The following is a 109,935-nucleotide window of genomic DNA, read 5'->3' on the forward strand; positions in this document are numbered from 1 at the left end:
CCAGGAGCCGCGGCCGGGCCTGCTGCGGGCGTGACCCAGTGCGATCAGCCCGCCGACCCAGCGGGACCGGGCGGGCCGTTGTGGGCTCATGGCCGGATGCGCCCTGCCTGGGGCCACGGGGTGTCTGTCGGCCGCCTGGCCGGGTGTGATCCGGTCGCCAGGAGCCGCGGCCGGGCCTGCTGCGGGCGTGACCCAGTGCGATCAGCCCGCCGACCCAGCGGGACCGGGCGGGCCGTTGTGGGCTCATGGCCGGCTGCGCGCCTGCCCGGGGTCAGCCGGGCGTCTGTCGGCCGCCCCGCAGGATGTGATCCCGCTGCCGGCGCGCGCAGCGGCTCGGCACGCTGTGGGGCATGTCCCACCTGGGTCTGCCGGTGGTCTCGGCCGAGGGTGATCATCCCGTCGGCCCGGCCGGATACGCCCAGCCCGGGCCCGCCCGGGCCCGCTCGGGTGTCCGGGGCGTCGGTGGGAAGCGCCGGTCGGCATCCGCAGCCGTAGCCCTGGGCTGGTCCCGGTCCGGGGCGGGCTCAGTTACTGGACGACCGGCTTCCCGGACAGTTCCACGCCCGCCTCGCGCAGCTCCTCCAGGGCCCGTTCCGTGGTCTCCTGGGAGACGCCTGCCGTCAGGTCCAGGAGGACTTGGGTGCGGAAGCCCTCCCGGGCCGCGTCAAGGGCCGTGGCGCGGACGCAGTGGTCCGTGGCGATGCCGACCACGTCGACCTCGGTCACCTCGCGGGAGCGGAGCCAGTCGGCCAGGTTCGTGCCGTTCTCGTCCGCTCCCTCGAAGCCGCTGTACGCCGCCGAGTACGCCCCCTTGTCGAACACGGCATCGATCGAACCGGAAGCGACCGCGGGGGCGAAGTTGGGGTGGAAGCCGACGCCCTCCGTGCCCGCGACGCAGTGCGCGGGCCAGGAGTGGACGTAGTCCGGGTTCGTGGAGAAGTGGCCGCCGGGAGCGATGTGGTGGTCGCGGGTGGCCACCACGTGCTGGTAGCCGGACCCGGCCGCCTGCCCGATCAGCTCCGTGACGGCGGCAGCCACATCGGCACCGCCGGACACCGCGAGGCTGCCCCCCTCGCAGAAGTCGTTCTGCACGTCTACGACGATCAAGGCGCGGCGCATGGTCGGTGTCCTTCGGCTATGAGGTCGGCAAGCCCGGCCGGTGAACGTCCGAGCCTATTGACAGCGGAGAGCGGGCGGGAGGGGGTACGGGTCGGTCGGCCCACAGCGGCACACCCCCTTAGCTACCCGAGGCCCCGTGCGCGTACTCCGTGGGAAGGACAGGCTCCCCGCGCGAGAGCTGCGTCGCCGACATCGGAAGCCCCGCGCGAGCGGCCGCGTGCCGGTCGCGGACCGCGTCCAGCGGCTCGCGGGCCACCACCTCACCACCCTTGACCAGCTCCACCAGCAGCTGCCGGTCCGCGAGCCCGGCCGGCACCGGCCCCGTGCCGATCACCTCGGCCTCGGCCACCCCGTACGCGTCCAGCCGCCGCGCGGCCCACTTGCGTCCGCCCACCGACGTCTTGCCCCCGGTCGACTTCTTCGCCACCGGCACCAGCGGCGCCTTCGGGTCGGTGGACTCGGCCCGCGCGACCAGCTTGTAGACCATCGAGGACGTCGGATGCCCGGAGCCGGTCACCAGCTGCGTACCGACGCCGTACGCGTCCACCGGCGCCGCCGCCAGCGAGGCGATCGCGTACTCGTCGAGGTCCGAGGTCACCACGATCTTCGTACCGGTCGCGCCCAGCTCGTCCAGCTGCTGCCGCACCCGGTGCGCCACCAGCAGCAGATCGCCGGAGTCGATCCGTACGGCCCCCAGGTCGGTGCCGGCGACCTCCACGGCGGTGCGGACCGCCTCGGCGACGTCGTACGTGTCGACGAGCAGGGTCGTGCCCCGCCCGAGCGTGTTCACCTGGGCCTGGAAGGCGTCCCGCTCGCTGTCGTGCAGCAGGGTGAAGGCGTGCGCGGAGGTGCCGACGGTCGGGATGCCGTAGCGGAATCCCGCGGCGAGGTCGGAGGTGGTCGCGAAGCCGCCGACGTACGCGGCCCGGGACGCCGCCACCGCCGCCAGCTCGTGCGTGCGCCGGGCGCCCATCTCGATCAGCGGCCGGCCACCGGCGGCCGACGACATCCGCGAGGCCGCCGCGGCGATCGCCGAGTCGTGGTTGAGGATCGACAGGATCACGGTCTCCAGCAGCACGCACTCGGCGAAGGTGCCCTCGACCCGCATGATCGGCGAGCCCGGAAAGTACACCTCGCCCTCGGGGTAGCCCCAGATGTCCCCGCTGAAGCGATAGCCGGCGAGCCATTCGAGCGTCTGCTCGTCCACGATCCCCCGCTCGCGCAGGAAGCCGAGGACGCCCGGGTCGAAGCGGAAGTTCTCCACCGCGTCCAGCACCCGCCCGGTGCCCGCCACGACGCCGTAGCGGCGCCCGTTCGGCAGCCGCCGGGTGAAGACCTCGAACACGCTCCGCCGCTCGGCCGTGCCCGCCTCGAGCGCGGCCCGCAGCATCGTCAGCTCGTACTGGTCCGTGAAGAGCGCCGTCGAGGGAACGTCCACCGGCAGCCCAAGGTCCGCTGTGTTCATGGCAGGATCGTACCCCCATTTCGTCAGTCTGACGATTTGCATCAAGGCTCCGTGCCCGCAAGCCCGTTTGTGCGACTACCCCCCTCGGGTGGCAGCATGGGCGTGTGACGTCACCCGCACCCCTGGAGATCGAACGGACCGAGTCGGCGGAGGAGGTTTTCGCCGTCCCCGAGCCGGACGTCCCCTGGGTCACCATCGTCCACAACGACCCGGTCAACCTCATGAGCTATGTGACGTACGTCTTCCAGACGTATTTCGGCTACTCCAAGGACAAGGCCACCAAGCTCATGATGGACGTCCACCACAAGGGCCGGGCGGTCGTCTCCAGCGGCAGCCGCGAGGAGATGGAGCGCGACGTGCAGGCCATGCACGGCTACGGCCTGTGGGCCACTCTCCAGCAGGACCGCAAGTAGCCAGCAGCCCGCCCAGCAGCGAAAAGGCGTTCATGCCCGGAACCTTCGAACCGCTTCCCGGCGGCGGCGCGGCCGTCGCCCTCGACGACGTCGAGATCTCCATCATCCGGTCGCTGGCCGTCCAGCTCCTGGAGCTCATCGGCCCCGGCCCCGCCGAGGACGCCCCCGACGACCCGCTCGCCGAGCTGTTCGCGGAGGGCCCGAGCGAGCCGCCCACCGACCCGGTGCTCAAGCGGCTCTTCCCGGACGCCTACAGCGACCCCGAGCAGCCCGCCTCGCCCCGTGACGCCGAGGAGCAGCGGGCCCACTCCTCCGAGTTCCGCCGCTACACCGAGAACGACCTGCGGGCCGGCAAGCGCGACAGCGCCCTCGCGGTGATCCGCTCCCTGGACGCGCTCTCCTCGGCCTCGGCCGGTGAGGGCGGTGCCGTGCTGAAGCTGTCGCCGGAGGAGTCGCAGCAGTGGCTGGGCGCCCTGAACGATCTACGGCTCGCGATCGGCTCGCGGCTGGAAATCACCGATGAGGAGGACAGCGACCTCCTCTATCGCCTCCCGGACGAGGACCCGCGCAAGCCGATGGTGATGGCCTATCTGTGGCTGGGCGGACTCCAGGAGACGCTGGTCAGCACGCTCATGCCGTGATCAGTTGACGCTGATGCCCTGGTCAGTGCAGGTCTTGTGAGCAGTGGGTGACCGATCGGTGTTCGCTCAGAGGACACTCAAATCCGGATAACGATCGCGTCACCGCGCCCGCCTTCTATGCCGTCTTCGGCTGCGCTTTGTCCGGTTCTCCCTGTGCGGTGCGTCACAAATCAGCCATGTGATCAATGTTGCGGCCGTGATAAATCTTCACGACCGCCCGGCCGACACCACCCGAATGTTCGGCCGGGTGCGCCACCGAGCCGACAACCGTCGGCCAGGCACGAGCGGCCCTCCGGGGCCCGCTCAGCTCCATCATTCCGGGGGGATCGAGACCCGATCCGAGGCCGAGGAGAGGCCAGGATCGGCATGGAGAAAGGCGCACCACACATGACCTCTGCGCAGGTCGACACGGAAAACGTCCCCGAAGAGGGGTACGAGCGCGGACTCGGCAGCCGTCAGGTCCAGATGATCGCCATCGGCGGCGCCATCGGCGTCGGCCTGTTCATGGGCGCCGGGGCGAACATCGCCAAGGCCGGCCCCAGCATCATCCTCATGTACGCCCTCGCGGGCGTCGTCATCTTCTTCATCATGCGGGCCCTGGGCGAACTGCTCCTCTACCGGCCCGTCTCCGGCTCCTTCGCCGAGTACGCCCGCGAATTCCTCGGCCCGTTCTTCGGGTTCGTCACGGGCTGGACCTACTGGCTCATGTGGGTGGTCACCGGCATGGCCGAACTCACGGCCGCCGCGATCTACATCCACTTCTGGTTCCCCGAGATCCCGCAATGGGTCAGCGCCCTGGTGTTCCTGGTGGTGCTCTTCGGCGTGAACCTGATCTCCGTCAAGATCTTCGGCGAGGTCGAGTTCTGGTTCTCGATGATCAAGGTCACGGCCATCATCGGCATGATCGTCATCGGCCTCGGCGTGCTCACCCTCGGCTTCTCCGACGCCGGTGACACCGCCACCGTCTCCAACCTCTGGGCGCACGACGGCTTCTTCCCGAACGGCATCGGCTCCAGCCTGATGACGCTCCAGGGCGTCATGTTCGCCTACCTCGCCGTCGAGCTCGTCGGCGTCACCGCGGGCGAGTCCGAGAACCCCGAGAAGACCCTGCCCAAGGCCATCAACACCCTGCCCTGGCGCATCATCGTCTTCTACGTCGGCGCGCTGCTGGTGATCCTCTCCGTCGTCAAGTGGACCGAGTTCTCCGCGGGCGAGAGCCCCTTCGTCCACGCCTTCGGCAAGATCGGCATCCCGCTCGCCGCGGGCATCGTCAACTTCGTGGTGCTCACCGCCGCCCTGTCGTCCTGCAACTCGGGCATGTACTCGACCGGCCGGATGCTGCGCGACCTGGCCGCCAACAGCGAGGCCCCGCAGGCGTTCGGCAAGCTCAACGCCCGCAAGACGCCCGCCGTCGGCATCACGGTCTCCGTGGCGCTCATGGGCATCGGCGTCGTCCTGAACTACGTCGTCCCCGAGAAGGCGTTCCTCTACGTCACCTCCGTCGCCACCGCGGCCGGCATCTGGACCTGGATGATGATCCTCGTCAGCCACATCCGCTACCGCGCCGCGGTCGACGCGGGCCGGCTGCGCGCCTCGTCCTTCCCCGCCCCCGGCGGAGCGCTCTTCAGCTGGGTCGCGCTCGTCTTCCTCATCGGCGTGACCTGCATGATCGCGTACGACAAGGACGCACGGGTCTGCCTGTACGTCGCCGCCGGCTGGGCCGTCGCCCTCGGTATCGGCTGGGCGATCCTCAAGGGCCGCAACCCGCAGATCGCCGAGCGCCGCGACCCGGACTTCGAGAAGGTCGGCTGACCAACCCGCCGGCATCGAACCCGCCGGAACCGAACCAGTCAGGACGCCCAGCGGCAGGGAGTACTCGTGGCACTCCCTGCCGCTGCCGCTCAGGGCGTCCGGCATATGGGCCGTTCCGTACCAACCCTCGGTACGGAACGGCCCTTCTGCTTATCCTGACCAGCATGCTGACCCTCACCCAGGCCCTCGTCGACCAGATCGTCGCCCACGCGCGCAAGGACCACCCCGACGAGGCGTGCGGCGTGATCGCGGGCCCCGAGGGCTCGGACCGCCCCGAGCGCTTCATCCCGATGCTGAACGCGGCCATGTCGCCCACGTTCTACGAGTTCGACTCCGGCGACCTGCTCAAGCTCTACCGCGAGATGGACGACCGCGACGAGGAGCCGGTGATCATCTACCACTCCCACACGGCGACCGAGGCCTACCCCTCCCGCACCGACATCTCCTACGCGAACGAGCCGGGCGCCCACTACGTCCTCGTCTCCACCGCCGACACCGACGGGGCCGGCGAGTTCCAGTTCCGCTCGTTCCGTATCGTCGAGGGCGAGGTCACGGAGGAAGAGGTCCGGGTCGTCGAGGCGTACTGAGCAGGCCTGAAGCAAGCCCCGGACAAGCCCTGAGCAGCGCGGTCTCACTCCCCGGCCCGCAACCGTCCGCGATGTGGGATCACATTCCAGTACCCGGACCGGGAATCGATACGATGACCCCATGGTTTTCGATGACGTGAGCGACAAGACGCCGGGCGAGCTGCTCGTGGCGCGGCTGCACGTCGACCTGTGCAGGCTCGCCAGCGCCATCTGTTGAAGCAGGTCCCTGCCGCCGTACGGCCGTGAGCCGCGGCGCTGCACACACGCCCAACCCGCTGTTCCTGCGCTGCCGCGCGCCCCGACCGACTACTCCCGACAGGAGCCCTGAAGCCATGGCCATCGAGGTCCGCATCCCGACCATCCTCCGCACGTACACCGACGGCCAGAAGGCGGTGGAGGCCAGCGGTGACACCCTCGCCGAGCTGTTCACCGACCTCGAGACCCGGCACCCGGGCATCCAGGCCCGCATCGTCGACGGCGACCAGCTGCGCCGCTTCGTCAACGTCTACCTGAACGACGAGGACGTGCGCTTCCTCGACGGCATCGACACCAAGCTGTCGGACGGCGACAACGTCACGATCCTGCCGGCCGTGGCCGGCGGCATGGTCTGATCACCCATGCGCTACGACTCACCCCTGGCCGCGGTGGGCAACACCCCCCTGGTGCGCCTGCCGCGGCTGTCGCCGTCCTCCGACGTCCGCGTCTGGGCGAAGCTGGAGGACCGCAACCCGACCGGCTCGGTCAAGGACCGGCCGGCCCTGCACATGATCGAACAGGCGGAGAAGGACGGCCGCCTGACCCCGGGCTGCACCATCCTGGAGCCCACGTCGGGCAACACCGGCATCTCGCTGGCCATGGCGGCGAAGCTCAAGGGCTACCGCATCGTCTGCGTGATGCCGGAGAACACCTCCCAGGAACGCCGGGACCTGCTCGCCATGTGGGGCGCCGAGATCGTCTCCTCCCCGGCCGCGGGCGGCTCCAACACCGCCGTGCGCGTCGCCAAGGAAATCTCCGCCGAGCACCCGGACTGGGTGATGCTCTACCAGTACGGCAACCCGGACAACGCGGGCGCCCACTACGCGACGACGGGCCCGGAGATCCTCGCCGACCTGCCCTCCGTCACCCACTTCGTGGCGGGCCTCGGCACCACGGGCACGCTCATGGGCGTGGGCCGCTACCTGCGTGAGCACAAGCCCGACGTCCAGATCGTCGCCGCCGAACCGCGCTACGACGACCTGGTCTACGGCCTGCGCAACCTCGACGAGGGCTTCGTCCCCGAGCTGTACGACGCGTCCGTCCTCACCAGCCGCTTCTCGGTCGGTTCGGCCGACGCGGTCACCCGTACCCGGGAGTTGCTCCAGCAGGAGGGCATCTTCGCCGGCGTCTCGACGGGCGCCGCGCTGCACGCCGCGCTCGGCGTGGGCAAGAAGGCCGTGAAGGCCGGCGAGCAGGCCGACATCGTCTTCGTCGTCGCGGACGGCGGCTGGAAGTACCTGTCGACGGGCGTCTACACGGCGACCACGACGGAAGAGGCCATCGAGACGCTCCAGGGACAGCTCTGGGCGTAGGGCTCCTGGTCCACACCGACAGGAAAGGCTGGAGCCATCGCGCTCCAGCCTTCTTGCGTCTCACCCCGCCAGATACCGCACCCGGTCCCACAGCGCCGGATCCACCACCCCGACCCGGCGCCGGAAGCCCCACACCGGGACCTCCCGCAGCTCGTCCGTCTCCAGGAAGCTCGCACGGCCCCTGGCATCGCCGACCGAGCCCGGCGGCAGCGGGATGACCCCGCCCCGCTCGTCCCGGAACCGCGTGGTGATCTTCGCGACGGTCACCCGCTCCCCGCGCACCGCCAGCACCAGACACGGCCGGTCCTTGGTCCGCGCCAGGTCCTCGTAGGGCACGTCCGCCCACCAGATCTCCGCCGGCTGCGGCAGACCCGCCACCGCGGTGGCCGGTGCCACTCGCCTGCCCCGCCGCGCCGACGAGCGGCGCCCCCAGCCGTCGACGAGCGTGGCGACAAGCGCCAGCAGTACCACCGCGGCGAGCGCCAGCCACCAGGACGTGTCCATACTGAGACGTTACCGGCGCCATCCCTCCCATGCGCCCTTCCTCACAAGGATCACGCCCGGCCCTGCCGCCCGAACCGGTGACACCACAGGTGAGTTCGCCCACAACGGCCCTTGGCGGAGGAGCTACCGGAGGTTTTGCGCCTTACGCTCGACAAACCGCACGACCCCCGACGCCCCTTACACAGACTTTCCCGCCAGCGGAGGTTTCTGCTTCATGAAGCTCACCGTCGTCGGCTGCTCGGGGTCGTTCCCGTCCGCGGAATCGGCCTGCTCGAGCTACCTCGTCGAGGCCGACGGCTTCCGGCTGCTTCTCGACATGGGCAACGGTGCCCTGGGCGAGCTGCAGCGCCACTGCGGTCTCTACGACCTCGACGCGATCTTCCTCAGCCATCTGCACGCTGACCACTGCATCGACATGTGCGCGTACTTCGTCGCGCGCTACTACCGCCACGACGGCGGCCGCTGCGATCCGCTCCCGGTCTACGGACCCGAGGGCACGGAAGCCCGGCTGACCACCGCCTACGCGGACACCCCCTCCGCCTCCTCCATGAGTGAGGTCTTCGACTTCCACACGGTCAAGCCGTCCACGTTCGAGATCGGCCCGTTCACGGTGCACACCGAGCGGGTGGCCCACCCCGTGGAGGCGTACGGCATCCGCATCGAACACGACGGCAAGGTGCTGACGTACTCCGGCGACACGGGCATCAGCCCCGCCCTGGACGAACTCGCCCGGGACGCCGACCTGTTCCTGTGCGAGGCGGCGTTCACGCACGGCAAGGAGAACATCCCCGACCTGCACCTCAACGGCCGCGAAGCGGGCGAGACAGCAGCCCGGGCAGGCGCCCGGCATCTGGTCCTCACCCACATCCCGCCGTGGACGGACCCCCAGGTCAACGTCGACGACGCCCGCGCGGTGTACGACGGGCCGGTGGACCTCGCGGCACCGAGGCAGACGTACGAAATCTGATCGTCCACGCGCGCGAAGGCCCCGGAACCGAGCGGTTCCGGGGCCTTCACCGTGTACGGGGCGGCTACTTCGCCTCCGCCTTCTGGAGCTCGGCGAGTTCCTCGTCGGACTCGCGGCCCGGCGTCGGCAGGTTGAACTTGGTGATCGCGAAGCGGAAGACCACGTAGTAGACCGCCGCGAAGCACAGGCCCACCAGGGCCAGGCCCCACGGGTTGGTCGCGATGCCCAGGTTCAGACCGAAGTCGATCGCGCCGGCCGAGAAACCGAAGCCGTCCTTCATCCCCAGCGCCCAGGTCAGCGCCATCGACACACCGGTCAGCACGGCGTGGATCGCGTACAGCACCGGCGCGATGAACATGAACGTGAACTCGATCGGCTCGGTGACACCGGTGACGAACGAGGTCAGCGCGAGCGAGAACATCATGCCGCCGACGACCTTGCGGCGCTCCGGCCGGGCGCAGTGCACGATCGCCAGACAGGCGGCGGGCAGCGCGAACATCATGATCGGGAAGAAGCCGGTCATGAACTGCCCGGCGGTCGGGTCACCGGCCAGGAAGCGCGCGATGTCGCCGCTCTTGCCCTCGTACGTGCCCGCCTGGAACCAGGGGAAGGAGTTCAGCAGGTGGTGCATGCCGATCGGGATCAGCGCGCGGTTGGCGACACCGAAGATGCCCGCGCCGACGGCTCCGGAGCCGACCAGCCACTCACCGAAGTTGTGCAGCGCCGTGCCGAGGACCGGCCAGACGTAACCGAAGACGACGCCGATGACCAGGCCCGCGAAGGCGGACAGGATCGGAACCATGCGGCGACCGCCGAAGAAGCCCGCCCAGTCAGGCAGCTTGGTGCGGTAGAAGCGCTGGTAGAGCAGGGCGACGACGAGGCCCATCACCACACCGCCGAGCACCTTGGCGTCCACCGGCGCGTCCACCATGACGACCTTGCCGTCGACGGCCGTCGCCACCTGCGGCAGGTTCGGGTCGGTGAAGGTGGCGAGCACGTTCTTGAAGACGAGGTAGCCGACCACGGCCGCGAGCGCGGTCGAGCCGTCCGACTTCTTGGCGAAGCCGATCGCGATGCCCACGGCGAACAGCAGCGCCATGTTGTCCAGGATCGCGTTGCCGCCGGCGGCCATGAAGCCCGCGATCTTGGTGATGAACCCGGGGAACGACTCCCGCCCCAGCATGTCGGTGTTGCCGAGGCGGACCAGGAGGGCGGCGGCCGGCAGCACCGCGACGGGCAGCATGAGGCTGCGGCCGATACGCTGCAGGACCGCCATCACCGCAGTCCCCTTCTTCGGGCTCGCGGGCGCGGCTGTGTCTGTGGACATGAACTTCCTCCATGGGGCACGGCGCCGCCCAGGAAGAGTTCGACGGGGGACGGCGGCGTCTCAAAAGGGGAGCGCGGTCTCCACCGCGCGACCTCCACCAGTGAGTGGTGTAGACCAGTTGTAGCACGGTAGGCCGAACGAGTGGAACCCGCCAATTCCGCCCGTTCCGACGATCACGCCCCGGTGCTTTGTCGAGAGCCGGGCTTGTGGTGTAGACAACTGGACTACTGCGACCAAGCGGTTCGGATCAGGGAGAACAGAGATGGCCAGCAAGGCTGAGAAGATCGTTGCCGGGCTCGGCGGCATCGACAACATCGAAGAGGTCGAGGGCTGCATCACCCGCCTGCGGACCGAGGTCGTGGACCCCGCCAAGGTCGACGAGGCCGCCCTGAAGGCCGCCGGCGCCCACGGCGTCGTCAAGATGGGCACCGCCATCCAGGTCGTCATCGGCACCGACGCCGACCCCATCGCCGCGGAGATCGAAGACTTGATGTGAAGAGCGGGGATCATCCCCGGCTTCACCCCCTGAGGTCACCTGCGCGGGCCCTTCTCCACCGCGGGAAGGGCCCCTTCCGCAGGTGCGGCTAGGCTCAGCGGCATGTCTCGAATCGACGGCCGCACCCCCCAGCAGCTCCGCCCGATCACCATCGAACGTGGCTGGAGCAAGCACGCCGAAGGCTCCGTCCTCGTCTCCTTCGGCGACACCAAGGTCTTCTGCACCGCCTCCGTCACCGAAGGCGTCCCGCGCTGGCGCAAGGGCAGCGGCGAAGGCTGGGTCACCGCCGAATACTCCATGCTGCCCCGCTCCACCAACACCCGCGGCGACCGCGAGTCCGTCAAGGGCCGCATCGGCGGCCGCACCCACGAGATCTCCCGCCTCATCGGCCGCTCGCTGCGCGCCGTCATCGACTACAAGGCACTCGGCGAGAACACCATCGTCCTCGACTGCGACGTCCTCCAGGCCGACGGCGGCACCCGCACGGCCGCCATCACCGGCGCCTACGTGGCCCTCGCCGACGCCATCGCCTGGGCCCAGCGCAAGAAGCTCATCAAGGCCGGCCGCCAGCCCCTGACCGGCACGGTCTCCGCCGTCTCCGTCGGCATCGTCGGCGGCGTCCCGCTCCTCGACCTCCGCTACGAGGAGGACGTCAAGGCCGACACCGACATGAACGTCGTCTGCACCGGCGACGGCCGCTTCGTCGAGGTCCAGGGCACCGCCGAGGCCGAACCCTTCGCCCGCGACGAACTCAACGCCCTCCTCGACCTCGCCGTCGCCGGCTGCACGGAACTCGCCGCCCACCAGCGCACCGCGCTCGATACCGTCCTCGAAAAGTAAAGGGCGCACCAAGACAGATGCTCGGCGCGGGCAACCGCGCCGAGCATGCTCGCGTCTGAAGAGGTACGAGCGCACGGCTCATCCCTGTGCGCTCGGCCAGCCACGCGGGCCGACCGGCCCGACCGACGAGAGGGACCGTTCCATGGCCGCGAGCCGCCGACGCCGCACCGCAGCCGTCGCCGCCACCCTGGCGGCCGTCGCGCTGACCGCCGGACTCACCACCGGCTGCGCCGCCGTCGACAAGGCGCTGGACTGCGTCCAGACCGCCGACGCCATCGCCGACAGCGTCACGGAACTCCAGCAGGCCGTGGACAACGCGGCCAACGACCCGACGCAGCTCGACGAGTCCCTCGACTCCATCGACAAGAACCTCGGCGAGATCGGCGACAAAACCGACAACACGGACGTCAATAAGGCCGTGGACGATCTGAACAAGGCCGTGGACAACGTCCGTACGTCGGTCAAGAACGGCGACGAGACGCCCGACATCAGCCCGGTCACGGACGCGGCGGGCGAGCTGACGAAGGTCTGCACGCCGTGACGCTGCGCTAGCTTGGCCGGGGTTCTCGTGTGCGGGGTTCTGCCGGTGGTCGACCGCGGGTTCGCCGTGGTCGATCGCGCAGTTCCCCGCGCCCCTGAAGGGGCGCCCCGGCCCGGCGGCGATACTGGGGGCCATGACCCGCCTGATCCTCGCCACCCGTAACGCCGGAAAGATCACCGAACTCCGCGCGATCCTCGCCGAAGCAGGACTGCCCCACGAACTCGTCGGCGCCGACGCCTACCCGGACATCCCCGACGTCAAGGAAACGGGCGTGACGTTCGCCGAGAACGCCCTGCTCAAGGCCCACGCCCTGGCCCAGGCGACGGGCCTCCCCGCGGTCGCCGACGACTCGGGCCTCTGCGTCGACGTCCTGAACGGCGCCCCCGGCATCTTCTCCGCCCGCTGGTCCGGCCGGCACGGCGACGACAAGGCCAACCTGGACCTCCTCCTCGCCCAGCTCTCCGACATCGCCGACGAACACCGGGGCGCCCACTTCGCCTGCGCGGCGGCGCTGGCGTTGCCCGACGGCACGGAGCGCGTGGTCGAGGGCCAACTCCGCGGCACCCTCCGCCACGAGCCTTCCGGCTCCGGCGGCTTCGGCTACGACCCGATCCTCCAGCCGGAGGGCGAGACCCGAACCTGCGCGGAACTGACCCCGCAGGAGAAGAACGCGATCAGCCACCGGGGGAAGGCGTTTCGGGCGCTGGTGCCGGTGGTGCGGGAGCTGTTGGGCTGAGCCCAGAGAAACGGCCTGCGGATCGAGTCTTCGATTCGCAGGCCGTATCTCGTGCGGCGGAAGGGATTCGAACCCTCAAGCCCGGTCAGGGGCCACAGGACCTAAACCTGCTGCGTCGCCGTTGCGCCACCGCCGCTAGCCGCCTGTCATCGTACCGGGAGCAGCTTGCCGACTTTTGCCTCCCCGGCACCAGGTGCTGGTGATCGCGTGGCAGTTGGGGCACAGCAACCGCAGGTTCTCCCGCCGGTCGTCACTCCAGTCCCCGCTGATGTGATCCACCTCCAGTGTCATGGGCTTGCCCCGCCACTCGGGGCCGATCCCGCACCGTGCACACTGCTCGGGCACGCCGATACCGCTGAGGGCGCGGCGCAGCAGGGAGGTCGTGGTCCTGTGCTTGCCGGCGTGCCGGACCAGAATTTCCTCGGGGAGCTTGGCAGGGATCGTTCCGGGCTTGCCTCGGTTGTGTGCCTGTCCCAGGAAGTGTGCCGTGTCGAGGTGTTCCTCGGCGATCCGCTGGCGCAAGGTGGCCCTCTGCCCGCCGTTGTCCGGCCGTCCCAGGCGGCGCAGCACTTCTGCGAGGGAGACGGACTCGACGACCGCAACGCGCAGTTCCTCGAGTGTGGGCCGTGCGCGTCGACGGCTCATGAGGCGCCCTCCCGGCTGCGGCCCCGGTAACTGTCCGTCGTCGAGTGGCAGTTGGGGCAGAGAAGGCGCACGTTCTCGACCCGGTTGTCACGCCAGTTGCCGTCGATGTGGTCTACCTCCAGGGGCAGCGGTTCCCCTAGCCAGACCCCTTCAACGCCGCACAAGGCGCAGCGCTCGTCTACACCCAGCTCGCGCATGGCCCTCTTGAGCCGACTGCTCGGGACGCGCTGGGCCGACGTAACCTCGACCAGGATCTCGTCGGCGGTCCGGCGACGTTGGTTGTATCGCATCCGCTCGGTTCGTACCACCGGCGTGAAATGCGACGTGTCGATCCCGTACGCCTTGATCCGCCGGCTGATGTGCGTGTGATGCCCGCCCACCACCTCGAGCCCGAGATGCCGCAGCACCTCGCAGATGTTCGTCGATGCCGCGACTGCCCGCTCAAGGACGTCCCGAGTCCACTTCACCCCGTCCCGCTCGAAGTGCGACACGTCCACCCCGAGTTTCTTCATCCGCTCGAAGACGTACCGCCGCGTCGAACTCCGGGGGTCCACCCCCAGCCTCCCCAACGCCTCCGACAACGTCCGCGCCCCCCGAGCCGCCTCCTCCAGCCGCTCCCTGGTGTACGCACTGGCCCCCATCGCACGCCCCCCGTCCTCGACCACCCGTTCGTGATCTCGCACGGAGTAACGAACCGACTATCGGACGGTCACGCACGAAAAGCGGAGCGGCTCGTGCCGGGCTTTCCCGGTACGAGCCGCTCCAGCGGAATCAGTGGGGCCTCAGATCCCCAGATCCTTGATGATCTTGGCCACGTGGCCCGTCGCTCGGACGTTGTACAGGGCGCGCTCGACCTTGCCCTCCTCGTCCACGACGATCGTGGAGCGGATGACGCCCATGTAGGTCTTGCCGTAGTTCTTCTTCTCGCCGAAGGCGGCGTAGGACTCCAGGACCTGCTTGTCCGGGTCGGCCAGCAGGGTGACCTTCAGGGACTCCTTGTCGCGGAACTTGGCCAGCTTCTCGGGCTGGTCGGGGGAGATGCCGATGACGTCGTAGCCCGCGCCCGTCAGCAGCTCCAGGTTGTCCGTGAAGTCGCAGGCCTGCTTGGTGCAGCCGGGGGTGAGGGCAGCCGGGTAGAAGTACACGATGACCTTGCGGCCCTTGTGGTCCGCCAGGGACACCTCGGTGCCGTCGGCGTCGGACAGGGTGAAGGCGGGGGCCACGTCCCCCGGCTGGAGTCGCTCGCTCATCGGACCAGCCTAACCGGGGGTGCTGACGGTGCTATGAGCCGTGGAGCTGACAGACTGTCCGGCACAGGCTTTATACCGACTTCGGAGGCGACACGGTGGCGGACACGGCGGACACCAGGACCCCGGCGCAGATCGAGGCGGACATCAGGCGCCGCCGCGAGACCCTGGCCGAGACCCTCGACGAGATCGGGGTGCGCGTGCACCCGAAGACGATCGTCGGGGACGCCAAGGCCAAGGTGGCGTCCAATATCGATCACACCCTCGGCCGGGCGTACGTGGGGGTCAACCGGGCCGTCACCGATGTGCGGGCCCGTTTCGTCGGCGAGGACGGGGCGCCGCGCCTGGAGCGGGTCGTGCCGGTCGCCCTCGTGGTGGTCGGTGTGGTCGGGCTGCTCGCCCTCGGCACACGGCGGCGCAAGGGCTGACCCGACCGCGTACGCATCCGGCGAAGACAGGTAGGTTTCAGGGCGTGAGCGCCAAGAGGAACGAGCACAGCACCCATCCGGACAAGCTGCCCATCCGGATGCTGCACGACCGCGTACTCGTGCGGCAGGACACCAGCGAGGGCGAGCGGCGCTCCGGCGGCGGCATCCTGATTCCCGCCACGGCGGCGGTCGGCCGGCGGCTGGCCTGGGCCGAGGTCGTCGCGGTGGGGCAGAACGTGCGGACCGTGGAGCCGGGCGACCGGGTTCTGTTCGACCCGGAGGACCGCGCCGAGGTCGAGGTGCGGGGCATCGCGTACGTGCTCATGCGCGAGCGTGATCTGCACGCCGTGGCCGCGGACCGGTTCGAGGGCTCGGAGGACTCTACGGGCCTCTACCTGTAGTTCCCGCGTACGAGGAGAGGGCCGGTGACCGTTGTCACCGGCCCTCTCCTCGTGGTGTTTGCTACGTTGGAGGGACCCGACGAGACGCGCCGTACCGGGACCAAGGCAAAGACGACGCACCGACACCGTCAGCCTGTCTCTCGGAGGTGCCCGTCATGGCCTGGGTTCTGCTCGTCGTCGCCGGTCTGCTCGAAGTCGGGTGGTCGATCGGTATGAAGTACACCGACGGCTTCACCCGCCCGCTCCCCAGCGTTCTCACCGGCGCCGGAATCGTCGTCAGCATGCTGCTGCTGTCCCAAGCCGCCAAGACCCTGCCCATCGGTACCGCCTACGGCGTGTGGGTGGGGATCGGCGCGGCCGGGGCGGCGGTGGTCGGTATGGCCGTGCTGGGGGAGCCTGCCACCGCCGCCCGGATCTTCTTCGTGTGCCTGCTGCTGGTCGCCGTGGTGGGGCTGAAGGCGACCTCAGGTCACTGACCTGACCTATTCGCGGCGCGTGCCCTGTGGGGCGAAGCCCCAGCCGGGGCCGGTGGGAGCGCCGCCCGCGCCGCCGTCGGCCGTGCCGCCGCCTTCCGTGGTGCCGCCGTCGGCCGCGCCGCCGGTGCCCTCCGTGGTGCCGCCGTCGCCGGTTCCGCCGTCCGCGGTGCCGCCGCCGGTCGGGGATTCGCCTCCCGTGCTGCCGTCGGTGACACCGCCGTCGGTCTGGCTCTCGGGCGCGCTCGGGGTGGTCTGGCTGGGCTCCTGGGTGTCGGTGTCCCCGCCGGTGGTCGTGCCGTCCTCGTCGGCGGTGGCGCTCGTGGTCGGGTCGACGGGGGTCTCGGGGATGGGGGCCTCGGTGACGTCGGAGCCCGGCTGGAGCCTGAGGTCGAAGTCGGTGACCGGCTTGTTCTTGAGGGCGTCCTGGGTGAACTGCGTCCAGATCTCCGTGGGCGCCCCGCCGCCGTTGATGCGGGGCAGGCCCATCGCGCCGTACAGCGACTTGTGCGCGGCGGTGACCGGGTCCTGGCCCATGACGGAGACGACGGTGGCGAGCTCGGGGGTGTAGCCGGCGAACCAGGCCGCGGTGTCCTCCTCGGCGGTGCCGGTCTTGCCGGCGACGGGGCGGCCCGTCGCCTGCGCGGCGGAGGCCGTGCCGTTCTGGACGACGCTCTGCAGCATGGAGGTGGTGGTGTCGGCGGCCTCGCGGCTCACGGCCTGCCGGGTGCGGCGCTCGGGCAGCTCGATGGGCGTGCCCTCCTTCATGACCTTGTCGACCATCGTGTACGTGCCGTGGCGGCCGTGGTTGGCGAGCGTGGCGTAGGACTCCGCCATCTCCAGGACGCTGGCGGTGGCCGTGCCGAGTGCGATGGCGGGGCCGTCGGCGAGGTCCGGGGTGGTCTCGGGGATGCCCAGGTCGATCGCGGTCCGCTTGACCTTCTGGGGGCCGACGTCGGCGGCCATCTGCGCGTACACCGAGTTCACGGAGCTGTCGGTGGCCTCGGTGACGGTGATGGGGCCGTAGGAGTGCTGGTCCTCGTTCTCGGGGGCGTACGGGTCGCCGGTCCAGCCCTGGACCGGTCGCTTGTTGGTGCCGTCGTAGATCGTGTTCGGGGTGATCACGCGGCCGTCCTGGGTCCGTGAGGCGTTCTCGACGGCCGAGGTGAACACGAAGGGCTTGAAGGTGGAGCCGACCTGGAAGTCCCTGCGGGTGGCGTTGGGGGTGTACTGCTTGACGTAGTCGACGCCGTTGTACATCGCGACGATCTTGCCGGTCTTGGGGTCGACGGCGGCGCCGCCCGCGCGTACGTACCTGTCGACCTTGTTGTTCTTCTTGTCCAGCTTGGACATCAGCTTGTCGTTGACGGCCTTCACGAAGGCGTCCTGCCTGCCCTTCTGCAGGGTCGTCGTGATGCGGTAGCCGCCGGCGTCGAGCTTGTCCTCGTCGATGATGTTGTTCTGGGTCAGGTAGTCCTTGACGATCCGGACGATGTAGCCGCGCTGCCCGGACATGCCGGTGGAGAGGGTGGACTCCTTCGGCATGGGGAACTTCATGCCGGCCCGCTTCGACTCGCTGAGCCAGCCCTTCTTGACCATGCCGTCCAGCACGTAGTTCCAGCGGGACTCGGCGGCCTTGCGGTTCTCGGGGTGGGCGACGACGTCGTACTGGCTGGGCGCGTTGACGAGCGCGGCGAGGTAGGCGGCGCGGGCCGGGTCGAGCTCGGTGGCGTCCATGCCGTAGTAGGCCTGGGCGGCGGCCTGGATGCCGTAGGCGTTGCGGCCGAAGTAGCTGGTGTTGAGGTAGCCCTCGAGGATGTGGCCCTTGCTCTGCTCGCGGTCCAGCTTGATGGAGATGAAGAACTCCTTGGCCTTGCGCGTGACGGTCTGTTCCTGGCGCAGGTAGTAGTTCTTCACGTACTGCTGGGTGATCGTGGAGCCGGACTGCTTGCCCTTGCCGAGGGCGGTGTTCCAGGCGGCGCGGACCATGGCCTTGGGGTCGACGGCGGACTCGGTGTAGAAGTCGCGGTCCTCGGCGGCCAGGATCGCGTGCTGGGCGTCCTTGGAGATCTGCGCGAGGGTGACGTTCTCCCGGTTGATCTCGCCGTCGCGGGCGATCACGGAGCCGTCCGAGTAGAGGTAGACGTTGGCCTGCTTGGTGGCGAGCGCGTTGGCCGGCGGGATCTGGACGAGCGAGTAGCCCAGGAAGAAGCCGCCGATCAGCAGCATGACGGCGATGATGAAGCCGCTGAGCGTCATACGCCAGGTCGGGATCACCCGGCGCCAGCCGGTCCGCTTCCGCTTCCCGCCGGACTTGGCCTGCGGCCCGCCCCCCGGGTCACTGACCGCGGGCAGTTGTGCTGTGCCGGGCCCGTCGCCGGGCTGGGGGCGCGGCGCGCCCTGGGCGCTGCCCGTCCGGGCCTGAGCCGCGCCCGGGGCGCCGCCCGTCCGACCCCGTGCCGCGCCCGTGGCGCCAACGGCCCGGATCTGCACGGTGCCCGGGTCGTTGTCGGCCTGGGGCCGCGGCGTGCCCGGTTCGCCGTCCGTCCCGGCAGATGGCGTGCCAGCGGCGCCGCCCGTCCTGCCTCGTGCCGCGCCAGCGGCGCCGACGGCCCGGATCTGTACGGTGCCGGGGTCGTTGTCGGCCTGGGGCGATGGCTTGCTCGGGTTGCCGTCCGTGCCGGCTCGGGGTGTGTCCGAGGCGCCGTCGGCCTTGCCCCGCGGCGTGCCCGGGGCGCCGCCCGTCCGGCCTCGTGCCGCGTCCCCGGCGCCGACGGCCCGGATCTGCACGGTGCCCGGGTCGTTGTCGGCCTGAGGCGGTGGCGAGCCCGGGTTGCCGTCGGTCCTGGCTCCGGACGTGCGCGGGCCGCCGTCGGTCCTGGCTCGGGACGTGCCCGGGCCGCCGTCCGTGCTGGCTCGGGACGTGCCCGGGCCGCCGTCGGTCCTGGCTCCGGACGTGCCCGGGGCGTCGTCAGCCCGGTCCCGTGGCGTGCCCGCGTCACCGTCCGTCTTCGCTCGGGGCGTCACCGGTTCGCCGCCGGTCTTGGTCCGGGGCGTGCCCTGGGCGTCGTCGGCCTGGGGCCGTCGTGTGCCCGGGGTGCTGTCCGGCTCGGCTCGCGAAGCGCCCGCGGCGTCGTCGGTCTGGGGTCGTGCCGTGCGCGGGGCGTCGTCAGCCCGGTCCCGTGGCGTGCCCGGGGCGCCGTCCGGCTGCGGCTCTCTCGGTGCCTGCCCCGGGTTCGGCTGCTGCGGCTGAGGCTCGTCACTCATGTCGTGCACGGACTCCTGTTTCGCGTCGTACGTCGTTCCCGTACGTCTCTGCTCGCTCGTCGTTCCCGTACGTCTCTGCTCGCTCTTGCGCCCCTGTGATGAAGACTGTCCCATCCGGCGATCAGTTCCCTGATCGAGGGCCGTGTCGCGAGCCGTGTGGGGAGGCGGGCGGCGTGCGGGCGAACGTACAGCCGTCGCAGGGTGAACTGAGCCATCCTGCACGCCTGTTCGAATCGCGATCTTGCCTGCGCGAGATTCGCCTGAAGGGGGACACGACCGGAGATGCGACTGCTCGCACGCTCCGCCCTGGCCGGCACCGCCGCCACGCTGCTCGCCCTGGCCACGGGCGCCTCTGCCCACGCGGACGGAACGGATCGTACCGTCTGGGCCGGTGCCGACTGGAACGTCACGCCCCACGCGGACTCGGGCGGCAAGGCCCCTACTGGAACCGTGACGGCGTGAACACGACCCGCACGCTCAACCTCGACATCAAGGAGGGCACGCCGGAGAAGTGCAGCGGCTGGGCGCAGACCGACGCGTGATCGCACCCCCTCGGGCCTAAGCGGTCCTTAAAACCCGTGGCCCGCCCGCTCCCCGGCCCACTAGGCTCCTGCGCTTCGGTGTCCGGAGGCGAGGAGGGCTGTGGATGTGGGCTCGGGACGGTTGTACGCGGCCGTCGCGGCGGGGGGCTTCAGGCGGTACGCGACGTATCGGGCGGCCACGGTGGCCGGGGTCTTCACCAATACGGTCTTCGGCGTCATCCTCGTGTACACGTATCTGGCGCTGTGGGACGAGAAGCCGCAGCTCGGAGGGTACGACCAGGCCCAGGCCGTGACGTACGTGTGGCTGGGCCAGTGTCTCTACGCGACGCTGGCCATCCAGGGCGGCGGTGCCGAGAAGGACCTGATGGAGCGCATCCGCACCGGTGAGATCGCCGTCGATCTGTACCGGCCGGTGGATCTGCAGCTGTGGTGGCTGGCGGGCGACGTGGGGCGGGCGCTGTTCCAGATGCTGGGGCGGGGCGTGATCCCGTTCGTGTTCGGCGCGGTCTTCTTCCCCATGGCGCTGCCGACGTCGGTCACCCCCTGGCTGGCCTTCGTGGTCACGCTGCTGCTGGCGACGGTGGTCAGCTTCGCGCTCCGCTACCTGGCCGCCCTGAGCGTGTTCTGGCTGATGGACGGCATGGGCGTCAACCAGGTCCTGATGGTCACGGGGATCTTCTTCTCGGGCATGGTGCTGCCGCTGAACGCCTTCCCCGGGGCGCTCGGCGAGGTCGTGCGGGTGCTGCCGTGGGCGGCGCAGATCCAGATGCCGGCGGATGTGCTGATGGGGGAGACGGACCCGCTGCGGGCGTTCGCCTTCCAGGCGGCGTGGGCGGTGGCGCTGCTGGCGGCGGGACGGCTGCTGCAGTCGGCCGCGACGCGGCGGGTGGTGGTCCAGGGTGGGTGAGCGCAATGCCCTGGCCGAGGGGCTGCGGGCCTATTGGCTGATCGCCGGGATGTGGGTGCGCTCCAGCATGACCTACCGCACCTCCTTCGTCGTCACGGTGTTCGGCAACCTCACGGTGACCGGCCTGGACTTCGTGGGGATCCTGCTGATGTTCTCGCAGGTCGACTCGCTGGGCGGCTGGTCACTGCCCGAGGTCGCCTTCCTGTACGGGCTGTCGGTGACGTCCTTCGGGATCGCCGACCTGGTTCTCGGCTCCATGGACGTCCTGGGCGCCCGGATGCGCGACGGGTCGTTCGACACGCTGCTGGTGCGGCCCGCGCCGGTGCTCGCCCAGGTCGGAGCCGACCGCTTCGCGCTGCGCCGCCTGGGCCGGATCACCCAGGGCGCCGTGGTGCTGGGCTGGGCGCTGGTCTCGGTGGACGTCGACTGGAGTGCGCCGAAGGTGCTGCTGGTGCCGGTGATGGTGGTCAGCGGCGCGGCGATCTTCTCGGCGGTGTTCGTGGCGGGCGCGGCCTTCCAGATCTTCGCGCAGGACGCCGCCGAGGTGCAGAACGCCTTCACGTACGGCGGGACCACGCTGCTGCAGTATCCGCCGAGCGTGTTCGGGAAGGACCTGGTGCGCGGCGCGACCTTCATGGTGCCGCTCGCCTTCGTCAACTGGGTCCCGGCCGCCTATGTGCTGGGGCGGCCGTACCCCATCGGCCTGCCGCCCTGGGCGGCCTTCGCCTCGCCCCTGGTGGCGGTGGCCTGCTGCCTGCTGGCGGGGGCGGCGTGGCGGGCGGGGCTTCGTTCCTACCGGAGTACAGGGAGTTGAGGTGACCGAGGTGGACAGCGAACGTTCGGACAGCGCCTTCATCGAACTCGACGGTGTCGAGAAGGTCTTCGACGTACGCAAGAAGACCGGCTTCATGAAGCGGGAACTGCGGCAGGTACGGGCCGTCGACTCGATCTCCTTCCGGGTGGAACGCGGCGAGATGGTCGGCTACATCGGCCCGAACGGCGCCGGCAAGTCGACCACGATCAAGATGCTGACCGGCATCCTCACCCCGAGCGCCGGCCGGCTGCGGGTCGCGGGCATCGACCCGTCCCGCGAACGCACCCGGCTCGCGCACCGCATCGGTGTGGTGTTCGGGCAGCGCACGACGCTGTGGTGGGACCTGCCGTTGGTCGACTCGTACCGGCTGATGCACCGCATGTACCGGATCCCGGACGCCCGTTACCGCGAGAACCTCGACCGTCTGGTCGAACTCCTCGGCCTGGGCGACCTGCTGGACGTGCCGGTACGTCAGCTCTCCCTGGGGCAGCGGATGCGCGGCGACATCGCGGCGGCGCTGTTGCACGACCCGGAGGTGCTGTACCTCGACGAGCCGACCATCGGTCTCGACGTGGTCTCCAAGTCCAAGGTGCGGGAGTTCCTGCGGGAGATGAACGCCGAGCGCGGCACGACGGTGCTGCTGACCACGCACGACCTGCAGGACATCGAGCAGTTGTGCAAACGGGTGATGGTCATCGACCACGGGCGCATGATGTACGACGGTCCGCTCGCCGGGCTGCACGAGGCGGGGGAGAGCGAGCGGACGCTGGTGGTGGACTTCGAGCGGGAACTGCCCCCGATCGAGGCGCCGGCACCCGCGCGGGTCGTCCGGGTGGACGGGCCGCGGCAGTGGCTGGCGTTCCCGGCAGCGGAGTCGGCGGCGCCGCTGGTGGCGCGGATCGCGGCGGAGTACCCGCTGGTCGACCTGTCGGTGCGGGAACCGGACATCGAGGCGGTGATCGCGAAGATGTACGCGGAACAGGCCGAGCGGGCGATCTCGTAGCCCTCGGCAGGGCGAACTCGTAGGCTGCTGTACATGACCGACGACGCAGTCCCGGACCTCCGCGCCTCCGACGCCGACCGTGAACGGGTCGCCGAAGTCCTGCGGGACGCCGTCGCCGAGGGACGTCTCGACATGGCGGAGTTCGAGGAGCGGCTGGACGCGACGTACCAGGCGCGGACGTACGGGGAACTGGTGCCGATCACCCGGGACCTGCCGGGCGCGGGCGTCGCGGTGCCCGCCGTGTCGCTGAGCAAGGACCCCGCCACGGGGTCGGACACGGGTGCGAACTGGCCCGCGCGGGTCGTCGGCGGCGAGGGGTCCTCGACGTGGGCCGTCGCCGTGATGTCCGGCTTCCAGCGCAAGGGGCACTGGACGATGCCCCGGCGGTTCACCTGCCTGGCCTTCTGGGGCGGCGGGGAGATCGATCTGCGCGAGGCGAGCTTCGCGGAGCGCGAGGTCGAGATCAACGCGATCGCGATCATGGGCGGGGTGGACGTCATCGTGCCGCCCGGCGTCGAGGTCGTGGTGCGCGGCATCGGGATCATGGGCGGTTTCGACCACCGCGAGGAAGGTGTGCCGGGGGAGCCCGGGGCGCCGCGCGTGATCGTGACCGGGTTCGCCTTCTGGGGCGGCGTCGGGGTCCAGCGGAAGGTGACGCGGGCGGAGAAGCAGCGGCTCAAGGAGGAGCGGCGGCGGGAGAAGCTGGAGCGGCGGAGCAACGGCGAGTACTGAGCGTCGTCGGTCAGTACTCGGCGTCGTCCTTCTACAGCTCGGCCGGGGCGGACCCCTTCAGGGTCCCCAGGTCGAACTCCTCGGCCATCCGGGCGTACCCCTTGTCGCTGGGGTGCAGATGGTCGCCCGAGTCGTAGTCGGCGCGCAGCCGGCGCGGGTCGTAGGGGTCACGCAGCGCCTTGTCGAAGTCGGCCACCGCGTCGTAGACCCGGCCCGCCCGGATCTCGGCGTTGATCTGCTGGCGGACCGACTCCCGCGGGTCCGTGTAGCCGCGGTGCCCGTAGAACGGCATCAGGGTCGCGCCGACGACCTTCATACCGCGCGCGTGGGCCTGGCCCACCATCGTGCGCAGGCCGGCGAGGATCGCGTTCGGGTCGGCGAGCCGCGGGTTGCGCAGGATGTCGTTGACGCCGAGGTCGATGACGACGACCTTGGCGTTCGTGCGCTCCAGCACGTCCCGTCCGAAGCGGTTGAGCCCGCTGGGGTTGTCGGCCGGGCGGCCCAGCCCGTCCGTGAGGACCCGGTTGCCGCTGATGCCCTGGTTGACGACGCTGTAGCGGGGCAGGTCGTCCCGCCCGGCGGCGATCTCCGAACGCAGCCGCTCGGACAGCACGTCGGTCCACCGGCTGTTGGAGCCCGAGGTGGAGGTGATGCCGTCGGTGAGGGAGTCGCCGAGGACGACGATGGTGCCGTCGGACTCGTTGCTCAGCACGTCCAGCGCGGTCAGGTAGCGCCAGGAGGTGGTCTGCTCGGTGTACGGCGTGCCCGTCGTGTCCTGGGCCTGGTTGCCCTGGGCGGCGTAGGAGGTCTGACGGGCGTGGCGGTGGTACGTCACCGGGCCGGAGCTGGTCGGTGTGTACGTGGTGATCAGGACGTCGGCGTCGGCCGGGACGACGACGCGCACGACGTCGCTCATCACCTGCCGGCCGGGCGGGATGACCACCGCGGGGCCGCCGTTGAAGGTCAGCTGCCGCAGGGTGTCCGGGAGCGCGGCGGGCGTGCCGCTGCCGGCGGCGACCGCGATCGAGGCCTGCGTGATGCTCAACGGCGACTGGCCGTAGAGATTGGACAGCGTCACACGGGCACCCGTACCTCCGACGGTGGTGTGGACGACGTTGCGTACCGAACGGTCCGCCATACCGGTCGTCTCGGTGCCGGGTTCGGCTCCGGACGGTGAGGTGGACCAGGTTCCGACCCAGGTGCCGGTCGAGGCGGGGGCGGCTGGATTGTTCGGCAGACGGCCGTCTGCCCGGGTGTTCCGGGTCTGCGTGCCGTCGTCGGTCGCCACTCCGACATATATGGCGGCGGAAAGGGCCACAACCGCTGCGACGATCGCCGCGAGCAGGGCGTAACCACGACCCCGGGTCATGCTGTTCAGTTCTCCTCCAGCGATGGGAGCCCAAGGCTCCGATCTGATGTGCCCATGATGCGTCATGGGCCGGGGGAAGCTGACAGGGACCCCTGGCATTACCCCCTTCCGACAGACGCCGGGAACTCCTGTTCCGTTCCAGTAGTCGGTCAGGAAGGGACAATGTGTGCGGGATCACCGAGCGGGTGGAGCGGATGGAACGGATGAAAGTGGAAGAAAAGGGAGGCGTCGCGGGGCAGCATGCCCGCCCCGGCGCCGCCGTGAACCGTGCGATGACGAGCTTCAGCCCGGCGGACCAGGAGAAACAGCGCGGCGTACGCCAGATGAAACTCACCGCCACCGGCCTCCTGCTGTTCGTGGCCGTGGTCTACGTCCTCGCCAAATGGGCCCAGAACTCCGGCGCGGGCCCCTGGGCGGGCTATGTCGCCGCCGCCGCCGAGGCCGGCATGGTCGGCGCGCTCGCCGACTGGTTCGCCGTCACCGCCCTCTTCCGCCACCCCCTCGGCATCCCCATCCCGCACACCGCGATCATCCCCACCAAGAAGGACCAGCTCGGCGTCTCCCTCGGCGAGTTCGTCGGCGAGAACTTCCTCTCCGAGGCCGTCGTACGGCAGCGGCTGCGCGCCGTCGGCATCGGCAGCCGCCTCGGCGCCTGGCTCGCGGTCCCCGAACACGCCGACCGGGTCACGGCGGAGCTCTCCACCGCCCTGCGCGGCGCCCTGACGGTCCTGCGCGACTCCGACATCCAGGCCGTCGTAGGCGAGGCCATCACCCGGCGTGCCAACGCCCAGGAGATCGGCCCCGGCATCGGCAAGATGCTGGAGAAGGTCGTCGCCGACGGCGGCCACAAACGCGTCGTCGACCTCGTCGTCACCCGCGCGCACGACTGGCTGGTCCTGCACCGCGACGAGGTGATGGACGCCGTGGAGGGCGGCGCCCCCGGCTGGACGCCGAAGTTCGTCGACAAGAAGGTCGGCGAGCGCGTCTACAAGGAACTGCTGCGCTTCGCCACCGAGATGCGCGACATGCCCGCCCACCCCGCGCGCGGCGCCCTGGACCGCTTCCTCACCGACTTCGCCTCCGACCTCCAGTCCGACACCGAGACCCGCGCCCGCGTCGAGCGCCTCAAGGGCGAGGTGCTGGGCCGCGGCGAGGTCCAGGACCTCATCGCCAGCGCCTGGACGGCCGTACGGTCCATGATCGTCGCCGCGGCGGAGGACGAGCGCAGCGAGCTGCGGCTGCGCGTACGGGCCTCGCTGCTGTCGCTGGGCTCCCGGATGGCGGCCGAGCGCAAGGTGCAGGACAAGGTCGACAAGTGGGTGGAGGACGCGGCCGTCTACGTCGTCACCACCTACCGCAAGGAGATCACCTCCCTGATCACGGACACGGTGGCGAGCTGGGACGCCGAGCACACGACGCGGAAGATCGAGGCGAACATCGGCCGCGACCTCCAGTTCATCCGGATCAACGGCACGGTCGTGGGCTCACTCGCCGGCCTGCTGATCTACACGGTGTCGCACGCGCTGGGGGCGTGACGCTTCTGGCGTAAGAGAAGCCGGTCAGGGCACTCGGCCCGGGTTCCGCTCGACGAGGAGGGGGCCCATGACCACCGCGCAGGCCGGGAGCGGCCGAACCATCACCACCGACATCCCCGCCCGCCTCGACCGCCTCCCGTGGTCGCGCTGGCACTGGACGATCGTGTTCGGCCTCGGCACCGTGTGGATCCTCGACGGCCTCGAAGTCACCGTCGTCGGCAACATCGCCAGCCGCCTGTCGGAGCCCGACAGCGGACTGCCCATCACCTCCGGCCAGGTCACCGGCATGGCGGCGGCCCTGTATGTGGCCGGAGCGTGCATCGGCGCCCTGTTCTGGGGCCGCCTGACCGACAAGTGGGGCCGCAAGAAGCTCTTCATGATCACCCTGGCGGTGTATCTGGGGGCGACGGCACTGACCGCCATCTCCTTCGACACCTGGTGGTTCTTCCTCTTCCGCTTCCTCACCGGCTTCGGTATCGGCGGCGAGTACGCGGCCATCAACTCCGCGATCGACGAACTGATCCCCAAGGAGTACCGGGGCCGCACCGACCTGATGATCAACGGCAGCTTCTGGCTGGGCGCGGTCGGCGGTTCCCTGCTCTCGATCGTCGCGCTGGACACCGACATCTTCGCGGCGAACGTCGGCTGGCGCCTCACCTTCGCGCTCGGAGCGGTCCTCGCCCTGGTGATCCTGCTGGTCCGCCGGCACGTCCCGGAGAGCCCCCGCTGGCTGCTGATCCACGGCCGCGACGACGAGGCGGAACGCATCGTCTCCTCCATCGAACGCACCATCGAAGAAGAGCGGGGCGAGCCGCTGCCGCGCGCGGAAGGCGAACTCACCATCCACCAGCGCCGCAGCGTCTCCTTCCTGGAGATCGGCCGCACGGTCTTCTCCGACTACCGCAAGCGCGCGATCCTCGGCTTCTCCCTCTTCATCGGCCAGGCCTTCCTCTACAACGCCATCACCTTCGGCTTCGGCGCGATCCTCACGACCTTCTTCGACGTCCCGAGCGGCAACACCGGCTACTACTTCGCCGTCATCGCACTCGGCAACTTCTTCGGCCCGCTGCTCCTGGGCAAGCTCTTCGACACGGTCGGCCGCCGCGTGATGATCTCCGGCACCTACCTGCTCTCCGGCCTGCTCCTCTTCGGCACGGCCTGGCTCTTCGACCAGGGCTCGCTGAACGCGACCACCATGACGGCGTGCTGGTGCGCGGTCCTGTTCTTCGCCTCGGCGGGAGCCTCCAGCGCCTATCTGACGGTGTCCGAGGTCTTCCCGATGGAGACCCGCGCCATGTCCATCGCCTTCTTCTACGCCATCGGCACCGCCGCCGGCGGCATCAGCGGCCCCCTCCTCTTCGCCGACCTCACCGAAACGGGCGTCGTCGCCGACACGGCCCTCGCCTTCCAGATCGGCGCGGCGCTGATGTGCCTGGCGGGACTGGCGGCGGCGATCCTGGCAGTGAAGGCGGAACGCCGGTCCCTGGAGGACATCGCGAAGCCGCTGACGGCGGCGGACAAGACGTAGCCGAGCTGCGGGCATGCGTGCCGCTGGTGCTGTGACCGCATCGGTTCGCCGGGTTGCCCGGGTGTCGGTCACCGGTCGTCATGTACCGGACTGGATGGGAGGTTCGGCTGTCAGTCGGCGAGCCCGGCGTTGACGATCGCCTTGATGTACGGGAGGCCATTGCCGGTCCCCGTCGGGTTCAGGGAGTACACCACGCGGTGTCGGAGGTCGCGGGTGGCGAAGAACCCGTTGTCCCAGCCGGGGCGGGAACCGGTCTTGCCCCACGCGTACTCGCCACTTGGGAGCTGGTGGCGCAGGAGTCCGCCGATGCTGTAGCAGGCCAGCGGGCCCACGCAGTTCGCGTTGCCGGCGGCGCTCTTCACCTTCGGTACCTCGAATACCAGCTTCTCCTGGGCTGGTGGGAGCAGGCTGCCCCGGAACAGCGCGGTGACGAAGCGGTCCAGGTCGGCGGCGGTGGAGATCATGCCTCCCTCGGCCCACGGGTACGGGCTCTGCTCGGTCACGTCCTGCCCATCGAGGTACACCTCCGCATGGGGCGAGGGGATCGTCGGGTCATCGGCGGCCGGCAGGCTGGTGTGCCTCAGATGCAGCGGCCGGATGATCCTGCGCTGCAGTTCGGTGGTGAAGGAGTGGCCGGTGACCTTCTCGACGATCAGGCCGAGGACGAAGGAGTTGAGTCCGTTGTACTGCTGCTCGGAGCCGGGTGCGGGTGGTGCGGCGGTGGCTGCGGCGAACGAGTCGCGCAGGATTTCTTCGGGCGTCACAGACTTCAGCTGCCATCCGGGTCCGTCGGCCGGGCCGGGGGTCGGGGCGGGCTTGGGCAGGCCGCTCGTGTGGTCGAGGAGCTGGCGCACGGTGACGCGGTTGTACGCCTCGGGCAGCACTTGGGGGACGTATCTCCGTGCCGCTGTGTCCAGGCCGATCCGGTGCTCGGCGACGAGTTGGAGCACCACCGTGTTGGTGAACGCTTTGGTGACACTGCCGATCCGGACATGGGCGTCAGCGGTGACCGGGCCGGCGGTGGCGTCCATGCCGTCCCGTCTGATCAGCGCGCCCGCAACGACGTCGTCGGGCAGGTGGTCGAGGATGTCCTGGACGGTGGGGTTCGCAGAGGCCGGGGCGCTGGAAGCAGGCGTGGCGGCGGCCGTGGGCAGGGCCGAGCCGGTGGTGAGAGCGGTGGCGAGGGCGAGGGTGGTGACGGTAAGGCGGATACGCATCGAAGTTGTCTTCTCCACGGCACTGAGGGGACTGGTTGACAACGCCAACTCTGCTGCGCGCAGCAGCCATCGCCCATCAGTGATCACCCTGATCACAACCCTGGAATGCCCCTCATAGATGCGACCTGGTGCTGCGATTCCATCAGTCCGCCGGGGTGGTCAGGCTGCGGTTGCGAGGGGGCGCCCGGTCCTGATCGGTCAGTCTGCGCACCCGCCCGCACTCCCCCCGCAGCACCCCCGCAACGCACCAGCACCTACTCGGCCCCACCCCGCCGCCGAAGCAACAGCACCCCACCCCCGACGGCCGCAACACCAGCCGCCGCAATCCACCCGACGGCACCCTCGACCCCGGTTGCAGCGAGGTCTCGCCCCGCCTCCTGCGGCTGAGCGCCCCCACCCGCTCTGGAGGACCCGGCACCTGTCGCCGCCCCCTCCCCCCGCTCCCGGGTGAACGCCAACGTCCCGAACCCCAGCTGGTCGAACCCCCCACTGTTGGGCCCGTAATCCCCACCCCCACCCTCAGGCGCGGCCTTCACCGCGGCACGCGTCACATACGACGCCGACAACCCCCGCCGCTTGGTGTAGTGGTTGGCGATCATCGCCCAGATGGGCCGGGTCATACCCGGATCCACACCGGCCGCCTCCGTAGCGGTCTCACTCCCCGACCAACCCCCGATCGCACCCTTCTTCCGCGTGTTGGCCGTGTACGGCACCTCACCCCCCAGGCTCCACTTGGCCACGTACTGCGCGCCCTTGAGGAACCGGCTGTCGTCGTACCCGTACAGATCGATGCCCTGGTTCCACGCCATCTCGCACACCGTGCCCATCAGCCCGACTCCGAGCAGCGCGTGCCCCTGGTCGCGCCCGGCCTCGACCCACTCCGCGAGCCCGTCGTCGTGTACGACGGGAATGGCATGGCGGACCGACCCCATCCCCTCCCCGTGCTTGAAGTACTCCACGGCCCGCTCGACGATGCCCCGGTCGTCGCAGAAGATCCCGGTCGCGAGCACACAGGCGATGGCCGTCAGATCCCAGTTGGGCCAGTAGTTGGTGACGACGGCGCCGTTGTGACGGGTCAGGAAGTCGTCGCTGAGCGGATGGAAGACGTCCCGCATCAGCTCCTGCGCCCGCACGAGATCGAAGTCGCCATGGTCACGCACGAGCTCGGCGGCATTGGCGTACTGATACCCGTACAGCCCGGCGGCCAGGAACCGGTCGGCGGAGCCCTGGAGCGATGTCAGTCTGCCCGACCAGGCGTTCAGGATCGCCACGGCGGTGTCGGCGTGCGCGCTCTCGCCGCTGACGTGGTAGTGCAGGGCGTTCTGGTAGGCGGCGTGGATGTCGTTGTAGAGGGCCGCGTAGTTCTCCGGCGATCCCGACCCCCGGTACACCGTGGCCTGCGGATTGGCCCGCCAGCCGCTCCGCGCGTGCCGGTTGGCGGTGAGCTTGGCGAACCCGGCGGTGTAGGGCTTGGCACCCGCCTTCACCTTCGCCGCCATACGGGCCAGGTCGGTACGGGTGTGCAGCAGGCCGGGGTGGGCGAGAGGGGCACCGGCGGCGACGGCCGGGGTGGCGAGGGCGGCCGTACCGATACCGATACCGGCGCCCGCCGCACCCGCTGCTTTCAACATGCTCCGGCGGCTGATCTGTCGTGTCACGTCGTCGTACCTCAGCGTCGTAGGTCGCGTGCCTGTGGGGGACGGTGAGGAGACGGGTGGGCGGTGCGGCGATAACAAAAACTGCGGTACAGTTGATCTGCATCCGGTCGCCGGAACTCCGGCTCAAGGATCGTGCGTTGGTGGTCCAAGGAAAGACGCCCCGCTTCCTGCGGGGAAATGCAGGTGCAAGGCCTGCCCGGCGCTCCACACACAAGAACCCGGCCCTGGGATTCAGGGCCGGGTTCTTTGCTGTTCCCGCTACCGGCCGCGCCGGTCGGCCACGACCCACGACGCCACGGCCACAGCCCCCGCCACACCGAACACGGCAGGCCAGGCGCCCACCCTCTTGGCCAGCGGATGAGACCCGGCGAAGGCGGCGACATACGCGGCCGACAACGCCCCCGCGGCCACCCCGCCGGCCTGCTCCCGCCACTGCCGCGCGGCCGCCGCACCGGCGACCGCGAGCACGGCCCCGCCGAGCGGCCGCTGCCTGGTCCAACGGGCCACGCCGTACCCGCCGACCAGCCCGCTCGCGGCGACCACCGCGCTGGGAACCTTCGCCATACCTGCCTCCTGCTGTACTCGTGCGGGTTCCAAGGCTAGCTCCGCAGGTCGGCGGCCGTTCCCCGGTACCCGAACCCGAGCGGCGAGGCCCGTAAGGGGGCGTCAGAAGAGCGTGGGGGCCGGCGGCGCCCACCGGCTGGTGCGCGGCACCGCACTGGAGACGCCGTAGTCCTTCCTGAGCTGTTCGGGGATCGCGTAGTGCATGACGCGTCCGCGGGTGAGCGTGGACAGCTCCAGGACGCTGGTGAGATGGCCGAGACGGTCCAGGGCCCACGCGCCGAACGGGGAGTGGTCCTCGATGCTCTCCAGGACGCCCAGGAGATGGGGCGCGGCCTTGACGACGGTGTCCCACGAGGTGCGCGGCACCTGGAGCCAGTCGGCACAGGTGTCGCCGACGAGGTAGCGGATGAGGGCGGACACGACCGGATCGAAGAAGGTGCCCGGCACGACCTCCTCGTACAGGTCGATCAGCTGCCGGGTCAGATGGGTCCCCTCGTCGGAAGGCCCCATGTGCCGGACCATGTACAGGTCGAGGAACCGGCGGGCCTCGTCGAGGGTGTGGGGCACGGCGTCCTGGTCGACGCCGAGCATCGCACCGACCACGCGCCACGCGTAGTAGTAGGCGTCCGCGCCCTCCTGCGACATGTGGATGCCGAGGCGATGCAGGCTGTCCAGGACGAGCATGGAGAAGAACATCTGCCCGCCGATCATGTCCTCCTGGCAGATCGGCGTCCCGAGAGTCTCGGTGTCCCAGCGGTTCTCGCGGGCGAGATGGTGCCGGATGGACGCGTGCAGGAGGCGGACCTTCTGGGCGGCGGGGACGAAGCGCCCGCCGGCCTCGAAGGCGTCGGGCTGCATCAGATAGACCGTGAACTGCCCGGTCTCCGCCATCCGCTTGGAGGGGTACTTCAGCCCGTGCGTCGCCGACAGCAGCTTCGCCACATGCGGGACGAGGTAGCAGGCGGGCATGGAGGCGAAGGACAGCGCGGTGGAGATGTGCACGTTGTTGTCGATGAAGAAGAGCCGGGCCTTCTCCATCTCCCCCCAGTCCACCCAGGCCGGCGGGGTGCGGGTGCTCTCCAGGTACTCGCGGGCGACGTCGGGCAGCCCGTCCGGCAGGGGAGCGCCGGCCGTCGAGACGTAGCGCATCAGGGTGTTGAACTTGCCCACCTCCCCGCGTTCGAAGAGCGTGGCGACGGTGGCGTCGGCGAGTTCGTCACCGGCCTGCCGCAGGGCGTCCATCGATGCCTCGGTACAGGTCATGGCAGGGCTCCTTGTCATCCACGGGTTCGTGTCCACGGGCACGTCAGGACCGGCACAACAGCCGCCGGTGCTCCGGCCGGACGCCGGTCAGAACAGACGGACCGTCGCCGTATGGGCCAGCGCGGTCAGGGCGGCGGCGGAGGGCGTCGGCACATGCAGCCCATGGAGGGCGTCGAGCGCCTCCTCGACCCGCGCGCTGATCATGTCCTCGATACGGTCGGGCGCCTTCAGCCGGCACATCACCTCCCGTACGGCGTCCAGCTCCCGCGCGTCCAGGCCCTCCGCGTCCAGGTCGTCCCGGCCCAGCAGGGCACGCAGCAACTCCCGCTCCTCCTCACCGGCCAGCCGCCACGTCTCCGCGAGCAGGGCCGTGGGCCGCCGCCCGCGCACATCGTCGGCGTTGGCCTTGCCGGTGTGGTCCGGGTCCCCGAACAGGCCCAGCAGATCGTCCCGGAGCTGGAACGCCTCGCCCAGCGGCAGTCCGTACGCGGAGTAGCCCTCGCGCAGCCGCGAGCCCGCTCCGGCCAGCACGCCGCCGATGAGCAGGGGCTGCTCGACGGTGTACTTGGCGGTCTTGTACCGGATCACCTTCAGAGAGACGGCGGTGTCCGGACCGGCCCCGGTCCGCAGGATCTCCAGGCACTCGCCCGCGATCAGCTCGCGCGCCATCAACGACCACAACGGCCGGGCCCGCACGAGATACGCGGCGGGCAGCCCGCTGGTGGCGAACAACTGCCCGGCCAGCGCCATCAGCAGATCACCCACCAGCATCGCCAGCGACCGGGCGGCGGCATCGGCGTCCGGCCGGCTCCCGACAGCACCCCGCAGCGCGACATGCACCGTCGGCCGCCCGTGCCGCAGCGGACTGTCGTCGATCAGATCGTCGTGCACCACGGCCGCGGCATGCACCAGTTCCATGGAGGCCGCCGCCCGTACCAGCGCGTCACTGTCCGGCTGCCCCGCCGCACGCCACCCCCAGTAGCAGAAGGCCGCCCGAAGCCGCTTGCCGTCCGCGACCGCCGCCTCCAGATTCTCGGCCACGCACGCGAGGACCGGATCGATCGCCGCGAACGCGTCCGCCTCCTCGGCGACGAACCCCCGCAGCACCTCGTCGACACGGACCTTGAACGCGGCCGGCTCCCACCGGTCAGACCCCACCGGCGGCCTTCCGGGCCTGGGCCTGCCGGGCCAGGATCTCCAAGTGGGCCGGCGGCACGGCCGCGTACCGGTCCAACGCCAGCCGCCCCCGCGCCACCAGCTCGTGCTCGGCATCCGCCGCCAGCTCCACGGCATCGGAACGCCGCAGCAGCCCCCGCACCGTCCCCACAGCCGACCCCACCGTACTCACCGCCAGATCGGCCAGCCCCGCCACCAACAGCACCGCCTGCCCCTCCAGGCCACGGCATCGTTCCGCTTCCGCTTCCCGCGTCATGTCATCCCCCCACCCGACGATGAACATCCGGGCAGCGCTGGTCATACGCCGCCCCTTCGAGCATCGGCTCCCACGGGCCCCGAGAGGGGAGGAACTCACGATCGAGTGACGTAACCGTCCGGCCGTACGAATTCCGGCTGCGACCCGCCAGGAAGGGCCCTCACCCACCGCCCCGCCACCCACCTCGCCCACCTCGCCCACCTCACCCGCATCCCCGACGCGGCCCACGACGTCCACCTGGACCAGCCGGACCGCCTCCACGAGGCGATCAGCACCTTCCTCCTTGACCTCAACATTGATTGAGGTCTTACGTTGACCGCATGAACACCCAGACCGAGAACCTCAAGCAGTACTCCCAGGAAGAACTGGCCGCCCAGCCGATCGGCGCCTGGACCGGCGAGGCCTACCGCAGGGTCGTAGGGTCCATCCGAGCCCAACTCGCGGTCGAGAACCTCACCCAGCCCCACTGGTGGACCCTCAACCACGCGTCCGGCGCCCCCGGCACGTGGACCCGCCCCACCCTGACCGCCCGCCTCACCCCCTACGACGACCAGGCCACCGACTTCGACCAGGTCTACGACGACCTGACCACCCGAGGCTGGCTCACGGAGGACGCGACAGGCGCCATGACCCTCACGGAGGCCGGCGAGGCGGCCCGCCTCCGCGCCCGCGAACGCAACCTCCAAGTCCACTGCCGGACCCACGAGGGCATCCCCCAGGCCGACTTCATCACCACGATCAACGTCCTGCGCCGCATGGTCGCCAACCTGGGCGGCAACGGGAACCTGCCCGACGACGGAAAATAGTTCGACACGACGCGGTCACCCCTCCATCCTGCGACGCAGCGCCGTACGCGCACTCAACACACCTGAGGGAGAAGCCCGTTGACCCCGTCGAACCCCACCATCCGCCACATCACCTTCGACTGCACGGGCGAGCCTTACGAACTGGCCCGCTTCTGGAGCGAGTTCCTCGGCCACCCCATCTCCGACATCGACAAGCCCGGCGACGACGAGGTCCTGGTCGAGCTTCCGGACAACACCCCCGGCCTGCTCTTCGTAAGAGTCCCGGAAGGCAAGACGACCAAGAACCGCATCCACTTCGACCTCGGCCCCACAGGCCGCACCCGCTCCGAGGAGGTCGAACGCGCCGTATCCCTCGGCGCCCGCATCCTGACGGACCGCACCCTGCCGAACGGCAGAGGGTGGGTGGTGATGTCGGACCCGGAGGGGAACGAGTTCTGCGTCGAGCGGGGCGAGCTGGACAAGGTGGAGGACTGACGTCGGTTCCGCATCCGTTACAGAAGACGTGCTGACCTTCATCAGGGCCTGCGCGAACTGGCCTGCAGCCTCATATGCCTCCGCCGCCTGCGGACCTGGCTCTGAAACGATCAGTTAGTCGCCCAGGATCCGCTCCCACAGCAGCCCGTCCCGCCAGCGTCCGTCGAGAAAGATCGAGGAGTGAGCGACGCCGTACGGGCTGAACGCGTTGCGGCGCAGCACTCGCTGCGACGGCAGATTCTCCAGGCTGGTGGACGCCTCGGCGCGGTGCAACCCGAGTTCGTCCGCCATCACCCGGAGTACGAGCCCGACGGCGCGCCTGGCGTGCCCATGATTCTGGGCGCCGCTGGTGATCCAGTATCCGACGGAGCCGCGGCGAAGGTGCGGCTGCGGCAGGATGCCTCCGACTGTGACCTGCCCGATCACCTGGTCGTCGGCGAGGACCACGCCCGGCCAGACCACACCGGCCTGGTATCCCGCCAGCAGCCTCTCGATCCGCTCCGCCTGGCCCTCCGGAGTGAAGAAGTCGGCTGGCTGGGCCGGTTCCCACGGTCGAAAAGCCTCGATGTCCCGCATCCGGTGTGCGGCGATCAGGGCGGCATCGGTGGGCTCTATCAGACGGATCCTGGTGCTGTCGTGCATGGGCTGATCCTCGTCGCGGTGCGTCGAATTGGCCACCCACGCCACCCAGCTGACAGCGCCGACACCCACCCTCGACCTCCGCCACCCGGCCACGGCCCCGCACCCCCACCCCCGTTCCCCGCCGCCCTCTCTCCGGGCCGCCCGGCCATCAAAATCCCCGCGGTGGAGGGGCGAGTGTCAAGAGTGAAGCGAAGCGCAATCGGCGTCAGCCGACGCCCGAAGGGCGCTCTTGACACTCGCCCCGGAGCCGCCAACCTCGGGGGAACCGGGCGGCCGTGAGTACTTTGCAGCCAACGTGACGATTACAGGCCCGCCACCCAATCGCCGAGCAGCTCCCTTGCCGCATCGTCCACACAAGCATGCTCGGCAAAGTAGTCGAACAACTGGCCGTAGTGCTGAACGCCCGCCGCATCGCGCAATACCACCCGACCAGTGAAGACTTCCAACGTCGTCATGGTCGCGTCGTAGACGGTGAAGGTGCTGAACGGAACTTCGGAATCCCGAACCGACAGTGGAAGAACCCGGAGAGCCACATTCGGACGGTGCGAGAGGGCTACGAGATGCTCGATCTGCCGTGCCATGGCGGCGGTATCGCACAACTGCCACCGAATCGCCGACTCCGTGAGCAGGAAATCGAATCGCTTGTCGAGGTCGTCGAGTACGGCCTGCCGCTCCAACTTCTGTGCGATTAGGTACTCGTTGACCCCCACGGCGGACACCGACGTCCGGGTCATGACCTGTCGCATGTACTCGGGCGTTTGGATCAGGCCGGTGGGAATCGCTGGGAGAAAGTACCGCAGCCGCCTCGCGCTGCTTTCGTGAGCTGCTAGGTCATGCTGGACATCGACCGCGCTGTCCACGGGGTCAAACGTCATATCGAATCGACCAACAACTCGCCAGCCCGTTGCCGAAGTGGGCCCGCGAGCTCCAAGTTGTCGCCCCGGCTATTGGTCTGAAGCAACTGCGTGATGACCACCAACTCGGCGAAGCGTCCGGTCGGCGTGTCGAGCACATGGTCCAGATGTCCTCGTACCTGCGCACTGACGCTGGGGACGAGGAGACTGTACGTGTGCAGCATGGCTGCATCGAAACCCGCCGGTGCGATGCCCCACCCCTCCCAGTCCAGCATGGTGAGTGTGGGACAGGTCAGGTTTGCCCAGTGCAGGTCGCCATGGGCAGTCGACCAGGCGGGGACGGTCGTGTCGATCTCCTGCCCCAGGAACTGGGGCATGGCCCGGTCGAGGTACGCCTGCCGAACTGCCACCCGGTCTGTCGGCACGGCGGACACGGTGTCCAGGGCGGTCCGCAGACTCGGCCACCAAGTGCCGGACAGGTCCGGGCGGTGGCGCAGAATCGGACTGTCCGTGGTGACAGTCGGCTCGGACACGAAGTCGTAGAGCTCCGCCAGGTAGCTGTCATCGTTTTCGGTCCACGTCAGACATTGCCGGAGGCGCGGCCGGGGCACGACTGGGGGCACGGTGTCCTCCGCAACCCGCGGTCCCTCCCAGAGTTTGCCGTTGGCCCTTTCGGCGTGTGTGTGAACGAGGCGCAGCCACGCGGGACCGTCCGGGGTGTCGACGCGGCCGCTCAATGTACGTCCCTGCCAACCCCAGGACTTCGGGACTGCGCCCATGGTTACGTTCAGCCGAACGTTGGCTTCGGTAAAGGCCAGGAACATTCGCTGGGATACTCCGAGCTCAGGTTCCGAGAACATCCACGACCTTTCTTAGTCGGTCCGGTGACATGGCGGGGTGTTGTTCGACAGCGGTCACGGCTTGGGCCCAGTGTTGCGGGTTGTCCGTCGACAGCAGAACCCGGCCAACCCCGGGAGCGGAGGCTACGACCGCCAGACCAGCGGTCGCGGGACTGCTCCCGGGACGGATCAGCTCGGCCAGTTCCGGCGTGACCATCTCCAAGACCGTGCCGCCGTGTAGTGGTGCTGAGGCCAGCACGTCGAGTCCGGCTGCTGCCGCGTCGACGAGTACGCCGACCCCGTCCAAGGCCTGGGCGATGGGCGCGAGATTGACGATTGACAGTGGGAGTTGGACAGCCCGAAAGCGGTGCCCGCGGCCACCGGCCTTGACGGCCAGCTCCAGCAGCAGCGGCACCGTGAACAGACCGTCGGAGAAGCCGCTCCAGGTGGCGATGCCGTAGGCGCCGATCCGACCTTCCTGCGCGGCCTGCTCCAGCGCTCCGAAGGCCTCGTACAGACGCTGGATCTTCAGATCGGCGGACATGCTGCCGTGTTCAGGGTTGTGCAAGAAAACCGTCTGGGGCTCCCGGCCGAGGATGCGTTGGCTGCGGCCGATCTGCCAAGCGATGAAGCGAGGTGCCAGGCAGTAGCTGTCTTCGGCCTCGGAGGCGGTGACCACGCCTGCCCTGAGCGCGCGGTCGCATGTGACAGCGGTCAGGAAGCCGACCTTGGTCGACACCTTTACGCGAGGCGCGCCAGGAACCACCAGGGCCAGCTGCTGTTCCGCCTGGCCCTCGGCGTAGTTCGGGGCTGTGTCGATCCAGTCGGCGCCCGCACGGACGGCCATCGCCGCTGCCCCTGCGACATCGCGGCACCGATAGGTGCCCAGCCCCAGCCGGGCGGTCACTCCGCACCCCTCTTGACTCCTGCGACCTGGCCGTTGACCAGCTCGGATACGACGAGGGCCGTCTCGGCCACTGTGAGGCCGCCTGACTCAGCCAGCGTGCCGAGCCTCTGGGGGAAGCCCGATTCCAGGAGCTCCAGCAGCGGACGCACACGCCGCGCGAAGGTCCACTCCTCACCGCCCGCTGTCAGCCGGACATCGCCCTCGGGCGTTGTATCGAGTGCCGGTCGCGTGACCAACAGCTGAACCCACAGCTGCGGGTCCGAGGGTACGGCTCTGACGTACGGCAGCGACGGGGCCAGCCGTGCTTGTTCGGTGGCATCACGAGCGGCCAGAAACCGGGGGAGGAGGTCAGGGGACGTCAGCTCGGACATGACGAGCTTGGCCAGGTGCTCAGTGAAGGCGGCTTGGTCGGTGGTGCTGCCGAACCGGGGCACGTCGGAGCGCACCAGTTCATGGGTCCGAAGGCTGTCCGACAGCCAGGCGATGACGTCGGCACCTGTCGTGGTCTGGAGCCCGCAGGTGAGGTGGAGCGACGCTTGTCCCGACGAAGCGGCCACGGCGTGCCACCAGCCCCGAGGCAGGTAGAGCACGTCGCCGGCATCCAGAACCAACTCGGCTACGGGATCGGCCGGGGGGCCATCCGGCGCCTGGACGTCCCGGTGCATCGGGGCAACCCGGGTCGGACCATAGAGCCGCCAGCACTTGGACCCGTCCAACTGGATGACCACGACATCGTGGTCATCCCAGTGGATGCCGAATCCCTCGGTGCTTGTCCAGGACGCGTACAAGTTGATCTGTACCGCTGTGCGTAGCCAGCGCTCCAGATCCATCGCGAGCTGGGCAGCGCCTGGGTGGAGTTCGTCTACGGCGTCCAATACGAGGGTCGCGCCCTCCGCGAGCTGCTGATGCAGGTCGGCAGGCTGCAGACGCTGCCAGGCCGTCCGTCGGCGGGTGACGGTCGGACGGCTGTAGGTGTGTGCGGCGAGTGGTTGACCGTCCTTCGCAAGGCGCAGGCGAGGTGCATCCAGTCGGTGGTGCGTAAGGATGGCGTTGACGTCGTCCCAGGTGAGCAGGGACGCCGTGCGGCGGGAAGATCCCCGGCTGACGTGATACCGCTGGCCGAACGTCTGGGCGAGGAAGTCGTCCCCGCCCAGACATTGGGCCACCGAGAAGGTCATCTCAGTGGTCATGGGCGTGGTCTGTCAGTCGTTGGTGTCGCTGACACCGGTCGATCCGCCGTCCGACGGCTGCTCGGACCGGGCCCTGGCCGCCATCACCTTGCTGCGGGCGACGAGCAGGCCGTCGCTGGGCTGAGTTGACTGCTCGTGATCCATTGCGGGCTCCTTGTGAGAAGTACGAGGACAACTGGAAGCCACGCTAGGAACGGAACAGAACCTGTCTCAACGAATGTGCGCGGACTTGCGCGCGGTCACTCGAGAGAGTTGATGGCGGCTGTGATCAGCGACCGTGCGGCAGCCCCGTAGACGGCCCGCTCCGCCAACTCGGCGAAAGTCTGCGCGTACATCGCGATCTCAGTGGGTTGCGTGATGGTCAGATGCGCGGAGACGAGCTCCACGTTGACCTGTGCATCGTCGTACATCGTGAATGACTCGACGGGCCATCCCGCCCCACGCGGCACACCCGTCGGAATGATGCCCAGCGACACCGAGGGCAGCGAAGCCGTGGCGATCAGATGGCCCAATTGGCCGGCCATGACCTCGGCATCGCCGATGACGGTCCGCAGCACCCACTCCTCGACCAGGACCGCGAAGCGGTGATCACCGGTGTGAAGCACCCGCTGCCGCTCCATGCGCACGGCCACAGCCGCGTCGATGTCGTCGGGTACGTCACGCAAGGCGGTGATCGTTCTCAGCACGGCCTCGGTGTAAGCGGGGGTCTGGAGGAGGCCGGGCACGACCCAGGACTGGTACATACGAAACCGTCGGGTGCGCTGGAACAGTGGTGCGACCGACTCCTGAACCTGCTTCAGTCCGGCACGCTCCATGCGGCGCCACTCGACGTACATCCCCTCGACGGCACGCGCGGTGGCTATCAGATCCGCTGTCTCCTCCAGCGCTCCGCAGTGCAGTGTCCATGCCCGGATATCCGCGTCCGAAGGTGGTGTTCGTCCGTGCTCGATGCGAGAGCACTTGGACTCATGCCAGCCCGCGAGGCCCGCCAGCGCCCGCGCGGTGAGACCCGAGTCCTTCCGGATCTCACGCAGGCGCCGGCCGAGCGCTCGCCTGGCCTCGGCAACACTGGACGATGAGGGCAACGGATGAAATCTCCGTCAGGTCTGGCAGCGGGGCGGCTGGTATCGCTCGTGCGGCGTGCCCCGCTCCCACACTGCCTCGAACGCGGAGCCGCACAACTTCACGGTTGCCGGGTCATCCGTGCACGTCTCGTCCTCAGGCGCGAGCTCACCGTCTCCACCGAAGTGGTGAAACACGACGACGCTGCCGTCCAGCAGCCAGAAGTCATTGCCGGGCAGAGCGAGGTCCGATGCCCGGCGCCGCGGCAGCCAACGGACCTGCTCGCCCGCTGCGACATTGGCGGCGGTCACATGGTGCTCGAACTCGATGTAGTCGCTCACGGGCTCGGAGACGATGCGGGCACGGCGAACTTCGATGCCCCTATCTACCAGCTCGGACGTCAGGGCGAGCCAGGGCCGCAGGTCCGGGTTGTTGTCCTCGGGTGCGTTGCGAACGCCCTGCTGCCATGCGACGAACCGGGGATCGGACCGCATGTAGCCGTCGCGCATCTCCAAATGCACGGCCGAGCTACGGCAGCTCCGCAACCGTTGCTCAAGCGTCGGTGCCGCCCCCACCGTTCACCTCCGGGAAGAACTGCATCATGCGCCTAGGGAACTCGATCACCGTCTCATGCCCAGGGATGTCCATCTGCGCCAGCCGTTCAGGGTCGGTGATCTTCCAACCCTGGAGGACGTAGTTGCCGGTCTGGTCATCCAGGTACACAGTGGGCGACTTCCCGTCCGGGCTCTCCGGGTCCTGACCCAGCTTGATGAGTGCCATGTCTGCTCCTCTCGGACTGCCGTGTGTCCGATCTTTCGCCCAAGGACGAGCTACGGCCAGGAACTTGCGTGAACTTGCGCGCAGAACCGCTTACCGGGGGCTACCGGAGTCCCCAGGCAGGCTCAGGCCGCCGTGGCGGATCCCATCCACGAAGCGACGCCATGCATAGGCCCCAGTGCGCGCGACGGGCCCATCCGGTCGCTTGGAGTCGCGTATGAGCGTGCCATGGGGGCTGTATGCGCACTCCAAGCACTCGGTGGTGTTGCCGCCGCTGTAAGACGACTTGAACCAGCTGAGCTCGGGGGCGATCTGCGGGCCAAGGGACATTTCAGAGCTCCTTGCGGGCGCGATGGATCAGGGTGGAGGAAGCCTCCATGTCCAACGCTTGTGCGCGCAGGTACTCGAACGCAAGTCTGTATCGCTCCAGTTCCTGCTCCTTCTCCAGGAACAGTGAGCCTGTGTGGAAGTCGACGTAGACGACGTCGAGGGCCGGTTCGGGGCCGCCGATCATGACGAAGCTCCCCAGGGCAGCGGCGTGGGCTCCCTTGGAGAACGGCAGCACCTGAAGGGTGACGTGAGGAGACTCGTTGGCTCCGAGGAGCCGGTCGAGCTGCGCCTTCATAACCGACGGCGACCCCACGATGCGGCGGATCACCGACTCGTCGAGGATCGCCCACAGGTGCAACGGCTTCGGACGGGTCAGGATCTCCTGCCGCTTCATGCGGATGTCGACGAGGCGCTCGACCTCCGCCGGCTCCAAGGGCACCTCGTTGGCCTTCTGGAGCGCCGTGCTGTAGTCGCGCGTCTGCAGAAGCCCAGGGACATAGGCGCAGCAGAAGTGGTTCTCACGAACTGCTTCGTCCTCAAGGGTGAGCAGCAGGTTCATGCTCTCTGGGATGGAATCGGCGAAGGAGTTCCACCAGCCCTGCTCTTTGGCGTTCTTGGCGAGGTTGACAACTGCGCGCCGCTCGGCGTCAGTTGCTCCGTACTCACGACACAGCGCGTCGATGACGATCCACTTGACCGGTCCGGCCGTGGTCTCGTACCTGCTGACGGTCGCTTTTGAAACGCCGACCAAGTGCCCGGCTTCCTCAAGTGTCATTCCCGTGCGGGAGCGCAACTTGCGCATGGTGGCGCCCAGCTGGCGGCGTCGTGTCGTGCTCCGATCGGGCATGCGGCTCCTTCGCCATGTACCGGGCCGCAGCCCGGAGGACGCCATCAGGCTAGGTAGCGGTGAACTGGGCTCACCACCAGATTCACCCGATAGGTTCTCATGAGAAGTTACACAGTGAGATTTCTCTGTGCCATGCTCTTCTCAGTCGCTACGCAGCGCAGTCGTACAGATACGGCATGAACTAGGCGCCGCGTGGCCAAGGGAGGGAGAAGTGGTCATGTCCGGTTGCGAAGCCACGGAGCCTCACCCCCGCTGCGTTCTGCCCTTTGCGGCAGCGCCGGCGGAGGTGCGCCTTCTGAGGAGAGCAGTCGTTCGGCAGCTCACTCGCTGGGACGTGCTCATCGCCGCTGATGAAACCGAACTCCTCGTGACGGAGCTGGCCACCAATGTTGTGAAGCACGTTGGTGCAGGAGGGTCGGCAGCCCTAATCCTTGAGAGGAGGGGCGAGCGACTCCGCCTCGAAGTCCACGACCAGAGTCCCGTCCTGCCCGTCGTCAGGACCGCCACATGCGGTGATGAGTCCGGTCGTGGCCTGCGTCTGCTCGCGGCCACGGCTGTGGACTGGGGCACAGTGCTGACTGCGGCGGGCAAGGCGGTCTGGTGCGAGATTCCGCTTGCGGACGGGCATAAGTGCCGAAGAGTCGAGCGGGCTGTGCTGGCGCTCGAGAACTATGAGAGGGATGCGTGCGTGCTTGGCCTACACGGACGAGGGCGAGAGGTGAGCCTCGTCGAGTCGGCGGTCGAGTTGATCGCTGATCTGCTCCACTGGACTACTGGCCGCGGCCATGATCCCGACGACATCCTTGACCGCGCTCAAATGCATTATGAGGCTGTATCGGCAGCTGCCTGACAGAGCCATAGGGGGCGCTAGCAATAGCCCACGGCAAGGGGCTGTGGAGCCTGACTTCAGTTAGTTCGTGAACCCCGATTGTCGAGGGCTGCGGCGTCGAGAGCAGCGATGATCCGTGCTGCCGCCACGTCTGGGTCCTCGTGCTCCCATACACGGACGACAGACCAGCCTGCCGCTGCGAGAGCTACGTCGGCGGCCCTGTCCCTGGCCACATTGCGCTCCAGCTTCGGCCCCCAGTAGCCACCATTTACACCGGGCTGCCGGCCATGCTCGGGGCAGCAGTGCCAGAAACAGCCGTCGACAAATACGGCTACTCGCGCACGTGTAAAGGCAATATCCGGCCGCGGGCGCGCGCCCGCCAGCTGCAGACGGTAATCAACGCGGTACCGCTTCCCTGCAGCGTGGAGCAGCGACCGGATGGTCCGCTCGGGCTTGGTGTCCCGCCGCTTGATCGCCGCCATGTTGCGTGAGCGACCAGGCGTCGGCGGTGTCGGCGATGCTGGATCAGGGCTAGAGGTCATCGTGTCCACCGTAGCCCTAGTGTCAGACCCACAGTGTTTGATGGGTCAGGATGGTAGACCTGTGCAACACAGACATGGAGGTATGAGCGTGGCTGATCTGTCCGCCGTGGAGATCTGCGCGGGCGCTGGGGGCCAGTCGCTCGGCCTTGAGCTGGCAGGTTTCGATCACGCCGTCGCCGTCGAGCTCGACGAGAACGCCGTCAACACCCTTCGCGCGAACCGCGACTGGAAGGTGGTGCACGGTGACGTCGCCGACGAGGACCTCTGGAAACCAGGCAAATACGTCGATATTGACCTTCTTGCGGGAGGGGTGCCATGTCCTCCGTTCTCGATTGCCGGTAAGCAGCTCGGTGCAACCGATGAGCGTGATCTTTTCGCATGGGCCGTTGAACTGGCTGGCAAGATGAAGCCTCGGGCGCTCCTTCTTGAGAACGTGCGCGGCCTCTCAATGCCTCGCTTCTCTGCCTACCGTCAGCATGTGAAAGATCGCCTGAGAGACCTGGGCTACTGGTCCGACTGGAAACTCCTGCATGCAAATAACTACGGTGTCCCTCAGTTGCGGCCGCGTTTCGTCCTCGTCGCCATGCGTCACGAATATGCCCAATGGTTCGAATGGCCTGAAGAAAAGCCCACCGCGGTAACCGTTGGAACAGCGCTGCAGGGCATGATGGCCGCTAAGGGCTGGCTGGGGGCCGAAGCTTGGGCGAAGAATGCGAACGACATCGCCCCCACCATTGTGGGCGGTTCAAAGAAGCACGGTGGCGCGGACCTTGGGCCAACTCGCGCGAAAGCGGCCTGGCGCAACCTCGGCGTAGACGCAATGGGAGTTGCCGACTCGCCGCCGGATGGATCGACTCCAGTGGATTTTCTGCCGAAGCTCACCACGGAGATGGTGGCTCGCATCCAAGGGTGGGGCGAGGAGCGGGACTACGAGTGGGAGTTCACCGGACGCAAGACGACCAGGTATCGCCAAATCGGCAACGCGTTCCCGCCGCCCGTGGCGCGTGCGATTGGCACCGCCATCGCCAACGCGCTAAACCGGAAGGGTGAACCAAAGCAGCTGGCCGAAGTAGAGCACGAAGTCATGCACGACGGGCTCTACTTGGCCTTGAAGAACGCCTCAACTGCGCTGACAGAGAAAGAACTTGTGCGGCTCGCTGGCGAGAAGATGGATTCCTTGGCCTTCGAGCGTCGGATGGCCCTGCTAGCGCGGGACTTCGTGATCGACGAGGATGATCAGCTCGGAGGTCGTGCGTACCGGCTCACGGGCTTCAAGGGGTTCACAGGCCAGGAAGACCACGACAGGCACGCACGCTTCGCTGAGTTGCGTTCCCGTATCAGCTAGCCGCGTCATGTCGGCCAGTGTGGCCTGCCGCTAAATCGCCAGATCGAGTGGCAGGTCACTGATGTCGCGCAGACGTTTACCGGCAACGAGGGTGTTGAGCATGCTGACTGCCTCGTCGTTATCCGTTTCGTGCACCGCTTTGATTAGCTCCGGCAGGGCGAAGTGATACACGGTATCGATATCACCTGTGCCAAGCGCTAGCGATGCCAGCCGAGAGGGCGAGGGTTCTCCGGTGACAACGGCGATGTGTGGAGTGCGTCCCTTCCGGTTCCGGATTACGTTAAGGGCCTCCGAGCGCGCATTTTGGGCGCGATCGCTGCGAAGTGTCCACTTGCATGAAACTATGGCGTGGACAATAGGGCGTTCCTGATTGACCATCCTGATGACGGCGTATCGTCCAGACTCCGAGTCCACCAGATCGGAATCGCGATTGATGTTCTCGTCTGGTTCAGGCTTTCGGAGAATTAGAATGTCCGGGCTGATCTCGTAAGAATTCCCGAGTACCGAGGCGAGATTCCTGTCGTTTTCAATTGCATTCGCCAGGTCGGCTAGGTGTGTGTAGGGCTCGTACCTAGAAATCTGGTACTCGGCTCGGGACCCGCCGACGTTCTCGATGCTCCAATCGCCTGGCCGGAGTGTCTGAAACAGGGGAAAGGTATCTGACAGGAACCCCTCGACAGCCTCTTCGAACTGCTTTCCAACTCGTTGCCCGGTGAGTTTCTTGGGAATAGTACCTGCGGAGAGATCCTTTGCGATGCTTAGCCCGATGCTTACGCTAGTCTTCTGGCTGCTGTCAGCATTTGAGGCCACGCCGTCAAGGGACAGGGAAAGGGTGTACTTCTCGATAAGGTCACCGTGGAAGTTCTTCCTGGCTGCCGTAAGTGCTGCTGTCACGTGAGGAGGACTCCTAACTCGAGCTGCCGGAGCTGGTCTGCAAGTAGGCGATGAGATCCTCCCGCTCCTTGTGCGAGAGGACCCGAGCTAGATCGTAGATACGGTCAAGCTCTGAACGAGTACGTTCTGCTCGATGCAGCCAACTGAGTAGCGTTTGCTTGTTTCCTCGGCTTAGGCGCCGGGCCTGTGCTAGTACCTCGTCGTATTGCCATGGATCGGGAATCTCGTCTCGAACTGGCTCGTTGCACCTCGCACACTCAGTACGCCAGTTGTCGATGTCGTCGGCCGCTCTCCGCGTCCTCAGGCGTTCCTGCGGCACTCGATGCCCGATGGTGAGCCGGGCCTTGCTGTCGGGCTCACCTGGGTACGATTCCCCGGCCGCAGCTCCGCAGACAACGCAGCGCCCGCCATCGCGATCCATGACGTCGCGCCGTACACGCGCTGACGGCGCAAATCGCTTGTGAGCTTGACGGTCCGCGTCGAGCCAGTACCGAGCCCCCTTTGCCTGAAGCCGATACTCGTCCGTTCCCAGCGAGCCGTCATCCTTGTACGACGGGATGAGCCATCCCACTGAGCGCAGGGTGCGGAGACGGCGATTGAGGTGCTCGGACTTGCCGACGATGTCAGAGCCCAGCGCATCGCGGAGCTCGTTCATCGTGAATATGTCACCCATTTCCTTGTTGAACCAGAGCCAGGCCGCCAGGCGCCGTTCTTGACCAAACGGCCTGTTCCGGGTGCCTGGCTGGACTGTGAGCTCCCACCAAGGTGTTCCGTCTGGGGCTATCGGCCCGTCGCTTGCGTCGGCGTCCATGCTTCGGAGTATGGCCGGCCTGTTGGATCATCACCAAGGGGTTCAGGCTGGCGGCATTGGCGCGAATGCGGCGGACACTTCAGCGAGAAGGACACAGCTAGCGCGAGCTCGCGACCATGTCCCGTGCGGGGGCGCCTCGTAGGAGGTAGCCGCCGCCGTTTCCCTCGGGGCAGCGCCCGGGGAAACGGGCTTCATCCAGAAGGCAGCGCGACGCCCGCCCACTGCCCGTTCCGAGTCAGGGTGCTCTGGGCGTCTGCACTGCCCGGAGGGCAAGGACCAAGACTTGCCCTCCTATGCCTCTGCGGACCGTCCTGAAAGGCTTTGCCTGCGGTTGGCCCCCGCGGCAGCGGCCATGACGTTGAAGGGGAGCGGAATTCAGGACGAACTCGCTGGAATCGTTGCCTCAGAGGCGAATCGGGAGTTCTTGGCACGGAAGCGCACCAGGCGACGGTCGGCGCTCACGGCCGAGGCGGGCGGGATCAAGGTGAAGGCCATTACGATCTTCGCGGGGTCGGCAGAGCCGTTCCGCACGACCGCCTGCACGTCGCTGTGGCTGTCCCCCTCCACGACGGGGTACAGGAGTGCCACCCCTGTCCTAGTCCCGATGCTCTCACCAGGACGATACTCAGCCGGCGAGCGCGCCGCATCGATCAGTCGCTGGGCCGCTGTGCGGTGCTCGACGCTGGCGATACGGCTGAAGGAGGTCTTCCCGGCTTGTCGGCTTCGGCGGACGAGGGACAACGGAAGCGAACCAATCACGCGGGCCTCCACTCGCGTGCTCGCGGCCAGGCGAGGGGAAATGAGCAGCCAGTCGTCCACCGTGGCGAGCGCGCCGTCGAGCTGGCTGAGGTAGGTCAGATGAGGATCGAAGTGCCCTGGCCGCTCCCATTCGAGCTTAGACAGCACGCTGACGAGGTCGCTGTGGGTGACGGTCCCGGTCAGGGCCTCGAATGATCGAGTGAGCGAGCTGGAAGCATCTGGCGGATTGCTGAACGTAGTCGGTACTGCGCTAAGCGAGTCCAGCAAGGGGCGCCAGCGCTCGGTGTTCCGTTTAAGCGCCCCGCTACTCCCTGGGTATGACGCAGGCTCAATGGGGCGACCAGGCGACCGGATCTCCACGAGTTCCGCGTTGAACATCTTGTTTCGGGCCGAAGGCCTGATCCAGGGCAGGTGCTGCGCCACGAGGGGAGGAACTTGCATGGGTGTTATCTGAGGCTGCCCATCGACCACTACGGCGTATTGCGCCAGCTGTTCCCGGAATGCTTCCTCGTCGCGGCAGATCGCTTCGTAGGCCTCATACAGATCGGCATACCTGTTACGGCCGAAGGGCTCCTCCCTTCCGATGTAGAGCCGGACCAGGTCCCGGTAGCCGGGACGGAAGCCGAACCAGCGTCCCATCTGCATCAGCGTGTCCGCCTGCTGTGTGGTGCGCCGGTAATACGTGATGGTTAGGCCTTCTACGGTGAATCCGCGAGAGAGCTTCGTTCCGCCGACCAAGATCTTCCAGACGTGCGGGGTCCGGTCGAAGTCAAGGTTCAACTGATCGAAGTAGCGGTCGGAGTCCCCATTGACGACGATGACTGGCTTGCCTCCTGAGCCGATGCGCTGGCGCGCGGCATTGACGTAGGGGCGCAGTTCTCCGTAGGAGGCAGGGACTGGGAGGTCTGATGCGCGCACCTCGCTGACTGGAGCGAAGTCCGAAGCCCACAGGGCAGCAAGACGTTCATGGCCGGCGGCCGAACTGTAACCCGCCTGATGCCACATGGAATTGATACACAACGCGAGTTCCGCGTGATCGTCCTTCCGGACAGACTGATGAGCGAGCATCGTGTGGTGGCGGAACGGGCCGTCGTCCACACCGTGGTCTGCCCGGTACAGCTTCAGGGCGCCAGACAGGACGAAGGCGTCCATGGCCTCTTGGAGACGGTCACCCGTTGACTCCTGGATGTCCCGGATGTGTGCCTGCTCCTGAGAGTTGGCGTACGTGCGCTCTTCCCGGGGGATCGCAGAATCCAAATCATGGAAGTCCTGGGCACCCATGTACCCGGAGGGGCGAGGAAGCGAGATCAGGAAATCGCTGGGGAAGATGTCCTCGTCGTCACCGGGGTCAATGAAGACGTTGGCGAAGGGGGTAGCCGTGTACCCAACGTACTGCGCGCGCGGAAGCAGCTTAAGCAGCTGGGAAAGCAACCCGTTGATGGCCGTTCGTTCAGTGTTGCCTTGCTCCCACTTCTTGGGGTCCAGCGTGTTCACGGAAGCCTGGTCGGACTCGTCGTCGATGATCAGAGCAGGCAGCTCACCCAGCAGTCCGTGAATCTGCTTCAGGTCCTTGACGAGCTTGGTCAGAACGGACTTGTTCTTCTTCACCACCAGGACGCGGGCCGCTGCGTGGTGGAGGTTCGCCGGATCATGCAGAGGGCGGGCCGGTTCGCGCTTCTCAAACTCAAGCGCCCTGATGCCTTGCGCCAGGCTTTTGTAGTCATTGTCGCGAGTAGTCAGACGCTCGATGTCGAACGCACCGAGCACAGATGGGCGCGCGCCGTGCTGGACGAACTCGTCCCAGTCCGCGTCATCGTCGCCTACGTAGTCCACGCCTACGAGGGAGTCAAGGTCCGTGATATCCGCACCGCGCAGGATGTTCTCCTGCCCGATTAGCTCCATGTCGAGGCGGCGCTGGGTCTGAGCGCGCAGCAGGTTGAGTGTCCCGCCCAGCACGATGACGAGGCGGTACCCGGCGTCGATCGCCTTAGCGGTGACGCCAGTGAAGTTGGCTGTCTTGCCCGACTGCACGTATCCGACGACTAGGCCCTTCGCCTGCCGAGCCCTCGGCTGCTCTGGATCGGTGAGGCGTTCAACAACGGCCCGGCTTGCTTCATCGAGGCTTGCGATCGCGGCGTCAGACCATCCCTTGGCACGGAGCTTCTGCTCGTACGACGCCCAATAGAAGGAACGGGCGGAACCACGGTCAGGGGTGTACCAGGGGATGAACTCACGTGTGATCACGGTGGGACCTGCGATCTTCGCCACGGGTACGGCGTCATCTAGCGCCTTCCGCAAGTCATTGCCAAACCGCAGCCGGTCGTACACCGCTGTACGCCGAGCATCGGTGCGGGCAGGTATCGCCAGCGCCCACTGAGGACCTTCGGCGAAGTCCCAGGCGGTGAGGTGACGGCTCCATAGAGCTCTGAGTGCCTCGTCACCGTTGACGAGGTAGGCGCGAAACACTTCCTCGCTCAGGTCGGCGTCCGGATAGTCCTCGTCGGCGGCGACGGCGGCCCAACGCGCGAAGTGCCGTGGGATGTTCCGCATGCCGGCCAGCGCGTGGGTGTGAATGTCGAGGAGCACGTTGGCTGGGATGTCGCTCATGTGAAGGAGTCCTCAGTCCGCATGGGGTGAAACGTGAATTACTGCGCCTTGGTGTCAGGAGAGTTGTTGCAAACGCCGAGTGCGCTGGGCATCCACGGAAGCCAGGAGAATGGTGTTCCAGTAGTCCAGACGGTCTTGGCGACTACGTTCCCAGCGCCCGAGGCCGAAACAGTCCTCAAGAAGCAGATATAGCAAGGTCTTCGTGACTGGGGCGTCGTTCGCGCCGCCGCGCCTTCCGTCGTTGAAGTCCTCCCGGTAGGCCTTGTTGAGGATGACAGAATTATGTTCACGGTCAAGGTCGAAGAACTGGTTGGGGGGAAGCGTGCCCCAGGTGAAGGCGATCGGTTCCTCGTCCGGTTTCTCAGGAAGTTCTTCCTTGATGACTCGCTTGACTTTGGGATCCAGTCCCTTGCCCGGGGGAGTTACAGGCTTGCGGACGATCTCATTACGCCTCGAACCGTCCCGGTAGGCAGTTTCGGCGTCCAGCGGGTAACTCTGGAATAGATGCCCCTTGGAGTCCGCGGCCTTGTCGAGGCCGTCCGTGAAGGCTGAGGTGACGGTGATGCTCTCCTTCTTCACATCAAGGCTTAGGACGTTGTTCTCGTGGGACGGAAGGTCGATAGCGATCCGGGCGAGAACATGGTGCCCCTCAGGGCTCCGCCACCCGTTCCATCCTCCTGCCTGCACGAGGCGGTCGTTCCTGTAGAAGTAGAAGCCTTGCCTATCCATGAGGGAACCGATCTGGCGAAACCCCGCTTGTTTGGACTTGGCAGGCCAGATGTGGGCGGTGAGGCGTAGGTCTCCCAGACTTTCCACCGGGGCAACGAATTCCCGGGGATATCCGGACTTGCCCGGCACCTTGTAGCCGAACGGATCCAGGGCTTCTACGGCGATGTGATCCACTTCCTCGCCGAGGCCGGGCTCCCCGCTGCTCACGTCCCACACTGCTATGTCGAGTTTCAGACCTCGCTGTAGGTACCGGTGTAGGTAAAGGCCAAGGTGGGTCTCAAGGCGGGAGATGGCCTTGGATAGGAATTGGTCGCTCTGGCCGCGTGCGACTGTCTCAAAGGCCCGCACGCCATCCCAGCGCACGATGGTTCCCTGCCACTCGATTACGCCGTCGTAGCGGTCTACGAGATTCTGCGCGTATAGCGGGTCGACGGTGTCGCAGCGGAAGCTGTCCTCGATGCCAGCTGCGGTAAGACGCCGCCCTGCAGCTCGGCTGCGCCTAGTGCGGCTGACCACAGTGAGTGATGAGGCATGGGAGAGGGAAGCGGCCTTGAGGCCTGTGCCGTACATGCCGAGGGCATCCTCGCCGTAGTCACGGCGGCGTCCCACCGTCATCGCGGCATTCAGTCCCTCATCGTCCATGCCGGCGCCGTTGTCGATGATCAACAGCGTGAGGATCCGGTCGGCATCACGCAGAAAGTGCACGACGATCTGGTCGGCACCGGCGTCGATGGAGTTGTCGATGAGGTCAGCGACGGCGACCTCGAAACCGTAGCCCTGGTTGGTCAGGGCCTTGCCGTACCCCGCGTCGGGCGGCAAGTGCGCGCTGCCGGTCGTGGGGACGTCGTACTGCCATTCGGTACCGGGTTGGTAGGGCATGCTTCCTCAAATGCACAGGTCAGGACCTGCTCGCGAAGTAGCAGCCCCTTACACACAACGGAGAGTGTGACGGTACTGCAAAGGTTGGACATAGGGGGAGGTGGGAGCGGAACAGGGGCGATAAGTCCCTTATTTTTCAGGAGCTTTGGCCACGGATATTCCTTAGATGCCCAGCTTTATAGGTATTTGCAACCTGGGGCGAACTGACTCCGAGCTGGTTGCGGGACGTTGGCGGTAGCGTCGGATCCAGGTGCGGGTCGGGCCGCCCGCTTCCTGGCCAGTGTCGTGCCTCCGCGCCCCGCATCAAGGGCGCTCCTCTCCGCTGCGCTGCGTTCCGCGTCGGCTGCGCCGATGGCCCTGCGGGCCACCCTTGACCCGGGCCGCTCCAGCACGGGAGAGAAGCGAGCGGGCGGCCTGGGAAGGGCGGGGGCCACGGGGCGGTCGCGGCATGGGTTGGCTGTTCAGGTGCTCCGCGGGGACGGGCGTGCGTCAGTATCTCGGAGTACGTCACGCCGGTCGGCGGTGGTGTGGGGACGAGGGCGATGCAGGGCGGTGGGGCAGGAGAGGTCTGGTCGGGGACTGCCGCAGCGGACGCGTGAAATGTGGTGGCGGGTGCCTGCCAGGGCGTGTGAGCGTTCGGGCATGGGGAATTCCAAGGCCTATCCCGTTCTGCGGACCACCGACGCGGCCCTGGCGTATGCGCAGGCCAAGCGGCTGTGCGGGCTGTTGGCGAAGTGCGATGACGAGGTCGACTTCTTTGCCCAGCTGCGGACGGTCGCGGATGTGCGGCGGATGGCCGCGGTCCTGCCTGAGGCGAAGTTCGAGTACGCGGAGGCGCGGGTCGGTCCGGCGGGTGAGGACCTCCGGTTCGACCTCGATGTCGCGGCGGTGGACGACGCCGCGCTGGAGCCGCACCTGCCGCTGGACGTGATGGTGGAAGCCCCCGGGGGGAGTGTGGAGGAACGCTTCGTGGCGGCTCTTGGCCAGGGCGTGGCCCGTATCGACTGGCAGGGCGTTTGGCCGGATGAGCCGGAGGCGGGGCACTACGGGTCGGTGGCGTACGACGGGGTTCAGGTCGTGTTCCACGGCGAGCGCGCCCAGTGGGGGCCGTGGGCCGAGCATCACACCGTCTTCGTGCACGTGACCAAGTTCGGTGACCTGGCCCGGGCCCAGAAGCTCGCCGCGCACATCGGCAGCGAGGTCCTGGGCGACTCACAGCTCGGGTGGTGAGGGCCTGCCGGGACTTCAGGCGGGCGTGGTGCCGTGGCACTCTCCGTACGAGCGGCCGGAGCCGCACCAGCAACCCGCCCCCTGCTGCGGAGGCCAAGCCACCGCCCGCCCCCGCGCCGCCAGTGTCGTGGCGTACTGGGGGAGCAGGGTCGCGTCGTCCGGGGACGAGAGTTCCGAGGCTGCGAAGGCCTCGTAGGAGGGGACCGTGCCGGTGACGATTCCGAGGTTGGGGGTGCCGGAGGAGGCCAGTTCTCGGAGGGCGGACTCTATGGTCGCGAGGTGGGATTCGTGGGTCGGGTACTCCGTCTCCAGCGTCGGGTACGCCTCCAGGAGTTCCGTGAGTTCTGTCGCCGGCCAGTGGAGGATCGCCACCGGGAAGGGGCGGGAGAGGGCTTCGCGGTAGGCGCCGAGTTCTGCTCGGAGGCGGAGGATCTCCGCTTCCAGTTCCGCGGGGTTTTCCGAGCCCAGGGACCAGACGCGCTTGGGGTCGTGGAGTTCGTCCAGGGTGATCGGGAGGGAGTGGACCGTGTCCGCCAGGGCGTCCCATTCGTCGTGGGGCCGGCCCAGCATGCGCCGTACGCGGTGGCGGCCGAAGAGGAGGGGGTGGGTCGGCTGCGGGGGCTGCGACACGTCCGTCAGGAGGCGGTGCACGGCCTCCGTGAACGTCTCGTGGGCCGCTTCCAGTTCGTCGTGGGATTCCAGGGACTCCGCGACGATGACCCAGGGGGCCGGGTCCTGGGGGGAGGCTGCCCGGACGCCCTCGATGATCGCCCTGGCCTCGGCCTCGTGGCCGTACTCCCAGAGGTTCGAGGCCTTGAGCGCCCGCACCAGATGGGGGTTGTCCAGGTCGGCCGCGGAGGACAGCAGACGGTCGTAGAGCGTGGACGCGGTGGGGCGGTCGCCGGAGAGTTCCAGGTGGGCCGCAGCCCGTAGGAGCAGGGCCTCGGCGTCCTCGGGATACAGGCCGGCGGTCCGCTCCAGGCGTGCCGCTTCGGCGGTGTGGTCGACGTTTTCGGCAGGCGTGTCGGGGCGCATGGGGGACACCGTACTGCCGGGAGGTGACGAGCGTGAGAGATGTGCAGGCCAGACACCTGTACCCGCGGATTTCCCCGCGTTCGCCACCCGGGCTTTACGGATCGCCCCGAACCGCCGCCGTGCCGTCCGCCGCCGACCTACAGCGTGACGCCGTCCACTTGGAGTGTTTGGACTGATTTGGCTGCGAAGGGGACGCTTACGGATTTGCCGGTCAAGCGGATGTCCGAGCGGGGGGTGTAGAGGTCGCCGCCGCCCGTCGTCACCGTGTTCCAGCGGGGGACCAGCCCGCCTGAGCCGCCCGTCACCGTCGTGAAGCGGGAGAGGTCGAAGGTGAGGGTCTGGGCGGAGGTGGCCGTGTTCACCGCGACGATCACCAGGCGGCGAGTCGAGGGCTCGTACGCCGCCACCGCGTAGCTGACGCCCGTGTCCAGGATCGTCATGCCTGGGCGGATGTGGCGGCTGAACTGGGCCAGTACGTAGTGCTTGGTCTGGACGGTGGTCGGCTGGAGTGTGTTCGCGTCGTAGGCGATCATCGCCCAGCCCGTCGACGGGTCCATGACCTGCCAGTAGCACCACGCCGTGGGGTGCAGCCAGCGGAAGTCGTAGCAGAGGTTCGAGGCGAGGGTCAGGCCCGTGCCGTCGCTGTCGCCCGTCTCGGAGTTCCACAGCTTCTTGCGGGACGTCGTCACCACGTCCGTGTAGAGGAGGTCGCGGCGGCCGCCCGAGCCCTGGTAGCCGTGCACGTTGACCTGGGAGACCAGGGCCTTGGTGGCGGAGTTGAAGGAGGACCAGGTCGAGCGGGCCGTGTCGATGTTCGTTTCGTCCGAGGCCGCGATGCGGATGCCGCCGAGTCCTCGCTTGTCCAACTCGCTGCGCATGTACGGGAGTACGGCCGCCTGGACCGCCGGGTCCATGTGGCAGCCCTCCTGGGTGCCGGTCGCGGTCCACCAGGTGGAGGCCGGTTCGTTGAAGGGGTCGACCGTCGCGAAGTTCACGCCCCAGTTGTCGCGCGCGTACCGGGCCGTCGCCGCCAAGTGGCTCGCGTGCTGACGGTAGTTCCAGGTCTGGAGGTTGTTGCCGCCGCCGGCCGCACCCGAGGGGTTGTGGTTGGCGCACATCCACCACATCGGGGAGTTGGCGAAGAGTTCCGTGATCGCGCCTCGCTGCGTCGCCTTCACCAGCATCGCGCGCTGGTTGGCGTCCGCCGACCACTTCCAGGCCGAGGAGGTGGGGTCCTCGTTGTTCCAGTCCTGCCAGAAGCCCTCGATCTGCTTGAAGGCGGGGATGTTGGGCGACTTCACCATCGTCTCGCCGCCGACGCTGTTGGAGCTGCACGCGCCCAGGTTGTAGCGGGCGATGTTGAGGCCCAGGCCGGGGAGGGAGCGGCCGTTGTACGTCACCGACTTGGTGGTGAAGAAGAGGTCCGCGAAGTCGTCCCGGGCGCCGAAGACGTTGGCCCACCAGGCGAGGGAGGTGCCCCAGCCCTCCCAGGTGCCGTAGGTGGTCGAGGGGGTGACGGCGATGGTGGCGTCCGCGTGCGCGGTGCCGGTCGCCAGGGCGCTGCCGAGGAACGTACCGCCTGCTGCGGACAGCAGGGTTCTGCGTCGTATCACGGCTCCTCCGTAGGGGAGTTCAGGGGAGTTCAGGGGAATTGGGGGCAGGCGCCGGTCCCCCCGGCCCGGCGTCGCGGGGTGGCCCTCGACGGTGTCGAGTCGAGGGCATCGAGAAGCATCGGGTGTGGCGGGTGGGTTGTCGAGAGTTACGACGAACCTTTCTCAAACCCGTGTACGAAGTCTCGGACGCGGTCGGTGGGAATGATCGTGTATAACGAACGGAGTGCAGTGAACGGGTAGTCGAGCGCACGCGCGTACGGGAGGAGGGGCCGCCGATGATCCGCGGTCGGGCCAATTCGCGTCCCGCTCTCGTGCTGCTCTGCCTGGTCCTGGGCGTGGCGCTGCTGGACACCGGCAGCCTCACCGCCACCGTCGCGATCGCGGCGACCGCCGCGGCCTCGGCCGCGCTCGTGGTCTGCGCCGTCATCGCCGCGCGCTGCGCACCCGCCGTGCCCCGCACCCGTGTGCGTACGGCCATCCGCGACCGTGACCTCCGTACGGCCTTCCTGTCGCAACGCGACCCGGACGCCAAGGGGCGCCCCCGGCCCCGGGCACCCGGACACGCCCTCCGGGCGACCTTCGCGTAGGGGCACATCACCTCCCTGACCCCGCGTGGGTCGTCCTGCCGCCATATCCGGTTTCCGGCAACTTCCGGCAACTCCCGGCACGACGAGACCCCCGGAGGGCTCACGCATGTCCGTCTTCGCCAACCTGGTCGAGCACCTCGCCGACCTGCTCCAGCCGTTGTTCGGCGCCTCCGCGGCCGCCGCCGCGATCGTCCTGTTCACCGCGCTCGTACGACTCCTCGTCCACCCCCTGTCCCGGGCCGCCGCGCGCGGTCAGAAGGCCCGGACCGCGCTCCAGCCGAAGATCGCCGAGCTGCGGAAGAAGCACGGGAAGAACCCCGAGAAGCTCCAGAAGGCCGTACTGGAACTGCACGCCGAGGAGAAGGTGTCGCCGCTGGCCGGCTGCCTGCCCGGGCTGCTCCAGGTGCCCGCGTTCTTCCTGCTCTACCACCTGTTCTCCAGCGACACGATCGGCGGGCGGGCCAATGAACTGCTCGGCCATGAGCTGCTCGCCGCGCCGCTGGGCGAGCGGTGGACGGACGCGCTCGGGGCAGGGAGTGTGCTGAGCGGGGCCGGGCTCGTGTACGCCGGGCTGTTCGTCGTCGTCGGGTGCGTCGCCGGGTTCAGCTACCGACTGAGCAAGCGCATGATGGCCGCGAGTCCTGCCCTGCCGACCGGTGAGGGCGCGCCGGTGCCGGGGCTGGGGGCGGTGACCAAGGCCATGCCGTTCATGTCCTTCTTCACGCTGGTCACCGTGGCCGTGGTGCCGCTGGCCGCCGCGCTGTACGTGGTGACCAGTACGACGTGGAGTGTGGTCGAGAGGGCCGTGCTGTACCGGTGACCCGTGGGGGGCCGGGTCCAGTACGTGAACCGGGTATTGCGGAGTGGACTTCCAGCTTGGAGGATCGACCAGTCCTCCGATCGCTGTCCCCGCCGCATCCGGGTCGCGCGCGTCGGCGGGCGCCCGCGATCTAGGGAGACATGATCATGAAGCTGCTGCGAGTCGGTACGGCGGGGGCGGAGCGGCCCGCGCTGCTCGACGCCGAGGGGACGCTGCGGGACCTGTCGGGCGTCGTCGCGGACGTCGACGGCGCGCTGCTCGCCGACGAGGCCGCGCTCGGCCGGGTCCGGGCCGCCGCGGACGCCGGTGAGCTGCCCGCCCTGGACGCCACCGGGCTGCGGATCGGACCGCCGCTGGGCCGGATCGGCAAGATCGTCTGCATCGGGCTGAACTACCACGACCACGCCCGTGAGACGGGAGCCGAGCCGCCCGCCGAGCCGGTCGTCTTCATGAAGGCGCCGGACACGGTCGTCGGACCGCACGACACGGTGCTCGTACCGCGCGGGTCCGTGAAGACCGACTGGGAGGTCGAGCTGGCCGTCGTCATCGGGCGTACGGCCCGCTATCTGGGGTCCGCGGAGGAAGGGCTCGCGCATGTCGCCGGGTACGCGGTGGCGCACGACGTGTCCGAGCGGGAGTTCCAGATCGAGCGGGGCGGGACCTGGGACAAGGGGAAGAACTGCGAGACGTTCAACCCGCTGGGTCCGTGGCTGGTGACGGCGGACGAGGTGCCGGATCCGCAGCGGCTGTCGTTGCGGCTGTGGGTCAACGGGGAGTTGAAGCAGGACGGGACGACGGCTGAGCAGATCTTCCCTGTGGGTGAGGTCGTGCGGTATCTCAGTCAGGTCATGACCCTGTATCCCGGGGATGTGATCAACACGGGGACGCCGGCGGGGGTCGCGATGGGGGAGCCTGAGCCGAAGCCGTATCTCAGGGCCGGGGATGTCGTGGAGCTGGAGATCGAGGGGCTTGGGCGGCAGCGGCAGGAGTTCAAAGACGCCTGAGGGGTGGGGAGCTGCGGAACGACGGCGGCTGCGGTCGCATCGTGGTTGTTCGCGCAGTTCCCCGCGCCCCCAAGACAAAAGAGGGTCAGTTCAGCACTGAGGCCAAGTCGCGCCACGCCTTCCTCGGGAGGGTGTCCTTCGGGGAGTCGTCGATCAGTTGGAGGGCGAGGTGGTCCGCGCCCGCCTCGAAGAATGAGTCGATCTTGGCGCGGATCGCCGTCTCGTCGCCCCAGGCGAACAGGGCGTCGATGAGGCGGTCGCTGCCGCCGTCGCGCAGGTCGTCCTCGGTGAAGCCGTGGCGGAGGAAGTTGTTGGTGTAGTTCGGCAGCGAGAGGTAGAAGCCGATGAACTCGCGGGCCAGGGTGCGGGCGCGGGTCGGGTCCGTCTCCGGGATCACGCCCAGTTCGGGGGCGAGCAGGGGGCCCTCGCCGAGGAGTTCGCGTGCGTGGGCGGTGTGCTCGGGGGTGACCAGATAGGGGATCGCGCCTGCGGAACGGTCGCGGGTCAGCTTCAGGCTCTTCGGGCCGAGGGCGGCCAGGACCCGGCGGTCCGCGGGCACCCCGGCGGCGTCCAGGCCGTCCAGGTAGGCGACGAGGGCCGAGTACGGGCGGCGGTACTGCTCAGCCAGCTTGGCGTGGCTGACGCCGAGGCCCAGCAGGAAACGGCCGGGGTGGGCGGCCTCCAGCCCGGCGAAGCCCGCGGCGGCAGCGTCCGCCTCGTGCTGCCAGATGCTCTGGATGCTGGTGCCGACGGTGAGCTTCGAGGTCGCCTCGATCAGCGGGGCGGCGTTGGCGGCGGAGGAGTTGCCCCCCAGCCATACGGCGCCGTAGCCGAGTTCCTCCAGTTCGGAGGCGGCCTCGGCGAGCTCGCCGCGCCGGTCCGGGTCCTCCGAGCGCAGGCCCACGCTCCAGATGCCGTACCGGCCGACGGTCTCCTTCAGGGCAGTGGTCATCGGTTGCGATCCCTCCGGTTGTGCGCCGTGCTCGATCACGCGTACGCAGGTGCCAACCGGAGGGGGCCGGTGATGATTCCGGCGGGGTCAGAGGTTGAGGAACTGCTCCAGTACCTCCACCACGAAACGGTGGTCCTGGAGCTGCGGCAGCCCGGACACCGTCACCGCGCCGATCACGCCCACGCCCTCGACGGTGATCGGGAACGAGCCGCCGTGTGCCGCGTAGGTGTCGGGGTCGAGGCGCGAGGACTCCTCGAATGTCGTGCCCTTGGCGCGGAAACGGGCGCCCACCAGGTAGGAGGCGGAGCCGTAGCGCTCGACGACCCGGCGCTTGCGGGCGATCCAGGCGTCGTTGTCCGGCGTGGAGCCGGGCAGTGCCGCGTGGAAGAGCTGCTGGCCGGCGCGGTGGATGTCGATGGCGAGCGGGGCCTGCCGCTCCCGGGCGAGTTCGACGAGGAGCGAGCCGAGCGCCCAGGCGTCGTCGTGGCCGAACTGGCGGAAGACCAGGCGGCGTTCCTGCGTCTCCAGTTCCTCCAGGCTCGGGGTGAGCTCGGGCTGGAACTTGGGGCCGAGTTCCTGGTGGTGGGAAGGGTTGCTCTTGTGCGTCACAGGGGCACCGTCACCTTCTCGAGGGCCGAACGGCGGGCGGCCTCCAGTACGTCCAGGGCGGCGGCCGCCTCCAGGGCGGTCACCGGGTTGGGGCCGCCCTCCAGCAGGGCCTTCGCCACGGCCGCATAGTAAGCGGGGTAGTCGCCGGGGAGGGTCGGTTCGGGGCGGCCGCCGCCCGTCACCGGGGATTCCCCGGAGCCCACGCGGCCCCACTCCGACTCGGGCTCGACGCCCCAGCCGGGGCCGGGGCGCAGGCCGTCCCGGAGGGCCGCTTCCTGGGGGTCGAGGCCGTACTTGACGTAGCCGGCGGTGGAGCCCAGGACGCGGAAGCGGGGGCCGAGTTGAGGGGTCGTCGCGGAGACGTGGAGGTGGGAGCGGACGCCGTTCGTGTGCGTGATCGCGATGAACGTGTCGTCGTCCGTCTCGGCGCCCGGGCGGCGGATGTCCGACTCCGCGTAGACGGCGGCCGCCGGGCCGAAGAGGGCCAGGGCCTGGTCGACGACGTGGCTGCCGAGGTCGTAGAGCAGACCTCCGATCTCTGCGGGGTCGCCGGACTCGCGCCAGCCGCCCTTCAGCTGCGGGCGCCAGCGCTCGAAGCGGGACTCGAAGCGGCGGACCTCGCCCAGCTCGCCCTCGCCGATCAGCTTGCGCAGGGTGAGGAAGTCGTTGTCCCAGCGGCGGTTCTGGAAGACGGAGAGGAGCAGGCCGCGCTCCTCGGCGAGGGCGGCCAGCTCACGGGCCTCGGCCGCCGTGCCCGCGACGGGCTTGTCAACCACGACCGGCAGGCCGGCCTTGAGTGCGGTGCCGGCGAGCGGCACGTGCGTCTTGTTCGGGGACGCGATGACGATCAGGTCCAGCTCGGCGGCCCGGTCGAACAGCTCGTCCGGGGTGGCGGCGAGGCGGACGTCCGGGAACTCGGCACGGGCCTGCTGCTGCCGGTCGGGGTTCGAGGTGACCACCGTGTCGAGGGTGAGGCCCTCGGTGGCGGCGATCAGCGGGGCGTGGAAGACGGAGCCGGCGAGGCCGTAGCCGACGAGGCCGACGCGGAGGGGTGTGCCAGTCATGGCCCCACTTTCGCAACGCTGTTGCCAAAGTGCAAGCGCCGGGGACAATGGGGGCGTGAACAGGGCGGACGACCGTACGGGCGGGGTGGGCGGATTGCAGGGCACCGGAGGCGCCGGAGGCACCGGCGGTGGGGTGAACCTGCTCGCGTTGCGCAGCCACAACGCGGCGCTGGTCCTCGACCTGCTGCGGACGGCCGGAGCCGACGGCATCAGCCGGCTCGAACTCGCCGAACGGACCGGGCTCACCCCGCAGGCGGTCAGCAAGATCACGGCCCGGCTGCGGGAGGACGGCCTCGCGGCGGAGGCCGGACGACGGGCCTCTACGGGCGGCAAGCCGCGGACCGTGCTGCGGCTGGTGCCCGAGGCCGGGCACGCGGTGGGCGTCCATCTGGACCGGGACGAGGTGCGGGCCGTGCTGGTGGATCTGCGGGGGACCGTGGTGGGGGAGCGACGGGCCCCGCTGGACCTCGGGGCCGGGGCGCGGGCCGTGCTGGCGGCGGTGACGGAGGCGGTGCGGGACGTGGTGGCCGGGGTGCTGCCGGCCGGCCTCGACGAAGCGCTGCTGGGGGTCGGTGTCGCGCTGCCCGGGCCGCTCGACCATGCGCGTGGGGTGTTGCACCGGGTGACCGGATTCCCCGAGTGGGACGGCTTTCCGCTGCGGGAGGCGTTGGCGGAGCGGCTCGGGGTGCCGGTGGTGGTGGACAAGGACACCAACGCGGCGGCGCTGGGCCTGGCCGCCGGGGGCGAGGGCGGCTCCTTCGCCTATCTGCATCTCGGCACGGGGCTGGGGGCCGGTCTGGTGATCGGCGGGACTCTGCACCGGGGGGCCAGGACCGGGGCAGGGGAGTTCGGCCACCAGGTGATCCAGTTGGACGGCCCGCCCTGCACCTGCGGCGACCGCGGCTGCGTCGAGGCGCTGTGCCTCGGTGCGGTGGCGCGCGGCGACACGGCGGAGGCGGCCCGGGTCCTGGGCGCCGGGGCGGCGAACCTGGTGGGCCTGCTCGACATCGACGTCGTCCTGCTGGGCGGCCGCACGGTGGCCGCGGCTCCGGAGGCCTTCGTGCGGGGGGTCGGGACGGTGCTGGAGGCCCGGGCTCGGCGGACGGGCCAGGAGACCGTGCCGGTGCGGGTCGCCGCCGGGGGCGGGCGGGTCGTGGCGATGGGCGCGGCTCAGCTGGTGCTGGGGCCGGTGTTCGGGCGTGGGGGTGGGTGAGGGGGGCGGGGAGCAGCGGGGCGGCTCCGGTGACGTCCGGGTGAGGCGGTGTCGGCCGGGGGCGGGGTGGCGTGCTGGGGTTGGGGAGGCCTGCGCGGGGGCGGCTCGGCTCGGACGGTGCTGGGGCGAAGCGGCTCGACTGGTGGTGGGCCGGGGCGGCTCGGCCGGTGGTGCTGCTGGACGGACTCCCCGGTGTTCCTCAGAACCGGCTGGGCCCACCGTGCGCGAAGGCCCTGGGGCCTCGCCAGGGCGGCGGCCCTCTCGGGCCCCGGGCCTTGCCCTCAGGTGTGCGCGTACGGACATGTTCTTCTCGCGGCGGCTTCGATAGACGTGGTCGGTCGATCGAGTGTCAGGTTCCGGGGAGAGGAAGATGACATGCGGGACTTCCACCAAGGGCGTGCCGGTGCGGCCGACCGGGAGGCGGGCGGATCCTCCGTCAGGCCACCCGCGTCACCCCTGAGCGCGGCCTGGATCCGGCATGTGCAGCGCGTGGCCGCGGCGGGCAACGACACACACGACACGGCACCCGAGGCCGAGCACGCCCAGGTGCAGCGGGCCGCCCTCGACCGGGCCCTCGGTTCCCCGGCCAGGCCGATGGAGCCGGGCCTGCGCTCCGAGATGGAGCAGCGCTTCGGCGGGACGGACTTCAGCGGCGTCCTCGTGCACGACGGGCCCGCGGCACGCGAGTCGGCGGCGGTCCTGGAGGCCAAGGCGTTCACCAGCGGCCGCCATGTCGTGAACGGCGGCGCGATGACCAAGAAGGACTGGGCGCACGAACTGGCCCACTTCGAGGACCAGCAGACGGGACCCGTACCGGGCAAGGACAACGGGGCGGGCGTCAGCATGTCCACCCCGGGCGACGCGGGCGAACGCCACGCCGACACGAAGGCGGACCGGGTCATGAGCGGGCCGGCGCCCGTGCAGCGCACCGCCAGTACCCAGAAGGCCGCGGCCGCCGGCTGCCCGGGCGGGGACGGCTGCGGCGGCGACGGTACGGCGGTCCAGCGCCTCCACGTCATCAAGGCCGGCTCCACGGAGTACCCCAAGAAGCAGCCCGACTCCGAAGACTTCTTCGTGGGCCAGGACATCAACGACCAGGGCAGCTGGTACGACGAGCGCTCCCGTTACGCGCCGCCCAAGCCCCACCTGGTCTACGCGGGCGAGGTGGACCTCGCTGTGTCGGACGGGTTCGACCTGGCCGTGGAACACGCCGGCGACGGCAAGGAACCGAAGAACTTCTTCGCCAGCGACAAACAGCTCAGCGCGTCCATCAAGAACCTTCCCGGCGCCAAACAGAACCGCGGGCTCTCGCTGTCGAAGACCGGCAGGACCCTGACCATCGAGGAATCGGGCCGCAAGGTCGTCCTCTACGAGGTCGAGCCCAAGTACCGCAAGGAGAAGGGCGGCGAGAAGACCAAGGGCCTCGACGTCCTCACCCCGCAGCGCTGCAACGAGATGATCGGCTTCGTGACCGGGCGGCCGTCCATGTACCGCGAGGCCGACAACCGCTACTGGGAGACGATCGAGCAGTTCCTCGTGCGCATGGAGCCCGGCGGCGGCTGGCAGGGGAAGTTCCAGGAGGCCATCGACGGCGGCGACCCGGCCGGATACGACCAGATCACCTTCGGCATGAGCGGCCGCTTCCAGCAGCTGGTCCGGGAGTCCCCCGAGAACGCCGAACGGGTGCTGCAGGACCTGCAGGCCAACCAGCACGCCGCCATTCCCAGGGTCGGCGACGGCATGGTGACCATGGCACGGCCCGACGCCCAGCAGCACGAGACGCGTGTGGAGGCCCGGCGCGAAGGCACCGACAACCACATGGACTACCACTACGGCGGTGTGGTCGCCGTGAGTGGCAACGACTTCATCACCATGGAGAACTACGCGCGCGAACAGCACGACGACAGCATGAACACCCTCGACCGCAACGATCCCCTCTGGTACTTCCGGATGTACGGCAAGGAGACCGGCCGGACCTGGCACGAGGGCTGGACCGGCTCCGCCGGCAACGGGTTCCTGGGCGCCACGCTCACGCTGACCCTGCGCCGCTGAACGGGAACGCGGATGCCGCCGGCGCGGAAACCACCCGACCCGAAGGTCGTCGAGCATCTCCGGCACGCGCAGCGGTGCGCCGGCAACGCGGCCGTCGTCCGCATGCTCCGTGCCGGAGGGAGGAGCGGGACGGCCTGAGGGCGACCGTGTCCGCCGACCGGGCGGATTCGCACCGCCGTCCGGGGGCCTTTCCGGGCCGCGTCGCTCGCGATCGCCCGCATCCGGCAATGTCACATCTCCATGCGACTCTGTACGGCCGCTCACCTCTGCCTGGCGGCAGCCGCCGCCGTCCTGCTGCCTGGTGCCCACCCGGCGTACGCGGACGATCCGGCGCCCGCCTGCGCCGCGCCCGACGACCACACCTTCCCGCTCACCACCCGCGTCCACGGCGGGCCGGACTCCTACACGGCCGGCGGTGGGTACGGGACCTGGTACCTCGACCTGACCAACACGACCGACCGGACCTGCACCGGGATCCATCCCGTCGTCGTGCTCGTGGACGACAGGCGGGCCCTGGAGGCGTCCCAGCCCCGGCTGGAGTTCTTCGAGGGGACGCGGTCGCACACCGTGCGCTTCGAGAAGAGCGGTGAGGACGAGCTCGTCGGGGCGCTGGCCGATGACGAGGACCGGTTCGCCGGGTTCACCGTCGGGCCGGGGAAGACCGTCACCGTGAAGGTGCGGCTCGCGGTCACCTCGGACGCCGTGCCCAACGACGTCACCGCCAACGCCGCCGTCGTACAGCGGCACGACGACGACGGCGACTGGGTCGGGCAGTCCAACGACTACCGGTTCGGCATCGACAGCGACGCCCCGGTCGACGGTGGTGACGGGGAGACCGACGGCGGCACCGACTCCCAGCCGGATCCTGACCTTGATCCTGATCCTGATCCTGAGCCGGAGTCGACGGCCTCCGTCCCGCCCCGCGAGGACCGCTTCCCCTTCGCCGAGGAACTCGCCCGCACCGGCATCGGCGTCCGGGTCGCCGCGGCCGCCGCGGCGCTGCTGCTGGCCGGGGGCGGGGCACTGCTCCTGGCGCGCCGCCGCCGCTGAGCCGTCCCGCCTGTCGGGATGCCGTGACCGGCCCGTTCCACATGATCCGGCCACTGTTTAGGCTGGGCCAGGCAGCCCCAGGGCGCACGCTGGACCGGACGCGTACGGCAGGAGATCCCGCACATGGCAGACCGCAAGCCCATCGAGTCGTGGCTCACCGACATGGACGGTGTGCTCATCCACGAGGGCGTACCGATCCCCGGCGCCGACGCCTTCCTGAAGAAGCTGCGTGAGTCCGGGAAGCCCTTCCTGGTCCTCACCAACAACTCGATGTACACCCCGCGCGACCTGCACGCCCGGCTGCGTCGCATGGGCCTGGACGTGCCGATCGAGAGCATCTGGACCTCGGCCCTGGCCACCGCCCAGTTCCTGGACGACCAGCGGCCGGGCGGGTCGGCGTACGTCATCGGCGAGGCGGGCCTGACCACCGCGCTGCACGACATCGGCTACATCCTGACCGACCACGAGCCGGACTACGTCGTCCTCGGCGAGACCCGCACGTACTCCTTCGAGGCCATGACGAAGGCGGTGCGGCTCATCCTGGGCGGCGCCCGCTTCATCTGCACCAACCCCGACGAGACCGGCCCCTCCACCGAGGGCCCGCTGCCCGCGACCGGCGCGGTGGCGGCGCTGATCACCCAGGCGACCGGCAAGAAGCCGTACTTCGCGGGCAAGCCGAACCCCCTGATGATGCGGACCGGCCTGAACGCCATCGGGGCGCACTCCGAGTCCAGCGCGATGATCGGCGACCGCATGGACACCGACGTGCTGGCCGGCATGGAGGCCGGGATGCAGACGTTCCTGGTGCTCACCGGCCTGACCCGGCCCGACCAGGTCGAGGACTTCCCGTACCGGCCCTCGCAGGTCCTGGACTCGATCGCGGACCTCGTCGACCGGGTCTGAGGAGGCGGCGCACCCGCGCCCAAACCCGTCGCCACCCGTTCGGAGCAGTCGCCGCGTCCCTGAGGATGCGGTGACCCACCGTGCGGGGGAGGCTCCAGGCATCTGGAGGTTCACGATGGGTTCCCTGAGAGTCACGCTCTGCACGAGCGCCCTGGTCGCGGCTGCCCTCACCCCGGCGGCGTTCGCGGTGGACGCGGGGGGTTTCTCGGTGACCCCGGCGACCCCCGCACCCGGTGGTGACGTCGTGCTCCGCGTGACCGGCTGCGCGGCGAGGACGGCCGTCGCCGCCTCGGGGGCGTTCGTCGCGGACGTCCCGCTCACCGTCACCGACGGCGAACTCATCGGCGAGAGCCGCGTCCCCTCCACGCTCAGGGCGGGGACGTACACGGTGAAGATCACCTGCGGGGGCGTCGAACGGACCAGCACGTTCACCGTCCGCGAGAGTCGCCAGAGCAAGGAGAGAGAGGGCCCGTCCGCCGCCAGGGGCGCGACCGGGGCCGCCGGGCAGCCACCCGCGCCGGGAACGGGCGGCCGGCAGCCCCTGCCCGAGGGCGGTGGTCCCTCGCCCAAGCCCCGACTCGTGGATGAAGGCCAGGGGTCCCCCTCCGAGCGGCCCAGAGCACACGCCTCCCCCATCGCCCCCGTCGAAGCGGGCGGTGGCGGCGCCGCCCACCTCGTCGCCGCCGAGGACCGCGGTGCCGGGCCCGGCACCGCGCAGACAGTGACCGGCCTGGTCCTCGCGGGAGTGGCCGCCGTGGCCGTCGCGCTCGGCAGCGTCCGCCGGAAGCGCGGAACGGACTGACCGGCCATGTCCGAACTCGACCTGGACCGGGTGCGCACCCGCCCCTCGGGCACCGGCCGACTGCTGGCCGGCGTGGCCTGGGTGGTGCTGCTCCTCGGACTGTGGCTCTGGGGCCGCGAGGTGACCGACGTACGGCACGGCATCTCCGCGCCCACCACCGGCGACATGGCCGCGGCCGGACGCCCCCCGGACGTGAAACTGCCCCCCGCGCACCGCCCGCTGGGCGACGCGCTGCCGCAGCGCGTCGACATCCCGGGCATCGGTGTCCAGGCCCCGGTGGTGGCGCGCGGCCTGGACCGGCGCGGGGCGCTCGATCCACCGCCGTACGACCAGCCGGGCGTGGTCGGCTGGTACGCGGGCGGGGTGGCACCCGGGGCGCCGGGGACCGCGCTGCTGGTCGGTCATGTCGACAGCGAGACCCGGCCGGCCGTCTTCTTCAAGGTCAGTGCCCTGCGGCCGGGCCAGACGATCCGGGTGATCCGGGCCGACGCCAAGGTCGCCGAGTTCACCGTCGAGTCCGTCCAGGTCCTCACCCGCGACCGCTTCGACGCCCATCAGGCCTACGGTCCCCGCCGGTCGGGCCGGGCCGAACTGCGGCTGGTCACCTGCGGCGGCAGCTTCGACCGTACGACCGGAAGCTATACGGCGAACGTGGTGGTGTCGGCGTACCTCACCGGTACGGGACTGTGAGTGGGGAAGCTCCACCTGACCCGGCCGGCGACCCGCTCCCCCTGAAGTCGACGACCGGGCCGGTCCTCGACCACGCGCGCACAGGCTGCGGGAGTAACCCGGCGAACCGCGCGGGAGGCCACGGGAGACACGGTGGGTGAAACTCTGGCCGGAGGCCGGGTACGTGCTGAGAAGACTGTAGAACCAAAGGGCCACCCGGGCCTAGAGGTTGAATACGTCAAGTCCCGATACGGTGGCGCTGCGTCATCCACCCAGGTGGGGTTCGGCCTCGTGGGTGTCGCGGGACGTATGTCAGGATTGAGACTTGGAACGGTGCACCCAAGGGGGAGTTGGATGTACGGCAGCAGGGGGGCCGGGACGACCGCCGGGAGGCGGATGTCCGCAGTGGTGCTGGGGGCGGCACTGCTGATCACGGGGTGCTCCTCCTCCGACGGAGGAGACGGATCGGACGGCGGCGCGGACGCCGGCGCCGGGATCACCCAACAGCCCAAGGAAAAGGCCCCCTTCTGGGTCAACCCGGACGGCACCGCGGCACAGCAGCTCGCCGCCCTGGTGAAGTCCGGCAAGAAGCAGGACGCCGAGCAGATCCGCAAGATCGCCGAGCAGCCCGTCGCCGAGTGGGTCGGCCCGGACACCCCCGAGGAACAGACCCGGGGCTTCACCGAGGCCGCCGACAAGGCCGGCCGTACGGCGCTGCTCGTGCTCTACAACGTCCCGCACCGCGACTGCGGCCAGTACTCGCAGGGCGGCGCCGCCGACGGCAACGCCTACCGCGAGTGGCTCGACGGCGTGGCGGCGGGTATCGGAGACCGGTCGGCCACGGTCATCCTGGAACCGGACGCCCTGCTGCACCTCGTCGACGGCTGCACACCGGAGCAGTTCCACGAGGAGCGCTACGACCTCCTCAAGGGCGCTGTCGCCAAGCTGAAGTCGCTGAAGAACACGAAGGTCTACCTGGACGCGGGCAACGCCGGCTGGGGGCACCCCGACCAGATCTTCGAGCCCCTGAACCGGGCCGGCATCGAACAGGCCGACGGCTTCTCCGTCAACGTCTCCAACTTCTACGCCACCGACAAGTCCATCGCCTACGGCAAGCAGCTCTCCGCCAAGGTCGGGGGCAAGCACTTCGTCATCGACACCAGCCGCAACGGCAAGGGCCCCTACACCCAGGGCAACCCGGACGAGCGCTGGTGCAACCCGCCGGGCCGCGCGCTGGGCGAGACGCCCACGACCAAGACGGCCGACCCGCTGGTCGACGCCTACCTGTGGGTCAAGCGCCCCGGCGAGTCGGACGGCGAGTGCAAGGGCGGCCCGAAGGCGGGCCAGTGGTGGTCGGACTACGCACTGAAGCTGACCAAGGCCAGCTCCTAGCAGCCGGGACACAGGAACCAGGCACCGGGACAGACGAAAGGGGCGCCCTCCGCACAGGAGGGCGCCCCTTTCTGCGGGGACGAACTACGGCACCTTGACCCACTGGGCCTTGCTCGGTGTCCCCTTGTCGTCCGTCACGAACAGCATGTACCAGCCCGCCTGGACCAGGTTCCGGTTCTCCGGCACGGTCACGCTCAGCTTGTCGCCGGACGCCTTGAAGTCCAGGGCGATCGACCGCTGGTCGACGTCCGTGACGTGGGTGGCGGCGCTCGGCCTGATCAGCCGGACCTTCTTGACCTTGGACGCGCTCGACGAGGTGAACGTCCCCGTCCCGCCGCGCTCGATGGTCTGCGGCCCGCCGGACAGCGAGGGCCGCTCCCCGTCGCCGTAGAGGTACGGCGGCGTGTAGATCTCGATGCGCTGCTCGAACTCGCCCGGCTTGGTGTTGGCCGCGTCGCCGTACAGCGAGTCCGAGCCGAAGAACATCAGGCGGCCGTCGGGCAGCAGGATCGACCCGGAGTGGTAGTTGCGGCCCACCAGCGGGTCGGCGACCCGCTTGAGGTCGTTCTTCTCCGTGTCGTAGAGGTGCGCCTGGAAGATGTTGGAGTCGCCTCGACCCCGGTAGTCCTCCGAGCCGCCCGAGATCAGCACGTTGTCGTCGGGCAGGATCGAGGCGTTCGGGTAGCGGGTGCCCTTCTCCAGGGACGGGCCGTCCTCGAAGCTCGGGTCCGCGTCCTTCAGGTCGACGATCCGGGTCTTCTCGCTGGACTCCTCGGACTCCCCGACGCCACCGCCGCCGACCACCATGTACTTCTCGTCCTGCGCGGGCGGCAGCAGCACGGTCCCGGACGTCTCCATGAGCTTGGGGTCGCTCAGCCCCGGGATCTTCTTGAACTTGTTGGTCTCCACGTCCCAGACGCCCGGCTCACGGCCCACGTCGTCCGGCCCGTAGCCCGCGTTCGAACCCGAGTAGAAGACCTTGCCGTTCTGCATGAGGAACAGCGCCGGGTAGGTCGGGAACTGCCGGACCTTGCCCGTGTAGGACCATTTCTTGGTCTTCGGGTCGAAGACCTCGTTCTTGCCCGGGACGAGCTGCCCGATGTCGTCGAGGCCGGAGACGCTGAGGATCTTCCCGTCGCTCAGAGTGGTGAGCGTCGGGTACCAGCGGGCCTCCTTCATCGGGTCGACCTTGATGTACTTCTCGGCCACGGGATCGAACTCGAAGGCGTCCCGGATGCCCTGGAAGTCCTTCTTGTCGAGGGCGAGCTTCTGCGCGATGCCGTAGGTGTTCTTGGCGTCGGCGCCGCTCAGGCCGTGCACCTTGTAGTTGTCCTGCGTGCCCGTCTCGTACTTCTTCCCGCGCTTCTGCGCCTCGACGTAGATACGGCCGAGGCCCGGGTCGTTGCGCAGGAACCTGCCGGTCGCCTTGTCGAAGACCTTCTTGGCGCGCGGCACGAGCACCGGGTCCTTCGAGACGAAGGTCTTGCCGTTCTCCTTGCCCGTGAACCTGGTGCCCGCGGGCAGGGTGATCGGCTCGTCCGGGTTCTCGTTGTGGACGATCATCAGGCCGCCGGCCTTGGTGACGTCACCCTGGAGCTTCTCGTACCGCTTCGTGCCGCCCGCGATCAGCAGATTGCCGTTGGCGAGCTGGGTGTGGCCGGTGCAGAACAGGTCGGCGGGTGTGGGCACTTTCTTGATGGTGCCCTTGACCGGATCCCAGATGCGGGTGTCGAACTTCTTCGCGTCGAAGTTGTCCTGGTTGTTTCCCGACCCCGCGACGAGCAGCACCTTGCCGGTGCGCAGCAGCGCCGCGTGGATGGTGTTCTGCCGGTATTCCTCGGGGAAATCGACGATCTCCCACTTGCCGTTCGCGGCCTTGTACTCCGGCTTGTTGATGGTGTACTGGTGGTATTTCTCGGTGCCGAAGCGGTAGAGCCACGGCCCGTTCATCCCGGCCAGCGCGAGTACCACCGCCGTGCCGATCGCGAGTCGACGGGCCCGGCGGCGGCCTGCACGGTCGTTCATTCCTTACGTCCCCCAAGTCCACCAAGGGCGATCTGCATGGTCTGGTCGGATCCCCCGACCTCCCCGTCGCCGCCGGGACCGGCGGCCCAACTGGGCTTGTGCTGCGGGGCGTGCGACGACGTCGGCTGCTGCGGAATCGGCAGCGGCTGCGTCCGGTGCGGCCCCGCGGAGTCCTGCGGCTGCTCCACGGCGGGTTCGGCGGGCTTCTTCGCGTCCTGCTTCAGCTGCCAGCGCCAGGCGAAGACCGGCGAGGCGGTGATCAGCAGCGCGAACGTCGCCCAGATGATCATCGCGGGGTGGGCGTGGCCGAAGACGAAGCCGGCGGCGATCGACCCACCGAAGATGGCGACGAAGTACCAGTGGTAGCGGAACGTCCCGAACCACCGGTCGGGGCTCGCGGAGTCGCCCTTGGGCGTGACCACGAACTTGCTCTTGCGCCGCAGCATGGAGTCGATCAGCGCCTTCGCGTACAGCGGCGCCGACAGCGCGGACATCACCATGCCGGCCACACCGCCGGAGCCCTCCGGCTCGTGCGGCGAGACGTTGTGCCGGCGGTTCCAGACGTACAGGCCGATCTGCAGGGCGGAGGCGTTGCCGTAGAGCATCAGCCAGACCGCCGGGTCGATGTTCACGCCCGAGGCGCCCAGGCCCAGGAACAGGCAGCAGCTCAGCGCCGCGAGGATCCAGTTCAGGGCCGACATCGGGTAGAAGATGATCATCATCGTGTAGTTGAAGAGCTTGCTCGGCGGAAGCGAGTACCAGCCCTTCCAGTACTGCCCGATGATCGTCTCGTACGTCCCTCGCGACCAGCGCATCTGCTGGGTGAAGAAGTCCGTCCAGGCGCTGGGGCCCTCGCCGACCGCCAGCACGTCCGGGGTGTAGACCGAGCGCCACTTGCGGCCCGTCGCCGGGTTCTTGTGGCGGTGCATCTCGAAGCCGGTCGCCATGTCCTCGGTGATCGAGTCGTACAGACCGCCGATCTGCTTGAGCGCCTTGATGCGCACGGCGTTGGACGTGCCGACGAACATGGGGGAGCCGTAGCGGTTGCCCGCGCGCTGGATCAGCGCGTGGAAGAGGAACTGCTGCGACTCGGCGGCCTTGGTGATGGCGTTGTCGTAGTTGCCGTAGACCTGCGGGCCGATGACGAAGCCGACGTCCGGGTCGCGGAAGAAGCCGAGCATCCGCTCCAGGTAGTTGGGCAGCGGCACGTGGTCGGTGTCGACCGAGGCGAAGAAGTCGTAGTCGTCGCCGTGCGCCTCGAGCCAGGCGTTGTAGTTTCCGTGCTTGGTCTTGGCGCGGTGCGGGCCCTTGGCCTGGTTCCACTTCGCGACGCCCTTGCGGGAGAAGTGGTGCACACCGAGGCGCTGGCAGACGGCCTTCACATCGGGGTCGTCGCCCTCGTCGAGCAGCCAGACGTGCATCAGGCCCCGGTGCCGGATCTTCACGGCGGCTTCGAGGGTCTTCGTCACCATGTCCAGCGGTTCCTTGCCGGGCACGAAGGAGGTGAGGAAGGCCACGCGGGTGCCGCTCTCGGGCACCACCGGGATCGGGTCGCGGGCCACGAGCGTGGCGTGCGCGTTCGACAGCACGTTCATGCAGCGGAAGAACTCGATCAGGCCGATCGAGACGAGCATGACCATGTCGAGCGTGGGCAGCCAGTCGAAGGCCGGGTAGTCGCGCTCGGTCCAGTGCTCGGGCTGGAGCAGCCAGAACAGCAGGACCAGGGACAGCACCGGGGCCGCGGCCAGCATCAGGGCGACCCTGACGCGGTGCGGCTCCTGCGAGATGAGCGAGCGGTACTGCACCTTGTACGGTTTGTTCGGATCGGGCTGGGTGAGGGGACCCGCGAGCCGGCTGTAGTGCTCGTAGTCGTATCTCGGCAGATTCTTCTTGATCCGCCGGAAGGTCCCCGTCGTGCTCATCCGATGCGCCGGCACCCTGAGCTGAGTGGTCTGGGACGGGTCGTGGTCCTGCCGGGCACCCGTGGGCCTCGACGTCATGAGTCATCCCCCCACACGCGGACTCCGCGTGTTTCGTCGCTTTCTTTCCGTCCGTGAAGGTCCCCCTCGACCTTCACAGACGTACCAGTGGTGGATCGCTGTCACCACGTCATCCACACCTTATAGACACGGCAACGCGACCTTCCGGTTGCATGATGCCCCCCTCGGCATCGCTCCATGGCGGGGCCCCTACTCCCGCCCTGTCGGCAACCGGTCCTGCTGCCCCCCAACTGCCGCTAATCCGCAGCATCTTCAAAAACCAGATAACCAGGGTTCTACGGCGTTCATCATGATCGCAAGACGCGAAACGCGGTGTTTACCGGTCATACGCGTTCATTGTGACGCGTGGGGGGACTCTGTGGAGCCGTTGTGGACAGACGGGCGCGGATGTTGCCGAAGTGCTCTCTTATGGCCTCCTCCGCCCGCATCGAGTCACCGGACCGGACCGCGTCGAGGATCTCCCGGTGCTGCCGGCAGGTGACCTTCGGGTCCTGCGGCTCGCCCCCGAGGTCCGTACGGACGCGGTGGAAGGCGTCCCAGAACGCCTCCAGGACCTCGCACAGCAGTGCGTTGTCCAGCCCTCGGTAGAGGGTGGCGTGGAAGGCCCGGTCGGTCTCGGCGAGGCCGGCTCCGCGCGCGGCCTCCTCATCCATACGGTCCACGAGCGCGTCCAGTTCAACGAGGTCCGCGTCCGGTATCCGCCCCGCGAGCCGCGAGACGAGCCCTGTCTCCACCGCCTCCCGCAGTTCGAGCAGCTGGAGCAGGGAGTCCTCGCCCCGGTAGTGCCCGGCGACCGTGCGGAAGGCGAGGCCCTCGATCATCGGCGCGAGTGACATCGGGCCGACGTAGGTCCCGAACCCGTGCCGGATCTCGACGATCCCCATCGCCTGGAGCGCCTTCAGCGCCTCCCGCACCGAGTTCCGGCTCGCGCCGAGGTACTCCATCAGCTCGGGCTCGGTCGGCAGCGGGGCCCCGGAGGCCAGCCGGCGGTCGAGGATGAGCTTCTTGATCCGCTCTTGTAGGTCACGCGCTGCCATGGCGAGAGGGTATCCGGCCAATCACACGGTGCACCGGGTTCCGGCCAGACGGGGAGGGCTCCGGAGAGAGGGGCCCGGCGGGACACAAAAAGCCCCCCGCTTCCGCGAGGGGCTTTCCGGTCGGTGCGCCGCCAGGGACTCGAACCCCGGACCCGCTGATTAAGAGTCAGCTGCTCTAACCAACTGAGCTAGCGGCGCGCGCTGACGGCGTAACTCTACAGGACGTCCGGCGGTGCTCCCGACCACCGGACCGGGGCCCGGGCGGCCCCGGCAAGGGGTGGCCGGTTACATCATTCGGACTGTCAGCATGCGAGTGCGGAAGACAGTTGAGAAACTGACGGCGCGCGCCCGGGCCTGCACGGGCGCCGCCATTTTTCCGACGGAACTGTGAGGGGAATCGCATGAAGTCGCCGGTATTCGAGGAATTCGACCCCGGGGGCGACTGCGACTGCCCCGGCTGCGTCCACTGGCGCCGTGTCCTGCCGCGCTCCCCGGCCGGCCGCACCACCGCCCATCCGGCCGCGCACCGGGCGCTCGCCCTGGCCGCCGTGGCCGCCGCCGCCCTCGGAGCGGGCCACGCCGTACCGGCCGCCGCTGCCCCGCAGGCACCCCACCGATCGGGTGTTCTCGCAGACGAAGACCCCGAAACCCCCCAGGGCGACACGGCCCCCCTGCACGGCGCCGACGGCCGTGAGGGCAAGCCCTCCGACGCCCTGGAGCCGGCCGCCATCACCCGTACGGACATCATCGACCGGGCCAAGACCTGGGTCGCCGCGAAAGTGCCGTACAACATGAACGCGTACTGGTCCGACGGTTACCGGCAGGACTGTTCGGGCTATGTCTCGATGGCCTGGCAGCTGCCCGGAAACGAATGGACGGGCAGCCTCGCCCAATTCGGTGAACGGATTTCCAAGGAGGAACTCCAGCCGGGCGACATTCTGCTGTTCCACAATCCGGCCAACCCGGAGAGCGGCTCGCACGTCGTCATTTTCGGCGGCTGGACGAACACCAAGCACACCTCTTACACGGCCTACGAGCAGGCCCGCCCGCACACCCGCCGGCAGACCACTCCGTACGCCTACTCGACCGACTCCGACCGGTACGTCCCCTACCGCTACAAGGGCCTTACCGCGCAGGAGGATCCGGCCCCGGCGAAGGACAGGGGGCTGCCGGGCGCACCGGCCGCCACGCCGTACCCGGGAGCGACGTATTTCGGCCCCGGCGCGGACAACAAGTACGTCACACAGCTCGGCCGCATGCTCGTCGCGCGCGGGGCCGGCGACTCGTTCCCCTCGGAGCCGGGGCCGCGCTGGACGGACGCGCACCGGCGGGCGACCCGGGCCTTCCAGCTGGCCCAGGGCTGGAAGGGCGCGGACGCCGACGGGCTGCCCGGCCCGCGCACCTGGGAATGGCTGGTCTCGGGCAAGGGCAAGGACGTCACGGCGGCGGAGGCCGGTCCGCCGCCCTCCTCCCACGGTGTCCCCGGCTACCCGGGCCGGGCGATGTTCCGGCCCGGTGCGAGCAACCGGTACGTCACCGAGCTGGGGAAGCAGCTGGTGCGGAAGGGGTTCGGCAGGTTCTACCCGCAGCGGCCGGGGCCGCGCTGGGGCGAGTCCGACCGGCGGGCCGTCGAGGCCTTCCAGCGTTCCCAGGGCTGGCGCGGCGGAGCGGCGGACGGCTTCCCGGGGCCGGAGACCTGGCGGCGGCTCTTCTCCTAGGCCCACCCGTTGTGACGCAGCTGGCGCGGAGGCTGGAGGCAGGCATGACCACGACCACTTCCCACACGTCCGAGCCCGACGGACCGGCCGAGGGGCCGGTCAGGGCCGCCCGGCTCATCCAGAACGAGTCGACCACCGAGATCCCCGTCCATCTGCTGTTCCGCGACGACCCCGACCCGGTGTCGGTACCGCTGAAGGCGGCGGTCGTCGGCCGTCGGCAGGGCACGGGGGAGCAGCCGCGCATCAGGCGCCCGGCGGCCCTGACGCCGCGTCCGGTGCCGCAGGTCGACCCGGACCTGGCGGAGCGGCCCGCACGGGTGCTGCCCGGCGCGGCGGGTGTGCTGGCCGGAGCGTGCGGGGCGGCCGGGTGCGTGGCCACCTCCTGGTGGGCCGGGGTGCTGCCGCCGCTCGTACTGGAGGCGCTGCGGCTGCCCGCCCATGCCGGGGCCGGGCCCGGCCCCGCGCAGTGGGCGGCGTACGCGGGAGCCGGGGCGCTCGCGCTGTTCGGGTTCGGCGGGCTGGCCCGGGGCCGGACCGGGCGGGCCTGGGTGCTGGACCTGTTCGGCCGCTACCGGGGGACCGTCCGGCGCTCCGGCCTGCTGTGGGTCAACCCGCTGCTGCTGCGCCGCCGGGTGGACGTACGGCTGCGGCACTGGCGCAGCGAGCCGGTGCCCGCGACCGACGCGCACGGGGTCGCGCTGCGGGTGGTCGTCCTGGTGGTGTGGCGGGTGCTGGACACCGCCCAGGCCACCCTGGGTGTCGAGGACCACGAGTCGTACCTGCGCGAGTGCGTCGAGGCGGCCCTCGCCCGGGTGCCGGTGGTGATGCCGGGCGGCCCGAGGGGTGCCGGGGAGGCGGCGGCCGAGGTGCTGACCCGGCTGGTGTCGGCGGAGGCGGCCCCGGTCGGCCTTGAGGTGTTCTCGGTGCAGCCGCTCCGGGCGGAGTACGACCCCGAGGTCGCCGCCGCGCTGCACCGCCGCCGGATCGCGGCGCTGGACGCCCAGCACCGGGCGAGCGTGCTCACCTCGGTCGTGGACTCGGTGGAGGACACGGTGACCCGGCTGACCATGCGGGGGCTGGTCGAACTCGACGACCACGAGCGGAAGGCGCTGGTGAAGGACCTGACGGTGGCGTTCTGCGCGGGGCGCGGAGAAACGACTCCGTGATTGGTATGGACATGTTCAACTAACCCTCCTACATTCACACTTGGTCTAGACCTACCTGCACGGCTCACTGAACATCCCCCACGTTCTCCAGGAGCGGCAGCATGCGTACAAGGACCAAGTTGTCCGCAGCCGCGGTGGGACTGGCCACGACCGGAGCCCTCGTGCTCTCCTCCGGCGGCGCCAGCGGCCACGGCTACACCGACCTCCCCATCAGCCGGCAGAAGCTCTGCCAGAACGGCACCGTGACCAACTGCGGATCCATCCAGTGGGAGCCGCAGAGCGTCGAGGGCCCGAAGGGCTTCCCGGCGTCAGGCCCGGCCGACGGACAGATCTGCAACGCAGGACTCGGCCACTTCGGCCAGCTCAGCGCGCCACGTACCCCGTCCGGCGGCGCCTGGCCGGCCACGAGGGTGACGGGCGGCCAGAACTACTCGTTCCGCTGGCAGTTCACGGCCATGCACGCCACGACCGACTTCCGGTACTACGTCACCAAGCCGGGCTGGAACCAGAACCACAACCTGGCCCGGTCCGACCTCAACCTGACGCCGTTCTTCACGGTCCCGTACAACGGCCAGCGGCCACCGTCGACGCTCTCCCACAGCGGCAGGCTGCCGTCCGGGCTGAGCGGCCGTCACGTCATCGTCGCCGTATGGACGATCGCGGACACGGCCAACGCGTTCTACGCGTGCTCGGACGTGACGTTCTGAGGTTCCCTTGAGTCACCGGTGCGGCCGGCGTGGGTAGGTTCCTCCCACGCCGGCCGATCGAAGGCCGCGGGGGGTCTTCGGGGGAGCTCATGGAAGTCTTGTTCTGCATCGTGCCCACGCTCATGATCGCGGTGGCTTCCTGCGTCGTGGTCGCGGTGATCCGCCGCTCCGTGCGGGTCAGCCGCGCCTGGAACAGCGGCCTGACCGCCGAGGCGCGCTGTCTGCGGACGTACACCACGACGAGTGGCGGCGGCGACAGCTCGGTGCGCACGACTCTGCACCACGTCTACGAGTTCACCACGCGCGAGGGGCGCGGCGTCCGGTTCGAGGAGCAGGGCGGACCGGGGACGACCCTGGAGGGCGACCTCGTCACCGTGCACTACCCGGCCGACCGCCCGGAGCATGCCACGGCCAGACCCCCGGCACGGGGGAAGCTGGCGGTGGGCACCGGATGCCTGCTCGCCTTCCTCGGCACGTTCATCCTCTTCGTCCTCGGCTTCATGGCCGTGACGTACGCGATGTTCTCCGCCACGGGCGAGTTCCTGCAGCCGTAGCCCTCCACACCTGACGATGCGTCAGCTACGGTGCGCCTTCATGGGAGCCACTACGGGGCGCACGGTCGCGGAGCTCGTGGCGGCGCGGTGGGGTGACCACCGGCCGGGACTGTGGTTCGAGGGCGGGGCGCTCACGCAGCACGAGGTGGCGGCCGGGGCCGCCGCCCGGGCGGCGCTCCTCGCCGACCTGCTGCCGGCCGGCGCCGAACCCCACATCGGGGTGCTGCTCGACAACACCCCCGAGTACCCGATGTGGCTGAGCGCGGCCGCTCTCGCGGGAGCCGCCGTCGCCGGGATCAACCCCACTCGCCGGGGGCCCGAACTCGCCCGGGACATCCTGCACACCGAGTGCCGGGTGCTGATCACCGAACGTGCCCGGCTGCACCTGCTCGACGGTCTCGAACTGCCCGGCGTACGCCTGCTGCTGACCGGCTCGGAGGAGTACGACGCCCTGCTCGCCCCCTACGCCGGTGCCCGGCCCGACCCCTCCCGTGCCGCGCCGCACGACCGGCTCCTGCTCTACTTCACCTCCGGCTCGACCGGCGCGCCCAAGGCCGCCCTCTGCTCCCAGGGCCGCCTCGCGGCCGCAGGCCGCTCCCTGGCCGGACAGTTCTCCCTGGGCCCGGACGACGTCCACTACCTCTGCATGCCGCTGTTCCACGGCAACGCGGTGATCGCCGACTGGGCACCTGCGCTGGTCACCGGCGCGGCCGTGGCACTGCGCCGCCGCTTCTCGGCGTCCCGCTTCCTGCCGGACATACGCCGCTACGGGGCGACCTACTTCACCTACGTCGGCCGGGCGATCCAGTACGTCCTGGCCACCGAGCCGCACCCGGAGGACCGCGACAACCCGCTCCGCCTCGGGTTCGGCACGGAGGCGGGCGCGGTGGACGCGGCGGCGTTCGAGCGGCGGTTCGGGGTGCGGCTGGTCGAGGGGTACGGCTCGTCGGAGGGCGGGGCGGCCGTGCAGTGGTCGCCGGGCACGCCGGCCGGAGCCGTCGGGCGGGCGACGCCCGGGCTGGTCGTCCTGAACCCGGAGACGGGCCGGGAGTGCCCGCCGGCCCGCTTCGACGCGGCGGGCCGGCTGCTCAACGGGGACCAGGCGATCGGCGAACTGGTCAACCAGGGCCCCAGCCCCTTCGAGGGCTACTGGCGCAACCCGGCGGCCGAGGCGGAGCGCCGCAGGGAGGGCTGGTACTGGACGGGCGACCTCTTCTGCCGGGACGCCGACGGCTACCTCCACTTCGCCGGCCGCACCGACGACCGCCTCCGCGTCGACGGCGAGAACCTGGCCGCCGCGATGATCGAGAACATCCTCGCGCGCTACGAGGGGGCGGCGGCGGTCTGCGTCTATGCGGTACCGGACCCGGTGACCGGCGACCAGGTGATGGCGACGATCGCCGGCACCTTCGACCCGCTGTCCTTCGCGGAGTTCCTGCTCGCCCAGCCCGACCTGGGGACGAAGATGGCCCCCCGGTTCGTCCGGGTGACGGACCGCATGCCGGTCACGGCCACGAACAAGATCCACCGGGCGGCGTTACGCGGGGAGGGCTTCCGGTGCGCCGATCCGGTGTGGTGGCGACCGCCGGGGAAGGCCACGTACCGCAGGCTGACCGGGGCGGACCTCGAACACGCCGAAGGGCCTCTCGCTCCCACGAGAGGCCCTTCACCGGTGCGCCGCCAGGGACTCGAACCCCGGACCCGCTGATTAAGAGTCAGCTGCTCTAACCAACTGAGCTAGCGGCGCATGACTCGCGCCTACCGGTGGAACCGTGTTCCGCGGTGGGCGACGGGAAAATACTACCCGGTCTCCAGGGGTGGTTCTGACCACCTGGCGGTGGCTAGATCGCCATGGACAGCAGGACCGGGGCCGCGTTGCGGTTGAGGGCGTCCGCGGCCTGGCGGAGGCGGTGGGCGTGCTCGACCGGGAGGGACAGGGCCAGGCAGCCGACGGAGGAGCCGGCCGTGATGGGGACGGCCGCGCAGACCGTGCCGACCGCGTACTCCTGGAGGTCCAGGACGGGCACGGTGGCCGGCTGGGCATCGAGGCGGGAGAGCAGCAGGCGGTCGCTGGTGATGGTGCGCGAGGTGAGGCGGGCCATCTTGTGCCGGGCGAGGTGGTCGCGGCGGCCGGCGTGGTCGAGCTGGGTGAGCAGGCTCTTGCCTATCGCGGTGGCGTGGGCCGAGGAGCGGAAGTCGACCCACTCGTTGACCTTGGGCGTGGCCGGGCTGTCGGCGTACTGGGTGATGCTGATCTCGCCGTCGACGTAGCGGCTCATGTAGACGGCGGCGCCGACCGAGTCACGCAGCCGGTCGAGGGTGTGCTGGAGCTTGTCGCGCAGGGCCTGCTCGCGATGGCGGGCGGAACCGAGGCGGGCCAGGGCCTCGCCCGTGACGTACGCGCCGTCGGCGATCTGCTCGACGTAGCCCTCGCGGCGCAGCATGCGCAGCAGGGCGGTGAGCCGCTCCGGTCCGATGCCGGTACGCCGGGCGAGCTCGGTGTCGGTGACGCCGGAGCTGTTTCGCGCCACCGTCTCCAGGACGCGCAGGGCTTCCTGGGCCGAGTGGTACGGGGTGGTCGGCTCGTTCCTCAGCGCCACGGTGGTCTCCCCCTGCGCTTGCTGTTGGGCCGTAATCCGGACAGCGAATCATCTCCACGATAACCGGCAAAGGGGTTGTGGAGAGCGGGGGTTGACAAGATTTCGGGCCCCCGGGCCGGGGCATCGACCCGCTGGCATATGCCAGGAGCATGCCCCGATCCGAGGGCCCGACGTCGGCCTCGCGTCGGCCCTGTTCGCGGGCCGTGGTCAAAGCACCGCGCTGAGGAACTCCCTCGTCCGGTCCAGCTCCGGGTCGCTGAAGATCTTCTCCGGCGGGCCCGACTCGATGACCCGGCCCGAGTCGAACATCAGTACCTGATCGGAGATGTCCCGGGCGAAATTCATCTCGTGGGTCACACAGAGCATCGTGATGTCCGTGCTGCGGGCGATGTCCCGCAGCAGGTCCAGCACGCCCGCGACCAGCTCCGGGTCGAGCGCGGAGGTCACCTCGTCCAGCAGCAGCACCTTGGGCTGCATCGCCAGGGCCCGGGCGATCGCCACGCGCTGCTGCTGACCGCCGGAGAGCTGCGAGGGGTGGGCGTCGCACCGGTCGGCCAGGCCCACCATGTCCAGCAGGCCCTTGGCGCGCTCCACCGCCTCGTCCTTCGACATGCCGAGAACGGTGACCGGCGCCTCGGTGAGGTTGCGCAGCACGGTCATGTTCGGGAACAGGTTGAACTGCTGGAACACCATCCCGATCTGCTTGCGGACCTCGCGCACCTCCTTGTCGGAGGCGGGGAACAGCTTCTGTCCGTCGACCGTGATCGTGCCCTCGTCGGGCTTGAGCAGGGTCATCAGCAGCCGCAGGATCGTCGTCTTGCCGGAGCCGGACGGCCCGATCAGGGTGACGTGCTTGCCGGCGTCGACCGAGAAGTCCAGGTGGTCCAGGACGGTGTTCTGGCCGAACCGCTTGGTGACCTGTTCCAGCCGGATCAGTTCGCCGCTGCTCTTGGCGGGGTCCTTCTCGGGGTTGGTCCCAGGGGTGGGGAGAGTGTCAGTGGGCAAGGCGTCGCTCCAGGGCTCGCAGGGCAAGGGAGGCCAGGTAGGAAATGACGATGAAGGCCGCGCCGATCACCGTGAGGGGCTCGGTGAACTGGAAGTTCTCCTGGGAGAACAGGCGCGCGTGGCCGAGCATCTCCAGGACGGTGATCGCCATCAGCATCGGCGTGTCCTTGAGCATCGCGATGACGTAGTTGCCGAGCGCGGGCACCACCCGGCGCACCGCCTGCGGCAGGATCACCGCGGTCCACGTCCGCCGCAGCGGCAGGTTCAGCGCCGTCGCCGCCTCCCACTGGCCGACCGGCACGGCCTCGATACCGGCCCGGTAGACCTGCATCGTGTACGTCGAGTAGTGCAGCCCGATCGCGAAGATTCCGGTGGCCAGCGCCGAGAAGGTCAGGCCCCACTCGGGCAGCACGTAGAAGAGGAAGAACAGCTGCACCAGCAGCGGGGTGTTGCGGACGAACTCCGTGACAGCCCCGACCGGCCAGGTCACCCAGCGCGAGGGCACCCGCATCAGCAGCGCCCACACCAGGCCCAGCGCGAAGGAGATCAGCGAGCCGAACACCAGGATCTGGAGGGTGACCAGCAGGCCCTTCCAGAAGTCCGGCATGAAGTCGGAGACCGCGCTCCAGTCCCAGTTCATCGGACCCCCTCCACCACGACCGGCTCAGGCGCCCGGGTCTTGCTGTCGGGCTGCTTGCCGACCCCGGCCTTGAGCTTCTTCTCAAGACCGCGCATGACCCGGGTGAGCAGGAAGGCGATCACGAAGTAGATGAGCAGGATGTACGTGTAGATCTCCGCGCTCTCCTGCAGCGCCAGGCGCACCAGGTTCGCGCTGAACGTCAGGTCGCCCATGCCCGTGATCGACACCAGCGCCGTGCCCTTGAGCAGCTCGATCAGCAGGTTCGAGAACGGCGGGATCATCTCCGGCACCGCCTGCGGCAGCAGGATCAGCCGCAGTCGCTGCCAGGGCGTGAAGCTGAGCGCGATGCCGCCCTCCTGCTGCGCCGGGTCGACCGAGCTCAGCGCGCCGCGCACGATCTCGGCGCCGTACGCGCCGTAGGTCAGCCCGAGCGCGAGCGTGCCCGCCCACAGGGGGACGAGCTGCCAGCCGAAGGCGACCGGCAGCACGAAGAACACCCAGAAGATCATGACCAGGGCGGAGGTGCCGCGGAACACCTCGGTGTAGAAGCCCGCCAGGAAGCGGACGATCTTCAGCCGGTGGCTGCGCGCCACGCCGACCACGAAGGAGACGGCCGCGCCCAGCAGGGCGCTGCAGACGAGCAGCTGGACGGTGGTCCACACGCCCTTGAGTACGAGTTCCCAGAGTCCCGAGGTCATCCGCCGCACAGCTCCTTCGCGGTCAGATCCGTCATCTCGGCCTTCGTGAAACCGAAGGGCTGGAGGATGCGGAACAGTTCGCCGCTCTTCTTGAGCTTCTGCAGCTCCACGTTGAAGGCGTCCCGCAGGTTCGTCTCGGTCGGCCGGAACGCGAAGGCGCCTCCGTCGACGTGCGGCTTGCCGCCCACGATCGGCGTGAAGGGCTTGGTCGCCTCCGCCTTGGCGGACTTCTTCACCACCTCACGGGCGGTGAGCGCCGTACCGGCGAACACGTCCACGCGCCCCGCCTCGACGGCGTTCAGACCCGCGACCTGGTCCGGGACGATCAGGATGTCGCTCTCCTTGTACCCCGCCTCGACGGCGTACTGGATCTCGGCGTAGCCGGTCCCGGTGGCGAACTTCGCCTTCTTCCCGACGACGTCCTTGTAGTTGTGCAGCCCCTTCGGGTTGCCCTTGCGCACGATGAACGCGTCGAGCATCTGGTAGTCCGGGTCGGAGAAGATGACCTGCTCGCAGCGCTCGGGGTTGACGTACATCCCGGCGGCGACGACGTCGAACTGCTGCGAGTTCAGGCCCGGGATGAGCGAGCCGAACTCGGTCGGCACGGGCTGCACCCGGTCGACACCGAGGCGCTTGAAGATCACCTTGGCCAGTTCCGGTGCCTCACCGGTCAGCTTGCCGTTCTTGTCGATGAAGCCGAACGGGATCTCGCCGGCGATGCCGAGGCGGACGACGCCCGCGGCCCGGAGACGTTCGAGCAGGTCACCGCCCTTGACGTCGGAGGCGGTGGCGACCCGGCTGCATCCGGCGGAGCCCAGCGCGCCGAGCGCCGCGACCCCCGCGAGCAGCGATCGGCGGGTGGGACCGGACACAGCCCCGGACATGGTCCGGGATATGGGTTCCGGAATTCTGAGGGGGCTTCTCTGTCGTGGAGCCATGGGCGCGCGGCTACCCGACCGCAACGGAGTTATGCCGATCTTTTCGAGCCCCGCACTCCGCCGACGCGCTCTTGACCGCAGGGCCGAGGGGCACTCCCATGGAGGGCATGGCTGATCGCTACATCGAACTCTCGCTGGTCAAGCGTGACGTGACCTGCACGGCCAAGCTGCTGGACGACCGCGCGCCGATCACCTGCGCCGCCGTCTGGGATTCCCTTCCGCTGGCCGGCGACGTCTACCACGCGAAGTACGCACGCAATGAGATCTACGCTCTTTTCCCGCCATTCGCGGAAAACGAGCCACCCCTGGAAAACCCGACAATCACCCCAATCCCCGGCGATCTGTGCTATTTCACCTTCGCCGGGGCGGAGCTGGGCACCAAGTCCTACGGCTACGACCGCGAGGTACGCGCCGGGACCACGCTCGTCGACCTGGCCCTGTTCTACGAGCGCAACAACCTGCTGCTGAACGGCGATGTCGGCTGGGTCCCCGGCATCGTCTGGGGCCAGGTCGTCGACGGCCTGGAGAACATGGCCGAGGCGTGCAACGACCTGTGGAGGTCGGGAGCGGCGGGGGAGACGCTCAGCTTCCGGAGGGCCTGACCCGGCCGGCGGAAGCCACCCCGGCCTCGTACAGCGCGTGGGCCGCCCGCAGCACCAGATCGTCCCGGTGCCGGGCGGCCACGAGCTGCAGACCGATCGGCAGACCGTCCCCGTCCGCGCCGACCGGCACGCTCGCCGCGGGCTGCTGCGTCATGTTGAACGGGTAGGTGAACGGGGTCCAGCCCGTCCAGCGCCGGTGGCCTGATCCTTTCGGTACCTCGGCGCCCGCCTCGAACGCCGTGATCGGGAGGGTCGGGGTGACGAGCAGGTCGTAGGTGTCGTGGAAGCGGCCCATCCGGCGGCCCAGGTCCATCCGGACGTCCACCGCGGCCAGATAGTCCAGGGCCGAGTAGCGGGCCCCCCGGTCGCAGATCTCCCGCAGGCCCGGGTCCAGCGACTCCCGCTGGTGCGGGCCCAGATGCTCGGTCACCCGGGCCGCTCCGCTGAACCACAGGGTGTGGAAGGCCTCCACCGGGTCGGTGAGGTCCGGGTCGGTCTCCGTGACGTACGCGCCGAGCTCCGCCAGCCGCTCCACCGCCCGGCGCACGGCCGTGGCGACCTCCGGACGCACCGCCACCTGCCCGCCCAGCGACGGCGAGTACGCCACGCGCAGCCCGCGCACCCCGCCCGCCAGGCCGTCCGTGTACGGACCGGGCGGGGCCGTGAGCGCCGACCAGTCGCGCGAGTCCGGATGGCCGATCACATCCATCAGCAGCGCCGAGTCCGCCGCGTCCCGGGTCATCGGCCCGACGTGCGCAAGCGTGCCGAACGCGCTCGCCGGGTAGAGCGGCACCCGCCCGTACGTCGGCTTCAGCGCGAAGATCCCGCAGAACGACGCCGGGATCCGCACACTGCCGCCGCCGTCCGTGCCCAGCGACAGCGGCCCCGCGCCGAGCGCCACGGCCGCGGCGCTGCCGCCGCTCGACCCGCCGGCGGTACGCGAGGGGTCGTACGGATTGCGCGTCACCCCGCTCAGCGGCGAGTCCGTCACGCCCTTCCAGCCGTACTCGGGCGTCGTCGTCTTGCCGATGAAGACCGCCCCGTGTTCCCGTAGCCGGGCCACGGACGGGGCGTCCTCGTCCCAGCGGCCCGCCGGATCCACGGCCTTCGAGCCGCGCAGGGTCGGCGCGCCGCGCTGCAGCAGGATGTCCTTCACCGTGACGGGCACCCCGTCCAGCAGCCCCTGCGGCTCACCGCGCCGCCATCGCTCCTCCGACTCCCGGGCCCGCTCCAGCGCGTCCTCGGCGGTCAGCCGGACGAAGGCGTTCACCTCCGGCTGGATCGCCTCGGCCCGCTCCAGCGCCGCCCGGGTCGCCTCCACGGGGCTCCACTCGCCCTTGCGGTACCCGTCGAGGAGCCGTACGGCGGTCAGGTCGGTGAGCTCGGTCATCCACCCTCCAAGGAACGTCAGTGACCAGGTACGTACCCACGCTGCTTGTCGACCACGTTCTTCAGTGGCTCTCCGCTCGCCCAGAGTTCGTACAGGTCCACGAACTGGGCGCCGAGTTCGTCCCGCCAGCCGACGATGTCGCCGCTCATGTGCGGGGACACGATCAGGCCCGGGAGCTGCCACAAGGGGCTGTCGGGGGTCAGGGGTTCGGCCTCGAAGACGTCCAGCGCGGCGCCCGCGATCCAGTGCTTGGCCAGGGCGGCGGCGAGGTCGTCCTCGACGACGAGCTGGCCCCGGCCGATGTTGACGAACCGGGCGGAGGGCTGCATCACGCCGAAGCGGCGGGCGTCGAACATGCCGTGCGTCTGCTCGGTGAGCGGTGCCGCCGCGATCACCCAGTCGGCGCGCGCCAGCAGCCGGTCCAGGTCCTCCGGGCCGTGCACGCCGGAGCGCGGGGCGCGGCCGACCAGTGCGGTCGTGATGTCCAGCGCCTTCAGCGTGCGGGCGATCGCCCGGCCGATCGGTCCGGAGCCGACCACGACGGCCTTGCCCCCGGCGACCTTGTGCGACTCGCGGTGCCGCCAGGTCCGCTCCCGCTGCAACTCCAGCGTGCGCGGCAGATCCTTGGCCATCGCCAGTACGAGCGCGGCGACGTACTCGGCGATCGGCTGGTCGAAGATGCCGCGCGCGTTCGTCACCACCGTGTCGGAGGCGGCGAGTTCCGGGCACATCAGATGGTCCACCCCGGCGCTGGCCGTATGCACCCAGCGTGGCCGCGGACCCTCGCCCGGCCACGCGTCCCGCACGGCGCGTGAGGTGAAGTCCCACACCAGCAGGGCATCCGCGCGCGGGAGGCGCTCGGCGAGACCGGCCTCGTCGGTGTGTTCGATCCGGGCGCGGCCGGTGAGGCGGCCGAGCCGGGGGAGGGGTTCGGCGTCCAGGACGAGGAGGGTGGGAGTGGGCATGAGCAGCCGTTTCTCCAGCCGTGCGGCGGGGCGGGCCGGCCTGCGGGCGCCGACCGGTGACGACGAGTTAACCGGGTGTTGACCAAGGAGTGATCCGGACGGATTGACCACGCTCGCACCCGAACCTACCGTCGTCAACACGGGCGTTCCCACGATCCGTTGCACACTAGTTGCCCAGCGTGAGGCCGGTGCCTGCCATGGACGTCTCATTTCTCGGCGGGCCCAGCCCGCAGCGCGGGGTCGGCGTCGTCGCCCCCTTCGACTTCGCACTCGACCGCGAGCTGTGGCGCTGGGTGCCGGACGAGGTCTCCCTCCATATGACACGAACACCGTTCGTGCCGGTCGAGGTGAGCCTCGATCTGGCCCGCCTGGTCAGCGAGCACGAGACGCTGAGCGAGGCGGTCCGCACCATCAACGCGATCGCCCCCGAGGTCATCGCCTACGCGTGTACGTCGGGCAGCTTCGTCGGCGGCGTCATGGGCGAGCGCGCGATGTGCGAGGCGATGAGCCGGGCTGGTGCCGTACCGGCGATCACCACTTCGGGCGGGCTGCTGGAGGCCCTGGTGGAGCTGGACGTACGGCGGGTCGCGCTGGTGACGCCGTACACGGTGTCGGTGACGCAGTCGCTGGAGGCCTACGTCGCCCAGGCCGGCGTCACGATCTCCGGGTGTGCCTTCATGGGCCTGACCCGGCACATCTGGAAGGTCCCCTACCGGGAGGTGGTGGACATGGCGCGGGAGGCCGTACGCGGCGACGCCGACGCCCTGTTCATCAGCTGTACCAACCTGCCCACCTACGACGTCATCCCGCAGCTGGAGGCCGAGCTGCGGATCCCGGTGATCTCGGCCAACCAAGTGACGATGTGGGCTGCGCTGCGCCGGCTGGGTACCCGTGCGGTGGGACCGTATCAAGCGCTGATCAACCCGGAGGCGCGCGCCGGTCTCGGATCGCCGGGGGCGGACCCCGGGCCTGTAGTGCCGGAAGAAGAGCAGCAGGAAGGCTGGACATGACAGCACTGGGATTTCTCTACCCGGGCCACTCGGCCGAGGACGACTATCCGCGCATCGAGCAGTTGCTGGGCAGCGACATCCGGGTGGACCTGGTGCACACCGATATCGGTGAGGACGCGCACCGGGTCGACGCGCTGCTGGAGATGGGCTCCGCGGGCCGGCTGGCGGCGGGCGTCCAGGAGCTGCGGCACGCGGGCGCCGAGGCCGTGGTGTGGGCCTGCACGAGCGGCAGCTTCGTCTACGGCTGGGACGGCGCCCAGGAGCAGGTCCGCTCCCTGGCGCAGACGGCCGGCATGCCCGCCTCCTCGACGTCCTTCGCCTTCGCGCACGCGGTCAAGGAACTGGGGGCGCGGCGGGTCGCGATCGGGGCGACGTACCCGGACGACGTGGCGCGGCTCTTCGCCGAGTTCCTGCGCTCGGACGGTGTGGAGGTCGTGTCGGTCAACAGCTCCGGCATCATCACGGCCGCCGAGGTCGGCACCTGGGGCGAGGCGGAACTCCTCGCCCTGGCCCGGAACTCCGACCACCCCGAGGCCGAGGCCCTCCTCCTTCCGGACACGGCCCTGCACACGGCCGCGCACATCCCGGCCCTGGAGAAGGAACTCGGCAAGCCGATCCTCACCGCCAACCAGGTCACGGTCTGGGAGTGCCTGCGCCTGGCCGACCGCAGGGTGAACGCGCCGCAGCTGGGCGCGCTGTTCACCAGGGAGCCGATCGTCCAGGCGTGATCGATGAGTGCCGTCCTCGCCGCCCGGGCCGTTGTTGTTCGGGCGGCGAGGACGAGTCCGGCCTATGACCGCTTGCGCCGGACCAGGACGACGGTGACGTCGTCGTGAGCCATCGGAACCGACATGGGTTCATGTCCTTTGTTCGGGGGGCGGGGGCGGAGGATACGGCGGTGGCGGTGGAACGGGGCGTGGTGTCCGGCGACGGCGCAGCAGGGAAGGGAACGTGAAGCCCACGGCTCCCCCTGCGACAGCCCCGACCAGCATGGCCAGCGGGAAGTCCCAGCCGATACCGGAGTCGAACAGCTCCTGGGGCCCTGCGATCACGGTTCCGAAGAGGCTCGCCCGGATCGCGCCGCGCCCTCGGTCTCGCAAACCGGGCCTGTTCCTCGTCATCAGAGAGCGGTGCCCTCGGGCGCACCTTCCATGAGGGCCGGAATCGGCCACACCGCTTTGTCGGGCCCGCCCCGGGGAATAACCGGAGACAGTCCCCTGTTAGGCCCGGAACGACAGCACACGGCCCACAGCAGGAGGCACCCCACCGTGTCGGCAGACGAGACACCCGGCGACGAGATACGCGGCGCGGCACAGGGCAGCGCCCCCGTCCCCCTCTCCGTACTGGACCTGGTCACCGTAGGGGCCGGCCGTACCGCCTCCGACGCGCTGCGTACCAGCGTCGAGCTGGCCCGCCTCGCGGAGGCCCGCGGGTTCCACCGCTACTGGATCGCCGAGCACCACTCCATGCCGGGCGTGGCCTCGTCGTCGCCCGCCGTGATCCTGGCTCACCTCGCCGCCCACACCGACCGCATCCGGCTCGGCTCGGGCGGCGTGATGCTGCCCAACCACGCCCCGCTGGTGATCGCCGAGCAGTTCGGCACGCTGGAGGCGATGGCCCCGGGCCGGATCGACCTGGGCCTCGGCCGTGCCCCCGGCACGGACGGTGCCACGGCCGCCGCCCTGCGCCGCACCGACCGGCTGAACGAGGGCGCCGACGACTTCCCCGAGCAACTCGCCGAGCTGACCCGCTTCCTCGACGACGACTTCCCCGACGGGCACCGCTACCGCCGTATCCACGCCGTACCGGGCCCGATCCAGGCCACGTCCCCCGGCGGCGTCCAGTCCCCGCACCGGCCGCCGATCTGGCTGCTCGGCTCCTCCGGCTTCAGCGCCCGCCTCGCGGGTGTCCTCGGGCTGCCCTTCGCCTTCGCGCACCACTTCTCGGCGCAGAACACCGTCCCGGCCCTGGACCTGTACCGGGAGTCCTTCCGGCCCTCCGCCGTGCTCGACCGGCCGTACGCCCTCATCGGTGTCTCCGCCCTCGCCGCCGACGAGGAGAAGGAGGCCCGCCGGCAGGTGCTGGCCGCGGCACTCAGCATGGTCCGGCTGCGCACCGGCCGCCCAGGCCTCGTGCCCAGCCCCGAGGAGGCGGCGGCCTACGAGTTCAGCCCCATGGAGCGCGACTTCGTCGACTCCTGGAACGCCAACGTCATCCACGGCACCCCGGACGAGGTCCGCTCCGGCCTCGACGACCTCGCCAAGCGCACCGGCGCCGACGAGCTGATGATCACGGCCAACGCGCACGGCGGTGACGTCCGCGTCCGCAGTTACGAACTCATCGCCGACGCCTACGGGTTGCCGACGCCCGCCTGAACATCCGGCGTGCCCAGCAGCTCGGAGATACGGTCCGGCGACACCGGACGGGAGTACAGCCAGCCCTGTCCGGTGTCGCAGCCGATGCGCCGCAGCCGGACCGCCTGGGCCGAGGTCTCCACGCACTCGGCCGTCACGGTCAGCCCGAGCCGGTGCGCGAGCTGGATCATCGCCTCGACCACGACCTCGTCGGCGGGGTTCGGGCGGGCGCCCGCCTCCCGGTCGTCGTACTGGAAGCCCCGCACGAAGGAACCGTCCAGCTTCAGCACCGACACCGGCAGCCGGCTCAGATACGCGAGGTTCGAGTAGCCCGTGCCGAAGTCGTCGATGGCGATGCGCACGCCCATGTCGCTGAGCGCCTTCAGGGCCTGCAGCGGCCGGCCGCCCGAGCCCATCACCGCCGACTCGGTCAGCTCCAGCTGGAGCAGATGCGGCGCGAGGCCCGTCTCGGCCAGGGTCTCGGCCACGTCCGCGACCAGGTCCGAGTCCCAGACCTGCCGGACCGCCACGTTGACGCTGACGAAGATCGGCGGCTCGTCCGGATGCTCCCGCTGCCAGCGGCGGGCCTGCCGGCAGGCCGTACGCAGCACCCAGCGGCCCAGCGGGACGATCGAACCGTCCTCCTCGGCCAGTCCGATGAACCGATTCGGCGTCAGTACGCCGAACTGGGGATGATTCCAGCGGATGAGCGCCTCGACCCCGTGCAGCCGGTCGTCCTCCATGCCGACCAGCGGCTGGTACTCCAGCCGGAACTCGCCCCGGTCGATGGCAGGCCGGAGCGTGGAGGCGAGGGCCTGGCGGGTCATGCGGTGGGCGTTGCGCTCCGGGTCGAACAGCGTCCAGCGGGCCTTGCCGTCGGCCTTCGCCCAGTAGAGCGTCGTGTCCGCCGCCTGCACCAGGGCGGTGGGGGTGGTGCCGGCCGCGTGCCGTTCCACGACCCCGATCGACGCCGACACCGACAGCCGCTGGCCGGAGATGTCGAAGGGGTCCTGGATCGCCCGCAGCACGGCTTCGGCCAGCTCGGCCAGTTGTTCGGTGCCCGTGGAGTCCTCGACGAGCAGCGCGAACTCGTCGCCGCCGAGCCGGGCCACCAGCGGGGTGCTGGTGCGGGCGAAACCCGTCTCGTCCGCGCAGCGCATCAGACGCTCGGCGACGGCGGCCAGCAGCCGGTCGCCGACGCGGTGGCCGAGGGTGTCGTTGATGGCCTTGAAGCCGTCCAGGTCCAGATAGCACAGCCCGATCCGGCCCGTGCCGCTCTGCTCGTACGACTCGGCCTCCAGTGCGGCCGACAGGCGTTCGAAGAACAGCGTGCGGTTGGGCAGCCGGGTCACCGCGTCGTGCATCTGCAAGTGCCGCAGCCGGGCCTGGAGTTCCCGGCGGGAGCTGATGTCGGCCACGGACATGAGCACGCCCCGGTCGTCGGCGGGCAGCGGGGCGACCGTCACCTGCACCCACAGCGAGTGCCCGTCGGGGTGCTTGAGGCGGCGGGTGCAGCGCAGCCGGGACTGCCGGCCGCGCAGCACCTCGCGGTAGGCGTGCCAGGTGCGGGCGTCGGAGGTGAGGTCGGCCAGATCTGCGGCGGCGGCCCCGGCGAGCTCGTCCGGGGCGGTGCCGAGCAGCGCGGCGAGTGAGTCGTTGGCGCTGACGACCGTGCCCTCGCGGTCCACGACGGCCATGGCGAGCGGGGCGGCCGTGAAGACGGAGCGGTAGGGCGACTGAGACAGGTGCTCGGTAAGGGGGGTCTCGGTACGAGGGTTCTCAGTACGAGGGGGCGTGTCGATCTCACTCTCTGTGACGACCGGTCGGTCGAGGTCTGCCGCGGGCGTGGGCCCTTCGGAGGTTCCGCTCACCGCTCGCTCCCGCATGTATTCGATCTCTGTCCGTGCAGGAAAGGTCAGGAAAGTGTGCCGATCATAGAGGCTGGCCCCAGGGCCTTCCAGCCGGTGTCCAGTGTTCCCGGCCAACGGGCCCTTCTGCCAGATCGTTTCTGCTCGCACCTGGACGGCTTCTTCAGGCCCCCGACCAGTTGTGACATTCCGTGAGTGCTTCTGGGATGTCGCCTTCCGCGATGTTTCGGCTCCTTCACTCGACTGGTGCAGACAAACAGGGCGCAGTCATATAAATCGACACAGGCTGGGTGCGGTGTCCCGCGAACCGTACCCGGAGGTATCCGTGCCGCGTCAGTTCTCGCGCGCCCGACTGCGCGCCACCGCGGCCGTGTTCACCACCATGTCGGCCCTCGCCGCCACCTCCCTCGGCACCGGCCACTCGGCCGCGGGGCCCGACTCGGCCGAGCCCTGCGCCCTGACCCGCACCGACGCCCACCACTCGGAGGGCCTGGACACCTGGAACGCCGCCTATCCGCGCCCGGCCCGCTCCCTGGACGCGGTCATGGTCTTCCTGTCCTTCCCGGACGCCCGTCCGCTGACCACGCCGCAGGAACTGACCGCCGACCACTTCCCGGACACCACCCGATTCTTCGAACGGGCGTCCTACGGCCGCTTCACCCTGCGCCCGCACCCGCTCGGCCACTGGGTCCAGATGCCGCGCCCCTCCACGGCGTACGCCATACAGCGCGACTGGAGCGCCGAGCACCGGGCCGCGTATCTGCGGGACGCGCTCGCCGCGGCCGACCCGGAGGTCGACTTCTCGCGCTACGACGTCGTGTACTTCGTCGCCGACCCGGACGCGCCCGGCGTGGACTCCGACGCGACCAAGGTCGTCAATCTCACCAGCCCGATGCGGGCCGACGGCACCGACCTGCGCCGGGTCGTCACGGTGTTCGAGCAGCATCCGCCGGACCGGCTCGTCCTCGCCCACGAGACCGGGCATGTCTTCGATCTGCCCGACCTCTACCACCGGCCCGCCGACGGCAAGGGCGACTGGGACACACATGTCGGCGACTGGGACCTGATGGGCAGCCAGTTCGGACTCGCCCCCGATCTGTTCGGCTGGCACAAGTGGAAGCTGGGCTGGCTGAATCCGCGGCAGGTGCGGTGTGTGCAGGACGCCGGGCCGGCCCGGCTGACCCTGGAGCCGCTGGCCGCGGCGCCGGGGGTGCCGGTCCCGGGCGTCGCCGGGGCGCCGGCCTTCGGACTCGGGCGGGGCACCAAGCTCGCGGTGGTGCGGACGGGCCCCGACAGTGTGCTCGCCTTCGAGGCGCGGGGGCCGGTGGGCAATGACACGGCCGCGTGCCGGCAGGGGGTGCTCGTGTACCGGGTGCGGGGCGAGGCGCAGTCCGGGGGCGGCCCCATCGAGGTGATCGACGCCCATCCGCGGACCGAGGCGTGCTGGGAGGACTCGGTGTACCCGCCCCTCGCGGACGCGCCGATCGCCCTCGGCGAGAGCTTCACGGTGCCGGGGGAGGGGGTGCGGGTGGAGGTGGAGGGGCGTACGGCTTCGGGGGCGTGGACGGTGAAGATCACGGTGGGCCGCTGAGGGTGTCGTGGACACGCGAAAGGCCCCCTCGCTCTCGCGAGGGGGCCTTTCACCGTCTGTGCGCCGCCAGGGACTCGAACCCCGGACCCGCTGATTAAGAGTCAGCTGCTCTAACCAACTGAGCTAGCGGCGCCTGCTGACGTCGTAGACCTTAGCACCCTGGTCGGCGGGAGGAAAAATCGAAATCCGCACCGCCGAACGGGCTGCCCGCACGGCCGCCCACAGCAGTACTTCCGGGCCCGGGAGCCAGGGCTGACGGGTGTCGGGGGCGACGAGCCAGCGGCAGCCGGAGCGGGCGGGGGAGGCGGGCTCCGCCGGTGCGGGGATGGTCACGGCGTCGCCCGTGCCGTGGCACAGCAGGGGCGGTACGGCGCCCGTGCGGCCGGTCTCCCCGCCGTCGCGGCCGAGCGTGCCCCACTCCTCCCACGCCAGCAGCGCCGGCAGCCGCTGGGCCGTGCCCGGTGCGGCGAACAGCAGCATGCGGCCGCGGAACTCCGCGACCGGGCCCGAGCCGGGGCCGTCGTCCCACAGCCGGTCGAGCATCCGCCGCCCGAACACCGAGGGCGCGCTGACCACGTCGAAGACCGCCCCGCAGGGCAGCACGACCGGCGCGTCCGGCCGCTCCGCCCAGAGGGCGAGCGTGCTTCGCGGATACGTTCCTGCCGAAGCGAGCCAGGCGGCTCCGTCCGGGGTGACATGGGAGGCGTTCCATCCGCTGCTCATGACATCTACATCTACCGGCCGTGAGCATGCGGTTCCCGAGGGTTGCGGGAATCCGGGACAGGAGGGGGTGGGAGGGAGTATCTTGCCCGCCTGGCATATGCCACGTAGATCACACCGGGTCGACGGGACCCCGGCCCTCGACGCCGCCCCGCAGCAGGTCCCGGCCGAACTCGACCATCTTCTTGGCGTAGTCCTCGGTCCACTCGGCCCGCTCGGCGATGTCCGCGGTCGTCAGCCGGTCGAACCGCCGTGGATCGGCCAGCTGCGCCGCCGCGATCGCCTGGAACTCCACGGCCCGGTCGGCCGCGGCCCGGAACGCCAGCGTCAGCTCCGTCGACCGGGCCAGCAGGGCCCGGGGATCGTCGATCGACTCGAGGTCGAAGAAGTGCTCAGGGTCGGAGGCCGCCTCCGCGGGCTCGAAAAGCAGGGGCGCGGGGCGTAGCCGCGGTTCGTTCCGACGCGGCGTGGGCTCCGCCATGTCTTCTCCTCCTCGTCCGTCGCGCACGGCCCTCCCGGTGGAGCGGGCCACCGTCCATTGTCTCGCGGGCGCGCAAGTGGGCATCGCGGGAGTGGGTACGGCTGCCACACCACCCGGCGTTCGCCGGGGCCGCCGGAACCCGCGATGTTCGGCCACATGTGCTGGCGGGTGTCTCCGCCTGCACCGGCTACGGGCGCCACACCACCCGGTGCTCCGCCAAGTGCGCCAGCACCGCGTGGTTCGCCTCCCACCCGTCGGGAAACTTCACCACTGTCCCCAGCTGCACCGGCTCCGTCGACGGATAGTCGTCCAGCAGGTCGCTCACCCCCGCCCGGCACACCACGACGCAGGCGTGCCGATGGCGGGAGGCCAGGACGCAGAGGCGGCCTGTCTCCAGGTGGAAGGCCGTGGCGTCGGGGCGGCCGGAGAGGGGGTGCAGGACCACCGTGACGTCGTACTCACGTCCCTGCAGCCGGTTCGCCGTGTCCACGACCACGTCGGTGACGCCGAGGTCGGCCAGGGCGGCACGTACGGCCGCCGCCTGGTCCCGGTGCGCTGTGCCGACGGCGACCCGGTCGGCGGTCAGGGGCGAGGGGTCCGTCGAGCGTTCCGACGTCGCCGCGCCACCCCGGTCCAGCAGGCGCCGTACGACCGTCGCCACCGCCCGTACCGCCTCCGGGTCCGTGCGCGGGGTGCGCCGCGGGGGCAGTTCCAGCAGGCCCCAGCCCGATGCGGCCGCCTCGTCGATCACCCGGTCGGGGCCCGATCCGTCGGAGGGGACGGCGAAGGACAGGGCACGGTCGCCCGGGCCGGTGCCGCTGCGGAACGGCGTGAACGGGTAGAACGCGTCCGAGACCAGGGGAGCCGCCGAGGCCGGGAGCCGCCAGGAGACCGGCAGCCGGTGCTGGGGCAGCTCCGGGTTGTGCGCGAGCAGGGTCGTCACCGCCGAGGCCGACGGGTCGTAGGCGAGGCCCGCCCACTGCTCGCTGCCCACGATCGCGAACGGGTCCAGCTGCCCCGGGTCGCCCACGAACAGCGCCCGCTCGAACAGCCCGGCCACCGCGAGCAGCGCGTCCGAGCGCATCTGGTACGCCTCGTCGACGATCGCGTGCCGCCACGGTTCGTCGACCTTCACATGCGCCCACTTCGCCGCCGTCGAGAGCACCACGGCCAGCCCGGCGAGGTCGCCCGCCTTCGCCGACTTGCGCACGTTCGGCAGATCGTCGAGCGCCTTGTCGTACGGGTCGGAGTCGCTGCTGTGCAGCCGGCCCACCGCCAGCTCGGGATTCTTCTCGGCGAGCCTCAGGACGAGGTCGTCGACCTGGGCGTTGGTCTGCGCGACGACCATCAACGAGTGGCCCGCCTCGGCGAGTTCCAGCGCCGCGCGCACGACCAGCGTGGACTTGCCGGCACCGGGCGGGGAATCGACGACCACACCGCGCGCGGTGCCGTGCAGCGTGTCGTGGAGAATCGCGTCGGTGGCCTGGGTCGCGGCGGCGGAGGGGTCGAAGACCGTGGTCACAACACATCCTCCTCGGTCACGGGGTCGGCCGGCTCCAGCGCCGCCTCACCCGGCGGCCCGCCGTGCGTCCACGGTGTCTCCTCCGGGTCGGGCAGCTTCGCGCCGCCCCGCTGCTCGTGCTCGAAGAGCGTGAAGCAGACCCGGTCGCCCTTCTCCGGCACCGACCCCGGCTCGGGCTCCTTGCCGCGGCCCATCTTGTCGAGGACCCGCAGCACGACGTACGCGCCGTCCTCCTCGTCCCCGACGAACTCCGCCGACTGCGGCTTCCCGCCCAGCGACCGGTACACCTTCGTCCGCTCCCCGAGGTGCGGCCGGTCGTCCGTGCGGACCGTGACCAGGGGGCGGGGGCTCGGCCGCTTGCCGTCGCTGTACGTCATCACGACATCGGTGACCTCGCCCGCGAACGCCTCCCCGGACAGCCGCCGTCCGGCCATCACCAGCGGATCGTCGAGGGCCTCCTGCGCCTCGAGCCGGGCCTGTTCGCGCTCGCGCGTGGCCAGCTTGTTCGCCGCGGTGACCGCGTCGTCGCGGCGCGGCTGCGGGGGTTCGCCGGCCAGGACCCGGTCGCGGTGGCCGGTGAAGGACCAGCGGTCGCGCGTCCACCGCTCCTCGGCATACGCCCCCTCGGGCAGCTCCCGCAGCAGGTCCAGGCCCCGCCAGATCGCGTCCCAGGTGGGGCGGGTGCGGCTGAGCACCAGGTCGCGGATCTCCCGCTCGGCGCCGGTCAGCGAGCCGAGCCGGTCGTCGGCCTCCAGCCCGTCCTCGGCGACGGCGTGGGCGGTGCGGGCACGGTCGTAGCGCTCGATGGCCGGGGCGAGCAGCTTGTTGTCGAACGCCGGGTCGGTGGCCGGACCGGCCGGGGGACACGTCAGCTGGCCCCGCTCGTCCCGCTCCAGCTCGGCCCGCAGCGCGGCCTCGGCGCCGGACAGGCCCTCCGGCGGGTCGATCCAGGCGAGCAGCGCCCCCAGATGCTGGTCCTCCAGGGTGGACTGCCCGGTCGCCCAGTGCCGGCCCAGGACGTCGGTCATCGCCAGCAGCAGCGAGGATCCGGGCACCCGGGCCCGCTCCCCGAAGTGCGTCAGCCACCGCCCCAGCAACGGCACCCGGGGCGGCGCCGGATACGGGGCTTCCGGGTCCTGCTCCGCCGTACGCCGGAAACGCGTGGAGCGTCCGAGCAGCCGCACCAGGTCGATGCCCGCGCGGCTCGGCACGATCACTTGCGGGGCGTCCGCGCACAGGTCGACCTCGACCTTGACCCGCTTGCCGGTCTCGGGGTCGGTCTCGGTGCGCTCGGCGGCCTCCACGACCTCGGCGTACGCGTCGACGTACGGCAGCACCACGTCGGCCAGTTCGGCCAGGAACGCGAACCTGAGGTCGCGGTCGCGGGGCTGCGGGACGACCAGGAGACGCGGCGCGTCCCGGTCGGTGCCGACCAGCGCGCCGAGCGGGGCACCGGCCTCACCGGCGGTGATGAGCGGCACGAACACCAGCGGGCGGTCGCCGAGATGCCGGTGCCGGACGGTGGCGGCGGGCTGGGCGCGTCCGGTGCTGACGGCCTCAAGCCGGGCCAGGGTGGAGATCAGCGACACGCCGCCTCCAGGGCCTCCGCACGCAGGGCCGCCGCCCGCCGCAGCGCCGCCACCGCCGGGTCACCGGGATCCCCGGCCTCCCCGCGGGCCGCCGCGAGGACGTCCTCGACGGTTTCGAGGCCGCCCAGTTCCGCCCGCGCCGGGCGGCCGAGCGTCGTCACCGCGCCCGCCTCCCGCGATCGGCCCCGGCAGTGGAAGGCCAGCTCGCACGCGGACAGGCACTCGGGCGCGTAGGTCGCCGGGACCGACTCCACGGCGGACGACAGCGCGTCGGCGGGCAGCTCGGGGGAGAAGCACGTGCCCTCGGGGAGCTCGTCGGCGATGTCCTCGACACGGGTCAGCCGGGCCAGCTGGCGGGCCGTCACCGCGCGCTGCTTGCGGATGTCGACGGCGGACGCGGCCGGCAGGTTGGAGAAGTCCCGGGGGCAGACGAGCAGGACCCGGTGCCGCACGCGTGGGGCCGGATCCAGGTGCTCCGCGACCTTCTCCAGCGCCAGCACGTACACCGCCGCCTGGCGGGCCGCCGCCCCGACCTTCGCCGGATCCGCCGAACCGTCCAGCAGCGGGAAGGACTTGATCTCGACCACGGTCCAGCTGCCGTCCGGGTGCACCACCACCGCGTCCGGCTCCAGGAACGCCGGGGAACCAGCGACGTCCAGCGCGAGCATCGGGTGGTCGAGCAGCGTCCACGCGCCGGGATGCCCGGTGGCCTCGCGCAGCTCCAGCGCCGTACGGGCCGTACGCCCCTGGGGGCCGGTCGCGGTCAGGTCGGGCACGCGCGCGTCGGCGGGCGGCTCGGCGGTCCGGTCCAGCTTCTCGTGCACCAGCCGCAGCAGCTCCGCGCCGCCGTCGGCCTTGACCCGCGCCTCGAACGCGTTGCCCCGCGTGAGCGCGAACTGGGACTGTCCGAAGGCCGACGGCGCACCCAGCGCGCTCGCCAGCGCCGCCTTGTCCACCCCGGCACCGTCGAGGATCGCGCGCCGCGCACAACCGGGGTTGGCGGCCAGCGCCGCCAGAGCGCGCGCGTCCAGTGCCTTCGCGGGTACGTCGGGCCCGCGCAGCTCAGCGAGCCGCTGCCGGAGCGCCGTCCCCCGCGTCCTGGGGAGAGGCACTCGGCTCGGCTCCCGCTCCGAACCGCGCATCGCGCTGCCGTGGAATTCGCTCACCCGCGGAAGTCTGGCATCCGGCACTGACATCCGAGGAACCAGCGGCGGAAGTGGCTGCGGAGGCGGATGCGGAAGTGGCTGCGGAGGCGGATGCGGAAGTGGCTGCGGAAGCGGAGTCCGCCGCGACCGCCGAGACCGCAGCGAACCGCGGCACGAACCGTGCCCTGACCCGGTCCGCCGTGCGCGTCACCAGCGGCGCCAGCAGCAGTCCGACGCCCATGACGGCCGCGCCCGCGACCGCGTCGAGGAAGTAGTGGTTGGCGGTGCCCATGACCACGATCGTGGTGATCAGCGGGTAGGCGACGGCGGCCGCCTTCGCCAGGCGCGTACCGCCGTAGCGCCACAGCATCACTCCGCACCACAGGGCCCAGCCCACGTGCAGACTCGGCATGGCCGCGTACTGGTTGGTCATACCGCCCATGCCGCGCGGTGCGCTGGCCTCGGCGCCCCACCAGCCGTACGAGCTGTACTGGGCCATCGTGTCCACGAAGCCGTGGCTCGCGTCGAGGAGCCGGGGCGGGCAGGTCGGCATCAGGGTGAAGCCGATCAGGCCGACGAAGGTCGACGTCCACAGCCAGGTGCGCGCGGCGCGGTAGCGCACGGCCCGGGAGCGGAAGAGCCATATGAGGATCGCCGGCGTGACCAGGTAGTGCAGCGACGCGTACCAGAAGTCCGCCGGTATGCCTATCCACGCCTCGTGCGTGAAGAGGCGGTTGAGCGGGTGCTCGGCGTTGAGGAACAGCGCCTTCTCGATCCGCAGGATCGCCAGGCCGTTGTCGACCGCCCCGGAGACGTCGCCCCGCACGAGGAGCCGGCCCGCCGAGTAGCACGCGTACACCAGCAGGATGAGCGGCAGCTCCGTCCACCAGCGCAGCCGGGGCGCAGGGGCCGCCTCGGTGCCCGGTGTCTCGGTGTGCGGCATCCGATCGCCCTCCCCCTTCGTCGTCACGGCTCCCCGCCGGTCGTGCCACCTTACGGTGCGTGTGCGCGCCCTGGGGGCGCCCTCCGGACCTCAAAGACGCAGAGATCGCCCCCCGGGTTGCCCGTCACCAGCGTGCGCGATGATGGAGGAGTTCCGCTCGCGTTTTCCTTCCGGAAAGGTCCCCCATGGCTCCGCGCATCCTGCTGGCCCGGCACGGACAGACCGAGTGGTCCCTGTCCGGCAAGCACACCGGCAGGACCGATGTACCCCTCCTGGAGGAGGGCAGGCGTGGTGCCAAGCTGCTCGGCGAACGTCTGCACCGGGCGCCGTACGACGGACTGCCCGGCATCGAGGTGCGCACCAGCCCGCTGTCACGCGCGCGTGAAACATGTGAACTGGCCGGTTTCGGCGACCGCGCGCGGGCCTGGGACGCGTTGCTGGAGGTCGACTACGGGGCCTACGAGGGCATGACCCCGGCGGACATCCAGGCCGTCCGGCCCGGCTGGCTGATCTGGCGCGACGGCGTCCCCGAGGGCGAGACCCTCGCCGAGGTGACGGCCCGGGCGGACGAGGTGGTCTCCTGGGCGCGCTCCGAGGACCGTGACGTCCTGGTCTTCGCCCACGGGCACATCCTGCGCACTCTCGGGGCCCGGTGGCTGGGCCTGCCGATCGACTTCGCGGCCCGGATACGGCTGAACCCGACGTCCCTGTCGGTACTGGGCTGGGCGTACGGCGAGCCGGCCATCGAGAGCTGGAACGACCTCGGGCACCTCGGATAGTGAGGGCCTGTCGTCAGGTGACCCTCGGCGCCGAGGCGTGCCGCTCCAGGAACGCCGACACCCCGGAAGCCCGGCGGTGCGGAAGCAGCACACGTGCCGTGGCCGCCAGCATCGTCTGGATCCGGGACGACTGGACCTCCTCCAGCAGATCCAGCACCCGCATCCCCGCCGTCGCCGCCTCGTCGGGCCGTCCGCCCCGCGCGAGGTCGTCCGCCAGCTCCGCCGTGTACAGCGCGATGTTCCGCGTGAAGTGCGGATCTTGCAGGTCCGCCGCCCGCCGCGCGTGCCGTGCCGCCCGGCGCCAGTCGCCGAGCGCGGACCAGCACTGCGCCTCCAGGCCCTCCAGTTCGGCCTCTCCGTAGAAGCTCATCCACTCGGGGTCGGCCTCCGAGGTGCCGCGTTCGAAGAAGGTCTGTGCCCGGGCCAGTGCCTGCTCGCAGCCGACGCGGTCGGCGAGTCCCGCCCAGCCGCCCGCCTCGCGCAGCGCGAGCAGCGACATCAGCCGGGCCGAGCCCACGGGCCGGGCGACGCGCTGCGCGGCCTGGGCCGCCCGGACCGCCTCGCGCGGCCGGCCCGCGTCGCGTGCGAGGAACGCCGTGTTGCAGAAGGCGTGCGCCTCCAGGCCCGGATCGCCGGTCATCCGGGCGGTCGCGAGCGCCTCCGCGTAGTGGGAGCGGGCGTCGTCGAAGCGTCCCGAGTCGTGGGCCAGCCAGCCCACGGAGATGGCCAGTTCACCGGCGCCGGAGTAGAGCCGGTCCGCTGTGGTCTGCCGGGTGGCGCCGGCGTCCAGCAGGGCGTAGGCGGCACGCAGCGGGGCGGCCGCGCGGCGGTAGAGGCCGTCGGCTCCGTGCCGGTCGTCGAGCAGCCGGATGCGGCGGACGGCTTCTTCCAGGGCACCCGCGTCACTGCCCCCGGCGCGGCGCACGGGGCGCTGTGCCGCCGCTGCGTCGAGGGCGAGGCCGACGGGTCCCAGCGAGGCGGCGGCCACGGTGGCGCCCCCGCTGGTCATGAATGCGCGACGTAGCACGTCGCTCTCCTCGTAGGTGTCGTGCGGGTGGTACGGGTCGTACGGGTTCTGTGTTTCATACGGCTCGCACGCCCCGCTGGTCTCACTCGTGGCGTTCGCCGGGTTCGTGGTGCACGTCAGGGGCGCGTCCTCGGTGTCGCGCGCCCGGCGTCCGCGTACCGACGAGCGGGGCGCGAAGCCCAGGTCGGTGAGCGTGCGGCCTGGGAACATATGCAGGAACACCCGTTCGTACGCGTAGTTGGGGCAGCGGATCTCGCCCGCCTCGACCCGGCCGATGTACCGGGCGTCACAGCTGACCTGCTCGCCGATCTCGAGGGCGGCCCGGCGGATCACCGCGGCGAACTCGGCCGGCGAGCGCTGTCCGCGCAGCTGCCGGAAGGCGAGGTTCGGCCGTGACGGCCGGTCGGGTGGAGACGAGGTCACTGTTGACGACGCCATGGCCGGGTCCTCTCGTGCGAACCGTCGAACCATGCCGGAAATGGGGAGACTTGTACGTATTGCCCGTAAGGCCTCGCCTTGCGTCCGGCGAGCAAGAACGTACCTGCTGTGCCGGAGTCGTCACGCTGGGTTTGGCTACAAACCGGATATCTCATACGTGATCTGCCATGAACTGCCATCCTTTGCGGCTGACTTCCGCCGTAGCCGTTGACGGGCGGCCGCGTTGAACCCCACGGACCGGGAGGCCCCCGACTTCCGACCACTCGTCCAAGCAGGGGTTTCGCGGTGGAGGCCGGGATGGAGATCAGCTGCGATGTCGTGACGGTGCCGGCCCGGCAAGGGCTGGAGGCGGTCGACATCCTGCGGCGCGGCCCCGCGGAAGCGGTCGGGCCCGTCCTGCACGACGACGGGGGCGGCACGCTGGGCTTCCTGGTGCCACCGGGGACGGCCGCGGCATGGGACCTGCCGGGGAGCACCTGCACCGGAACCGACGGACGCGGCACGCCCCTGGCCCCCGAGCCGCCGGTGGCGGGCTCGGACTGGCTGCTGCCACCCGGGGAGGCGGACCTGGCGACGGACCCCGCGGCCCTGCGCGAGGCCCTGGGGGAGGCGGCCCGCATGATCAAGGCGGCGGACAGCTGCCGCTAGGTGTATTGACTCGGAGCGTGCGTCCCGCATACCGGGACGACCCCGATAATGACCCCATGGGAAAGTCGAGGAGCGGCCGGCGCAGGCAGGCCGACGCGGAGGCCGTCGTCGAGAGCGTCGACGGCGGGCTCGCCGAGCTGATCCCCGACCGCGAGCGGGCCCGCGCCTGGACCCTGGTGATCGACGGAGCCCCGCAGTCGCACGTCGACCTGGACGACCCGGAGTACCTGTCCTTCGAGTACCAGCGCCGGCTCGGGCATGTCGTCGACCTCGCCGCTCCGCCCGGCCGGCCCGTGCACGCCGTGCACCTCGGCGGCGGCGCGCTCACCCTCGCCCGCTACGTCGCCGCCACCCGGCCCCGCTCCACCCAGCAGGTCGTCGAACGGGACGCCGCCCTCGTGCAACTGGTGCGCCGGGAGCTGCCGTTGGATCCGAACGCGCGGATCCGGGTGCGGTCCGTCGACGCCCGCGAGGGCCTCGCCAAGGTGCCGGACGGCTGGGCCGACCTCGTCGTCACCGATGTGTTCAGCGGGGCCCGGACCCCGGCCCACCTGACCTCGACCGAGTTCCTCGACGATGTCCGCAGGGCCCTCAAGCCCGGCGGCGTCTACGCCGTCAACCTCGCCGACGGACCGCCGCTGGCCCACCTGCGCGGCCAGATCGCCACCGCCGCAGTCCGTTTCGAGCAGCTCGCGCTGATCGCCGACCCGACGGTGCTGCGCGGCAAGCGCTTCGGGAACGCCGTCCTGGTCGCCTCCGACCACCCCCTGCCCGTCGCCGAACTGACCCGTCGCGCCGCCTCCGACCCGCATCCCGGCCGGGTCGAGCACGGCAGGACGCTCACCGACTTCACCGGCGGGGCCGTGCCCGTGACGGACCTCGCGGCGGTGGCCTCCCCGGCGCCGCCCGCGTCGGTGTTCAGATGACCCCGTACGGCACTCCGTACGTCTCTCAGTAGGTCCCGATCTCCACGCGCGGCGGGCCGTCGTGCCAGGTGCAGAACACCGACACGCGGTCCGCGCCCGAGGAGAACTCCACGCGGATCCACGACTCCGTCTTCCACACCTGCATCGACCAGCCCGCCCCGGGGGTCGCCGAGACCAGGGAGGCGGAGGTGCGCCCGAGGTCGAAGACGGCCCGGCCGCCGTCGGTGTCGTAGCTCTTGACCTCTCCGGAGGCGGAGGCGGGGGCAGGGCCTGTGGGGGAGGGGCCGGGCGGCTTCGTGGGGGTGGGGCTCGGCTTCCTGGCGGCGGGCGGTGCGCTCGGGGTGCCCTGCGTCGGACTCGGCCTCCGTGTCGGCGTCGCCGACGGCTCCGGCTTCTGCCTGGTCGCGTCGGCGGCCTTGATGGGCAGGGCACGCGGCGGGTCGTAGGCCGTGCCCGCCATCACCGTGTGGACACCCCACCACGACAGCGTGACCGCCGCGCCCGTGGCGAGCAGCCAGGCCAGTACGTGTACGAGTCCTCTGCGCATCGCGGGCCATACTGCCCCACCCGTCCCACGAGTTGTCCACAACCGAGAGTTATCCACAGGCCCGCACCCGGCTGTTCGAGATGGCGTACGGTGCGGCGCATGGCACGTGTACTCGTGGTCGAGGACGACCAGTTCGTACGCTCGGCGCTCATCCGGCACCTGACCGACGCCTCGCACACCGTGCGCAGCGTGGGGACGGCCCTGGAGGCGCTGCGCGAGGTCGCCCATGTCCGCTTCGACGTGGTGATCCTGGACCTCGGACTGCCCGATCTCGACGGCTCCGAGGCCCTGAAGATGCTGCGCGGCATCACGGACGTGCCGGTGATCGTCGCCACGGCCCGGGACGACGAGACGGAGATCGTCCGGCTGCTGAACGCGGGCGCGGACGACTATCTGACCAAGCCCTTCTCGGTCGAGCACCTGTCGGCCCGGATGGCGGCCGTGCTGCGCCGGGCCCGCTCCGGAGCGGGAGAAGGGGAGCCGTCCCCGGCGATCCGCGTCGGCGGCCTGACCGTCGACCCGCTGCGGCGCCAGGCCGAGCTGGACGGCGCGCGGCTCGACCTCACCCGCCGCGAGTTCGACCTGCTCGCCTTCCTGGCCCGCCGGCCCGGTGTCGTCGTCCCCCGCAAAGAGCTGCTCGCCGAGGTGTGGCAGCAGTCGTACGGCGACGACCAGACCATCGACGTCCATCTGTCCTGGCTGCGCAGGAAGCTGGGTGAGACGGCCGCGAGCCCGCGCTATCTGCACACCCTGAGGGGCGTCGGTGTGAAGCTCGAACCACCGGGAGCGGAGGCGCCGCGATGAGGTGGGCCCTGGTCAAGGTGTCGCTGGCGGTGACCACCATGGTCGTGCTCGCCTTCGCGGTGCCGCTCGGACTCGTCATCCGCGAGATGGCCCGGGACCGCGCCTTCTCCAACGCCGAGCGGGAGGCCGCGGCCGTCGCCCCCGCCCTGTCCATCACCACCGACCGCGACCAGCTCGAACGGGTCGTCGCCTCCGCCGGCTCGGATGCCGGGATGGCCGTGCACATACCGGCGGGTGACGGGCAGGACGCCATCGAGCTCGGACGGCAGCGCGCCGCCGACCAGGACATCGCGGCCGTGCGGAAGCTGGGCCGCGCCTCCACCACGGGCGTCGCCGGCGGCTCGACGCTGCTCCAGCCGGTCGCGCTGAGCAGCGGCGAGATCGCGGTCGTCGAGGTGTATGTGCCGGAGTCCGAGGTCACCAACGGCCTGGGCACGGCCTGGGCGGTGCTCGCCGCGGTCGGGACCGCGCTGATCCTCGGCTCGGTCGCCGTCGCCGACCGGCTGGGCGTGCGGATGGTCCGGCCCGCGAAACGCCTGGTCGAGGGGGCGCATGACCTGGGGGAGGGCCAGCTGGGTGCCCGGGTGCCCGAGGAGGGCCCGACCGAACTGCGGCTCGCGGCGGTCGCGTTCAACTCCATGGCCGACCAGGTCGTCCAACTGCTGGCGAACGAGCGGGAGCTGGCGGCCGACCTGTCCCACCGGCTGCGTACGCCCCTGACCGTGCTGCGGCTGAACACCGCCTCGCTCGGTGAGGGACCGGCCGCCGACCAGACCCGGACCGCGGTCGAGCAGCTGGAGCGCGAGGTCGACACCATCATCCGTACGGCCCGGGAGGCCAAGCCGCAGACGGCGGCGGCCGGTCCGGGCGCAGGGTGCGACGCGGCCGAGGTGGTCCGGGAGCGGATGGCGTTCTGGTCGGCGCTGGCCGAGGACGAGGGCCGCAAGTGGCGGGTGGCCGGTGCCGAGCGGCCGGTGCGCATACCCGTGGCCCGCGCCGACCTTGCCGCCGCGCTCGACGCGCTGCTCGGCAACGTCTTCCGGCACACCCCGGAGGGCACCGCCTTCGCGGTCGACCTGCACAACGGCGAGGACGCGGTGATCGTCCTCGTATCGGACGCGGGCGCCGGGATATCCGACCCGGAGGCCGCGATGGCGCGGGGGCGCGGCTCCGGGAGCGACGGCTCGACCGGCCTCGGCCTGGACATCGTGCGCCGGCTCGCGGAATCGACCGGCGGGGACGTACGGATCGGCTCCTCGGTGCTCGGCGGGACCGAGGTGCGGATCTGGATCCAGCTGGACGGCAGAGCACCGGCCGGCAGGGGGCACCGCGGGGCGGTGCGACGCCGGCGGCCCGGCAGGCTGGCGGCCGCCTATCACCGCTCCCGGTCTCACTGACCCAGCCAACGACCCGCGAACCATCCGCGTACGACCCGTGCACAGGTCGGTCACGTTTCGACAAATGAAGTCAACGGCTCTTGACGCATGACCGGACACACGGCTGTTATTGCGCCACCGTGTTCGGTCAAGTTGATTTCTGGTCGATTACGACCGGGTTTCACGCCACACCCTCGTGGCCGAACCCTGCCCTCAGGAGCCGTTCATGCACGACCTCTCTCCCTCGGGACCCGCCCTCCCCGCTCCCGGCCGCCGGACCCTGCTGCGCGGCATAGGCGGCGCGGCCCTGCTCGGCGCCGGCATACCCCTGCTGAGTGCCTGCGGCGGCAGCGGCGCGGCCGCCGATCCGAAGACGGTCAGTCTCGGATCGAACTCCTCGGACGCGGTGCCGAAGAAGGCGTTCGCGGAGATCTACGCCGCCTTCACGAAGAAGTCCGGCATCAAGGTCGACGTGAACACCAAGGACCACAACACGTTCCAGGAGCAGATCAACTCCTATCTGCAGGGCGCGCCGGACGACGTGTTCACCTGGTTCGCCGGGTACCGGATGCAGTTCTTCGCGTCGAAGAAGCTCGCCACCCCGATCGACGACGTGTGGCAGAAGATCGGCGGGGACTTCCCCGAGGCGATGAAGAAGCTCAGCAAGGGCGAGGACGGCAAGTACTACTTCGTGCCGCTGTACACCTACCCCTGGGCGGTCTTCTACCGCAAGAGCGTCTTCGCCCAGCACGGCTACGAGGTCCCCACCACCTGGGACGACTTCGTCGCCCTGTGCAAGCGGATGAAGAAGGACGGGCTGGTCCCGATCGCCTTCGGCGACAAGGACGCCTGGCCCGCGATGGGCACCTTCGACCAGCTCAACTTCCGCACCAACGGCTACGACTTCCATGTCGAGCTGATGGCGGGCAAGGCCTCCTGGACCGATGCGAAGGTGCGCAAGGTCTTCGACCACTGGACGGAGATCCTGCCCTTCCACCAGGAGGGCGCGGTCGGCCGCACCTGGCAGGACGCGGCACAGACGCTGGTGGCGAAGAAGGCGGGCATGTATCTGCTGGGCACCTTCGTCGGCCAGCAGTTCACGAACAAGGCCGACCTGGACGACCTGGACTTCTTCGCCTTCCCGGAGATCGACCCGGCCTTCGGGCAGGACACGGTCGAGGCGCCCACCGACGGCTTCATGCTCTCCAAGGCGCCGAAGAACAGGGCGGGCGCGGTCAAGCTGCTGGAGTACCTCGGCACGCCCGAGGCCGAGCAGATCTACCTCAAGGCCGACTCCAGCGTGGTGGCCGCCTCGACGAAGGCCGACACCTCCTCCTACACCGCGCTGCAGAAGAAGTCCTTCGAGATGATCTCCAGCGCGAAGAGCCTGACGCAGTTCATGGACCGCGACTCCCGCCCGGACTTCACCTCCACGGTGATGCAGCCGGCGCTGCAGAACTTCGTCCGCAACCCCAAGAACGTCGACGGCATCCTCTCGTCGATCGAGCGCCAGAAGAAGACGATCTTCGCCTCCGCATGAGCACCGACACCACCACCGAGAACCCGGAGGCGGCCGCCGAGCCGTCTCCGGGAGCCGCTGCCCGCACGAGTCCGACGGGCCACCGTCGCCTCCTCACCCGCCGCGACCGGATCACGCTCGGTCTCATGGCGGGCCTTCCGACGATCCTGCACGTCGCCCTGGTGTGGCTGACGGCGCTCGCCTCCATCGCGCTGGCCTTCACCAGCTGGAACGGCATCGGCTTCGACTCCATCCAGTGGGTCGGCCTGCAGAACTTCAGGGAACTGTTCACCAACAACCCGCAGTTCTGGCCGGCCGTCGAGCACAACGTCGTCTGGTTCGTGGTGCTCATCCTGCTGCCCACGCCCTTCGGGCTGTTCCTCGCCGTGCAGCTCGACAAGAGCATCCGCTTCAGCCGCGTCTACCAGACCGCGTTCTTCCTGCCGGTCGTGATGTCGCTGGCGGTCATCGGCTTCGTCTGGCAGCTGGTCTACAACCCCGACACGGGCCTGATCAACAGCGTCATCGGCGCCAACAAGCCCGGCCACTACATCGACTGGATCGGCGACCCGGACCTCAACCTGTGGGCCGTACTGATCGCCGCCTCCTGGCGGCACGCCGGCTACATGATGATCCTGTACCTGGCCGGCCTGAAGGGCGTCGACCCCGCCCTGCGCGAGGCCTCCGCCCTGGACGGCGCCAACGAGTGGCAGACGTTCAAGAACGTCGTCTTCCCCACCCTTCGCCCCACCAACACCGTCGTCCTGGTCGTCACCATCATCGAGGCACTGCGCGCCTTCGACCTGGTCTTCGTCTTCAACAAGGGCGCCCAGGGCACCGAACTGCTGTCGATCCTGGTGACCAACAACATCATCGGCGAGTCCAGCCGTGTCGGCTACGGCTCCGCCATCGCCGTCGTCCTGCTGGTGATCTCGCTCGCGGTGATCATTCCGTATCTGATCGCCACCTTCCGGAAGGAGCGGCGCGCATGAGCACCGTGAGCGCACCGGTCAAGCAGCGCACCCCGATCCGCCCCGCCCGGGTCCTGCTGCACACCTTCCTCGGCATCACGGCGCTCGCCTGGCTCGCCCCGCTGCTGTGGGCGGTCCTGGCGGCCCTGCGCCCGTACGCGGAGACCAGCGAGAAGGGCTATGTCTCCTGGCCCGACAAGCTGACCCTCGACAACTTCACGAACGCGTTCACGCAGTCCGACATGACGCACTACCTCGTGAACACCCTGATCATCGCCGTCCCGGCGGTGCTGCTGACGCTGCTGCTCTCGTCGATGGTCGCCTTCTACGTCAGCCGCTTCGACTTCCGGGTCAACCTGTCGCTGCTGCTGCTCTTCACGGCGGGCAACCTGCTGCCCCAGCAGGTCATCATCACCCCGCTGTACCGCCTGTACCTGCTGATCGACCTGCCCGGCATCACGATGAGCGGCAAG

110 protein-coding genes, 4 tRNA genes and 1 riboswitch (1 of these 115 cut by a window edge) are annotated in these 109,935 nt (G+C 69.8%); of the genes, 55 read left to right on the top strand and 59 right to left on the bottom strand.

Annotated features, from left to right (window positions below):
• Positions 1–528: 528 nt before the first annotated feature.
• On the bottom strand, positions 529–1,119 hold the full coding sequence (locus ACZ6I3_RS17655) for a nicotinamidase (protein WP_469415527.1): 591 nt from the start codon (positions 1,117–1,119) through the stop codon (positions 529–531).
• 118 nt (positions 1,120–1,237) lie between these two features.
• Positions 1,238–2,584: a nicotinate phosphoribosyltransferase gene (locus tag ACZ6I3_RS17660; RefSeq protein WP_469415529.1), complete on the bottom strand. Its 1,347-nt coding sequence runs from the start codon at positions 2,582–2,584 to the stop codon at positions 1,238–1,240.
• Positions 2,585–2,688: 104 nt separating this feature from the next.
• Here ACZ6I3_RS17660 and clpS point away from each other — a divergent pair, with 104 nt between their 5' ends.
• The 7 genes from clpS (at position 2,689) to ACZ6I3_RS17695 (ending at position 7,605) form a co-directional block, all read left to right on the top strand.
• Positions 2,689–2,997: an ATP-dependent Clp protease adapter ClpS gene (clpS, locus tag ACZ6I3_RS17665; RefSeq protein ID WP_382494581.1), complete on the top strand. Its 309-nt coding sequence runs from the start codon at positions 2,689–2,691 to the stop codon at positions 2,995–2,997.
• Positions 2,998–3,029: 32 nt separating this feature from the next.
• Entirely contained in the window at positions 3,030–3,638 is a 609-nt protein-coding gene (locus ACZ6I3_RS17670) for a DUF2017 domain-containing protein (RefSeq protein ID WP_469415530.1), read from the top strand.
• Positions 3,639–4,025: 387 nt separating this feature from the next.
• Positions 4,026–5,450 carry an amino acid permease gene (locus ACZ6I3_RS17675; RefSeq protein WP_469415532.1) on the top strand — a complete coding sequence of 475 codons (1,425 nt, stop codon included), beginning with the start codon at positions 4,026–4,028 and terminating at the stop codon, positions 5,448–5,450.
• Between the two features lie 164 nt (positions 5,451–5,614).
• Complete coding sequence (locus ACZ6I3_RS17680) at positions 5,615–6,037, top strand: M67 family metallopeptidase (protein WP_469415534.1); 423 nt, start codon at positions 5,615–5,617, stop codon at positions 6,035–6,037.
• 121 nt (positions 6,038–6,158) lie between these two features.
• Positions 6,159–6,254, top strand: coding sequence for a putative leader peptide (locus ACZ6I3_RS17685; protein ID WP_391097848.1), 96 nt, complete (start codon positions 6,159–6,161; stop codon positions 6,252–6,254).
• A gap of 115 nt (positions 6,255–6,369) precedes the next feature.
• Entirely contained in the window at positions 6,370–6,648 is a 279-nt protein-coding gene (locus tag ACZ6I3_RS17690; RefSeq protein ID WP_469415536.1) for a MoaD/ThiS family protein, read from the top strand.
• A 6-nt stretch (positions 6,649–6,654) separates the two neighbouring features.
• On the top strand, positions 6,655–7,605 hold the full coding sequence (locus ACZ6I3_RS17695) for a PLP-dependent cysteine synthase family protein (protein ID WP_469415537.1): 951 nt from the start codon (positions 6,655–6,657) through the stop codon (positions 7,603–7,605).
• 60 nt (positions 7,606–7,665) lie between these two features.
• Here ACZ6I3_RS17695 and ACZ6I3_RS17700 read toward each other — a convergent pair whose 3' ends face one another.
• Positions 7,666–8,109: a type II toxin-antitoxin system PemK/MazF family toxin gene (locus ACZ6I3_RS17700; protein ID WP_469415539.1), complete on the bottom strand. Its 444-nt coding sequence runs from the start codon at positions 8,107–8,109 to the stop codon at positions 7,666–7,668.
• A gap of 214 nt (positions 8,110–8,323) precedes the next feature.
• Between ACZ6I3_RS17700 and ACZ6I3_RS17705 the strand changes: the two genes are divergently transcribed.
• Positions 8,324–9,076, top strand: coding sequence for an MBL fold metallo-hydrolase (locus ACZ6I3_RS17705; protein WP_469415541.1), 753 nt, complete (start codon positions 8,324–8,326; stop codon positions 9,074–9,076).
• A gap of 64 nt (positions 9,077–9,140) precedes the next feature.
• On the opposite strand, the gene ACZ6I3_RS17710 is transcribed toward ACZ6I3_RS17705, so the two are convergent.
• Positions 9,141–10,403, bottom strand: a complete 1,263-nt coding sequence (locus ACZ6I3_RS17710; RefSeq protein ID WP_469415543.1) for a PTS transporter subunit EIIC — start codon at positions 10,401–10,403, stop codon at positions 9,141–9,143.
• Between the two features lie 262 nt (positions 10,404–10,665).
• Here ACZ6I3_RS17710 and ACZ6I3_RS17715 point away from each other — a divergent pair, with 262 nt between their 5' ends.
• From ACZ6I3_RS17715 to rdgB, 4 genes are all read left to right on the top strand, one after another.
• Positions 10,666–10,899 carry a PTS sugar transporter subunit IIB gene (locus ACZ6I3_RS17715; protein WP_189723936.1) on the top strand — a complete coding sequence of 78 codons (234 nt, stop codon included), beginning with the start codon at positions 10,666–10,668 and terminating at the stop codon, positions 10,897–10,899.
• A 102-nt stretch (positions 10,900–11,001) separates the two neighbouring features.
• Complete coding sequence (gene rph, locus ACZ6I3_RS17720; RefSeq protein WP_469415545.1) at positions 11,002–11,739, top strand: ribonuclease PH; 738 nt, start codon at positions 11,002–11,004, stop codon at positions 11,737–11,739.
• A 142-nt stretch (positions 11,740–11,881) separates the two neighbouring features.
• On the top strand, positions 11,882–12,280 hold the full coding sequence (locus tag ACZ6I3_RS17725) for a hypothetical protein (RefSeq protein ID WP_469415547.1): 399 nt from the start codon (positions 11,882–11,884) through the stop codon (positions 12,278–12,280).
• A 133-nt stretch (positions 12,281–12,413) separates the two neighbouring features.
• Entirely contained in the window at positions 12,414–13,016 is a 603-nt protein-coding gene (gene rdgB / locus ACZ6I3_RS17730) for an RdgB/HAM1 family non-canonical purine NTP pyrophosphatase (protein ID WP_469415548.1), read from the top strand.
• A gap of 52 nt (positions 13,017–13,068) precedes the next feature.
• On the opposite strand, the gene ACZ6I3_RS17735 is transcribed toward rdgB, so the two are convergent.
• From ACZ6I3_RS17735 to bcp, 4 genes are all read right to left on the bottom strand, one after another.
• Positions 13,069–13,152: transfer RNA gene (locus ACZ6I3_RS17735), tRNA-Leu, on the bottom strand.
• Positions 13,152–13,661 carry an HNH endonuclease gene (locus tag ACZ6I3_RS17740; protein WP_469415549.1) on the bottom strand — a complete coding sequence of 170 codons (510 nt, stop codon included), beginning with the start codon at positions 13,659–13,661 and terminating at the stop codon, positions 13,152–13,154. Before ACZ6I3_RS17740 ends, ACZ6I3_RS17735 begins: the two co-directional genes overlap by 1 nt.
• Positions 13,658–14,302 (bottom strand): HNH endonuclease signature motif containing protein, encoded by a 645-nt coding sequence (locus tag ACZ6I3_RS17745; RefSeq protein ID WP_469415708.1) that lies wholly within the window; start codon positions 14,300–14,302, stop codon positions 13,658–13,660. Before ACZ6I3_RS17745 ends, ACZ6I3_RS17740 begins: the two co-directional genes overlap by 4 nt.
• Positions 14,303–14,443: 141 nt before the next feature.
• Positions 14,444–14,911 carry a thioredoxin-dependent thiol peroxidase gene (gene bcp, locus ACZ6I3_RS17750; RefSeq protein WP_184593187.1) on the bottom strand — a complete coding sequence of 156 codons (468 nt, stop codon included), beginning with the start codon at positions 14,909–14,911 and terminating at the stop codon, positions 14,444–14,446.
• Positions 14,912–15,006: 95 nt separating this feature from the next.
• Here bcp and ACZ6I3_RS17755 point away from each other — a divergent pair, with 95 nt between their 5' ends.
• The 3 genes from ACZ6I3_RS17755 (at position 15,007) to ACZ6I3_RS17765 (ending at position 16,213) form a co-directional block, all read left to right on the top strand.
• Positions 15,007–15,336, top strand: coding sequence for a DUF3618 domain-containing protein (locus ACZ6I3_RS17755; RefSeq protein ID WP_215121117.1), 330 nt, complete (start codon positions 15,007–15,009; stop codon positions 15,334–15,336).
• A 44-nt stretch (positions 15,337–15,380) separates the two neighbouring features.
• Positions 15,381–15,737 (top strand): GroES family chaperonin, encoded by a 357-nt coding sequence (locus ACZ6I3_RS17760; RefSeq protein WP_010040015.1) that lies wholly within the window; start codon positions 15,381–15,383, stop codon positions 15,735–15,737.
• Between the two features lie 53 nt (positions 15,738–15,790).
• Positions 15,791–15,858: riboswitch (guanidine-III (ykkC-III) riboswitch) on the top strand.
• Positions 15,859–15,892: 34 nt separating this feature from the next.
• Entirely contained in the window at positions 15,893–16,213 is a 321-nt protein-coding gene (locus ACZ6I3_RS17765) for a DMT family transporter (protein ID WP_184593181.1), read from the top strand.
• Between the two features lie 6 nt (positions 16,214–16,219).
• Here ACZ6I3_RS17765 and ACZ6I3_RS17770 read toward each other — a convergent pair whose 3' ends face one another.
• Positions 16,220–18,469 (bottom strand): transglycosylase domain-containing protein, encoded by a 2,250-nt coding sequence (locus ACZ6I3_RS17770; RefSeq protein ID WP_469415710.1) that lies wholly within the window; start codon positions 18,467–18,469, stop codon positions 16,220–16,222.
• A 1,290-nt stretch (positions 18,470–19,759) separates the two neighbouring features.
• Between ACZ6I3_RS17770 and ACZ6I3_RS17775 the strand changes: the two genes are divergently transcribed.
• The 5 genes from ACZ6I3_RS17775 (at position 19,760) to ACZ6I3_RS17795 (ending at position 23,475) form a co-directional block, all read left to right on the top strand.
• Positions 19,760–19,939 (top strand): hypothetical protein, encoded by a 180-nt coding sequence (locus tag ACZ6I3_RS17775; protein ID WP_469415550.1) that lies wholly within the window; start codon positions 19,760–19,762, stop codon positions 19,937–19,939.
• Between the two features lie 186 nt (positions 19,940–20,125).
• Positions 20,126–20,926 carry an ABC transporter permease gene (locus ACZ6I3_RS17780; RefSeq protein WP_469415712.1) on the top strand — a complete coding sequence of 267 codons (801 nt, stop codon included), beginning with the start codon at positions 20,126–20,128 and terminating at the stop codon, positions 20,924–20,926.
• A complete protein-coding gene (locus ACZ6I3_RS17785; RefSeq protein ID WP_469415551.1) occupies positions 20,919–21,740 on the top strand; it encodes an ABC transporter permease in 822 nt (273 codons plus the stop codon). Before ACZ6I3_RS17780 ends, ACZ6I3_RS17785 begins: the two co-directional genes overlap by 8 nt.
• 10 nt (positions 21,741–21,750) lie before the next feature.
• Entirely contained in the window at positions 21,751–22,743 is a 993-nt protein-coding gene (locus tag ACZ6I3_RS17790; protein ID WP_469415552.1) for an ABC transporter ATP-binding protein, read from the top strand.
• 33 nt (positions 22,744–22,776) lie between these two features.
• Positions 22,777–23,475 (top strand): DUF1707 SHOCT-like domain-containing protein, encoded by a 699-nt coding sequence (locus ACZ6I3_RS17795; RefSeq protein ID WP_469415553.1) that lies wholly within the window; start codon positions 22,777–22,779, stop codon positions 23,473–23,475.
• Positions 23,476–23,506: 31 nt separating this feature from the next.
• Here the strand turns inward: ACZ6I3_RS17795 and ACZ6I3_RS17800 are convergent, their stop codons facing one another.
• Positions 23,507–24,844, bottom strand: a complete 1,338-nt coding sequence (locus ACZ6I3_RS17800) for an SGNH/GDSL hydrolase family protein (RefSeq protein ID WP_469415554.1) — start codon at positions 24,842–24,844, stop codon at positions 23,507–23,509.
• 164 nt (positions 24,845–25,008) lie between these two features.
• On the opposite strand from ACZ6I3_RS17800, the gene ACZ6I3_RS17805 reads away from it, so the two are divergent.
• Together ACZ6I3_RS17805 and ACZ6I3_RS17810 are read left to right on the top strand one after the other, a co-directional pair.
• Positions 25,009–26,379, top strand: a complete 1,371-nt coding sequence (locus ACZ6I3_RS17805) for a DUF445 domain-containing protein (RefSeq protein WP_469415555.1) — start codon at positions 25,009–25,011, stop codon at positions 26,377–26,379.
• Positions 26,380–26,446: 67 nt separating this feature from the next.
• Entirely contained in the window at positions 26,447–27,907 is a 1,461-nt protein-coding gene (locus ACZ6I3_RS17810; RefSeq protein ID WP_469415556.1) for an MFS transporter, read from the top strand.
• Between the two features lie 110 nt (positions 27,908–28,017).
• Here ACZ6I3_RS17810 and ACZ6I3_RS17815 read toward each other — a convergent pair whose 3' ends face one another.
• The 6 genes from ACZ6I3_RS17815 to ACZ6I3_RS17840 all read right to left on the bottom strand — a co-directional run bounded on the left by ACZ6I3_RS17815 (position 28,018) and on the right by ACZ6I3_RS17840 (position 34,041).
• Positions 28,018–29,124: a serine hydrolase domain-containing protein gene (locus ACZ6I3_RS17815; protein WP_469415557.1), complete on the bottom strand. Its 1,107-nt coding sequence runs from the start codon at positions 29,122–29,124 to the stop codon at positions 28,018–28,020.
• Positions 29,125–29,378: 254 nt separating this feature from the next.
• Positions 29,379–30,755, bottom strand: coding sequence for an alginate lyase family protein (locus ACZ6I3_RS17820; RefSeq protein WP_469415714.1), 1,377 nt, complete (start codon positions 30,753–30,755; stop codon positions 29,379–29,381).
• A gap of 285 nt (positions 30,756–31,040) precedes the next feature.
• Positions 31,041–31,346: a hypothetical protein gene (locus tag ACZ6I3_RS17825; protein WP_469415558.1), complete on the bottom strand. Its 306-nt coding sequence runs from the start codon at positions 31,344–31,346 to the stop codon at positions 31,041–31,043.
• 102 nt (positions 31,347–31,448) lie between these two features.
• Entirely contained in the window at positions 31,449–32,609 is a 1,161-nt protein-coding gene (locus tag ACZ6I3_RS17830) for an oxygenase MpaB family protein (protein ID WP_469415560.1), read from the bottom strand.
• An 87-nt stretch (positions 32,610–32,696) separates the two neighbouring features.
• A complete protein-coding gene (locus ACZ6I3_RS17835; protein ID WP_469415561.1) occupies positions 32,697–33,767 on the bottom strand; it encodes a polyprenyl synthetase family protein in 1,071 nt (356 codons plus the stop codon).
• Positions 33,757–34,041 (bottom strand): polyprenyl synthetase, encoded by a 285-nt coding sequence (locus ACZ6I3_RS17840; protein WP_469415716.1) that lies wholly within the window; start codon positions 34,039–34,041, stop codon positions 33,757–33,759. The genes ACZ6I3_RS17835 and ACZ6I3_RS17840 overlap by 11 nt, the downstream gene beginning before the upstream one ends.
• Before the next feature lie 320 nt (positions 34,042–34,361).
• Here ACZ6I3_RS17840 and ACZ6I3_RS17845 point away from each other — a divergent pair, with 320 nt between their 5' ends.
• Both ACZ6I3_RS17845 and ACZ6I3_RS17850 read left to right on the top strand, forming a co-directional pair.
• Positions 34,362–34,847 (top strand): MarR family transcriptional regulator, encoded by a 486-nt coding sequence (locus tag ACZ6I3_RS17845; RefSeq protein ID WP_469415562.1) that lies wholly within the window; start codon positions 34,362–34,364, stop codon positions 34,845–34,847.
• A 78-nt stretch (positions 34,848–34,925) separates the two neighbouring features.
• Entirely contained in the window at positions 34,926–35,321 is a 396-nt protein-coding gene (locus ACZ6I3_RS17850; RefSeq protein WP_469415564.1) for a VOC family protein, read from the top strand.
• 114 nt (positions 35,322–35,435) lie between these two features.
• On the opposite strand, the gene ACZ6I3_RS17855 is transcribed toward ACZ6I3_RS17850, so the two are convergent.
• From ACZ6I3_RS17855 to ACZ6I3_RS17905, 11 genes are all read right to left on the bottom strand, one after another.
• A complete protein-coding gene (locus ACZ6I3_RS17855) occupies positions 35,436–35,963 on the bottom strand; it encodes a GNAT family N-acetyltransferase (RefSeq protein ID WP_469415565.1) in 528 nt (175 codons plus the stop codon).
• A gap of 302 nt (positions 35,964–36,265) precedes the next feature.
• Positions 36,266–36,823 carry a DUF5753 domain-containing protein gene (locus ACZ6I3_RS17860; RefSeq protein WP_469415567.1) on the bottom strand — a complete coding sequence of 186 codons (558 nt, stop codon included), beginning with the start codon at positions 36,821–36,823 and terminating at the stop codon, positions 36,266–36,268.
• An 11-nt stretch (positions 36,824–36,834) separates the two neighbouring features.
• Positions 36,835–37,641 carry a hypothetical protein gene (locus tag ACZ6I3_RS17865; protein WP_469415568.1) on the bottom strand — a complete coding sequence of 269 codons (807 nt, stop codon included), beginning with the start codon at positions 37,639–37,641 and terminating at the stop codon, positions 36,835–36,837.
• Positions 37,642–37,660: 19 nt separating this feature from the next.
• Entirely contained in the window at positions 37,661–38,563 is a 903-nt protein-coding gene (locus ACZ6I3_RS17870) for an aldo/keto reductase (protein WP_469415569.1), read from the bottom strand.
• Entirely contained in the window at positions 38,560–39,753 is a 1,194-nt protein-coding gene (locus ACZ6I3_RS17875; protein ID WP_469415570.1) for a cupin domain-containing protein, read from the bottom strand. Before ACZ6I3_RS17875 ends, ACZ6I3_RS17870 begins: the two co-directional genes overlap by 4 nt.
• A gap of 12 nt (positions 39,754–39,765) precedes the next feature.
• Positions 39,766–39,897, bottom strand: a complete 132-nt coding sequence (locus ACZ6I3_RS17880) for a hypothetical protein (RefSeq protein ID WP_469415571.1) — start codon at positions 39,895–39,897, stop codon at positions 39,766–39,768.
• Positions 39,898–39,992: 95 nt separating this feature from the next.
• Complete coding sequence (locus ACZ6I3_RS17885; protein ID WP_469415572.1) at positions 39,993–40,838, bottom strand: helix-turn-helix domain-containing protein; 846 nt, start codon at positions 40,836–40,838, stop codon at positions 39,993–39,995.
• A 15-nt stretch (positions 40,839–40,853) separates the two neighbouring features.
• Complete coding sequence (locus tag ACZ6I3_RS17890) at positions 40,854–41,324, bottom strand: DUF6879 family protein (RefSeq protein WP_469415574.1); 471 nt, start codon at positions 41,322–41,324, stop codon at positions 40,854–40,856.
• A 43-nt stretch (positions 41,325–41,367) separates the two neighbouring features.
• Entirely contained in the window at positions 41,368–41,595 is a 228-nt protein-coding gene (locus ACZ6I3_RS17895; RefSeq protein WP_469415576.1) for a hypothetical protein, read from the bottom strand.
• Between the two features lie 90 nt (positions 41,596–41,685).
• Complete coding sequence (locus ACZ6I3_RS17900) at positions 41,686–41,922, bottom strand: DUF397 domain-containing protein (protein ID WP_469415578.1); 237 nt, start codon at positions 41,920–41,922, stop codon at positions 41,686–41,688.
• Position 41,923: 1 nt separating this feature from the next.
• Positions 41,924–42,769: a helix-turn-helix domain-containing protein gene (locus ACZ6I3_RS17905; RefSeq protein WP_469415579.1), complete on the bottom strand. Its 846-nt coding sequence runs from the start codon at positions 42,767–42,769 to the stop codon at positions 41,924–41,926.
• A gap of 217 nt (positions 42,770–42,986) precedes the next feature.
• Here ACZ6I3_RS17905 and ACZ6I3_RS17910 point away from each other — a divergent pair, with 217 nt between their 5' ends.
• Positions 42,987–43,619, top strand: coding sequence for an ATP-binding protein (locus ACZ6I3_RS17910; RefSeq protein ID WP_469415580.1), 633 nt, complete (start codon positions 42,987–42,989; stop codon positions 43,617–43,619).
• A 56-nt stretch (positions 43,620–43,675) separates the two neighbouring features.
• Here ACZ6I3_RS17910 and ACZ6I3_RS17915 read toward each other — a convergent pair whose 3' ends face one another.
• Complete coding sequence (locus ACZ6I3_RS17915; protein WP_469415581.1) at positions 43,676–44,140, bottom strand: very short patch repair endonuclease; 465 nt, start codon at positions 44,138–44,140, stop codon at positions 43,676–43,678.
• Between the two features lie 82 nt (positions 44,141–44,222).
• Here ACZ6I3_RS17915 and ACZ6I3_RS17920 point away from each other — a divergent pair, with 82 nt between their 5' ends.
• Positions 44,223–45,485 carry a DNA cytosine methyltransferase gene (locus tag ACZ6I3_RS17920; RefSeq protein ID WP_469415583.1) on the top strand — a complete coding sequence of 421 codons (1,263 nt, stop codon included), beginning with the start codon at positions 44,223–44,225 and terminating at the stop codon, positions 45,483–45,485.
• A gap of 30 nt (positions 45,486–45,515) precedes the next feature.
• On the opposite strand, the gene ACZ6I3_RS17925 is transcribed toward ACZ6I3_RS17920, so the two are convergent.
• From ACZ6I3_RS17925 to ACZ6I3_RS17940, 4 genes are all read right to left on the bottom strand, one after another.
• Positions 45,516–46,379, bottom strand: coding sequence for an NgoMIV family type II restriction endonuclease (locus ACZ6I3_RS17925; protein ID WP_469415584.1), 864 nt, complete (start codon positions 46,377–46,379; stop codon positions 45,516–45,518).
• A gap of 13 nt (positions 46,380–46,392) precedes the next feature.
• Positions 46,393–47,190, bottom strand: coding sequence for an HNH endonuclease (locus ACZ6I3_RS17930; protein ID WP_469415585.1), 798 nt, complete (start codon positions 47,188–47,190; stop codon positions 46,393–46,395).
• A gap of 375 nt (positions 47,191–47,565) precedes the next feature.
• Positions 47,566–50,556, bottom strand: coding sequence for a Z1 domain-containing protein (locus ACZ6I3_RS17935; RefSeq protein WP_469415586.1), 2,991 nt, complete (start codon positions 50,554–50,556; stop codon positions 47,566–47,568).
• Between the two features lie 54 nt (positions 50,557–50,610).
• Positions 50,611–52,164 carry an ATP-binding protein gene (locus tag ACZ6I3_RS17940; RefSeq protein ID WP_469415588.1) on the bottom strand — a complete coding sequence of 518 codons (1,554 nt, stop codon included), beginning with the start codon at positions 52,162–52,164 and terminating at the stop codon, positions 50,611–50,613.
• A gap of 642 nt (positions 52,165–52,806) precedes the next feature.
• On the opposite strand from ACZ6I3_RS17940, the gene ACZ6I3_RS17945 reads away from it, so the two are divergent.
• A complete protein-coding gene (locus ACZ6I3_RS17945) occupies positions 52,807–53,394 on the top strand; it encodes a hypothetical protein (protein WP_469415589.1) in 588 nt (195 codons plus the stop codon).
• 15 nt (positions 53,395–53,409) lie between these two features.
• Here the strand turns inward: ACZ6I3_RS17945 and ACZ6I3_RS17950 are convergent, their stop codons facing one another.
• Together ACZ6I3_RS17950 and ACZ6I3_RS17955 are read right to left on the bottom strand one after the other, a co-directional pair.
• Positions 53,410–54,429: an SEC-C domain-containing protein gene (locus ACZ6I3_RS17950; protein WP_469415590.1), complete on the bottom strand. Its 1,020-nt coding sequence runs from the start codon at positions 54,427–54,429 to the stop codon at positions 53,410–53,412.
• Between the two features lie 137 nt (positions 54,430–54,566).
• On the bottom strand, positions 54,567–56,042 hold the full coding sequence (locus ACZ6I3_RS17955; protein WP_469415592.1) for a glycoside hydrolase: 1,476 nt from the start codon (positions 56,040–56,042) through the stop codon (positions 54,567–54,569).
• Positions 56,043–56,317: 275 nt separating this feature from the next.
• On the opposite strand from ACZ6I3_RS17955, the gene ACZ6I3_RS17960 reads away from it, so the two are divergent.
• From ACZ6I3_RS17960 to ACZ6I3_RS17970, 3 genes are all read left to right on the top strand, one after another.
• Positions 56,318–56,629: a DUF6412 domain-containing protein gene (locus ACZ6I3_RS17960; RefSeq protein WP_469415593.1), complete on the top strand. Its 312-nt coding sequence runs from the start codon at positions 56,318–56,320 to the stop codon at positions 56,627–56,629.
• A gap of 106 nt (positions 56,630–56,735) precedes the next feature.
• Positions 56,736–57,449 (top strand): YidC/Oxa1 family membrane protein insertase, encoded by a 714-nt coding sequence (locus ACZ6I3_RS17965; protein WP_469415595.1) that lies wholly within the window; start codon positions 56,736–56,738, stop codon positions 57,447–57,449.
• Positions 57,450–57,595: 146 nt separating this feature from the next.
• Positions 57,596–58,453, top strand: a complete 858-nt coding sequence (locus ACZ6I3_RS17970) for a fumarylacetoacetate hydrolase family protein (protein ID WP_469415597.1) — start codon at positions 57,596–57,598, stop codon at positions 58,451–58,453.
• Positions 58,454–58,538: 85 nt separating this feature from the next.
• On the opposite strand, the gene ACZ6I3_RS17975 is transcribed toward ACZ6I3_RS17970, so the two are convergent.
• The 3 genes from ACZ6I3_RS17975 to ACZ6I3_RS17985 form a co-directional block, all read right to left on the bottom strand.
• Positions 58,539–59,405: an LLM class F420-dependent oxidoreductase gene (locus ACZ6I3_RS17975; RefSeq protein WP_469415599.1), complete on the bottom strand. Its 867-nt coding sequence runs from the start codon at positions 59,403–59,405 to the stop codon at positions 58,539–58,541.
• 87 nt (positions 59,406–59,492) lie between these two features.
• Entirely contained in the window at positions 59,493–60,014 is a 522-nt protein-coding gene (locus ACZ6I3_RS17980; RefSeq protein ID WP_469415600.1) for a heme-degrading domain-containing protein, read from the bottom strand.
• A complete protein-coding gene (locus ACZ6I3_RS17985) occupies positions 60,011–61,078 on the bottom strand; it encodes a Gfo/Idh/MocA family protein (RefSeq protein ID WP_469415601.1) in 1,068 nt (355 codons plus the stop codon). Before ACZ6I3_RS17985 ends, ACZ6I3_RS17980 begins: the two co-directional genes overlap by 4 nt.
• On the opposite strand from ACZ6I3_RS17985, the gene ACZ6I3_RS17990 reads away from it, so the two are divergent.
• The 7 genes from ACZ6I3_RS17990 (at position 61,077) to ACZ6I3_RS18020 (ending at position 69,159) form a co-directional block, all read left to right on the top strand.
• A complete protein-coding gene (locus ACZ6I3_RS17990) occupies positions 61,077–62,291 on the top strand; it encodes an ROK family transcriptional regulator (protein WP_469415603.1) in 1,215 nt (404 codons plus the stop codon). The genes ACZ6I3_RS17985 and ACZ6I3_RS17990 overlap by 2 nt on opposite strands.
• A 375-nt stretch (positions 62,292–62,666) precedes the next feature.
• A complete protein-coding gene (locus ACZ6I3_RS17995; RefSeq protein WP_469415604.1) occupies positions 62,667–64,343 on the top strand; it encodes an eCIS core domain-containing protein in 1,677 nt (558 codons plus the stop codon).
• A 240-nt stretch (positions 64,344–64,583) separates the two neighbouring features.
• Positions 64,584–65,393, top strand: a complete 810-nt coding sequence (locus ACZ6I3_RS18000) for a hypothetical protein (RefSeq protein WP_469415605.1) — start codon at positions 64,584–64,586, stop codon at positions 65,391–65,393.
• 123 nt (positions 65,394–65,516) lie between these two features.
• Entirely contained in the window at positions 65,517–66,296 is a 780-nt protein-coding gene (locus tag ACZ6I3_RS18005; RefSeq protein WP_193478283.1) for an HAD-IIA family hydrolase, read from the top strand.
• A gap of 115 nt (positions 66,297–66,411) precedes the next feature.
• Complete coding sequence (locus ACZ6I3_RS18010; protein ID WP_469415606.1) at positions 66,412–67,098, top strand: hypothetical protein; 687 nt, start codon at positions 66,412–66,414, stop codon at positions 67,096–67,098.
• Positions 67,099–67,104: 6 nt separating this feature from the next.
• Positions 67,105–67,788 carry a class F sortase gene (locus ACZ6I3_RS18015; protein WP_469415608.1) on the top strand — a complete coding sequence of 228 codons (684 nt, stop codon included), beginning with the start codon at positions 67,105–67,107 and terminating at the stop codon, positions 67,786–67,788.
• A gap of 333 nt (positions 67,789–68,121) precedes the next feature.
• On the top strand, positions 68,122–69,159 hold the full coding sequence (locus tag ACZ6I3_RS18020) for a glycoside hydrolase family 6 protein (protein ID WP_469415610.1): 1,038 nt from the start codon (positions 68,122–68,124) through the stop codon (positions 69,157–69,159).
• An 84-nt stretch (positions 69,160–69,243) separates the two neighbouring features.
• On the opposite strand, the gene glxA is transcribed toward ACZ6I3_RS18020, so the two are convergent.
• From glxA to ACZ6I3_RS18040, 4 genes are all read right to left on the bottom strand, one after another.
• On the bottom strand, positions 69,244–71,184 hold the full coding sequence (glxA, locus tag ACZ6I3_RS18025; RefSeq protein ID WP_469415611.1) for a radical copper oxidase GlxA: 1,941 nt from the start codon (positions 71,182–71,184) through the stop codon (positions 69,244–69,246).
• Positions 71,181–73,184, bottom strand: a complete 2,004-nt coding sequence (locus ACZ6I3_RS18030) for a glycosyltransferase family 2 protein (protein ID WP_469415612.1) — start codon at positions 73,182–73,184, stop codon at positions 71,181–71,183. Before ACZ6I3_RS18030 ends, glxA begins: the two co-directional genes overlap by 4 nt.
• A 323-nt stretch (positions 73,185–73,507) precedes the next feature.
• Positions 73,508–74,221: a FadR/GntR family transcriptional regulator gene (locus ACZ6I3_RS18035; protein WP_469415614.1), complete on the bottom strand. Its 714-nt coding sequence runs from the start codon at positions 74,219–74,221 to the stop codon at positions 73,508–73,510.
• Between the two features lie 124 nt (positions 74,222–74,345).
• Positions 74,346–74,419 (bottom strand) — tRNA-Lys (locus ACZ6I3_RS18040).
• Positions 74,420–74,622: 203 nt separating this feature from the next.
• On the opposite strand from ACZ6I3_RS18040, the gene ACZ6I3_RS18045 reads away from it, so the two are divergent.
• The 5 genes from ACZ6I3_RS18045 (at position 74,623) to ACZ6I3_RS18065 (ending at position 80,074) form a co-directional block, all read left to right on the top strand.
• Positions 74,623–75,939, top strand: a complete 1,317-nt coding sequence (locus ACZ6I3_RS18045; protein WP_469415616.1) for a peptidoglycan-binding protein — start codon at positions 74,623–74,625, stop codon at positions 75,937–75,939.
• A 44-nt stretch (positions 75,940–75,983) separates the two neighbouring features.
• Positions 75,984–77,105 (top strand): SPFH domain-containing protein, encoded by a 1,122-nt coding sequence (locus ACZ6I3_RS18050; protein ID WP_469415618.1) that lies wholly within the window; start codon positions 75,984–75,986, stop codon positions 77,103–77,105.
• Between the two features lie 101 nt (positions 77,106–77,206).
• Entirely contained in the window at positions 77,207–77,812 is a 606-nt protein-coding gene (locus ACZ6I3_RS18055; RefSeq protein WP_469415619.1) for a lytic polysaccharide monooxygenase auxiliary activity family 9 protein, read from the top strand.
• A gap of 89 nt (positions 77,813–77,901) precedes the next feature.
• Entirely contained in the window at positions 77,902–78,366 is a 465-nt protein-coding gene (locus ACZ6I3_RS18060) for a DUF3592 domain-containing protein (RefSeq protein WP_469415621.1), read from the top strand.
• Positions 78,367–78,406: 40 nt separating this feature from the next.
• Entirely contained in the window at positions 78,407–80,074 is a 1,668-nt protein-coding gene (locus ACZ6I3_RS18065; protein WP_469415623.1) for a long-chain-fatty-acid--CoA ligase, read from the top strand.
• Here ACZ6I3_RS18065 and ACZ6I3_RS18070 read toward each other — a convergent pair.
• From ACZ6I3_RS18070 to ehuB, 6 genes are all read right to left on the bottom strand, one after another.
• Positions 80,040–80,113, bottom strand: a tRNA-Lys gene (locus ACZ6I3_RS18070). The genes ACZ6I3_RS18065 and ACZ6I3_RS18070 overlap by 35 nt on opposite strands.
• Before the next feature lie 94 nt (positions 80,114–80,207).
• Positions 80,208–80,966 carry an IclR family transcriptional regulator gene (locus ACZ6I3_RS18075; RefSeq protein WP_469415624.1) on the bottom strand — a complete coding sequence of 253 codons (759 nt, stop codon included), beginning with the start codon at positions 80,964–80,966 and terminating at the stop codon, positions 80,208–80,210.
• A 207-nt stretch (positions 80,967–81,173) separates the two neighbouring features.
• Positions 81,174–81,971 (bottom strand): ectoine/hydroxyectoine ABC transporter ATP-binding protein EhuA, encoded by a 798-nt coding sequence (gene ehuA, locus ACZ6I3_RS18080; protein WP_399028891.1) that lies wholly within the window; start codon positions 81,969–81,971, stop codon positions 81,174–81,176.
• A complete protein-coding gene (gene ehuD / locus ACZ6I3_RS18085; protein ID WP_469415625.1) occupies positions 81,961–82,611 on the bottom strand; it encodes an ectoine/hydroxyectoine ABC transporter permease subunit EhuD in 651 nt (216 codons plus the stop codon). The genes ehuA and ehuD overlap by 11 nt, the downstream gene beginning before the upstream one ends.
• The gene (ehuC, locus tag ACZ6I3_RS18090) at positions 82,608–83,309 is read right to left on the bottom strand and encodes an ectoine/hydroxyectoine ABC transporter permease subunit EhuC (protein WP_469415627.1); all 702 of its coding nucleotides are present in this window, start codon (positions 83,307–83,309) and stop codon (positions 82,608–82,610) included. Before ehuC ends, ehuD begins: the two co-directional genes overlap by 4 nt.
• Positions 83,306–84,193 (bottom strand): ectoine/hydroxyectoine ABC transporter substrate-binding protein EhuB, encoded by an 888-nt coding sequence (gene ehuB, locus ACZ6I3_RS18095; RefSeq protein ID WP_469415628.1) that lies wholly within the window; start codon positions 84,191–84,193, stop codon positions 83,306–83,308. Before ehuB ends, ehuC begins: the two co-directional genes overlap by 4 nt.
• Before the next feature lie 161 nt (positions 84,194–84,354).
• On the opposite strand from ehuB, the gene ACZ6I3_RS18100 reads away from it, so the two are divergent.
• Complete coding sequence (locus ACZ6I3_RS18100) at positions 84,355–84,849, top strand: DUF3830 family protein (protein ID WP_399028899.1); 495 nt, start codon at positions 84,355–84,357, stop codon at positions 84,847–84,849.
• On the opposite strand, the gene ACZ6I3_RS18105 is transcribed toward ACZ6I3_RS18100, so the two are convergent.
• On the bottom strand, positions 84,830–86,239 hold the full coding sequence (locus ACZ6I3_RS18105) for an amidase (protein ID WP_469415630.1): 1,410 nt from the start codon (positions 86,237–86,239) through the stop codon (positions 84,830–84,832). The genes ACZ6I3_RS18100 and ACZ6I3_RS18105 overlap by 20 nt on opposite strands.
• Positions 86,240–86,256: 17 nt before the next feature.
• Positions 86,257–87,204 (bottom strand): D-2-hydroxyacid dehydrogenase, encoded by a 948-nt coding sequence (locus tag ACZ6I3_RS18110; protein ID WP_469415631.1) that lies wholly within the window; start codon positions 87,202–87,204, stop codon positions 86,257–86,259.
• A gap of 197 nt (positions 87,205–87,401) precedes the next feature.
• On the opposite strand from ACZ6I3_RS18110, the gene ACZ6I3_RS18115 reads away from it, so the two are divergent.
• The 3 genes from ACZ6I3_RS18115 (at position 87,402) to ACZ6I3_RS18125 (ending at position 90,589) form a co-directional block, all read left to right on the top strand.
• Positions 87,402–88,214, top strand: a complete 813-nt coding sequence (locus ACZ6I3_RS18115) for a maleate cis-trans isomerase family protein (RefSeq protein ID WP_189723871.1) — start codon at positions 87,402–87,404, stop codon at positions 88,212–88,214.
• The gene (locus ACZ6I3_RS18120) at positions 88,211–88,942 is read left to right on the top strand and encodes a maleate cis-trans isomerase family protein (RefSeq protein ID WP_469415633.1); all 732 of its coding nucleotides are present in this window, start codon (positions 88,211–88,213) and stop codon (positions 88,940–88,942) included. The genes ACZ6I3_RS18115 and ACZ6I3_RS18120 overlap by 4 nt, the downstream gene beginning before the upstream one ends.
• Before the next feature lie 540 nt (positions 88,943–89,482).
• A complete protein-coding gene (locus tag ACZ6I3_RS18125) occupies positions 89,483–90,589 on the top strand; it encodes an LLM class flavin-dependent oxidoreductase (RefSeq protein WP_469415635.1) in 1,107 nt (368 codons plus the stop codon).
• Here the strand turns inward: ACZ6I3_RS18125 and ACZ6I3_RS18130 are convergent.
• Entirely contained in the window at positions 90,565–92,454 is a 1,890-nt protein-coding gene (locus tag ACZ6I3_RS18130; protein ID WP_469415636.1) for a putative bifunctional diguanylate cyclase/phosphodiesterase, read from the bottom strand. The two genes, ACZ6I3_RS18125 and ACZ6I3_RS18130, sit on opposite strands and share 25 nt — an antisense overlap.
• Positions 92,455–92,731: 277 nt before the next feature.
• Here ACZ6I3_RS18130 and ACZ6I3_RS18135 point away from each other — a divergent pair, with 277 nt between their 5' ends.
• Positions 92,732–94,027, top strand: a complete 1,296-nt coding sequence (locus ACZ6I3_RS18135) for a M6 family metalloprotease domain-containing protein (RefSeq protein WP_469415637.1) — start codon at positions 92,732–92,734, stop codon at positions 94,025–94,027.
• A 59-nt stretch (positions 94,028–94,086) separates the two neighbouring features.
• Here the strand turns inward: ACZ6I3_RS18135 and ACZ6I3_RS18140 are convergent.
• The 7 genes from ACZ6I3_RS18140 to ACZ6I3_RS18170 all read right to left on the bottom strand — a co-directional run bounded on the left by ACZ6I3_RS18140 (position 94,087) and on the right by ACZ6I3_RS18170 (position 100,427).
• A tRNA-Lys gene (locus ACZ6I3_RS18140) sits at positions 94,087–94,160 on the bottom strand.
• A complete protein-coding gene (locus ACZ6I3_RS18145; RefSeq protein ID WP_469415639.1) occupies positions 94,151–94,750 on the bottom strand; it encodes a bifunctional DNA primase/polymerase in 600 nt (199 codons plus the stop codon). Before ACZ6I3_RS18145 ends, ACZ6I3_RS18140 begins: the two co-directional genes overlap by 10 nt.
• Positions 94,751–94,859: 109 nt before the next feature.
• Positions 94,860–95,228: a hypothetical protein gene (locus tag ACZ6I3_RS18150; RefSeq protein WP_193478260.1), complete on the bottom strand. Its 369-nt coding sequence runs from the start codon at positions 95,226–95,228 to the stop codon at positions 94,860–94,862.
• A 187-nt stretch (positions 95,229–95,415) separates the two neighbouring features.
• Entirely contained in the window at positions 95,416–96,750 is a 1,335-nt protein-coding gene (locus ACZ6I3_RS18155) for an AAA domain-containing protein (RefSeq protein ID WP_469415641.1), read from the bottom strand.
• Entirely contained in the window at positions 96,747–98,339 is a 1,593-nt protein-coding gene (locus ACZ6I3_RS18160; protein ID WP_469415642.1) for a hypothetical protein, read from the bottom strand. The genes ACZ6I3_RS18155 and ACZ6I3_RS18160 overlap by 4 nt, the downstream gene beginning before the upstream one ends.
• On the bottom strand, positions 98,330–99,451 hold the full coding sequence (locus ACZ6I3_RS18165) for a hypothetical protein (protein WP_469415717.1): 1,122 nt from the start codon (positions 99,449–99,451) through the stop codon (positions 98,330–98,332). The genes ACZ6I3_RS18160 and ACZ6I3_RS18165 overlap by 10 nt, the downstream gene beginning before the upstream one ends.
• On the bottom strand, positions 99,402–100,427 hold the full coding sequence (locus ACZ6I3_RS18170; RefSeq protein ID WP_469415719.1) for a phosphatase PAP2 family protein: 1,026 nt from the start codon (positions 100,425–100,427) through the stop codon (positions 99,402–99,404). Before ACZ6I3_RS18170 ends, ACZ6I3_RS18165 begins: the two co-directional genes overlap by 50 nt.
• A gap of 185 nt (positions 100,428–100,612) precedes the next feature.
• Here ACZ6I3_RS18170 and ACZ6I3_RS18175 point away from each other — a divergent pair, with 185 nt between their 5' ends.
• Positions 100,613–101,206, top strand: coding sequence for a histidine phosphatase family protein (locus tag ACZ6I3_RS18175; protein WP_469415643.1), 594 nt, complete (start codon positions 100,613–100,615; stop codon positions 101,204–101,206).
• A gap of 13 nt (positions 101,207–101,219) precedes the next feature.
• Here ACZ6I3_RS18175 and ACZ6I3_RS18180 read toward each other — a convergent pair whose 3' ends face one another.
• Positions 101,220–102,671: a hypothetical protein gene (locus tag ACZ6I3_RS18180; RefSeq protein ID WP_469415644.1), complete on the bottom strand. Its 1,452-nt coding sequence runs from the start codon at positions 102,669–102,671 to the stop codon at positions 101,220–101,222.
• A gap of 297 nt (positions 102,672–102,968) precedes the next feature.
• Between ACZ6I3_RS18180 and ACZ6I3_RS18185 the strand changes: the two genes are divergently transcribed.
• Both ACZ6I3_RS18185 and ACZ6I3_RS18190 read left to right on the top strand, forming a co-directional pair.
• Positions 102,969–103,319 (top strand): hypothetical protein, encoded by a 351-nt coding sequence (locus tag ACZ6I3_RS18185; RefSeq protein ID WP_469415646.1) that lies wholly within the window; start codon positions 102,969–102,971, stop codon positions 103,317–103,319.
• 56 nt (positions 103,320–103,375) lie between these two features.
• Positions 103,376–104,245 (top strand): spermidine synthase, encoded by an 870-nt coding sequence (locus ACZ6I3_RS18190; protein WP_469415648.1) that lies wholly within the window; start codon positions 103,376–103,378, stop codon positions 104,243–104,245.
• 25 nt (positions 104,246–104,270) lie between these two features.
• Here ACZ6I3_RS18190 and ACZ6I3_RS18195 read toward each other — a convergent pair whose 3' ends face one another.
• Entirely contained in the window at positions 104,271–104,792 is a 522-nt protein-coding gene (locus ACZ6I3_RS18195; protein WP_469415649.1) for a hypothetical protein, read from the bottom strand.
• 99 nt (positions 104,793–104,891) lie between these two features.
• Here ACZ6I3_RS18195 and ACZ6I3_RS18200 point away from each other — a divergent pair, with 99 nt between their 5' ends.
• From ACZ6I3_RS18200 to ACZ6I3_RS18220, 5 genes are all read left to right on the top strand, one after another.
• Positions 104,892–105,596 carry a response regulator transcription factor gene (locus tag ACZ6I3_RS18200; RefSeq protein ID WP_469415650.1) on the top strand — a complete coding sequence of 235 codons (705 nt, stop codon included), beginning with the start codon at positions 104,892–104,894 and terminating at the stop codon, positions 105,594–105,596.
• Positions 105,593–106,993 carry a sensor histidine kinase gene (locus ACZ6I3_RS18205; RefSeq protein ID WP_469415652.1) on the top strand — a complete coding sequence of 467 codons (1,401 nt, stop codon included), beginning with the start codon at positions 105,593–105,595 and terminating at the stop codon, positions 106,991–106,993. Before ACZ6I3_RS18200 ends, ACZ6I3_RS18205 begins: the two co-directional genes overlap by 4 nt.
• A 205-nt stretch (positions 106,994–107,198) precedes the next feature.
• Positions 107,199–108,512, top strand: coding sequence for an ABC transporter substrate-binding protein (locus tag ACZ6I3_RS18210; protein WP_469415654.1), 1,314 nt, complete (start codon positions 107,199–107,201; stop codon positions 108,510–108,512).
• A complete protein-coding gene (locus tag ACZ6I3_RS18215; protein ID WP_469415656.1) occupies positions 108,509–109,483 on the top strand; it encodes a carbohydrate ABC transporter permease in 975 nt (324 codons plus the stop codon). The genes ACZ6I3_RS18210 and ACZ6I3_RS18215 overlap by 4 nt, the downstream gene beginning before the upstream one ends.
• Positions 109,480–109,935, top strand: partial view of a carbohydrate ABC transporter permease gene (locus tag ACZ6I3_RS18220; RefSeq protein WP_469415657.1) — the 5' portion only. Its footprint extends 432 nt past the window's final position; 456 of the gene's 888 nt are visible here — the first part of the coding sequence; the start codon lies at positions 109,480–109,482; its stop codon lies off the right edge, out of view. The genes ACZ6I3_RS18215 and ACZ6I3_RS18220 overlap by 4 nt, the downstream gene beginning before the upstream one ends.

It is taken from the genome of Streptomyces sp. NPDC041940 (genome assembly GCF_055589465.1).

Excerpts from the sequence above, each read along its gene's own strand:
- ACZ6I3_RS18045 (WP_469415616.1), top strand. The coding sequence starts at position 74,623 with ATGAAGTCGCCGGTATTCGAGGAATTCGACCCCGGGGGCGACTGCGAC.
- ACZ6I3_RS17945 (WP_469415589.1), top strand. The coding sequence starts at position 52,807 with ATGGGGAATTCCAAGGCCTATCCCGTTCTGCGGACCACCGACGCGGCC.
- ACZ6I3_RS17970 (WP_469415597.1), top strand. The coding sequence starts at position 57,596 with ATGAAGCTGCTGCGAGTCGGTACGGCGGGGGCGGAGCGGCCCGCGCTG.
- ACZ6I3_RS18005 (WP_193478283.1), top strand. The coding sequence starts at position 65,517 with ATGGCAGACCGCAAGCCCATCGAGTCGTGGCTCACCGACATGGACGGT.
- ehuD (WP_469415625.1), bottom strand. The coding sequence starts at position 82,611 with ATGAACTGGGACTGGAGCGCGGTCTCCGACTTCATGCCGGACTTCTGG.
- ACZ6I3_RS17685 (WP_391097848.1), top strand. The coding sequence starts at position 6,159 with ATGGTTTTCGATGACGTGAGCGACAAGACGCCGGGCGAGCTGCTCGTG.
- ACZ6I3_RS17800 (WP_469415554.1), bottom strand. The coding sequence starts at position 24,844 with ATGACCCGGGGTCGTGGTTACGCCCTGCTCGCGGCGATCGTCGCAGCG.
- ACZ6I3_RS17770 (WP_469415710.1), bottom strand. The coding sequence starts at position 18,469 with ATGACGCTCAGCGGCTTCATCATCGCCGTCATGCTGCTGATCGGCGGC.
- ACZ6I3_RS18200 (WP_469415650.1), top strand. The coding sequence starts at position 104,892 with ATGGCACGTGTACTCGTGGTCGAGGACGACCAGTTCGTACGCTCGGCG.
- ACZ6I3_RS17740 (WP_469415549.1), bottom strand. The coding sequence starts at position 13,661 with ATGAGCCGTCGACGCGCACGGCCCACACTCGAGGAACTGCGCGTTGCG.
- ACZ6I3_RS17965 (WP_469415595.1), top strand. The coding sequence starts at position 56,736 with ATGTCCGTCTTCGCCAACCTGGTCGAGCACCTCGCCGACCTGCTCCAG.
- ACZ6I3_RS18100 (WP_399028899.1), top strand. The coding sequence starts at position 84,355 with ATGGCTGATCGCTACATCGAACTCTCGCTGGTCAAGCGTGACGTGACC.
- ACZ6I3_RS18180 (WP_469415644.1), bottom strand. The coding sequence starts at position 102,671 with ATGGCGTCGTCAACAGTGACCTCGTCTCCACCCGACCGGCCGTCACGG.
- ACZ6I3_RS17960 (WP_469415593.1), top strand. The coding sequence starts at position 56,318 with ATGATCCGCGGTCGGGCCAATTCGCGTCCCGCTCTCGTGCTGCTCTGC.
- ACZ6I3_RS17815 (WP_469415557.1), bottom strand. The coding sequence starts at position 29,124 with ATGCGTATCCGCCTTACCGTCACCACCCTCGCCCTCGCCACCGCTCTC.
- ACZ6I3_RS17680 (WP_469415534.1), top strand. The coding sequence starts at position 5,615 with ATGCTGACCCTCACCCAGGCCCTCGTCGACCAGATCGTCGCCCACGCG.
- ACZ6I3_RS17700 (WP_469415539.1), bottom strand. The coding sequence starts at position 8,109 with ATGGACACGTCCTGGTGGCTGGCGCTCGCCGCGGTGGTACTGCTGGCG.
- ACZ6I3_RS17710 (WP_469415543.1), bottom strand. The coding sequence starts at position 10,403 with ATGTCCACAGACACAGCCGCGCCCGCGAGCCCGAAGAAGGGGACTGCG.
- ACZ6I3_RS17995 (WP_469415604.1), top strand. The coding sequence starts at position 62,667 with ATGCGGGACTTCCACCAAGGGCGTGCCGGTGCGGCCGACCGGGAGGCG.
- ehuC (WP_469415627.1), bottom strand. The coding sequence starts at position 83,309 with ATGACCTCGGGACTCTGGGAACTCGTACTCAAGGGCGTGTGGACCACC.
- ACZ6I3_RS18105 (WP_469415630.1), bottom strand. The coding sequence starts at position 86,239 with ATGACCGAGCTCACCGACCTGACCGCCGTACGGCTCCTCGACGGGTAC.
- ACZ6I3_RS17935 (WP_469415586.1), bottom strand. The coding sequence starts at position 50,556 with ATGAGCGACATCCCAGCCAACGTGCTCCTCGACATTCACACCCACGCG.
- ACZ6I3_RS18060 (WP_469415621.1), top strand. The coding sequence starts at position 77,902 with ATGGAAGTCTTGTTCTGCATCGTGCCCACGCTCATGATCGCGGTGGCT.
- ACZ6I3_RS17880 (WP_469415571.1), bottom strand. The coding sequence starts at position 39,897 with ATGGATCACGAGCAGTCAACTCAGCCCAGCGACGGCCTGCTCGTCGCC.
- ACZ6I3_RS18170 (WP_469415719.1), bottom strand. The coding sequence starts at position 100,427 with ATGCCGCACACCGAGACACCGGGCACCGAGGCGGCCCCTGCGCCCCGG.
- ACZ6I3_RS18205 (WP_469415652.1), top strand. The coding sequence starts at position 105,593 with ATGAGGTGGGCCCTGGTCAAGGTGTCGCTGGCGGTGACCACCATGGTC.
- ACZ6I3_RS17695 (WP_469415537.1), top strand. The coding sequence starts at position 6,655 with ATGCGCTACGACTCACCCCTGGCCGCGGTGGGCAACACCCCCCTGGTG.
- ACZ6I3_RS17905 (WP_469415579.1), bottom strand. The coding sequence starts at position 42,769 with ATGCCCGATCGGAGCACGACACGACGCCGCCAGCTGGGCGCCACCATG.
- ACZ6I3_RS17875 (WP_469415570.1), bottom strand. The coding sequence starts at position 39,753 with ATGACCACTGAGATGACCTTCTCGGTGGCCCAATGTCTGGGCGGGGAC.
- ACZ6I3_RS17950 (WP_469415590.1), bottom strand. The coding sequence starts at position 54,429 with ATGCGCCCCGACACGCCTGCCGAAAACGTCGACCACACCGCCGAAGCG.
- ACZ6I3_RS18145 (WP_469415639.1), bottom strand. The coding sequence starts at position 94,750 with ATGAGCAGCGGATGGAACGCCTCCCATGTCACCCCGGACGGAGCCGCC.
- ACZ6I3_RS17895 (WP_469415576.1), bottom strand. The coding sequence starts at position 41,595 with ATGGCACTCATCAAGCTGGGTCAGGACCCGGAGAGCCCGGACGGGAAG.
- ACZ6I3_RS18055 (WP_469415619.1), top strand. The coding sequence starts at position 77,207 with ATGCGTACAAGGACCAAGTTGTCCGCAGCCGCGGTGGGACTGGCCACG.
- ACZ6I3_RS18195 (WP_469415649.1), bottom strand. The coding sequence starts at position 104,792 with ATGCGCAGAGGACTCGTACACGTACTGGCCTGGCTGCTCGCCACGGGC.
- ACZ6I3_RS17910 (WP_469415580.1), top strand. The coding sequence starts at position 42,987 with ATGTCCGGTTGCGAAGCCACGGAGCCTCACCCCCGCTGCGTTCTGCCC.
- ACZ6I3_RS18020 (WP_469415610.1), top strand. The coding sequence starts at position 68,122 with ATGTACGGCAGCAGGGGGGCCGGGACGACCGCCGGGAGGCGGATGTCC.
- ACZ6I3_RS18130 (WP_469415636.1), bottom strand. The coding sequence starts at position 92,454 with ATGCGGGAGCGAGCGGTGAGCGGAACCTCCGAAGGGCCCACGCCCGCG.
- ACZ6I3_RS17975 (WP_469415599.1), bottom strand. The coding sequence starts at position 59,405 with ATGACCACTGCCCTGAAGGAGACCGTCGGCCGGTACGGCATCTGGAGC.
- ACZ6I3_RS17915 (WP_469415581.1), bottom strand. The coding sequence starts at position 44,140 with ATGACCTCTAGCCCTGATCCAGCATCGCCGACACCGCCGACGCCTGGT.
- ACZ6I3_RS17845 (WP_469415562.1), top strand. The coding sequence starts at position 34,362 with ATGAACACCCAGACCGAGAACCTCAAGCAGTACTCCCAGGAAGAACTG.
- rph (WP_469415545.1), top strand. The coding sequence starts at position 11,002 with ATGTCTCGAATCGACGGCCGCACCCCCCAGCAGCTCCGCCCGATCACC.
- ACZ6I3_RS17655 (WP_469415527.1), bottom strand. The coding sequence starts at position 1,119 with ATGCGCCGCGCCTTGATCGTCGTAGACGTGCAGAACGACTTCTGCGAG.
- ACZ6I3_RS17820 (WP_469415714.1), bottom strand. The coding sequence starts at position 30,755 with ATGTTGAAAGCAGCGGGTGCGGCGGGCGCCGGTATCGGTATCGGTACG.
- ACZ6I3_RS17725 (WP_469415547.1), top strand. The coding sequence starts at position 11,882 with ATGGCCGCGAGCCGCCGACGCCGCACCGCAGCCGTCGCCGCCACCCTG.
- ACZ6I3_RS18110 (WP_469415631.1), bottom strand. The coding sequence starts at position 87,204 with ATGCCCACTCCCACCCTCCTCGTCCTGGACGCCGAACCCCTCCCCCGG.
- bcp (WP_184593187.1), bottom strand. The coding sequence starts at position 14,911 with ATGAGCGAGCGACTCCAGCCGGGGGACGTGGCCCCCGCCTTCACCCTG.
- ACZ6I3_RS17715 (WP_189723936.1), top strand. The coding sequence starts at position 10,666 with ATGGCCAGCAAGGCTGAGAAGATCGTTGCCGGGCTCGGCGGCATCGAC.
- ACZ6I3_RS18015 (WP_469415608.1), top strand. The coding sequence starts at position 67,105 with ATGTCCGAACTCGACCTGGACCGGGTGCGCACCCGCCCCTCGGGCACC.
- ACZ6I3_RS18175 (WP_469415643.1), top strand. The coding sequence starts at position 100,613 with ATGGCTCCGCGCATCCTGCTGGCCCGGCACGGACAGACCGAGTGGTCC.
- ACZ6I3_RS17865 (WP_469415568.1), bottom strand. The coding sequence starts at position 37,641 with ATGTTCCTGGCCTTTACCGAAGCCAACGTTCGGCTGAACGTAACCATG.
- ACZ6I3_RS17775 (WP_469415550.1), top strand. The coding sequence starts at position 19,760 with ATGCGACTGCTCGCACGCTCCGCCCTGGCCGGCACCGCCGCCACGCTG.
- ACZ6I3_RS17830 (WP_469415560.1), bottom strand. The coding sequence starts at position 32,609 with ATGACCTGTACCGAGGCATCGATGGACGCCCTGCGGCAGGCCGGTGAC.
- glxA (WP_469415611.1), bottom strand. The coding sequence starts at position 71,184 with ATGAACGACCGTGCAGGCCGCCGCCGGGCCCGTCGACTCGCGATCGGC.
- ACZ6I3_RS18185 (WP_469415646.1), top strand. The coding sequence starts at position 102,969 with ATGGAGATCAGCTGCGATGTCGTGACGGTGCCGGCCCGGCAAGGGCTG.
- ACZ6I3_RS17660 (WP_469415529.1), bottom strand. The coding sequence starts at position 2,584 with ATGAACACAGCGGACCTTGGGCTGCCGGTGGACGTTCCCTCGACGGCG.
- ACZ6I3_RS18030 (WP_469415612.1), bottom strand. The coding sequence starts at position 73,184 with ATGACGTCGAGGCCCACGGGTGCCCGGCAGGACCACGACCCGTCCCAG.
- ACZ6I3_RS17900 (WP_469415578.1), bottom strand. The coding sequence starts at position 41,922 with ATGTCCCTTGGCCCGCAGATCGCCCCCGAGCTCAGCTGGTTCAAGTCG.
- ACZ6I3_RS18050 (WP_469415618.1), top strand. The coding sequence starts at position 75,984 with ATGACCACGACCACTTCCCACACGTCCGAGCCCGACGGACCGGCCGAG.
- ACZ6I3_RS18010 (WP_469415606.1), top strand. The coding sequence starts at position 66,412 with ATGGGTTCCCTGAGAGTCACGCTCTGCACGAGCGCCCTGGTCGCGGCT.
- ACZ6I3_RS17855 (WP_469415565.1), bottom strand. The coding sequence starts at position 35,963 with ATGCACGACAGCACCAGGATCCGTCTGATAGAGCCCACCGATGCCGCC.
- rdgB (WP_469415548.1), top strand. The coding sequence starts at position 12,414 with ATGACCCGCCTGATCCTCGCCACCCGTAACGCCGGAAAGATCACCGAA.
- ehuB (WP_469415628.1), bottom strand. The coding sequence starts at position 84,193 with ATGTCCGGGGCTGTGTCCGGTCCCACCCGCCGATCGCTGCTCGCGGGG.
- ACZ6I3_RS17985 (WP_469415601.1), bottom strand. The coding sequence starts at position 61,078 with ATGACTGGCACACCCCTCCGCGTCGGCCTCGTCGGCTACGGCCTCGCC.
- ACZ6I3_RS17745 (WP_469415708.1), bottom strand. The coding sequence starts at position 14,302 with ATGGGGGCCAGTGCGTACACCAGGGAGCGGCTGGAGGAGGCGGCTCGG.
- ACZ6I3_RS17940 (WP_469415588.1), bottom strand. The coding sequence starts at position 52,164 with ATGCCCTACCAACCCGGTACCGAATGGCAGTACGACGTCCCCACGACC.
- ACZ6I3_RS18190 (WP_469415648.1), top strand. The coding sequence starts at position 103,376 with ATGGGAAAGTCGAGGAGCGGCCGGCGCAGGCAGGCCGACGCGGAGGCC.
- ACZ6I3_RS17840 (WP_469415716.1), bottom strand. The coding sequence starts at position 34,041 with ATGACGCGGGAAGCGGAAGCGGAACGATGCCGTGGCCTGGAGGGGCAG.
- ACZ6I3_RS18215 (WP_469415656.1), top strand. The coding sequence starts at position 108,509 with ATGAGCACCGACACCACCACCGAGAACCCGGAGGCGGCCGCCGAGCCG.
- ACZ6I3_RS17795 (WP_469415553.1), top strand. The coding sequence starts at position 22,777 with ATGACCGACGACGCAGTCCCGGACCTCCGCGCCTCCGACGCCGACCGT.
- ACZ6I3_RS17990 (WP_469415603.1), top strand. The coding sequence starts at position 61,077 with ATGGCCCCACTTTCGCAACGCTGTTGCCAAAGTGCAAGCGCCGGGGAC.
- ACZ6I3_RS18120 (WP_469415633.1), top strand. The coding sequence starts at position 88,211 with ATGACAGCACTGGGATTTCTCTACCCGGGCCACTCGGCCGAGGACGAC.
- ACZ6I3_RS18000 (WP_469415605.1), top strand. The coding sequence starts at position 64,584 with ATGCGACTCTGTACGGCCGCTCACCTCTGCCTGGCGGCAGCCGCCGCC.
- ACZ6I3_RS17810 (WP_469415556.1), top strand. The coding sequence starts at position 26,447 with ATGACCACCGCGCAGGCCGGGAGCGGCCGAACCATCACCACCGACATC.
- ACZ6I3_RS17670 (WP_469415530.1), top strand. The coding sequence starts at position 3,030 with ATGCCCGGAACCTTCGAACCGCTTCCCGGCGGCGGCGCGGCCGTCGCC.
- ACZ6I3_RS17705 (WP_469415541.1), top strand. The coding sequence starts at position 8,324 with ATGAAGCTCACCGTCGTCGGCTGCTCGGGGTCGTTCCCGTCCGCGGAA.
- ACZ6I3_RS17765 (WP_184593181.1), top strand. The coding sequence starts at position 15,893 with ATGGCCTGGGTTCTGCTCGTCGTCGCCGGTCTGCTCGAAGTCGGGTGG.
- ACZ6I3_RS17920 (WP_469415583.1), top strand. The coding sequence starts at position 44,223 with ATGAGCGTGGCTGATCTGTCCGCCGTGGAGATCTGCGCGGGCGCTGGG.
- ACZ6I3_RS18210 (WP_469415654.1), top strand. The coding sequence starts at position 107,199 with ATGCACGACCTCTCTCCCTCGGGACCCGCCCTCCCCGCTCCCGGCCGC.
- ACZ6I3_RS17930 (WP_469415585.1), bottom strand. The coding sequence starts at position 47,190 with ATGGACGCCGACGCAAGCGACGGGCCGATAGCCCCAGACGGAACACCT.
- ACZ6I3_RS17690 (WP_469415536.1), top strand. The coding sequence starts at position 6,370 with ATGGCCATCGAGGTCCGCATCCCGACCATCCTCCGCACGTACACCGAC.
- ACZ6I3_RS18065 (WP_469415623.1), top strand. The coding sequence starts at position 78,407 with ATGGGAGCCACTACGGGGCGCACGGTCGCGGAGCTCGTGGCGGCGCGG.
- ACZ6I3_RS18150 (WP_193478260.1), bottom strand. The coding sequence starts at position 95,228 with ATGGCGGAGCCCACGCCGCGTCGGAACGAACCGCGGCTACGCCCCGCG.
- ACZ6I3_RS17825 (WP_469415558.1), bottom strand. The coding sequence starts at position 31,346 with ATGGCGAAGGTTCCCAGCGCGGTGGTCGCCGCGAGCGGGCTGGTCGGC.
- ACZ6I3_RS17675 (WP_469415532.1), top strand. The coding sequence starts at position 4,026 with ATGACCTCTGCGCAGGTCGACACGGAAAACGTCCCCGAAGAGGGGTAC.
- ACZ6I3_RS17890 (WP_469415574.1), bottom strand. The coding sequence starts at position 41,324 with ATGCGCGACGGCTACATGCGGTCCGATCCCCGGTTCGTCGCATGGCAG.
- ACZ6I3_RS18115 (WP_189723871.1), top strand. The coding sequence starts at position 87,402 with ATGGACGTCTCATTTCTCGGCGGGCCCAGCCCGCAGCGCGGGGTCGGC.
- ACZ6I3_RS18035 (WP_469415614.1), bottom strand. The coding sequence starts at position 74,221 with ATGGCAGCGCGTGACCTACAAGAGCGGATCAAGAAGCTCATCCTCGAC.